The organism is Terrabacter sp. 01T434 (genome assembly GCF_056398545.1).
The window spans coordinates 57,672-171,762 of record NZ_JBFTPP010000005.1; the positions used below are offsets into that span (position 1 = coordinate 57,672).

Consider the following 114,091-nt stretch of genomic DNA (forward strand, 5'->3'; position numbering starts at 1 on the left):
TGCCGAGCTGACGTACGCCGAGCTCGGACGTCGGGTCGAGCTCGCGGCCGAGGGTCTGCGCCGCCTGGGCGTCCGCGCCGGTGACCGGGTGGCCCTCGTGCTGCCGAACTGCCCCGAGCACATCGCCGCGTTCTACGCGGTGCTGCGGATCGGAGCGGTCGTCGTCGAGCACAACCCGCTCTACACGCCGACGGAGATGGCCCACCAGTTCGGCGACCACGGGGCAACCGTCGCCGTGGCCTGGGACAAGGTCGCCGCCACGGTGGCCGGGCTGCCCGGTGTCGAGCACGTCGTCGCCGTCGACCTGACGGCCTCGATGCCGTGGACGAAGCGGGTGGCCCTGAGGCTCCCCCTGCGCCGCGCGCGGGAGCTGCGAGCCCAGCTGACGGGCCCCGCGCCCGGCACGACGCCGTGGCCCGAGCTGCTCGGTCACGGTCCCCTCGACCCGTCGACGCCCCGTCCGGCCGTCGACGACCTCGCCGCGATCCAGTACACGAGCGGCACGACCGGCGTCCCGAAGGGCGCCATGCTGAGCCACCGCAACCTCGTCGCCAACGCCGCACAGGGCCGCGCCTGGGTGCCCGGCCTACGGCCCGGGCACGAGGTCGTCTACGCGGTGCTGCCGATGTTCCACGCCTACGGCCTGACCCTCTGCCTGACCTTCGCCATGAGCACCGGGGCGCGGCTCGTGCTCTTCCCGAGGTTCGACGTCGACCTCGTGCTCGCTGCCGCGAAGAAGCACCCGCCGACCTTCCTGCCGGCTGTCCCACCGATCTACCAGCGACTTGCCACGGCTGCTCGCGAGCGTGGGATCGACCTGACAGCAGCGAGATTCGCGATCTCCGGCGCCATGGCGCTGCCACGCGAGACCCTCGAGCTCTGGGAGGACGTGAACGGTGGCGTGCTCGTCGAAGGCTACGGTCTCACCGAGACGTCACCCGTGGCGCTCGGCAACCCGATCGGTCTCGACCGGCGCCCCGGCGCTGTGGGCGTCCCGTTCCCGAGCACCGACATCCGGGTCGTCGACCCCGACGACCCGACCCGGGACCGAGACCCCGGCGAGCGCGGCGAGCTGCTCATCCGCGGGCCGCAGGTCTTCGGCGGCTACTGGGGCAAGCCCGAGGAGACCGCCGCAGCCCTGCTCGACGGTGGCTGGTTCCGCACCGGCGACATCGTCGTCGTCGACGCCGACGGCTTCGTCTCGGTGGTCGACCGCATCAAGGAGCTCATCATCACCGGTGGTTTCAACGTCATGCCGTCGGAGGTCGAGGCCGTGGTGCGCACCACCCCGGGCGTCACCGACGTCGCCGTGGTCGGCCTGCCCAAGGCCGACGGCAGCGAGGAGGTCGTGGCCGCCGTGACGACCGAGCCGGGAGTCGAGCTCGACGTCGAGGACGTGCGCACCCGCTGCCGGTCGAGCCTCGCCGCCTACAAGGTGCCCCAGCGGGTCGTCGTCGTCGACGAGCTGCCACGGTCGCAGATCGGCAAGGTCCTGCGCAGGCAGGTGCGTGACTCGCTCATCGACAGCTGACGCGCGGACACGTCACCCGGCCCGCCGGCATACCCCGCCACAACCCCGCCCGGGCGGAGTCGGCGCACCCAGAACCGGCCGGATCACCACCACAACTCCGCCCGGGCGGAGTCGGCGCGCCCAGAACCGGCCGGATCACCACCACAACCCCGCCCGGGCGGAGTCGGCGCACCCAGAACCGGCCGGATCACCACCACAACTCCGCCCGGGCGGAAAAGCTTCAGGCAGAAGGCATCTCGAAGACGACGGCCATGGGCGTCTGCTCGGACCCCTGGCCCAGCGGGTTGTCGGCGAACATCGCCTCGTAGCGCTCCTTGGGACCGGGCGCGTCCATGCCGAGGACGTTGCGGCCGATGTCGTTGGCATCCATGACGATCGTGCCGCCGAACGTGCTTCGGTATGCCTCGGGCACCCGAGCCCGGATCGCCGCGGACAGGCGCGCGGCCACCTCGTCGGGATCCTTGGGCGCGAGCTTCGCCGACACGTTGGCCGGGTAGACGGAGTACTCGGTGGGCCCGTCGATGGCCCGGATGTCGTTGCCGACGAGCTCGTAGAAGAGGCCCTTGCGGCCGAGGACCTTGCCGACCGCGCCGCCGGCCGAGGCGTAGAGCACGCGCGGGAGGCCGACCTCCTCGATGGCCAGCTGCATCGTGAACGGCGAGCCGAGCCCGATGCCGGCCGGCGTGCGCGTGACGTAGCGGGAGAGGACGCGCGCCGGGCGGGAGACCTTGATGTCCCAGATGAAGTACGAGCGGCCCTGCGTGATGGCCACGATCTTCTCGGAGATGAAGAAGTACCACGTGCCAGTGGTCGCGGCGGCGTGCTCGGGGCCTGCCTCCGGCAGCCCGGCGAAGAAGCGCTCGACGTAGCTGAGGGCCTTGGCGTCGAGGTCGTCCTCGCGGGCGAAGAGATCGGTGCGCAGCGGATAGCGTCGCACGGCCGTGCCGTCGCTCGTCGCGAGGTCCAGCTGCTTGCGGGCGTTCGGCTCGTAGTCGGTCTTGACGCGGGGGGCCGGAGCCTCCTCCGGCTTGTCGTCGAAGTACTCCTGGAGCCACAGCTCGAGGTTGAGCAGGCGCCAGAACGTCATGGAGTCGACGTCGTTGGTGCCCTTGATCCAGCCCTCGAACGCGTGCAGCACCGCGGTCTGGTCGAAGTACGGACGGGTCGCGAACGACTCGGACAGGAAGATGCCGTAGAGGTGGTTCTTCAGGCGCATGAACCACTCGCCCTGCGGGGTGGTGAAGCCGATCTTGTTGCGGCGCCGGTTGATCGACTCGGGCAGCAGGTCGCGCGTGGCGTCGCGCAGAACGCGCTTGTTCCAGCCGTCCTTGATGATCGCCTCGTCCGAGAGGCTGAAGATGAACTTCACGACCTCCTTGTCGAGGAACGGGACACGCCCCTCGAGGGAGAAGCGCATCGTGTTCTTGTCCTCGTAGCGCAGCAGCGAGGGCAGCGAGCCGACGAAGAGGTCCTCGATGAGGCGCTTCTTGAGGTTGCTCCCCTCGGTGGCGTATCGCTCGCCCGCGTGCGCCGAGACGAACTCGCGCCCGAGCAGCGACGTCGTGGGCACGCCCTTGAGCCCGCGCAGCTTGGCCTTGAGCTTGAACCTGCCGAGCCGGTAGAGCACGTCGAGCGACTTGCTCAGCTCGGCAGCGGCCTTGAGGGCTCCCTGCTCGCGCAGCTGGCGGAGGTAGACGAAGTAGTAGGGGATGTAGCCGGCCATCATCTCGTCGGCGCCCTGGCCGTCGAGCAGGACCGTGACGTGCTTGGTCGCCTCGCGCATCACCTGGTACTGCGCGTAGGGGCCGCTGCTGATGAGCGGCTCCTCCTGCGTGCGCACGAAGTCGACGAGGTCCTCCTTGAACTCGGAGGGCGTCGGCTTGATCTTGTGTCCCGCGACGTGACCGCGGCAGATGTCGAGGACGTCGTCGACGTAGCGCTCCTCGTCGTTGACCGAGTTGGGGAAGACCGCCGAGAAGGTGTTCTGACGCGTGCCCACCGACTCGGTGGTCGCGTCGCCGTCGTTGATCAGGCGGTTGATGATGACCGCCACGGCGGAGCTGTCGAGACCACCGGAGAGCGAGGTGCCGACGGGGACCTCGGACTGCAGCCGCAGGCGTACGGCCTCGATGAGGCGCGACTTGTACTCGGCCGCGGCGGCGTCGTCGTAGGGGCGCTGCTCCTTCACGAGCTCGGCGAGCTCCTCCTTCAGGCGCGTGAAGGGGCGTCGCTCGACCCCCGCGGCCGAGATCGTCATCATCTCGCCCGCCTCGAGACGCTCGATGCCGTCGAAGAAGGTCTCCCGGCCGTCCTCGTGGATGCGGAAGCGGAGGTAGCGGTAGATGGTGCGGTCGTTGGGGCGCTTCTCGTAGTGGCCGCTGGCCAGGATCGGCTTGATCTCGCTGGCGTAGAGCCAGGCGTCGGCGCCGTCCGGGCCGGCACCGGGAACCCGGCAGACGTAGACCGGCTTGATGCCGAAGTGGTCGCGGGCCAGGGTCAGGGCCTGCTTCTCGGAGTCCCAGATGGCGAGCCCGAACATGCCGTTGAACCGGTCGAAGGCGTCGGCGCCCCACGCGGCGAAGGCCTCGAGGACGACCTCGGTGTCGCTGTCGGTCTCGAAGCTGTGGCCGAGGGCCTCGAGCTCGGTCCGCAGGTCGAGGTAGTTGTAGACCTCACCGTTGTAGGCGATGGTGAAGCGCCCGTCCTTGGTCTGCATCGGTTGCTGGCCGTGCGCGACGTCGATGATCGACAGGCGACGGTGGGCGAGGCCCACGAGTCCCTCGACGAAGATGCCGTCGCCGTCCGGACCCCGGTGCACCTGGCAGTCGTTCATCCGCCGCAGGAGCGCCTCGTCCGTCTCGAACCCGTGGTAGCCAGCGATTCCACACATGTCGCCAACCCTAACGGGCTGACGACCCGTCGCCGTGCCGCCTCCGCGGCGCGACACGCTCGCCGAGCTGCAGCGGCCACCGCAGCAGCAGCCACAGCACGAGCGCGCCGAGGAACATCGAGCCGACGACGTCACTGAGCCAGTGGAAGTGCTCCCACAGGAGTGCGGCGGCGACGAGCAAGGTCCACGCTCCCGCGGCCAGCCACGCCCGCGCGCGGCGCGCGGGATGCAGCCGCGAGACGATTTCGGCCAGGACCCCGGCGCAGATGAGCGCGGTGGCGGTGTGGCCGGACGGGTAGGAGCCGCCGTCGCTGAGGACCTGCTGGCCGTACCCGGGGGCGCCTCTCGGGATCACCGCCTTGCCGAGGAGAACGGTGACCGTGAGCACGGCGAGGGCAGGACCCGTCACGACGAGCGGCCCACGTCCGCCGACGCGTCCGGAGAGCACCGTGGCGACCGCGATGAGGGCCGCGACCCCGAGCGCCGGGGTCGCGAGGTGGACGATGCCGAGAGCGAGCAGGTCCGGTACCGCTGGGCCGTTGTCCCGACCCGGCGTGAGGGCATAGACCAGGTCGTCGAGGCGCGCGCTCGGGCCGCCCTGCACCACACTCGCGGTGACGACCACGAGACCGGCGGCCAGCAGCAGGGCGACGAGGGGCCCGGTCAGGCGGCGCCGCGCATCCTCGGGTGCGGACCGACGCGTCGGCGCCGGGCTGCGGACCGTGGGGGTGCTCGGACGGGTCGTCATGAGGAGCACGCTAACGAGGTCGTCTGTGATGCGGCTCCACTTCCGCTGTTCCCGCGCCGCACGCCGCGCCGTCCGACGCGACGTCCGACGGCCGGGCTCAGCCCGCTGCCGGGTGCGTCACTCCCACTCGATGGTGCCCGGCGGCTTGCTCGTCACGTCCAGAACGACGCGGTTGACCTCTTCGACCTCGTTGGTGATGCGGGTCGAGATCGTCGCGAGCACGTCGTAGGGCACGCGGGCCCAGTCGGCCGTCATCGCGTCCTCCGAGGCAACGGGGCGCAGCACGACGGGATGGCCGTAGGTGCGCCCGTCGCCCTGGACGCCGACCGAACGGACATCGGCCAGCAGCACGACGGGGCACTGCCAGATGTCGCGGTCGAGGCCTGCCTTCGTCAGCTCCTCGCGGGCGATGGCGTCGGCGCGCCGCAGGATCGCGAGTCGCTCCGCGTCGACGGCGCCGATGATGCGGATGCCGAGGCCGGGCCCGGGGAACGGCTGGCGCCACACGATGACCTCGGGCACGCCCAGCTGGAGCCCGACCTGGCGCACCTCGTCCTTGAAGAGCGTGCGGAGCGGCTCGATGAGCGCGAACTGGAGGTCGTCAGGCAGGCCGCCGACGTTGTGGTGGCTCTTGATGTTGGCGGCGCCCTCGCCGCCGCCGGACTCGACGACGTCGGGGTAGAGCGTGCCCTGGACGAGCCACTTGACGGGGTGCTCCTCGTCGCCGCGGTCGTGGACGACATCGCGCGCCGCCTGCTCGAACACTCGGATGAACTGCTCGCCGATGATCTTCCGCTTGGTCTCGGGGTCCGTGACGCCGGCGAGCGCCTCGAGGAAGCGCTCGCGGGCGTCGACGATCACGAGGTCGACACCGGTCGCCTCGACGAAGTCCTGCTCGACCTGCTCGGCCTCGCCCTCACGGAGCAGACCGTGGTCGACGAACACGCACGTCAGCTGGTCCCCGATCGCCTTCTGCACCAACGCTGCCGCGACGGAGGAGTCGACACCGCCGGAGAGCGCGCAGAGGACGCGGTCCTCGCCGACCTGCTCGCGGATCGTGGCGACGAGCTCGTCGACGACGTGTCCCGGCGTCCACTCCGGCGCGATGCCCGCGCCCTTCCAGAGGAAGTTCTCGAGGACGCGCTGGCCCTGCTCCGAGTGGAGCACCTCGGGGTGCCACTGCACGCCGTAGAGGCGGCGGTCGTCGTCCTCGAAGGCCGCGACGGGCGTGCCGGCGGTCGTCGCGGTGACGGCGAAGCCCTCGGGAGCCGCGCTGACCGAGTCACCGTGCGACATCCACACCGTCTGGCTCGGCGGCTGCCCGGCGAAGAGCGTCGACTCGACGTCGCTGATCGCAGCATCGGTCTTGCCGTACTCGCGAGCGCCGGTGCGGGCGACCGTGCCACCGAGCGCCTGGGCCATCGACTGGAAGCCGTAGCACATGCCGAAGACGGGGACCCCGGCCTCGAGCAGCGCCGGGTCGAGGCGCGGGGCACCGTCCTCGTAGACGGAGCTGGGACCGCCGGACAGGATGATCGCGGCCGGCTCCTTGGCGAGGATGTCGGCCGCGGTCATCGAGTGGGGCACGACCTCGCTGTAGACCTGTGCCTCACGCACCCGTCGGGCGATGAGCTGGGCGTACTGGGCGCCGAAGTCGACGACGAGGACGGGGTGGCTCTGCAGGTCGGTCGGGTGCGCGTCGCTCACGGGCGCCAGCCTAACGGCTGACCCGCTGCGGGCCCGCAGCGGTCACTCGGGCAGGTGCGCCCGGCCGGTCGCCCCGTAGTCCTTGGAGACGTGGTAGGCCCGCTGGTCGAGCCGGAGCGCGTCCGCGCGCGCAGCACGCATCTCCGCGGGACCGAGCTTCCGGAGGGACTTCAGCACCATGACCTCCTGGGCGTCGCCACCCTGGGCTGCGATGCGCACCAGCCCGACGTTCGGTGCGTAGTACTTGAGCTGGTAGCCGTCCTCCGGCGCGTCCGGAGCCCACTCCTTGATCTTGACGACGTCGGAGTAGCACCCGGTCGGGACGCAGGTGCGCAGGTCCTTGCCCACGACCTGCCCGACGTCGTAGAAGCCGATGGCCGGCGCCCGTCCCTGGACGAACGGCGGCGTCCCGAGCATTGGCCGGCCCGGCACGAGGATCCCGGCGTGGGCACCCCGCACCCCGTCGATCCACGTGCTGGGTGCGCCCTGGAACGTGCCGTTGTCGTACTCCTCGGGGTACTCCCCGCGGGTCCACACGTTGCCCGCGTCGTCCTGGGAGAAGAAGGCGAGCTCCGCCTCGCTGAGGACGCCGTCGTTGTAGTCCCGGTCGAGGATGACGCGGGCGTTGACTCCGTGCACCTTCTTGACGAGGTCGGTGACGATGAACACGATCTCGTGGAGGTGGCTGCCGTCGGCGTCCGTGACGGTGCCCTGGTAGGAGAAGCGCATCCCGGGGACGAGTGGGAAGTACCTCGAGTCGGTGTCGAGCGGGTGGGTGAACGCCGGGGTGGCGGGGCTCGGCACCGCCGCCGCCCCGGGCGCGAGGAACACCGTCATCGCCAGCACCGCGGCGGTGGCGAGCAGAGCGGGTGCCGTGACGACACGGCGCAGGTCAGGTCGCATGTGCTTCTCCTTCGGTGCCGGTCACGGTCGCCGGCTTGTCGAGCGGGCGGTGGAAACGCAGGTAGATCGAGGGGACGACGAAGAGGCTGAGGAGGGTGGAGGTGACGAGGCCACCGAGGATGACGACAGCCAGCGGGTGCTCGATCTCATGGCCCGGGCGGGACCCGAGGACGACGAGTGGCACGAGGGCCAGACCGGTGGCGAGCGTGGTCATGAGGATCGGGGCGAGGCGCTCCTTGGCACCCCGGATGACCAGCGGGAGCCCGAACTCCATCCCCTCCTCCTGCTCGAGGTGCTGGTAGTGGTTGATGAGCAGGATCCCGTTGCGGGCGGCGATCCCGAAGACGGTGAAGAAGCCCACGAGCGACCCGAGCGACAGGATCCCGCCGGCGAGCCAGGCCGCCAGGACGCCGCCGACGAGCGCCATGGGCAGCGTCAGGAACACGAGCACGGCGAGCCGCCAGCTCCGGAACGACGTCTGGAGGAGCAGGAGGATGAGGAGCCCGGCCACGACGGCCGAGGTGAGCAGCCGGCTCTGGGCGGTCTGGCGCTCCTGGTACTCCCCGAGGACCTCGGCGTGGTAACCGCGGGGGAAGCTGACACCCGCGAGCTTGGCATTGAGCTCGGTGACGACCGAGCCGAGGTCACGACCCTCGACGCCGGCACCGACGTCGAGACGGCGTGAGTCGCCCTGGCGCTCGATGGCGTTGGGGTTGGGTTCCACCGTCACGGTGGCCACGTCCTTGAGCTTCACCCGGGCACCGGAGGGCGTGTCGATGGGGAGCTGCTCCAGGGCGGTCACGTTCGAGCGAGTCTCCGGAGTGCTCCACACCACGACGTCGTAGGCGCGGCCGGCACGGAAGATGTCGCCGACCTCCTCGCCGGCCACCAGGGTCGCGGCGGCGCGTCTCACGTCGCCGGGCTTGAGACCGACCTTCTCGGCCGCGTCCAGCTTGACCCGCACCTGGATCTGGGGGACGTCTTGGGAGATGTCGGTGTGCGCGCCCTTGACCCCGGGGATCGACGCGAGCAGCTTGAGGATCTCTGCGGACTTCGAGCGCAGCACCTTGAGGTCCTCGCCGTACACGCGGACGATGATCGGCTCCTTGCCGCCGGTGAGCACCTCCTCGACGCGCTCGTCGAGGTAGGTCTGGACCTCGGCGAACAGGCCCGGGTAGGTGGCGGCGATGGCGTCGATCTCGTCTCGGGCCTTGGTGTAGTCGGCGGAGGGGTCGAGGCTGATCCAGTTCTCGCCGAAGTTCACCCCGTAGACCTCTTCACCGAGCAGCGCCTGCCCGATGTGTGCCCCGAAGCTGCGCACTCCCGGAACCGCGCGGATCTGCTTGCTGACAGCGGTCGTCGTGCGAGCCGTCTCCGCGTCGGAGTTTCCCGGCACCCCCACCCAGTGCATGAGGAAGTCGCGCTCCTGGAAGGCCGGGAACAGGCTCTGGCCGAGACCAGCCCCCACGAAGGCCCCGAGGACGGTGACCACGGCGGCTGCGGCATACACCCCTCGTGGCCGGATCGCGATGCGTCCCAGCGCGGCGACGTAGCCGCGCTGGAGCCAGCGGACCACCGGGGACGTGCGTCGCTCGATCGGTGCCGAGCGCAGCAGGATGAGGCACAACGCGGGCGTCAGCGTGAGGGCCACCACCATCGAGGCCACGATCGCCAGGGTGTACGACACGGCCAGGGGCCGGAAGAACGCGCCGGTGAGTCCCTGGAGCAGGAAGACGGGGATCGCGGCCGCGACGATGATCAGGGTGGCGTAGACGATCGGACTGCGCACCTCGAGCGACGCGTGCAGGATCACCGAGGCCGTCGACTCGGAGCTGCCCGACAAGCGGCGTTCACGCAGCCGACGGACGATGTTCTCCGCGTCGATGATCGCGTCGTCGACCACGGCGCCCAGGGCGATGACGAGCCCGGCCAGGGTCATCGTGTTGATCGTCGCTCCCGCCAGATGGAGCACCAGCAGGGTGGCCACGAGCGACAGCGGGATGGTGAGCAGGCTGATCAGCGCCACGCGCCACTCGAAGAGGAACAGCATGAGGATGGCGACGACGAGCAGGAACCCCAGGAGCAGCGACTGGGAGAGGTTCGAGATGGCGAGCTTGACGAAGTCGGCCTGCTGGAAGACGTGGGTGTCGAACTTGACGTCGGGCAGGCCGGGCTGCAGCTCCGCGATGGCCGCCTCCACCCCGGAGGTCAGCTCGAGCGTGTTCGCCCACGGCAGCTTCTCGACGACGAGGAGGATCCCCGGCTCCGAGTTGACGACCGCGTCCCCGATGAGGGGCTGGTGGGTCTGCGCTACGACCGCCACGTCGCCCAGCGTGGGCGGACGACCGCCACCGGCGGGCTTGTCGGCTCCCTTGACCGGCACCTTGGCGAGGTCGGCCGGCGTGACGATGGGCAGCACGTTCCTGACGGGCAACCGCTGGTTCGCCGACTCGATCGTCCCGCCCGTACCGATGACGCTGCCGGTCGAGAACCTCAGCAGTCCGGAGTCGACCGCGTCCGCGGTGGTCTCCATGACCTGGTCGAGGGTGACCCCCTTGCCGGCCATCCGGGCCGGCTCGACCTGCACGTTCATCAGCTGGAGGCGCTCGTTCCAGATGGCGACGTTGGCGACTCCCGGCACCTGGAGCAGGCGGGTCCGGATGTTCCAGTACGCCGTCAGTGACATCTCGATGAGTGAGTTCTTCTTCGAGGTCATGCCGATCTGCATGGCGCGCCCGGTGGCCGACACGGGCGCGAGCATGACCGGTGGCGCCGCCCAGGTGGGCAGGGTCGGCGACACGATGGCGAGACGTTCCTGGACGAGCTGCCTCGCCCGCAGCAGGTCGGTGTCGGGCGAGAAGAGCAGCTCGATCGACGACAGCTGAGGGACGGACTTGGAGCGCATGTCGTCGAGTCCCTGCAGACCGTTCAGCCCTTGCTCGAGGGGCACGGTCACGAGCTCCTCCACGTCGGAGGTCGACAGCCCCACGCAGGCGGTCTGGATGACCACGCGCGGTGGCGCGAACTCGGGGAAGACGTCGACCCGCATCTGGGAGAGCGAGGTGAAGCCGAGGACCATCAGCACGACGGACGCGGCGACGACGATGAAGCGCAGGTTCAGGCTGGACTGCACGATCCACCGGATGAGGCCGCGCCGCCCGGTCATTGTTCGCCGCTGATCTCGAGCTCGGAGCCGAGCACCTCAGGGGCGCCGACGACGACGACCTGCGAGCCCACTGCGGGGCCGGCGGTCAGCGTGGCGACCTGACCCGAGATGGACAGCACCCGGATCGGCACCCGTCGGAAGACGTTCTTCGACTCGACGCGATACGCCCAGGTCGTGCCGTCGAGGTAGTAGATCACCGCCGCGTAGGGCATCGTCAGCTGGCCCGGAGCGGGAGCCCGGGTGACCGGCGCGGTCGCGATGCCAGCGGCGGCCGCCGCCTCGTCGGTGAGCGTGACCATCTTGACGTCCGACCCCGGGATCGCCTCGACGACGGCAGGCGGGTGCGACTCGGGTGCGGCTGCAGAGGCCTCGCAGGCCGCGACTCCGGGGAGGACGAGCAGGCAGAGGCCGATGAGTCCGGCTTGCTTGGCGTGGGCCAGCGTTCGGGTCATGATTGGGCTCCCTTCGGGACGCCACACAGGGCAGGGACCAGGCACAGCACGACGAAGGAGCTCGACACCAGACCCGCGAGGAGCGAGACGGCGAAGGGCTGCAGGATCTCCGAGCCGGCGCGGTCCCCGAGGAAGGCGGCCGGCGCCACCGCGAGCGCCACGAGGACAGCTGCGCGGAGCACGGGAACGATGCGTTCCGTGGCCATGGCGGCCACCGAGCCCGCCCGCGGCACCGGCCCTGCGCCGGCCGATGCCAGCACGGGGACCCGTGCACCGACGCCACGAGCGGACACGAGGCCGCCCACCAGGGTGAGGGCGATGGCTGCGAACAGGCCGAGCAGCGGGCCCGGCGTCCCGAGGCCGCCGACCGCCGGGGCGACGAGCACCGCCCCGACACCGCCCAGGGGAGCGAGGAGCACCACCGCGAGGGCGGCGCGCCAGCTTCCGGTGGTGGCCTGAACCACCAGCAGGAGCGCGAGGAGGACCCCGAGCGACACGATGGCGACCCGCCTCGCGTCCGAGGCGCGGTCGGCGGCGTCGCTCAGCACCTGCAGGTGGGTCTCGCTCGGCATCGGTACGTGGCCCACGGCCGTGGTGACGTCGGCGACGACGTCGGCGGCCCCGCCTCCGGTCAGATCGGCGACGACGTCGACACTGCGCATTGCCTGGTCGTGGACGATCGAGGCGGGCTCGGGTCCGACCGTGACCTTGGCGACGTCACCGAGCCGCACCTGCGACCCGCTGGGCGTGTCGATCTTCACGTCGTCGAGACCCGAGAGATTCGCCCGGATCGTGGGGGTGCCGAGGACGACGACGTCGAAGACCTTGGCCTGCTCGTAGAGGTTCCCCACGACGAGTCCGCTCGCCAGTGTCGTGGCCTCGCGACGCACGTCGCCCGGTCGCAGGCCGGCCTTGTCGGCGGCCGCGAGGTCGACCTCGACGTGGACGGTCGGCTGGCGCGGGATGGCCAGCACGTGGGCGCCCTGCAGGCCCTGCACGGTGGACATGGCCCCGGCGACCTTGGCCGCCGTCGCCTGCATGGCGGCGAGGTCCTGGCCGAACAGCCGCACCACGATGTCGTGGTCTCCGGGGGCCGTGGCCACGCTCAGCCGGTCCGACGTGTAGGTCATGAGGGCGGTGCGCACGCCCGGGTAGCGCTGCGCGACCCGATCGATGGAGTCGCTCACCGACCGGTAGTCCGCCGAACCGTCCAGGGTCAGCCAGAGCTCGCCGCTGTTGACGTCTCCGAGCTGGTCGGAGGTCACGGCCCGGCCGGCGTGCCCACCGACGGACGCCACCCCGGGCAGGGCCCGGAGCTCGGACGACATCCGCCCGGACACCCGGGTCATCTCGGTCAGGGAGGTCCCCACGGGCATGTCGACGCGCAGCAGGAGGGCGAGGTCGCGTGCCGTCGGCACCAGCGCACGGCTGCCGAGCGTCACGGCCGCGGCGGACGCTCCCACCCCGACCACGGCGAGCACCGCGACGAGCGACCACACGAGCCCCCGTCTCGTCGCGAAACGGGAGACGGCCCCCGAGAGCGCCCGGGCGACCGCCCTCACGGGCTTGGTCTCACGGCGCGCCGAGGCGTGGTCGCGCACGAACAGGAGCATGAGAGCCGGGGTCACGGTGAGCCCGACGACCAGTGCCGCAGCCAGGGCCAGGACGTAGGTCACCACGAGTGGCCGCGTGAAGGCCGTGGCCAACGAACCGAGGGCGAGCAGCGGGACCATGGCCAGCGCGCACGCCAGCAGCCCGACGAATGCCGTCCGCCGGGTTGCGCCCAGCGCCTCCGACACGACCTCTTGCGCCGATCGGCGTCCGGCCCCGGTCCCCTCGGTCCCCTCGGGCCCCTGGGTCCCCACGGTCCCCTCGGTCCCCTCGGCACCCACGGCACCTTCAGGCCCCTCGGCTCTCCCGGAGCGCTCTGACCTCTCGGCCCACGACCGCGCCCGGACGGACTCGACGTCACTCGCCGCCTCGTTGACGATGAGCACCACCGCGACGAGCAGGCCGGCGAGCGTCATGCTCGTCAGGGTCGTACCGCGCAGGAAGAGGACGTAGAGGGTCGCGGTCACCGAGACGAGCACCGAGCCGGCGATGACGAGTGCCGCCCGGAACGACCAGAAGAGGAGAAGCGCACCGAGCGTCAGCGCCACGAGGCCGGCAGCTCCGGCGATGCCGATCGTGTGGACGGCGCTCTCGATGAAGCTGGCGGGCCGGTAGACCGACGTGTCGACGTCGATGCCGCCCAGCCCCGGGCGCAGCCCTGCGAGCGCCGCCTCGACTGCCTTCGTCACGGTCAGGGTGTCCGCCTCGGGGAACTTCTGGATCACGAGGAAGAGTGCCGGTTCGGCCGTGACCGCGTCACCGATGAGCGGCTGGTGGTCCTCGATCACCTGGGCGACGTCGCCGAGCTTCATCGGGGAGTCGGTGCCCTCGACGGAGACCTGGGCCAGGTTCTGGGCCGTGGTGATCGGGAGCACGTGCTGGACGGCGAGACGCTGGTTCGGTCCCTCGACGAAGCCTCCGGTGCCCGGCGTCGAGGCCTCCACGAAGGTCAGGGGCGAGACCCAGAGCGCGTTGCCGGCCGTCTCGATGACCTGGGTGAGGTCGACCCCTTTGGCGTGCAGGGTCGCCGGGTCCACCTGCACCTGCAGCTGCCGGTCGCGTTGTCCGTAGATCGACACGTTGGCGACGCCGGGGATGCCCATGAGCCGAGGACGGATCTTCCACCGGGCCAGGACCGACATGTCGATGAGCGGCACGGTCTTGGAGTGCAGACCGATCATCGCGACCCGACTCGCCGAGGCGAGCGGCTCGACCATGACCGGCGAGCTCCCGACGTTGGGCAGGGCATGCGCCTGCGTCAGTCGTTCCTGCACCATCTGCCGGGCTGCGAAGAGGTCGGTCCCCGGCTCGAAGACGACGTCGATGGCCGACAGCCCCGGCTGCGAACGCGAGTGGATCCGGTCGAGCCACGGCACCCCGTTGAGCAGGTCCTGCTCGAGGGGGACGGTGACCAGCTGCTCCACCTCAGCGGCGGACAGGCCGAGGGCCTCGGTCTGCACCTGCACCGACGGGGGCATGAACTCAGGAAGGAAGTCGATCTTGGCCGAGCCCAGCGCGGAGGCCCCGAGCACCAGGACACCGGCGGCGATGGCGAGCACCAGCCGGCCGAACCGGGGGCTCGCGCCGACGAGGGCCCCCGAGCTCATGGCCGGCTCCCTGTCGCAACGAAGTGGATCGGACGCCTCGAGGGCGCATGTCGGGACGGGCCGGAGAACAACATTCCGCCACCCTTCGCTCGGAGTCCGCCGTACGGTGTACATCGAGGCTATTAAGGGGTGAGAGTCTTGGTCTTCCGCCGCTGGCACCCAGTTCGCCTCATCCGCTCGTGGGACTCAGGGGTTCTCAGGGGGGACCGAGCCTCCACCCGCGAGGGGACGGGCATCCTCCGAAGTGACCATGGCACTGACCAGTCATCAGGTCCGGTCTCGGCCGCCGACGTCGCTCTCGTCCTCGTCGTGACCCTGGCCTCGCTCTTCGGTTTCGTCGAGCGGGCCAGACAGATCGTGCTCGAGGCCGACAACGGGACGCTGCACTACATGGGTCTCGACCTGCCGGGCGCAGGCCTGACCCTCGTCGGGTGCGTGGCCCTGTTGTGGCGGCGGTCTTTCCCCGGGTGGGTGCTCGCGGTCGCCACGCTCGCCACGGTCGCCGCGAACGCCACGGGATACCCGCCCGCGCCGTTGCCGTATGCCGTGGTCGTCGCCGCGTTCACCGTCGCCCAGCGGTGGCCACTGCCCGGCGCCGCGGTCGCCCTGGTCCCGGTGCTTCTGGGCATGGCGGGGAGCGCCTTCGCCCGGTTCGGCACCGAGGTCGACGACGAGGTCCTGACCGAGGTCCTCGCGGTCCTGGCGGCCTGGGCGCTGGGCCGGGGCTACCGGCTCGGCCGGATCCGCACCCGGCTGCTCGAGGACCGGACCCGCCTGCTCGAGCAGCAGGCCCGGCACCTGACCCAGGAGCAGACGACCGTCGCGGCGCTGGCCGCCGCCCACGAGCGCGCCCACATCGCGCGGGAGCTGCACGACGTGGTGGCCAACGACGTCGGGATCATCGTCGCGCGGGCCGGAGCCGCCCGACGCTGCGAACAGCTCGGCAACAGCGGCTCGGTCGAGGTGCTCGCGTCCATCGAGTCGCTCGGCAGGGAGGCCCTGACGGACATGAGGCGGCTGGTCGGGGTGCTCCAGTCGATCGACGACGACGTGGCACAGGTCACCCGACCCGGGTTGGACCAGCTGGAGGACCTTGTCGCCAAGGTGGCCGCGACGGGCACCGACGTCCGGCTCGTGGTGACCGGTGACCGGCGCAAGCTCGCTCCCACCGTGGAGCTCAATGCCTATCGCATCGTTCAGGAGTCCCTGACCAACGCGATGAAGCACGCCAGCGGCTCACCCGTGACGGTCCGGGTCGACTTCGGGCCGGAACAGCTTCGTCTGCACGTCCGGGATCTCGGTGGGGGCGGGAGCCCCGCCCGGACGCCGGGCAACGGGCTGGTGGGCATGCGGCAGCGCGTGGACCTCCTCGGGGGTGGCCTGCACACCGGACCGGCGCCCGATGGCGGCTTCGTCGTCGACTGCGTTCTCCCGGCGCCGGCCGAGGAGGTGGCGCGTGACACTGCGGGTGCTGATCGCTGACGACCAGCCCCTGATGCGCCGGGCGCTCGCGGACTGCCTGAGGGTCGAGCCCGACATCGAGGTCGTCGCCGAGGCAGGGAACGGCCAGCAGGCGGTCGACCTGGCCACCCGGCTCCGGCCCGACGTGGCGATCCTCGACATCCGCATGCCGGTGCTCGACGGGGTGGAGGCCACCCGCCGGATCGTCCACGCGCGTCCGGCCCTGCCGACGCGGGTCGTCGTGGTCACCACCTTCGACCTGGACGAGTACATCGTCACCGCCCTGCGGGCGGGTGCGAGCGGCTTTCTGCTCAAGGACGCGACGCCGGAGGAGCTGGTCCGCGCCGTCCGGGTCGTCGCGGGCGGAGACGCGCTGCTCGCCCCGGCGGTCACGAAGCGCTTGCTGGAGCGCTACTCGCGCTACCTGCCGGTGACGCCGCTCGGCGGGGACTCGCTCTCCGAGCTGACGCCGCGCGAGATCGCGGTCCTGCGCCTCGTGGCCACTGGGCACACCAACGCCGAGGTGGCCGCCGAGCTCCACGTCGCCCCGAGCAGCGTCAAGACTCACATCGCGCACCTGCTCGCCAAGCTCCGGGCACCGGACCGGGTGCACCTCGTCATCCATGCCTACGAGACCGGGCTCGTCCTGCCGAACCAGCCCTCGGGGGGCTCCGGCACGTCGACGCCGGGGATCCCCGGCGCCGTCGTGTGACGAGGGCTCAGCCCCGCTCGGGCTCGCCCGCCAGATAGGCCCGCGAGAGGAGCGCCTCGGTCTCGGCGGTGTTGCGTCGCTCGGCGATCCACGGGACGACGGGGACGAAGCCGGCCAGGAGGTTCTTGACGATGCGAACGGGGCCCCACGCGGCCTTGAGGCCAAGGTTGGCGACGGACGCGGCATACCCCATGTAGATGATCCCGTGCACCGGGCTCCAGTACTCCGTCAGCACGTTGGTCTGCTTGAAGACGTACTTCATGACCATCTCGAGGAGGAGGACGAAGAGCGCGATGCCGGCGATGATCGCGAGCACGCGGTAGATCGACAGGGCCGACCGGATCTGCTGCGGCTTGGCCAGGGTCTGGGGGTACGTGCTCACGTCGTCGCGCCTTCTCTCGGTGCAGCGGCGGGCTCGTCCGCCGCCTGGTCTGCTCGGAACATCTTCCACCACATCCAGATCGCGAAGATCCCGAAGACCCACCACTGCACCGCGTAGGCCGCGTTGCGCAGGTTGAGGGGGGCGTCGAGTCCGGGCGCCGGGACGCGGGTCAGGCCGGCGGCGGCCAACGGGGTGCCCCCCGCGCCCTCGGCGGGACCGGCGGACTCGGCCGAGGCCAGCACGACGACGTTGTAGAGGTCGCCCGGCCACTCGTTGACGAGCGAGGCGAGGTCGACCGAGCGCACCTGCGGCGGCGGCAGCGGGGCCCCGTCGCGGGGCGACTCCCCCGGGCCGAGCGTGCCCGTCACGGTGACGACGCCCTTCGGCGGCGCGGGCACGACGGTCGGGGTCCCGTCGACGAACCCGCGCAGCACCGGCACGGTGCCGCCCTGCGTCTCGAGCGGCGTCACGACCCACGACCCGACCCGGCCACCCAACCGACGGTCGACGACGAGCAGCGTGCGCGTGGCGGCATACGTCCCCGTGACGGTGACGGCACGGTTGGAGTACTCGGCCCGGAAGTCGCTGTGCGGCGCGGTCACCTGCTGGAGCGGGGCGCGCGGGAGGCTCGAGGCGGCGGCCACGGAGTCCTGGCGACCGGAGTCACGCGCCACGCCGAGCTGCCACAGGCCGAGCAGGACACACGCGGCGACGACCACGGCAAGGCCGGCGAGAGCGCCGACCCAGCGAGGGGTGAGCAGGCGCCGGAACACGACTCAAGGGTAGGTCACCCCCGACTGGTCGACGTGACCCGGCCCCAGCCACCCGTGCGAGAATCCTTCGCCATGTCACCGCCTCGCCCATCGCCTCGACGCGGATCAGGTATGCCGTGCCGCGCCGTCGTCGTCCTGGCCGCCGTCGCCGTGTCGTGCCTTCTTGCCTCGTGCGGAAGCACCGACATCCCCTCCCCGCGACGCACGGTCACGGTCACCGTCGACGCCCCCTCCGCGGGCTCGCCCGGCACGTCGGCGTCCACGCCGACCCCGGTGCCCACGGCCAGCGCCGCGTCCGTCACGATCCCGACGAACCTCGCTGCGGGCGCGCAGCGCGGGGCCCCGAAGTCCTTCGACGAGGCCAAGGGCCGCATCGATGCGGCCAAACCGGCGGCCGGGGTCGGCGACCGTTTCCAGAGCCCCAGCGGCAACATCGTGTGCCGGCGCAGCACCGATTCCAGCGCTGCCGCGTGCGAGGTCGCGCAGGGACGGATTCCCCCGCCCCTGCCCACGATCTGCCGGGCAGGAGGACCGAAGGACATCGGCCGCATCGAGCTGGGGGCGAGCGGCGCAGTGCCAGTGTGCAACTCCGACACCATCCGTCTGGGCAGCGAGCCGAAGCTCGCCTACGGCGCGCGCACCGCACCGTCGGGCACGACCGCCTGCCTCAGCGAGGAGTTCGGCGTCACCTGCATCGACACGGCCGGCCGGCACGGTTTCTTCCTCGCGAGGGACACCTTCGTCACGTTCTGACGCGCCCGGTCCCGGCCCCGGGGCTCCCGCGACGGTCATCGGCGTGCTCGACTGCACCTAGGATTGGTGCCACGACCTGACTGGACCGAGCTCGACACACCCGACGACCGAGGGGCCGCCGTGGCGCAACTGTTGCTCCTGCACCTGCTTGCCGCCGCCCTCGCGCCGTGGCTGTCCAGGGTCCTGCGCACCAAGGCCTTCCCGGTGCTGGCGCTCGCGCCCACGATCTCCTTCGGCTGGCTCGTGTCCGTGTCAGGCGACGTCCGTGCGGGCAACCTTCCGACACAACGGATCTCGTGGGTCCCCGGACTCGGCCTCGACCTCGACTTCCGCGTCACGACCCTGTCGTGGGTGCTCGGGCTGCTCGTCACCGGGGTCGGGGCCCTCGTCCTGCTCTACTGCACCTGGTACTTCACCGACCGCGACCCGACGCTGTGGCGCTTCACGTCGGTCTTCACGGCGTTCGCCGGCGCGATGCTCGGGCTCGTCCTGACCGACAACTTCCTCGTGCTCTACGTCTTCTGGGAGCTGACGACGGTCTTCTCCTACCTGCTCATCGGCCACAACCCGGTGAGCTCGACCAACCGCCGCGCGGCGATGCAGGCGCTCATCGTCACGACCTTCGGCGGCCTCGCGATGCTCATCGGCATCATCGCCCTGGGCGTCCACCACACGTACTCGATCTCTGCCCTGCTCGCCGACCCGCCACCGCTCGACGCCGTGACGGTGGCTGCGGTGGTCCTGCTCCTCGTCGGGGCCCTGTCGAAGTCGGCGCTCGTGCCGTTCCACTTCTGGCTCCCCGGCGCGATGGCCGCGCCGACCCCGGTCAGCGCCTACCTCCACGCCGCGGCCATGGTCAAGGCCGGCATCTACCTCGTCGCCCTCCTCGCCCCCGCCTTCTCGGGCGCGCCCGCGTGGCACGCGCTGACCGTCGGCCTCGGCCTCTTCACCATGCTCGTGGGCGGCTGGAGGGCCTTGCGGCAGCACGACATCAAGCTGCTCCTCGCCTACGGCACGGTCAGCCAGCTCGGCTTCATCGTCGCCATCGCCGGCCTCGGCACCAAGGCGTCTGCCCTGTCGGCGCTCGCCCTCGTCATCGCCCACGCGCTCTTCAAGTCGACCCTCTTCCTCACCGTCGGCGTCGTCGACAAGTGCACCGGCACCCGCGACCTGCGTCTGCTCTCCGGGGTCGGCCGCAGGCTCCTCCCCGTGTCGGTGCCGGCGACGCTCGCCGCACTGTCGATGGCCGGCATCGTGCCGCTCGCCGGCTTCGTGTCCAAGGAGAGCGCCCTCGAGTCGCTGTGGGAGGACGTCCAGACCTCCGCCCCGCTGCCGGCACCGTGGAGCTGGCTCGCGATCACGGGTGTCGTCGCCGGCTCGGCGCTCACGGTCGCCTACACGGCGCGCTTCCTCTGGGGCGCCTTCGCGACGAAGCCGGGCATCCCGCCGACGCCGGTCAAGGCCGCCCACCCCGGCTTCGTCCTGGCGCCGGTGCTGCTCGGCGTGGCCAGCCTGCTGCTCGGCCTGCTCGCCCCTCTCGAGTCGCCGTGGCTGCTGCCGTATGCCGTGTCGTTCCCCCAGGGTGCCGAGCCGCAGTCGCTCGCGCTGTGGCACGGCGTCACCGTGCCGCTGCTGCTCTCGCTCGTGTCCGTCGGCGTGGGCCTCGCCCTCTTCGCCGGGCGCGACCTCGTCGCTCGCGTCCAGTCGGGCGTGCCGCCACTCGTCGACGGCGAGCGCGGCTTCGCGCGCACCCTGCGATGGGTCGACCGCGGGGCCGTCGAGACGACCGCCGTCACGCAGCGCGGCTCGCTCCCCATCTACCTCGCGGGCATCCTCATCGTCTTCGTCGCCCTGCCCGGCGTGGCCGCGGTGACGCAGGGGACGCTCCCGCAGGTCCGGCTCTGGGACAACCCCGGTCAGGCCGTCGTCGGGGTCGTCGTCGTCGCGGCAGCCGTCCTCGTGCTCGTCACGCGTCGTCGGCTCACCGCGGTCATGCTCGTCGGCGCCACCGGCTACGGCGTCTCCCTCCTCTTCATCCTCCACGGGGCGCCGGACCTCGCGATCACCCAGATGCTCGTCGAGACGGTCTCGCTCGTCGTCTTCGTCCTCGCGCTGCGCCGTCTGCCGACGAAGTTCACGCGCCACCCGCACTCGCCCTCACGCACGTGGCGCATCGCGCTCGGAGCGGCTGTCGGTGCGTCCGTCGGCGCGATCGCGCTCGTCGCGTCGGGGGGCCGCAGCGCCGAGCCCGTGTCGGCCGGGTTCCCCACGGAGGCCTACGCGTTCGGCCACGGGAAGAACATCGTCAACGTCACGCTCGTCGACATCCGCGCGTGGGACACCCTCGGCGAGGTGTCGGTGCTCGTGGCCGCCGCAACCGGCATCGCCAGCCTGATCTTCGTGCGCACCCGCAACACGCGGCTGTCTCGCGCGACGTCCAAGGCCCTGCCGCCGAGCGACCCCGCCCGCGGCACGTGGCTGCACGGCGGGCGGACGATGCGCACCGAGAAGCGGTCGGTGATCTTCGAGGTCGTGACCCGGCTCGTCTTCCACGTCATGCTCGCCGCCTCCCTCTTCCTCCTCTTCGCCGGGCACAACCAGCCCGGTGGCGGTTTCGCGGGCGGCCTCGTCGCCGGCCTCGCGCTCGTCGTGCGCTACCTCGCGGGCGGCCGCTACGAGCTCGACGAGGCAGCGCCCTTCGACGCCGGGCTGCTCGTCGGCGTCGGCCTCCTCGTCGCGGTCGGCTCGGCCGTCGCACCGCTCGCGTTCGGCGGCACGATCCTCGAGACGACGACCGTCGACTTCACCCTGCCACCCTGGGGCGAGGTGCACATCGTGACCTCCCTCGTCTTCGACATCGGCGTCTACCTCATCGTCGTCGGCATGATGCTCGACATCGTCCGCAGCCTCGGCACCGGCATCGACCGACAGATCGCCGAGGAAGCCGCTGACGCCGAGGAGTCCGACGCCTCCGGCGACCAGGAGGAGGTGGTGCCGTCGTGACCACCCTCGCCCCCGCCCTCATCGAGTCGACCCTCGAGCCCAACATCACCCTCGTGCTCGTCACCGTCGGGCTCGTCACTGCGGGCACCGCGCTCGCCCTCGACCGCAGCCTCGTGCGCGTCCTGCTCGGCATGGTCCTCATCGGCAACGGCATCGCCGTGCTCTACCTCGTCATCAGCGGACGCGCCGGACGCGCGCCGTTCGTCGGCGAGGACCCCGCCGCGATCAGCGACCCGCTGCCCCAGGCCATGGTCCTGACGGCCATCGTCATCTCGCTCGCGACGATCGGCTTCCTGCTCGCCCTGTCCTACCGGCTCTGGCAGATCTCGGGCACCGACGACGTCCCCGACGATGCCGAGGACGCCCGCATCCAGCGCCTCGCGCTCGAGGACCAGACCTCGTCGACCTACGACCCCTCCGACGCCCCGACGACGACGTCCGACGAGCTCGCCGACGGGGACGGGAGCCCGTGACCCCGTGACCCCGACCCACCTGACCGTGCCCGACCTCGTGCCGCTGCCCGTGCTCCTGCCGCTGCTCGGGGCCGCGCTCACGCTCGCCTTCCGCCGGTCGCCGCGCCTGCAGCGCGGCATCAGCATCGCCGTGCTCGCCGCGGTCGTCGTCGTGGCCGGCGTCCTCGTCTGGCAGACCGACGCGAACGGCCCGCAGGTGCTGTGGCTCGGCGCGTGGCAGGAGCCCCTCGGCATCTCGCTCGTCGCCGACCGCCTCAGCGCCCTCATGCTGCTCGTCTCGGCCATCGTCACCCTCCTCGTGCTCGTCTTCGCCATCGGCCAGGGCCAGGCCGACAGCGACGACGAGACCGAGAGCGAGACGCCGCTGACGATCTTCCACCCGACCTACCTCGTGCTCGCGGCGGGCGTCTCCAACGCGTTCCTCGCGGGTGACCTCTTCAACCTCTTCGTCGGCTTCGAGATCCTGCTCTTCAGCTCCTACGTCCTCATCACACTCGGCGGGGCCGCGGCGCGCATCCACGCCGGCACGACCTACGTCGTCGTCAGCCTCCTCAGCTCCGCGCTCTTCCTCGTCGGCATCGCCGCCGTGTATGCCGCCACAGGCACCGTCAACCTCGCCCAGCTCGCGATCCGTGTCGGCGACCTCGCCCCCGGCGTGGCGCTGGTGCTCCAGCTCTCGCTGCTCACGGCATTCGCCATCAAGGCCGCCATCTTCCCGATGTCGGCGTGGCTGCCCGACAGCTACCCGACGGCCCCGGCCCCGGTCACGGCGGTCTTCGCGGGGCTGCTGACGAAGGTCGGCGTCTATGCGATCATCCGCACCCAGACCCTCCTCTTCCCCGACTCACCGCTGCAGGGCCTGCTCATGTGGGCGGCCCTGCTGACGATGGTGATCGGCATCCTCGGGGCGGTGTCGCAGTCGGGCCTCAAGAGGATCCTGTCGTTCACCCTCGTCAGCCACATCGGCTACATGATCTTCGGCATCGCCCTCGCCACGCCGCAGGGCACGGCCGGCGCCATCTTCTACGTCGCGCACCACATCACGATCCAGACCGCGCTCTTCCTCATCACCGGCCTCGTCGAGCGACTGGCCGGCACGACGTCGCTCGACCGGCTGGGCGGCCTGGCCGTCGCCTCCCCCGTGCTCGCGACGCTCTTCTTCGTCTCGGCCATGAACCTCTCGGGCATCCCGCCGCTGTCGGGCTTCCTCGCCAAGATCGGTCTGCTCGACGCGGGCATCGAGCTCGGCACGCCGCTCGCGTGGCTGCTCGTCGTCGGCGGCATCGCTACGAGCCTCCTGACGCTCTACGCCCTGACCAAGGTGTGGAGCCAGGCGTTCTGGCGCCCGCGGGCCGACGCCCCGCGATCCACCGCGACGGCCGCGGCCCGTGCGGACGGCGCTCTCGGCCTCGCGCCGGAGACGGACCCCGCGGGCGACGTCCTCGTCGACACGGCCCCCCGGCCCCTCCCCCGCACGATGCTCGGGGCCACGGCCGCCATGACGCTGGTCGGGCTGCTCATCACCGTCGTCGCCGGCCCGCTCTTCGCCTACACCCAGCGCGCCGCCGCCGACCTCACGAGCCGCGACCCCTACATCACGAGCGTCCTGCCCGTGGAGGTCCGCCGATGACCGACACCCGGACGTCCACCGCCGCCCGCGGGCCCGAGGCCCCGCACCGACGACGTCGCGTGCTCCAGCCGCGGGCCGTCGCGGCGGTCGCCCTCGCCTGGGTGCTGCTCTGGGACCGCCTCACGTGGGGCAACGTCGTCAACGGCGTCCTCGTCGGGCTCCTCGTGACGTATGCGTTCCCGCTGCCCTCCATCGAGTTCACCGGGCGGCTGCGCCCGCACCGGGTGCTGCTCCTCATCGGGCACTTCCTCGTCGACCTCGTCGGCGCCTCGTGGCAGGTCATGCGACTGGCCTTCGGCCGTCGTCGCCCGCGCAACGCCGTCATCGAGGTGCAGCTGCGGTCACGCTCCGACTTCTACCTCACGATCACCGCCGAGCTCGTCGCCCTCGTGCCGGGTTCGGTCGTCATCGACGCGCGGCGCTCCACGTCGGTGCTCTACCTGCACCTGCTCGACGTCGAGCGCGAGGGCCGGATCGAGGCCCAGCGCGCCCACGTCCTCGCGGTCGAGCGACGGGTCGTGCGGGCCCTCGGCTCGCGCGCTGAGATCGCCGCGCTCGAGAACGCCGCGCTCGAGAACGCCGCGCTCGAGAACGCCCCGCTCGCGCGGGACGGCAACGACACCGACGACCCCACCGGGGAGGCCCGCCCATGACCGTCGTCCTCGGCATCTCGCTCGCCGTGCTCGGCGTCGCAGCGGCGCTCGTCCTCGTCCGCCTCTTCATCGGACCGAGCAACCTCGACCGCATCGTCGCCGCCGAGATCCTGCTCGTCATCGTCATCGCCGGCGTCGCGCTCGAGTCGGCGCGGCAGCGCACGACGACCTACCTCCCGCTGCTCATGATCCTGGGGCTCGTCGGCTTCGTCGGCGGCGTCGCGGTCACCCGGTTCCTGTCCCGCGACTCCGACGAGCCCGAGGGCGTCGTCCGCGAGCAGCCCGAGCCGCGCGAGCCGCGGGGCGAGAGGGAGCAGTCATGACGTGGACCTCGCTGCTCGACGTCGCCGGAGCCGTGTCGCTCCTGCTCGGGTCGTTCCTCTGCCTGGCGGGTGCCGTCGGCCTCATCCGCTTCCCCGACACGCTGTCGCGGCTGCACGCCGCGACCAAGCCGCAGACCCTCGGCCTCATCCTCATCCTCACCGGCCTCGCCCTGACGCTGCGCACGTGGGCGGCCGTCACGACCCTCGTCCTGCTCGCCGCGACCCAGTTCTTCACCTCGCCCGTGTCGGCGCACCTCGTCGGTCGAGCGGCCTACCGCAACCGGCGCGTCGACACCGCGACGCTCGAGGTCGACGAGCTGTCCGACGCCCTCGACCGCGCGGGCGAGGACCGAGCGCACTGACGCCAACGCGGCCACACGGCATACCCCCCAACGGGTTTGACCTCGAGTCGGCTTGAGCTCCTACGGTCGGGCCGTGACCCGGACCGAAAATGGAATGAGGCGCGTCCTCGCCGAACGTACGATGAACCAAGTGATCTCGCTGCCCCACGCCGACCCCGGCACGCCCGACCTGACGAGCCCGACGGCATACCTTCGGTGGGTCGGCAACGGTCAGCGGCGCACCCTCGCCATCGCCATCGCCTTCGGCATCGTGTGGCTCGTCAGCCAGGCGCTCTTCCCCGCCGCGATGGGCAAGGCGATCGACCAGGGCATCATCGGCGGCGACGCAGGTGCCCTGGTGCTGTGGTGCGGCATCCTCATCGGACTCGTCGTCCTCAGCGCCCTGTCCGGCGCGATGCGTCACAAGTACGCCGTCGCCAACTGGATGCAGGGGGCGTTCCGCTCGGCACAGCTCATCGGCCACAAGGCCGCCGACACCGGCGAGGCCCTGACCCGGGCCGTCCCGACCGGTGACGTCGTCGCCACGGTCAGCTCCGACGCGATGCGGATCGGCGGACTCTACGACGTCGCAGCGCGATTCGCCGGTGCGGTCGTGTCCTACGTCGTCGTCGCGCTCATCCTGCTGAACGCCTCGACACCGCTCGGGCTCGTCGTCCTCATCGGCGTACCGGTGCTCGTCGCCTGCCTCACCTTCATCGTCCGCCCGCTCCAGGCCCGCCAGCTCGCCCAGCGCGAGGAGTCCGGCACCCTCATCGGGCTCGGTGCCGACACCGTCGCCGGCCTGCGCGTGCTGCGGGGCATCGGCGGCGAGCAGACCTTCCTGCGCCGGTATGCCGTCCAGTCGCAGTCCGTGCGCCAGGTGGGCAACCGGGTCGCCGGCTACCAGGCGGCGCTCGACGCCGCCCAGGTCCTCCTCCCCGGCATCTTCGTCCTCGTCGTCGTGTGGCTCGGCGCGCGGTTCGCCATCGACGGCCAGATCACCGCCGGGCAGCTCGTCGCGTTCTACGGCTACACGGCCTTCCTCGTCATCCCGCTGCGCACGGCGACGGAGATGGTCGACCGGGCGACGCGCGCACACATCGGCGCTCGCAAGCTGACGACGATCCTGCGCGTCGAGCCGGACGACGCGGAGACGCCGGACCCGCAGCCGCTGCCGCCCGGCCCGGCCCCGCTCCACGACCCGCGCAGCGGCGTCACGATCGAGCCGGGTCGCCTCACCGTCGTGGTGTCGGCGCGTCCCGAGGAGACCGCGGCGCTGGCCGACCGGCTCGGCCGCTTCGGAGCCGGGGAGACCGACGTGCGGCTCGACGGGACGCGCCTCGCCGACGCCTCCCTGGCGGAGGTCCGTCGCCGGATCGTCGTCTCCGAGACCGACCCCCGGCTCTTCACCGGCACCCTGCGCGCCGAGCTCGACCCGTGGGGCGACCACGACGACGCCTCGATCCTCGAGGCTCTCTCGGTCGCGAGCGGCGACGACGTGCTCGAGGCGCTGCCCGGCGGGCTCGACAACGAGGTCGAGGAGCGCGGCCGGGCCTTCTCCGGCGGCCAGCGCCAGCGCCTCGCCCTGACCCGGGCGCTCCTCACCGGGGCCGACACGCTCGTGCTCGTCGAGCCGACGAGCGCCGTCGACGCGCACACCGAGGCCCGCATCGCCCAACGACTCACCACGGCTCGGGCCGGTCGCACCACGGTCGTCATGTCCGCGAGCCCGCTCCTGCTCGACCAGGCCGACCACGTCGTCTTCCTGCGCGACGGCTCGGTCGCCGCGAGCGGCACCCACAGTCGGCTCATGGCCGACGACCCCGACTACCGACGCACCGTCGTCCGAGGAGAGGAGGACTGATGTCGCAGACCACCCAGACGCCCCCGTCGCCGGCCCGGTCGCTGCCCGTGGCCGACATGGCCTCGGTCAAGGACCACACCCGCGGCCTCGTCCGACGCCACCGCCGGAGCATCCTCGTCGTCATCGCGCTGCACGCGGTCGCCGCCGTGGCTGCCCTCGTCGCGCCACGCGTCATCGGCCTGCTCGTCGACGAGATCAGCCACGGCCGCTCGCTCGCCGTCGTCAACCGCCTCGCGCTCTGGATCGCCGGAGCCGTCGTCGTGCAGACCGTCGTCACGTGGTTCGCGCGTCGGGCCTCGTTCGTCATGGGCGAGACGATCTTCGCCGAGCTGCGCGAGGAGTTCATGGAGCGCGTCGTCGAGCTGCCGCTCTCGACCGTCGAGCGCGCCGGCACGGGCGATCTCGTCGCCCGCACGACGAACGACGTCGAAGCGCTCTCGCGCGTCATCCGGTTCGGCATCCCCTCGATCTTCCTCGGGGCGGTCACGACGACGATCACCGTCGTCGCGGCCTTCCTCACCGAGTGGCAGGTCGCCCTGGCGATCGTCGTGGGCGTGCCCATCCTCGTGCTGTCGACGCGCCGCTACCTGCGCCACGCGCCCGAGGGCTACCTCCGCGAACGAGCCACGTATGCCGTGCTCAACGGTGTCGTCACCGAGTCGGCCGACGGCGGCCGCACCATCGACGCGCTGGGCCTCGGCAGCCGTCGCCGGCGCCGCATGGACGACGCCCTGCGCGACTGCTACGACGCCGAGCTCTACACGCTGGGACTGCGGCTGCGGTGGTTCCCGTCCGTCGAGTTCGCCTTCTTCGCGCCCGTTGCCGTCACCCTGCTCTGGGGCGGATTCCTCATCTCGCGCGACGTCGCGACAGCCGGCACCGTCACCGCCGTGGCGCTCTACGTGCAGCAGATGGCCGGCCCGCTCGACGAGCTCATCTCCTGGCTCGACGAGATCCAGATCGGCGCGACCAGCCTGGCCCGGGTCATCGGCATCGCCGACGTCCCGGCCGACCGCACCGCGAGCGGGGCGGAGCCTGAGGACGACCACCTCGAGGTCATGGACGTCCACTACTCCTACCGCGCGGGCCGCGACGTGCTGCGCGGTGTCTCGCTCGACCTGCAGCCCGGTGAGCGCCTCGCCATCGTCGGGCCGTCGGGTGCCGGCAAGTCGACACTGGGCCGGCTCATGGCCGGCATCGACGGTCCGCGCGAGGGACGCGTCGAGGTCGGCGGGGTGCGACTCGTCGACCTCGAGCTCGCCCAGCTGCGCGGCCAGGTCGCGCTCGTGACGCAGGAGCACCACGTCTTCGTCGGGACGCTCGAGGACAACCTGCGCCTGGCCCGGCCCGAGGCCTCGCGCGAGCAGCTGCTCGACGCGCTGGCCGCCGTGGACGCGCGAGGCTGGGCCCTGGAGCTGCCCGACGGGCTCGACACCCTCGTCGGGTCCGGCGGCCACCGACTCACCGAGCCGCAGGCGCAGCAGCTCGCGCTCGCGCGGCTCGTCCTCGCCGACCCGCACACACTGGTCCTCGACGAGGCGACCTCGCTGCTCGACCCGCGCGCCGCCCGACACCTCGAGCGGTCACTCGCCGCCGTCGTCGAGGGACGCACCGTCGTCGCCATCGCGCACCGGCTCATGACGGCGCACGACGCCGACCGGGTCTGCGTCGTCGAGGACGGCCGGATCAGCGAGATCGGTTCGCACGAGGAGCTGCTCGAGGCCGACGGCGCCTATGCCGCCCTCTGGCGCTCGTGGCGCGACGAGCCCCAGCCGGCTCGCTGAGCCGACCTCCGGCACCAGCCCTGGCTTCGGCAAAGAATCGACAGGACCCGTAACCCGCCTCCTGCTACCTCGTTGTCAGCGCGGTGCCGGGCGGTTTCTCGACCGGTTGCTCGCCCGCACCGCCGGGTGGGGCCGTCTCTGAGGGGTGACGGCCTCACCCTCTTCCCTCCTCGCGCCGGCAGGCGGGCGGTGCAGGGCACGGGCTGCCGCCCCGACGGCTCCCCGCCCCGTCACAGGCTCCGTGCCTACCGTCGGGACATGCACGGGCTTACCCGTCTCCTGACCGTTGCCGCGGCGTGCGCCGCGCTCGCGAGCTGCACGTCCTCGCCGACCGCAGCTCCGACCGGCACCAGCGCCTCCACCGCGCCGGCGGCGAGCTCGGCCGCGAGCTCCACGAGGACGACACCGTCTGCCCCGGCCCGACCCGCCCCGGCGCCTCGGCCACCGGCCACCCCGCGACAGACCCTGCCGACCCGGGATGCCGGTCCGGCGCCGTCCTCGTACCGCACCACCGTGGTGCACCGCGGCAGCGACCACCCCGACGACCTCGTCCTCGACGCGTCGGGGGCCCTGCTCTACAGCGACTACACGAACGGGACGATCAGCAGGTTGCGCGCGGACGGCACGGGCGCCGTCATCCACCGGGGCCTCGACGGGCCGGAGGGCCTGGTGCTCCTCGCGGACGGGTCGCTCGTCGTCGCCGAGGAGAACACGAACCGGGTGCTCGCCTACGCCCCGGGGGCCGCGGCCCCGCACGTCCTGACGACACTGCCCGGCCAGCCGGTGAAGGCCACCTGCCACGGGGGCGTCGACGGGATCGCCTGGGACGCAACCACGCACACCCTCGTCGTGCCCGACCCCGTCACCGGCACCATCTACCGGATGGGCCCGGACGGCTCGAAGCGCACTGCGCTGTCGAGCGGTTTCGTGCATCCCGTGGGCGCAGCGGTCGGGCCCGACGGCGCCGTCTACGTCGCCGACGAGTGCGGCGGCGACGTGTGGCGCCTCGGCGCGGGAGGCAGCCACACCCGGGTCGCGCGCGCCAGCATGCCCGATGACCTCGCGCTCGACGGCCACGGCAACCTGCTCGTGACGGACGTCCGGCACACCAACCACGACGTGCGCCGGTGGCCGCTCGCCGGAGGCAGCTCCACCGTTCTGGCCCGCGCCGGACTCGTCGAGCCGCAGGGCCTGCTCGTCGACGCGGCGGGACGCATCTACGTCTCGGACGACCAGACCGACGTCATCCTGCTCCTGACGCCCTCATCCTGAAGATCTCCCGGCCCGGTACCGGTCGCCTGTCGTGTGCAACGGGCGGGGTCATGACCCCACCGCCTGCACACGGCGCGCTGCCGCGGAGGCGGCAGCAACGGGTCAGGCGTCGACGAGCCGGTAGGCCTCCCCCTGGGCCGGCCGCCGATCCGCCTCACCGCGGGCCGGCCACAGCGAGACCGCCCGCTCGGCCTGCGCCGTGATGGTCAGGCTCGGGTTGACGCCGAGGTTGGCCGAGACGGCGGATCCGTCCAGCACGTGCAGGCCGGGATAGCCCCACACGCGCTGGTAGGGGTCGATGACGCCGTGGTCGGGCGAGTCGGAGATGACCGCGCCGCCGAGGAAGTGAGCCGTCATCGGGATGTCGAAGACCTCGCCGATCGACGACCCGGGCCAGGCGCGCTCGCCGGTCGTGCGCTCGAGACGCTGCGCCATCGCCCGCACCGCCACGTTGCCCTCGGGGATGTACGTCGGGTTCGGCTCGCCGTGGCCCTGCGTCGACGTCAGGTGCCACCCGAGCAGGCCGCGCCGGCGCCGCACCCTGATCGAGTTGTCGCTCGTCTGCATGACGAGGGCGATGACGGTGCGCTCGCTCCAGCGCCGGGTCGACAGCGACCGGGCGAAGACGAGCGGGTGGCGGGCAGCCGTGCCGGCGAAACGCACCCACCGGGGTATGCCGCCGCCGCCGTCGACCTGCATGACGGCGAGCGCCCCCATGAGGTTGGAGCCCTTGCCGTAGCGGCAGTTCTCGACGTGTGTCGTGTCCGAGACGTGGAAGCTCGACGTGATGGCGACCCCCTTCGTCAGGTCGACGCCCTCGGGCACCCGGGCCGTCATGGCCCCACCCAGAGCCTCGGAGTTGGTCCTCGTCAGCTCACCGAGCGAGTCCGACAGGCGCGGGAGCCCCTGCCCCTCGGGCTCGGCCTTCATCGCCTGCAGCAGCTGGGCCGTGCCCCAGGCCCCCGCCGCGACGACCACCTGCGCGGCGGTCACGGTGCGCTCCCCCGCCCGGCGCCGACCCCACGAGCCGCTGCGGACGGTCGTGACGGCATACCCCTGCTCCGGCGCCGCCGGATCGAGCGGCCGCACGCGCGTCACCGTGCGGAGCGGCTCGATGACGACGCCCCGGCGCTCGGCGAGCGCGAGGTAGTTCTTGACCAGCGTGTTCTTGGCACCGACCCGGCAGCCGACCATGCAGTTGCCGCACTCGGTGCAGCCCGTGCGCGCAGGCCCCTGACCGCCGAAGTAGGGGTCGGGCACCCGCTTGCCCGGCTCACCGAAGAAGACGCCGACCGGCGTCTTGCGGAAGCTCGCGCCCACACCCAGGTCCGCCGCGGTGTCACGCATCAGCTGCTCGACCGGTCCCTCGCACGGGTTGACGGTGACGCCGAGCATCCGCTGGGCCGTCGCGTAGTGCGGGGCGAGCTCGGCCTGCCAGTCGGTGATGTGGGCCCACTGGCCGTCGCGGAAGAAGGGGGTCGGGGGGACGTAGAGGGTGTTGGCGTAGTTGAGCGACCCGCCACCGACGCCCGCGCCGGCGAGGACGAGGCAGTCCGGCAGCCGGTGGATGCGCTGGACGCCGAAGAGCCCGAGCTTGGGCGCCCAGAGGTAGCGCCGCACGTTCCAGCTGGTCCGCGCGAAGTCCTCGTCCTCGAAGCGGCGCCCCGCCTCGTAGACGTGGACGCGGTAGCCCTTCTCGGCAAGGCGCAGCGCGGCGACGGACCCGCCGAAGCCGGACCCGATGACGACGACGTCGTGGTCGAACTCCATGGGCTCACCCTAGGGAGCGGCGGGACCGCAGGCTACCGTCAGTAACCTTCGCCACACCCGGGCGCGGCGTCAGTTGCCCAGGTAGGGCGAGACGACGACCTCGACCCGCTGGAACTCCTTGACGTCGGAGTAGCCGGTCGTGGCCATCGCCCGCTTGAGCGCGCCGATGACGTTGGTCGTGCCGTCGGCCTGCCGGCCCGGGCCGAAGAGGATCTCCTCGAGCGAGGCCTGCGCGCCGAGCGCGATGCGCTCACCGCGGGGCAGCTGCGGGTGGTGCGCCTCGGGACCCCAGTGGTAGCCGCCGCCGGGGGCGTCGGCTGCCCGCGCCAGGGCCGCCCCGAGCATGACCGCGTCGGCGCCGCACGCGACGGCCTTGACGATGTCGCCCGAGGTGCCGACGCCGCCGTCGGCGATGACGTGGACGTAGCGGCCACCGGACTCGTCGAGGTAGTCGCGGCGGGCCGCGGCGACGTCGGCGACGGCCGAGGCCATCGGCGCGTGGATGCCGAGCGCGGTCCGCGTCGTGTGCGCAGCGCCCCCGCCGAAACCGACGAGGACGCCGGCGGCACCGGTGCGCATGAGGTGCAGCGCCGCCGTGTACGACGCGGCGCCACCGACGATGACGGGCACGTCGAGCTCGTAGATGAACCGCTTGAGGTTGAGCGGCTCGGCGCGGCCCGACACGTGCTCAGCCGAGACCGTCGTGCCGCGGATGACGAAGAGGTCGACGCCGGCGTCGACGACGGTCTTCCAGTGCTGCTGGGTGCGCTGCGGGGACAGGGCGCCCGCGACCGTGACCCCGGCCTCACGCAGCTGGCGCAGGCGCTCGGTGATGAGCTCGGGCTTGATCGGCTCGGCGTAGATCTGCTGCATCCGGGCCGTCGCGGCGTCGGGGTCGATCTCGGCGATCTCCTGCAGCTGCGCGGTCGGGTCCTCGTAGCGGGTCCACAGCCCCTCGAGGTCGAGGACGGGCAGGGCGCCGAGCTTGCCGAGGACGATCGCGCTCTCGGGCGAGACGACGGAGTCCATCGGCGCGGCCATGACCGGGATGTCGAAGTGGTAGGCGTCGATCTGCCACGAGACCGAGACCTCCTCCGGGTCGCGCGTGCGCCGCGAGGGCACGACGGCGATGTCGTCGAAGGAGTAGGCGCGCCGTCCGCGCTTGCCTCGGCCAATCTCGATCTCGGTCACCGGCCGATCCTAACCGTCGGGGGCTCACGGCCGCTGACGGCCTGCGCCCCCGACCACCCCCGACAACCCGCGCCACCGTCGGGGGCTCACGGCCGCTGACGGCCTGCGCCCCCGACCACCCCCGAGAACCCGCGGCCTCCCGAGGACGTTGCCGTCCCGCGGGGCCCGCGGGACGGCATACGTGGTGGTCGGGCTGAGTCAGCCGACGGTGTAGTTGGGGGCCTCCACGATGCCCTGCACGTCGTGCGGGTGGCTCTCCTTGAGCGAGGCCGACGTGATGCGGACGAACTGGCCCTTGTCCTGCAGCTCCGGGATGGAGCGGGCGCCGACGTAGAACATCGACTGGCGCAGACCACCCAGCATCTGGTGGGCGACGGCCGACAGCGGGCCACGGTAGGCGACCCGGCCCTCGATGCCCTCGGGGACGATCATGTCGTCGGACTCGACCTCGGCCTGGAAGTAGCGGTCCTTGGAGTAGGACTTCTTGCCGCGCGAGCTCATCGCCCCCAGCGAGCCCATCCCGCGGTAGCTCTTGAACTGCTTGCCCGCGACGAAGATGAGGTCGCCGGGGCTCTCCTCGCACCCGGCGAGCAGGGAGCCCACCATGACCGAGTCGGCGCCGGCGACGATGGCCTTGGCGATGTCGCCGGAGTACTGCAGGCCGCCGTCGGCGATGACCGGCACGCCGGCCGGCTTGCAGGCCTGCGCGGCCGCATGGACGGCCGTGATCTGTGGCGCGCCCACGCCGGTGACGATGCGTGTCGTGCAGATGGAGCCGGGACCCACACCGACCTTGACGGCGTCGGCGCCGGCGTCGACGAACGCCTGAGCGCCCTCACGCGTCGCGACGTTGCCGCCGATGACCTGGACGTGGCGCGTCGCGGGGTCGCTCTTGAGCCGCTGGACCATCTCGATGAGCAGGCGCACGTGCCCGTGGGCGGTGTCGGCGACGAGCACGTCGACCCCGGCCTCGATGAGGGTCGTCGCCCGCTCCCACGAGTCGCCGAAGTAGCCGATCGCTGCGCCGACCATGAGGCGGCCGTCGGCGTCGTTGCTCGCGTCGGGGAACTGCTCGCCCTTGACGAAGTCCTTGACGGTGATGAGGCCGGCGAGGTGGCCCTCGGCGTCGACGATGGGCAGGCGCTCACGCTTGTGCTGGCGAAGCAGGGCCGTCGCCTGGTCGCGGCTGATGCCGACGTGACCGGTGATGAGCGGCATCGGCGTCATGACGTCGCGCACGAGCGTCGTGGCCCACTCCGCGACCGGCGTGAAGCGCAGGTCACGGTTGGTCACCATGCCGATGAGCTTCTTGTCGTCGCCGATGACCGGCAGGCCCGAGACGCGGTACTCGCCGCAGATGGCGTCGAGCTCCTCCAGGGTGCGGTCCGGGCCGATGGTGATCGGGTTGGAGATCATCCCGGTCTGGGTCCGCTTCACGAGGTCGACCTGGTAGGCCTGGTCCTGGATCGAGAGGTTGCGGTGGAGCACCCCGAGGCCGCCCTGGCGGGCCATCGCGATCGCCATCCGGGCCTCCGTGACGGTGTCCATGGCCGCGGAGACCAGGGGCGAGCGGATCGACAGCTCGCGCGTGAGGCGCGTGGTGGTGTCGATGTCGTTGGGGGCGAGGTCGCTGTAGCCCGGCAGGAGGAGCACGTCGTCGTAGGTCAGGCCCATCGGGGCGAAAGCAGCGGGCACATCAGACGATCCGAGGCTCATTGCCCGATTCTACGGGTTGGCACAGCGACGTCCGAACGCGCGTCAGGGGGTGGGCGGCGTCTGTGGGCCGACGCCCTGGTTCGTCGCGGGCGTCGTGGTCGCGGCGGGCTTCTTGACGTCCTTGCCGTCCCGGTGGCCGTTCTTGGTTCCCTTGCTCGCCCTGGTGGTGGCGGGTGCGGGCTTCTTGCCGTGAGTGGGCGTCTGGGCCGCCCCAGCCTGCTTGCCGCCGCCCTGGTGGCCGGAGCTGCCCGCCTGTCCGTTGCCCGTCTCACCGTTGCCGGTCTCCCCGGTCCCGGGTGTTCCACCGCCGGGTCGCGCCGGCGCCGCGACGAACCCGGCCGGCACCAGCACGATGGCGCCGTCGCCGCGGCGAGCGAGGACGAGTGCCGGTGCGTGGGTGCTTCGTGACGTCTGCGGGAGCCCCAGCCGTGGCAGCGGCGTGGTCGGGACGTGACTGCGGGCGCTGTCGTCGGTCAGCGTCACGGAAAGGGCACGGTCGGCCTGGCTCGATCCGTGGGCCGGCACCGTGACGGCGGCCGCGACACCGGCACCGGAGGCAGCCACCGCGAGGGCGGCGAACGCCCCGAGGTAGCGGTGCTTGTTGCCGATCCGGCGGCGCCCGGTGCGCAGCGGCAGCGGCATGTCGGCCTGGGCTGCGAGGGCTCCGAGCAGGCCGGCGAGCGGGTCGGAGCCGGCGTCGACCCGGGCCGCGAGGCGGTCGAGGAGGAGGTCGTCGGCGATGAGGTCGCTCAGGGGGGACGGGTCGTTCACGCCACGTCACCCGCCTCGGCCCGGGCGACCATCGCACGGAGCCTGGTGAGCGCGCGGTGCTGGGCGACGCGGACCGCCCCGGTCGACATCCCGAGGGCGGCGGCCGTCTCGTCGGTGCTCATCCCGACGGCGACGCGCAACGTCAGGATCTCGCGCTGCTGTCCGGACAGTTGCTGCATGAGCGTCATCACGGTCGCCGCGTCGTCGCGCATGACGGCCACGGACTCGGGCGACGGCCCGTCGTCGGGGCCGTCGGGCACGTCGGCCACGGGTGCCGGTCCGCGCATCGCGGCGCGCTGCGCGTCGGCGAGCTTGCGGGAGGTGATGGTGTAGACGAAGGCCTCGAACGGCACTCCGCGCTCCTCGTAGGTCGGGAGAGCGGTCACGACGGCCATGCACACCTCCTGAGCGACGTCCTGGGCAGTGTCCTCGGCACCGAAGCGGCCGAGCCGGACGCGTGCGTAGCGCAGTGCCATGTCCCTGACGCGGGTCAGCAGCACGTCGCGCGCGTCGGTGTCCCGCACGGCGAGCGCCGCCAGCTCACGTAGCGACAGAGCGTCCAAGCGCTCCATCGCGCCGGCGCCGCCCGGCGTTACGCCGGCGTGCGTGGACCAACCAGGACCCATGAGAGTCGTCGTCCCCCGAACTGTCGTCTGTGCTCGCGACGGCGATGCCCGCCAGGCACCCGTCGCCGGAGCCGACCATGCTAGTGCCGCCGCGCATCCCGGACGACCACTGAAGAGCCGAACCCTCGCCGAACCGACGCCCAACCCCCCGCCACACCCCTCGCGTGGACCACCATGCCATCTGGAGGGCAATTCTTGAACAAGTCCTTAAGATTCCGCTCTTTATCCGTGATCGCGTGCCCGGTTAGCGTCGGATCCGCGGTCCCAGCACCCCTTCGGTGCACCGAGCGGGCCAGTACGACACGGCGGGCACCCCGCCCCACGGAGAGACGAGTTCATGGCCGAGATCACGCGCTTGCCCGGACCGGTTGCCGACCTCTGGGACTGGCAGCTGGACGGGGCCTGCCGAGGCGTCAGCCCCGAGGTCTTCTTCCACCCCGAGGGCGAGCGGGGCCCTCGCCGGCGCAACCGTGACGCGCAGGCCAAGGCCGTCTGCGCCGCGTGCCCCGTGCTGGCCCAGTGCCGTTCGCACGCCCTCGAGGTCCGGGAGCCCTACGGCGTCTGGGGCGGACTCACCGAGGGCGAGCGCGAGGTCATCCAGGACGGCATCCAGCAGGCGTCGTGACCCCCTGACGCCCGCCGGCACACGTCGCCGGCGGCACAGCAACTCGACCCGCCCGCGAGTCACGACGGGGTCGCGGCGGTCGAGCAGCAGCAAGGGCCGCTCCCCATCGGGGAGCGGCCCTTGCTGTGCTGTCAGGCGCTGACGTGGTCCGCCTCAGGCGTCCATGTCGTATGACGTGTGGCGTCGTTCGTCAGTGGCCGTGGCCGTGGCCGTGGCCGCCGGCAGCGGCGTCCTCGTTCTCCGGCTTGTCGACGACGAGCGTGTCGGTCGTGAGGATCATCGACGCGATGGACTCGGCGTTGCGCAGCGCGGAGCGGGTGACCTTGACCGGGTCGATGACGCCGGCCGCGATGAGGTCGCCGTACTCGCCGGTGGCCGCGTTGAGGCCCTGGCCGAGGGGCAGCTCGGCCACCTTGGAGGTGACGACGTAGCCCTGCAGGCCGGCGTTCTCGGCGATCCAGCGCAGCGGCTCGGCAACGGCCTTGCGCACGATGGACGCGCCCGTGGCCTCGTCACCGGTCAGCTCGAGGGCGTCGATGGCGGAAGCGGCGTGGATGAGGGCGGTGCCGCCACCGGCGACGATGCCCTCCTCGATCGCGGCCCGCGTCGCGGAGATCGCGTCCTCGATGCGGTGCTTCTTCTCCTTGAGCTCGACCTCGGTGTGCGCGCCGACCTTGATGACGCAGACGCCACCGGCGAGCTTGGCGAGACGCTCCTGGAGCTTCTCCTTGTCCCAGTCGGAGTCGGTGCGCTCGATCTCGGCCTTGATCTGGTGGACGCGGCCGGAGACCTCGCCCTCCTCGCCGTTGCCGTCGATGATCGTCGTGTTGTCCTTGGTGAGGACGACGCGGCGGGCCTGGCCGAGGACGGTCAGGTCGGCCTGGTCGAGGCTGAGCCCGACCTCCGGCGCGATGACCTGGCCACCGGTGAGGATGGCGATGTCCTGGAGCATGGCCTTGCGGCGGTCGCCGAAGCCGGGGGCCTTGACGGCCGCGACGTTGAACGTGCCACGGATCTTGTTGACCACGAGGGTCGAGAGGGCCTCGCCGTCGACGTCCTCGGCGATGATGAGCAGCGGCTTGCCCGACTGCACGACCTTCTCGAGGACCGGGAGGATCTCGGCGACCGAGGAGATCTTGCCCTGGTTGATGAGGATGTAGGCGTCCTCGAGGACGGTCTCCATGCGCTCGGTGTCGGTGACGAAGTAGGCCGAGAGGTAGCCCTTGTCGAACTGCATGCCCTCGGTGAACTCCAGCTCGGTCGCCGTCGTCGAGGACTCCTCGACGGTGATGACGCCGTCCTTGCCGACCTTGTCGAACGCCTCGCCGATGAGGCCGCCGAGGGTGGAGTCCTGGGCTGAGAGCGTGGCGACGGAGGCGATCTCGTCCTTGCCGTCGACCTCGCGGGCGTTCTCGAGGAGGCGGTCGTTGACCGCGGTGACGGCCTTGTCCATGCCGCGCTTGAGCGCGGCGGGAGCGGCGCCCGCCGCGACGTTGCGCAGGCCCTCCTTGACCATGGCCTGGGCGAGGACGGTCGCGGTCGTCGTGCCGTCACCGGCGACGTCGTTGGTCTTGGTCGCGACCTCCTTGGCGAGCTGGGCGCCGAGGTTCTCGTAGGCGTCCTCGAGCTCGATCTCGCGGGCGATGGTCACGCCGTCGTTCGTGATCGTGGGGGCGCCCCACTTCTTGTCGATGACGACGTTGCGGCCCTTCGGGCCGAGCGTCACCTTGACGGCGTTGGCGAGCGCGTCAACACCGCGCTCGAGCGACTTGCGGGCGGAGTCGTCGAACTCCAGCATTTTGGCCATGGTGTTCCTTCAGGCTCGGATTGCGTTGCGTCTGAGTGGATCTGGGGTGAAACGGAACGCACCCCGGGGAGACCCCAGCGGGGCTCACCGGGGTGCGGTCACGGCATACGGCTGGGTCAGCCGACGATGGCGAGGACGTCGCGCGCGGAGAGGATGAGGTACTCCTCGCCGCCGTACTTGACCTCGGTGCCGCCGTACTTGCTGTAGATGACCTTGTCGCCGACCTTGACGTCGAGCGGGACGCGCTCGGTGCCGTTGTCGTTGAAGCGGCCGGGGCCGACAGCGAGGACCTCGCCCTCCTGCGGCTTCTCCTTGGCCGTGTCCGGGATGACGAGGCCGGATGCAGTGGTCTGCTCGGCCTCGAGGGACTTGACGACAATGCGGTCTTCGAGCGGCTTGATGGCAACCGACACGGTGGTGACCTTCCCTTCGGGACAGTCGAAAGAACTGACTACGGACTGTGGGCTCTTCGAGGCTGGCCGCCGTCGCGGGGGTCGACCTCCCTCGAGGAGGGAGCTGGCACTTTCGGGTCGAGAGTGCCAACAGGAAGAAATCTAGGTTTGCGGTTAGCACTCGGTCAAGTCGAGTGCCAACCCTCGGGGCTCACGGGCCTGGCGGCCCTGCGCCCCGAGTACCCCGAAAACCTCCTTCGGCCGGCCCCCAGCACTCCCGGCCTGCACCACTGCGCCTGCGAGGATGTGGACATGGACGCCGCCATGGTCGATCGCCTCTCCGCGGGTGAGGGCTGGGCGCTGCTCCAGTCGCTTCCTCCCTACGACGAGGCCGGGTCGCTGCACCTGCAGGACCGCCTGCGCGACGCGGGCTTCGCGGCGGACCTCGTCGCGGCCGCGATGACCCAGTCGCGGCTGCGCGCTCGAGGCACCGACAAGTTCGGCGACTTCGCGGCGGGGATGCTCTTCACGGCCGACGGGCTCGAGCAGGCGACCCGGCTCGCGATCGCCGCCCGCCACGCGCACCGGTATGCCGCCGCGGGCGTTCGCGACGTCTATGACCTCGGGTGCGGGCTGGGGGCCGACGCCATGGCGTTCGCCGGCCTCGACCTGACGGTTCACGCCGTCGACGCGGACGACGCGACCGCCCGGATCGCCGCCGTCAACCTGCGTCACTGGCCGTCGGCGCGGGTGACGCACGGGCTCGCCGAGGACGTACGCCTGCCGCAGGGTGAGGGCGCACGCCGCCTCGGCCTGTGGCTCGACCCCGCCCGCCGCGTCGCCGGCGTGGCCGACGTCAACGGCCGCACCAAGCGCCTCTTCTCGCTCGATGCCATCTCGCCGACGTGGTCGCGGGTGCTGGCCTTCGCCGACGCGGTGCCCGCGACGGGCGCGAAGCTCTCCCCCGCCTTCCCGCACGGCGCGGTCCCGCGTGGCGCCGAGGCACAGTGGACGTCCTGGCACGGCGAGGTGCTCGAGTGCGCGGTCTGGTGGGGCCCGCTCGTCGCCACCAGGGGCCGCACGGCTGCGGTGTGCACCGAGACCTCGACGTCGGTCGTCACCGAGGCCGACGCGCAGGACGGCGGCCAGCGTCCGCCCCTCGCGTCGGTGGGCGACATCGGCGAGTGGCTCCACGAACCAGACCGAGCCGTCATCCGCGCCGGGCTCACCGGCGCACTGGTCGCCGCGGTCGACGGCGCCGAGCTGGCCCCCGGCGTCGGCTACGTGACGAGCGGCCAGCCGAGGGAGCTGCCCTGGGCCCGGCGCTACCGGGTCGTCGAGGCGATGCCGCTGTCGACGAAGCGCCTCGCGCGGTGGCTGCGCGACCACGGCCACGACCGCGTGACGATCAAGAAGCGTGGCGTGACCCTCGACGCCGACCTGCTGCGCCGGCAGCTGAAGATGACCGGGCGCGGCAGGGGCGGCTCCGAGGCGACGCTCGTCCTGACCCGGGTCGGGGGCAGTCAGGTCGCCCTCGTCGTGACGCCGACCTGACCCGTCGCCCGTCCGCACCGTCTGCGCCGCGCCCCCGGGCGTCAGCCGACGATGTGCCGGATGGCCTGCTCGATGGTGTTGCGCTTGGTGGGGTTATCACCCCACCGATCGCAGCACCATCGGCAAGTTCATCGTCAGGCGGCCACGCGCCGCTCAGGCGTCCTCGGCATACAGCTCGTGCAGGGCGCTCCACGTGGCATCCCACTCGGGTCCGGGCGCGCCTGCGACGTGGGCGTCGAGCGCGCGCACGTAGGTGTCCCAGCCGGCGGCATAGCCTGCGACCTGTCCCGCGGCCAGTCGCTCGTGGCGCAGCACGAGTCGCGAGCCCTGGCCGTCCTCGGAGATCTCCACCGTCACGAGGGACGGGACGTCTCGCACCGGCCACTCCCAGACCAGACGGGCCGGCGCCTCGCACGTCACGACTCGACACGACGGGGTGTCGGCGTCGTCGAAGTGGATGGTGAAGCGGCCCCCGGGCCGCAGGTCGCCGCTGACGGGGGCGAACCAGCGCGCCAGGCGCTCGGGGTCGGTGCAGGCCTGCCACAGGTCGTCGGGCGTCGTCGGGTAGTGCCGGTCGAAGACCACCGCCACCGTGTCACCGTCGCGATCGATCCGGCCCAGCACCTGCGTCAGCTCACCCATCACGGCTCCTCTCGTCGGCCCGCGGCCGTCCCGATCAACGTAACCCAGTGGTTACGTAACCCGCAAGGTACAAAGAAGGTTCAGAGCGCAGCGTCCGGCTGGGCCCCGACCCAGCGCACCGCCGCCGCGCCTGCGGCGTTGGCCGTCTCGAGCGCGGCCCGTCGGTCCGCGCCACCCGCGAGCGCCGCGGCGAGCGCACCGCAGAACGCGTCCCCGGCCCCGACCGTGTCACCCACCTCCGCGGCTGGGACGGGTATGCCGTCGACACCGTCCATCCCCCACCGCGCTCCCGCCGCGCCGAAGGTCACGAGGAGCGACTGGGGCACGAGGGCGGAGTCCGCGAGGGCGCGCATCTCCGCCTCGTTGACGACGACGGGGTCAGCGAGCTCGATGACGTCGGGCGGCAGGGCGGCATACGGAGCGAGGTTGACCACGACGCGCGCACCGGCGGCGTGGGCCGCCCTGGCCGCCGCGGCCACCGTCCCGAGGTCGACCTCGAGCGAGCAGAGCAGCACGTCGCCGGGAGCCAGGCGTCCCGTCTCGTGGGCGAGCGACGGGTCCGGCTCCCCGTTGGCGCCCGCGATGACGATGATCGAGTTCTCGCCCTGCTCGTCGACGGTGATGAGCGCGGTCCCGGTCGGGGCCGTGGGGCTCGTCGAGACGGACGACGGGTCGATGCCCAGGGCCCCGAGGCGCTCGACGTAGGCGGCGCCCGCCTCGTCGGAACCAACCCGAGCGAGCATCTGCACGTGGCTCGTCCCGGCGCGCGCCGCGGCCGCGGCCTGGTTGCCGCCCTTGCCCCCGGCGAACCGGCCACCGGCCTCGCCGAGCACGGTCTCGCCGGGGACGGGGTGCCGCTCGACGAGGGTGACGACGTCGACGTTGAGCGAGCCGAGCACGGCGACGCGACCCATCAGCGCTCCCCCGTCCGGCCGAGGAGCGTGTCGGCCCACAGGGCGGCGTAGCGGCCTCCGTCGACGCCGAGGGCCACCTCGATGCGGACGGGGGCCTCGCCGTGCGGGTCGTGCGCCATGTCCCCGCTCCAGTCGCGGCGGTCGACGATGGTGCGGCCGCGCGACCACGTGCCCGCGAGCTCGATCCGCAGCGGGAGCGTCTCCGTCGTCAGTCCGGCTCGGTCGATGACCGCACAGACGGCGCCGGCGTCCCCGATCGTGGAGGCGTCCCGGCCGAACCGCTGGTTCTGGAAGGCGATCAGCCGGCCACCGAGCTCGGCCGGCCCTCGGCCCCCGACGGCGATGAGCTCGTCCACCACGTCGGCAGTGACGACCGGCTCGTAGAAGACGTCGAGACCGTACATCGTCACCGGGATGCCGAGGTCGGCTGCGGCATCGAGGGTGACGGCCGCCGCCTCCGGGTCGTGGAAGACGTTGAACTCGGCCGAGGCCGTCGCGTTCCCGACGTGCGCCGCGCCGCCCATGAAGATGATCTCCGAGATGCCTTGCGCTGCATCGGGATACGTCCGCAGCAGCAGCGCGATGTTGGTCAGCGGCGCGAGCGGAACGAGCGTCACGGGCCGGTCGGTCTCGGCAGCCTCGCGGCAGGTGTCACGGAGCAGCTCGACCGCGTGGCGCCGGTCGGTCCTGGCCGCGGGCGGGCCCCACCCGAGGTCACCCATGCCGTCGTCGCCGTGGACGTGGCGGGCATCGACGGGAACCTCGAGCAGCGGCCGCTCGGCGCCGCGGGCGACGGGCACGTCGGTGCGACCCGCCGTCTCGAGGACGAGCAGCGTGTTGCGCACGACGTCGTCGACGGGCGCGTTGCCACCGACGCAGGAGACGGCCCGCAGGTCGAGGGCCGGGTGGAGGGCGGCGAGGAGCAACGCGCACGCGTCGTCGACTCCGGTGTCGACGTCGAGCACGACGGGGATGGGATCGGTCGTCACAGCGGCAACGTACCGGTTCGGGCCGGTGACCAGCCCTGCCCACCGCCGTCCACCGCCGGCCACCGCAGGGGACCGCGCCTGACCGCTGCACGTGACCCGCGAGGACGCCCGCCGAGGATAGGCTCGAACGATGCGCCAGAGCCCCCGCGGACGCGGTCACCACCGCACCCTCCCGACGGCCGTCCTGGTGGCCGCCGCGACGTTCGCGGCCGCCTGCTCCTCGCCGCCGACGCCCACCAGCCCCGCCTCCGTCGGCACGTCGTCGGCCCCGGTCTCGACCACGGCGCCCCCGACGACGACTGCCCCGAAGCCTCCCGCGACGACGAGCAAGCCAGCGCCACCCGCGCCACCGACGTCGTGCGCACCTCGCATCGTCGCCGGCATGGACGCCGGCGAGCGAGCCGGCCAGCTGCTCATGGTCGGCCTCGACCACGCCGCGAGCCGCGCGAGCCTCGACGCCCTCGTCAGCAGCCGTCACCTCGGCGGCGTCATCCTCCTCGGCGGCTGGACCGGTGGCGTCGACAGCGTCCGTGCGACGACGCGGCACCTCGCGGCCCTCGCGTCGAAGAACACCACCGCGGGGCTCGGGCTGCTCCTCGCCGCCGACCAGGAGGGCGGCGCCGTGCAGCAGCTGCGCGGCACCGGTTTCAGTCGTATGCCGTCAGCCCGCGTCCAGGACCAGGGCTCGCCGGGCGCCCTGACCGCCGACGCCACCCGGTGGGCGGCCGAGCTGCGCCAGGCCGGGATCAACGTCAACCTGGCGCCGGTCGCCGACACCGTGCCGACCTCCATCGGCCGAGCCAACGGCCCCATCGGCCAGTACGACCGCCAGTTCTCGAGCGATCCCGAGCAGGTCTCGCGCATGGTCGGTGCCTTCCTGGCCGGCATGCGCGCCGGTGGGGTGGCCGCCACCGTCAAGCACTTCCCGGGCATCGGGCGGATCACCGGCAACACCGACGTCACGGCCAGCGGCATCACCGACCGCACGACGACCGTCGACGACCCCTACCTCGAGCCGTTCCGGACGGGCGTCCAGGACGGCGTCGAGCTCGTCATGGTGGGCTCGGCGATCTACAGCCGCATCGACCCGGGCACCAACGCCGTCTTCTCGAAGGCGATCGTCACGGACCTGCTCCGTGACCGGCTCTCCTACGACGGCGTCGTCATCACCGACGACGTCGGCGCCGCCAGGGCCGTGGCCGCGGTGCCGGTCGGCGAGCGCGCCACCCGCTTCATCGAGGCCGGCGGCGACATCACCCTGACCGCCCGACCGGCCACCGTCCCTGCCATGCACGACGCCATCACCAGCAAGGCCAGGGCCAATCCGGCCTTCGCACGCGCCGTCCAGGCCGCCGCCACCAGGGTCGTCGACCTCAAGCTGAGAATGGGCCTCGCCCACTGCCCCTGACCGACCGAGCGGGAACGACCGTCACCAGCCCCGGATCAGCCACCTGCCCCACCAACCCCCAACCTCCCGTGGCACAAGCCGACGGCCGAGGAGGTGGCGACCTCACGTCGTTGCCAGGTCGCACCCAGCCAGGACGAGGGCGCGCGCTGGTCGAGAAGGAGGGCGCGCGGGCGCCCGAGCGGCATCGGCAGCCGGCAACCGGCATACGCAAGTAGACGTGGGCTGGGACGGCCGGCTGACGCTCCACGCCGCGAGGGCGTGCGCGCACCCGACGACCCCAGCAACGCGAGCCTGGAAGCGACCTAAGCCTGAACGAGAGTGACCGGCATCGACGAGTCCGTGGGAAGCCCGAGGTCGCTCGGCTCGCGCCCCTTCGCCACCATCTGCGCCCCGAGCGCCGCGACCATGGCCCCGTTGTCGGTGCACAGCCCGGGCCGGGGCACGCGCAGGGTGACGCCGGCCTTGGCGCACCGCTCCTCGGCGAGGGCGCGCAGCCGCGAGTTCGCGGCGACGCCGCCGCCGATGAGCAGGTGGTCGACGTCGTGCTCCTTGCAGGCGAGCAGGGCCTTGCGGGTGAGGACGTCGACGACGGCCTCCTGGAAGCTCGCGGCGACGTCGGCGACCGGCACGCTCTCGCCGGCACGCTGACGGGTCTCGACCCAACGCGCCACGGCCGTCTTGAGGCCCGAGAAGGAGAAGTCGAAGCGGTGTCGCTCCATGTCACGGCCGGTCGTGAGTCCGCGCGGGAAGTCGATGGCGATCCGGTTGCCTTCTCGCGCAGCACGATCCACGTGCGGGCCGCCGGGGAACGGCAGCCCTAGGACGCGGGCGACCTTGTCGAACGCCTCGCCGGCAGCGTCGTCCATCGTCGAGCCGAGGGACCGCACGTCGTTGGTCACGTCGGGCACGAGCAGGAGCGAGGAGTGGCCCCCGGAGACGAGCATCGCCATCGTCGGCTCGGGCAGCGGGCCGTGCTCGACGATGTCGACGGCGACGTGCGACGCGAGGTGGTTGACGCCGTAGATCGGCTTGCCCAGGGCGAGCGCGAGCGCCTTGGCCGAGGCGACCCCGACGAGGAGGGCGCCCGCCAGGCCCGGACCGGACGTCACCGAGACGGCGTCGAGGTCGCGCAGCTGCACACCGGCCTCGCGGCAGGCGCGCTCGATCGTGGGGACCATCGCCTCGAGGTGGGCGCGGCTCGCGACCTCGGGCACGACGCCGCCGAACCGCGCGTGCTCCTCGACGCTGCTCGCGACGGTGTCGACGAGCAGGGTCTGCCCGCGGACGATGCCGACGCCGGTCTCGTCGCAGGACGTCTCGATGCCGAGGACGAGGGGCTCGTCGGTCATGCGTCTCCCTTCGTGACGAGCAGGCGCATCACGAGCGCGTCCACGTCGCCGGGTTGGTAGTAGCGACGGCGCACCGAGATGACCTCGAAGCCGGCTCGGTCGTAGAGGCGGCGTGCCGCGTCGTTGTCGGCCCGCACCTCGAGGAGCACCGCCTCGGCGCCGTGCGCCGTCGCGCGGCGGACGAGCTCGGCCAGGAGCACTCGCCCCGTGCCGCGGCGCCGGTGACCGGGGGCCGTGGCGATCGTCATGACGTCGGCCACGTCTCCCGCGACGTCGAGCCCGGCATACCCGGCGATGGTGCCGTCGGGCGCCGTCGCGACGACGTAGTCACGGCGGGGTCGGCCGGCGAGCTCGCTCCACCACGTCGCCTCGGACCAGGCGTCGTCGACGAAGAGCTGCTGCTCGAGGTCGGCAAGGTGGGCGAGATCGGTCCACTCGAGGTCGCGCAGGACGATGCCGGTCGGCTGGGCGTGCGTCTCGGCGAGCGTCATCCGAGCGTCGACTTCTTCGAGGGCGGGGCGGACGAGACGTCGGGACGGCGCAGGTAGAGCGGCTCGAGCCCGTCGAAGCCGTGCCCGGGGTCGACGTGCTGCAGCTCACCGTCGCCCGACGACGTCTCCCGCAGCCGGCGTACGGCGAGGTCGGCGAGCGCTCCCCCGCTGGCGTCGAGAGGATCCACCGCCTCGGACAGGGCCTCGGCGTAGAGCGACGGCCCACGCCCTGCGGCGGGAAGGGCGCGCACCTCGGCGGGCAGGTCGGCGGCGCGCGACACGATGGGCTCGCTCACGCGGCAGGCGCCGGCGTCCCCGAGGACGTACGTGGCGGCATACACCTCCTTGCGGCGGGCGTCCGTCGCGACGAGCAGGTCACCGCGTCGACCGCCCAGCCACGCCTCGTGGGCGATGGCGTCGAGGCTCGTCAGGCCGCGCACCGGGAGGCCGAGCGCAAAGGCGAAGGTGCGACCGGTGACGATGCCGACGCGAAGGCCGGTGAAGGGCCCCGGGCCGATGCCGACGACGACGTCGGTGACGTCGCCAGGCTCGACGTCGGCAGCGGTCAGTACCGCGCGGATGTTCGGCGCGAGGTGCTCTGCGTGCGCGCGGGCGTCGAGGGTCGTGGACTCCGCGACGACCGAGCCGCCGTCGTGCAGGCCGACGGTGATGGCGGTCGTGGAGGTGTCGATCGAGAGCAGGAGCACGTCGGTCAGGCTATCCGAGCACGCACGGGGTCCCCGAACCCGAGGTCGTATGCCGGGTGCCCGGCTCCGTGGCCATCCCCCGGGTCCGCGCGGCTGCGTGCCGTCAGTCCGCGGGCGCGACGGCGTCGAGCACGTCGTCCCAGCGGTCGCCGACCCCGACCAGGTGCGCGGTGCGGACGTCGTCACCGGTGATGGTCAGCTCGAGCCGGGTCTCGCTCAGCTGCTCGGCCAGACCCGCGCCCCACTCCACGATGGTCACGCTGGCGTCGAGGTCGGCGTCGAGGTCGAGGTCGTCGAGCTCGATCGCGCTGCCGAGGCGGTAGGCGTCGACGTGGACGAGCGCCGGTCCGCCGACGAGCGACGGGTGCACCCGCGCGATGACGAAGGTCGGCGACGTGATCGGCCCGCGCACCCCCAACCCCTCGGCGATGCCCTGGGTCAGCGTCGTCTTGCCCGCGCCGAGGTCACCGGTCAGGACCAGCACGTCGCCGCCGCACAGCAGCGCACCGAGGCGGCGGCCGAAGGCCTGCGTGTCGTCGGTCGTCGCCCACCGCACCTCGCGCTCCATGCCCGTCACGCCCCCTTGGTGCGCGTCCGCTTGCCGCGACGGGAGCGGGCGAGCTCGGCAGCCTCCTGCTCGAGCCGGCGCTGACGGCGGTTCTTCGCGACGTCGGTGACGATGCGGCGCACGCGCGGCTGCCGGTCGACCGCGATCTGCTCGGCCCGCGCCCGAGCCGACTGGTCGACGAGCTGGACGAGGTGGGCGTTGAGCAGGTCGGGGTGCTCGAGCATGATGACGTGCCCGGCGTCGTTGACGACGATGTGCTCGGCGCCGGGGATGCCCTCGACGATGAGCTCGCTGTGCGACGGCGGCGTGAGGATGTCCTCGCGGCCGTTGAAGACGAGGACGACGGCGTGCCGGAACTCGAGCAGCGCGGGGCGCTTGTCGAAGCCGTCGAACGTCCGGAGGTAGTCGTTGATGACGTCGAGCGGCGTGCTGAGCAGGATGTCGGCGGTGTAGCGCACCACCGAGCGCGGGACCGGCGAGGCGAACGAGTTCTGCTCGACCATGAAGTGCTCGAGGTCCCGGGCGACGCGCCTGACCCGGCTGACGACGGCGGGACGCTCGGCGAGCGAGCCGAGCACCCCCGGTCCGAGGCGTTCGAGCAGGAGACGGCCGAAGGCGGCGACGCGGCCGCCGTTGGCCAGCATGAGCCCTCCGGCGCTCGTCGCGATGAAGCCGGCCCCGACGACCCGCTCGAGGACGAACTGCGGCTGGTGCTCGCCGAGGGCGAGCATCGTCATGCCGCCCATCGAGTGCCCGACGAGCACGACGTCCCCGTCCGGCACGAGCTCGGTGATGACGGCGTGGAGGTCCTGTCCCAGGCGGTCGATCGTGTAGCTGTCCCTCTCGCCGCGGCCCGAGCGTCCGTGCCCGCGCTGGTCCCAGCTGACGACCCGGTAGCCGGCCTCCTTGAGGGCGCGCCGCTGGTAGACCCAGCAGCGCAGACTGAGGCAGTAGCCGTGCGTCAGCACGACGGTGGGCAGCTCCTCCGGACGGCCGTGTCGGGTGGTGCCGTCCGCAGCCTCGCGTGCGGCCGCCTCGGCCGGTAGGTCGATCTCGGCGTGCAGCGGGACCCCGTCGTCGGTGAGCACGACGTGCTCCTCGTCGGGCGTGATGTCGAGCAGCTCGGGCGTCTCGAGCGCCTCCATGGCGGCGCGATGCCGGCCCGCCCGGTCGGCGGCGATGCCGGCGGCCACTCCGGCCGCCACCCCGAGGGTGGCAGCAGCGATGCCGATGACCGGGTTGCGATGCGGGCTCATGCGCCGTCCCCCGGCGCGCCGACGTAGAGCCGCGGCACCCGCGCGCCGAGCCGGGTGACGATCTCGTAGCTGATGGTGTCGGTCGCGTCGGCCCAGTCCTGCGCGGTCGGCTCGCCGGGCGCCCCGCCGAAGAGGGTGACGACGTCACCGGCACTCGCCTGCGAGTCGGGGCCGAGGTCGACGACGAACTGGTCCATGCAGACGCGTCCGGCGATCGTCGTGCGGCGGTCCTCGACGAGGAGCGGTCCGACGTTGGTCGCGTTGCGGGGCACCCCGTCCGCGTAGCCGGCCGGCACGAGCCCGACGACCGTGTCGACGTCGGGGACGTAGGCGTGCCCGTAGCTGATGCCCTGCCCCGCCGGCAGCTCCTTGACGAGGGCCAGCCGCGCGCGCAACGTCATGACGGGGCGCAGGCCGAAGTCGTCGTCGACCTGCGGCACCGGCGTCAGGCCGTACATCGCGATCCCGGGGCGAACGAGGTCGGCGTGGGCCGAGGGGTGCACCAGGGTCGCGGCGGAGTTGGCGAGGTGGCGCACCTCGGGCGTGAGGCCCTCCCGCTCGGCCTCGGCCACGGCCTCGAAGAAGCGTTCCTGCTGGGCCAGCACGGTGGGGTGCTCGGGCGAGTCGGCGTGCGCGAAGTGGGTCCAGATGCCGACGACACTGAGGGTGCCCTCGGCCTCGTGCCGGCGCGCGCACTGCACGAGCGTGGTCCAGTCGGCGCCGAAGGCGCCCCCGCGGCCCAGGCCGGTGTCGACCTTGAGGTGGACCCGCGCGGTGCGGCCGAGCGCCGACGCCGCCGCCGCGATCTCGTCGAGCACCCAGGGCGCCGACGCGGAGAGGTCGATGTCGCGCTCGACGGCGCCGGCGAAGTCGGCGCCGGGCACGCTGAGCCAGGTCAGCAGTCGCGTCGTGATGCCGGCGTCGCGCAGCGCGAAGGCCTCGGCGAACTGGGCGACGCCGAGCCACGTGGCCCCGCCGCGCACCGCGGCCCGAGCGACCGGCAGCAGCCCGTGGCCGTAGGCGTCGGCCTTGACGACCGCCATGAACTCGGACGTCGGGGCGAGCGCGCGCAGCGTGCGCACGTTGGCCTCGAGCGCAGCGAGGTCGATCTCGGCCCACACGGTCAGGCCGTGGGTCTCCGGCGGGGACGCCGGAGAGCCGGAGGGGACGCCGGTGGGCGTCGCGGTCCGCTCGGCGTCGGAGGCGTCGGTCTGGCTCATCGGTGCAGTCTCGCAGGTCGTCTTGGGGTTTCCGGATGCTGGTCTTCGCGTGCGGGAAGCGGACGGGGTCTCGCCGGCGTCAGCCGGGCGCGGACCGTCCCCGGGCCAGCAGGTCGCGCACCGTGGGTCGTATGCCGTGGGCCACCGCGAGCGCCCGCAGCGGGCCGCCGCCGGACACCCGGTCAGCAGTGACGCCGTGCACGAGGGCGCCGAGGGAGGCCGCGTCGTGCGGTGAGAGGCCGGCCGCGAGCAGGGCGCCGATGACGCCGGAGAGCACGTCGCCGGCCCCGGCGGTGGCGAGCCACGGCGGCGCGTCCGCCTGGGAGCGCACCGGCTCGTCCTCGGTGACGACGAGGGTCGTCGCGCCCTTGAGCAGCACGGTGGCGCCGGTCAGGGCGACGAGGCGCCGGGCGTGGCCGAGCGGGTCGCCCTTGACGTCGTCGGCGGTCACCCCATCGGGACCGTCGGCGCGCTCGAGGCGGGTCAGCAGGCGCGCGAGCTCACCGGCGTGCGGCGTCAGGACGGTCGGTGCGTGCCGGCGACCCTCGACGAGCGCCAGTCCTCCGGCGTCGACGACGACGGGCAGGTCGCTCGCGAGGGCTGCACGCGCCGCGTCGAGCTGGGTGCGGGTGGCGGCGTCGTCGGCGTCGGTGTCGAGACCGGGCCCCACGACCCAGGCCTGGACCCGTCCCTGCGCGACCACGGCCTCGGGCACGGCCTGGTGGACGAGCCCGACCGGGGTCGGCGTGCCGACGTAGCGGAGCATCCCGACGCCGGACTCGGCGGCGGCGGTCGTGCACAGCACGGCCGCGCCGGGGTAGGCCTCGCTGCCGGCGACGACGCCGAGCACGCCGCGCGAGTACTTGTCGTCGCCGCTGCCGGGCACCGGCCAGAGACCGGCGACGTCGTCCCACGTCAGCCGCTCGACGGCGGCCGGCACGTCGTCGAGGTCGATCCCGATGTCGACCACGGTCAGACGACCGGTCGCGGCCTCACCTGCAGGGAGCAGGTGGACGGGCTTCGGGGTGCCGAAGGTGACGGTCTCGTCGGCCCACACGGCGTCGTCCTCGCCCTGCTCACCGGCAGGATCGAGCCCGCTCGCGAGGTCGACGGCGATCACCCAGGCGTCGTCGTCGACGGCGTCGACGAGTCGCGCGGCATCGGGCCGCAGCCCCGGACGACCACCGATGCCGACGATGCCGTCGAGCACGAGGTCGGCCTCGGCCACCACGTGGGCCGCGGCCTCTGGGTCGTCGGTGGCCGCGTGGACCATGACCCCGGCGGCCTCCGCGGCCGCGAGTCCCGCCGCGTGCACGCTCGAGCGGCCTCCTGCCGGAACCAGCACCACGGCGCAGGCGAAGCCCGACTCGGCGAGGTGGGCGACGGCATACAACGTGTCGCCGCCGTTGTCGCCCGCACCGACGAGCCCGACGACGGTGGTGCCGTCGGTGTCGTCGAGGCGCGCCGCGGCGACCTCGGCGAGGCCGAGCGCTGCGCGCGACATGAGCTCACCCTCGGGCAGCTGCGCCATGGCGGCGGCTTCGGCCGCCCGAACGGCCTCGACGGAGTGTGCGCGGATCATCAGCCCTCCGCGATGACGACGGCCGACGCGACGCCCGCGTCGTGGGACAGGGACACGTGGAAGGAGTCGACGCCGAGGTCGTTGGCCCGTGCGAGGACCGTGCCGCCGATCTCGAGCGAGGGACGCCCGTCGTCGTTGGACACGACCCGGGCATCGGTCCAGTGCAGGCCGACCGGCGCGCCGAGCGACTTGGCCAGCGCCTCCTTGGCGGCGAACCGCGCAGCGAGGGAGGCGATGCCGAGGTGGCGCTCCTCGACGGTGAAGAGTCGCTCGCGCAGCGCCGGGGTGCGCTCGAGGGTCGCCTCGAAACGCTCGATGTCCACGACGTCGATGCCGACCCCGACGATCACGTCACTCGACCGTGACCGACTTGGCGAGGTTGCGCGGCTGGTCGACGTCGAGGCCCTTGGCGGTGGACAGCCACAGGGCGAAGACCTGCAGCGGCACGACCGTGAGCAGCGGCGCGAGCAGCGGCGACGTCGCAGGCACCCGGATCACCTCGTCGGCGAACGGCTCGACCGAGTCGTCGCCCTCCTCGGCGATGACGAGGGTGCGGGCGCCGCGGGCGCGGATCTCCTGGATGTTGCTCACGACCTTGCCGTGCAGGCCGTGCTCGCTCGTCGGCGACGGCACGACGACGAAGACCGGTTGACCGGGCTCGATGAGCGCGATCGGCCCGTGCTTGAGCTCGCCGGCGGCGAAGCCCTCGGCGTGGATGTAGGCGAGCTCCTTGAGCTTGAGCGCGCCCTCCATGGCGATCGGGTAGCCGACGTGGCGGCCGAGGAAGAGCACCGAGCGGGTGTCGGCCATGAACCGGGCGATCTCCTTGACGCGGCCCATCTGGCCGAGCAGCGTCTCGATCTTGGCCGGGACGCCGCCGAGCTCCTTCATGACCGACTGCGCGTCGTCCGCGTAGGAGCCCCCGCGCAGCTGGGCGAGGTAGAGGCCGAGGACGTAGCAGGCGGTGATCTGCGCGAGGAACGCCTTCGTCGAGGCGACCGCGATCTCGGGGCCGGCGTGCGTGTAGAGCACGGCGTCGGACTCGCGCGGGATCGTCGAGCCGTGGGTGTTGCACACCGACACGGTGACGGCGCCGAGCTCGCGGGCGTGCTTCACGGCCATCAGGGTGTCCATCGTCTCGCCGGACTGGCTGATGGAGACGACGAGCGTGCGGTCGTTGACGATGGGGTCGCAGTAGCGGAACTCGTGCGCGAGCGCGACCTCGACGGGGATGCGCGTCCAGTGCTCGATGGCGTACTTCGCGACCATGCCGGCGTAGGCCGCGGTGCCGCAGGCCACGATGGTGATGCGGTCGACCGCCCGCAGCTGCTCCTCGGAGACGCTCATCTCGTCGAGGACGAGGCGGCCGTCCGCGTCGGTGCGGCCCAGCAGTGTGTCGGCCACGGCGTGCGGCTGGTCGTGGATCTCCTTCTCCATGAAGGTCGCGTAACCGCCCTTCTCGGCGGCCGCGGCATCCCAGGTGACCTCGTAGGCCTTGCCCTCCGCCGGCGTGCCGTCGAAGTTGATGACCGAGGCGCCGTCGGGCGTGATCGTCACGATCTGGTCCTGGGCCAGCTCGAGCGCGTGGCGGGTGTGACCGATGAACGCCGCGACGTCGGAGCCGAGGTAGTTCGCATCGTCACCGAGGCCGACGACGAGCGGGCTGTTGCGGCGGGCGCCGACGACGACACCGGGCTGGTCGGCGTGGATCGCAAGGAGGGTGAAGGCGCCCTCGAGGTCGGCGACGACGGCACGCATCGCGTCCGTCAGGTCGTGCTCGCGCTCGTAGGCGGCGGCGAGCAGGTGGGCGACGACCTCGGTGTCGGTCTCACTCGTGAACTCGACGCCGTCGGCGAGCAGGCCCTGCTTCAGGGCGTGGAAGTTCTCGATGATGCCGTTGTGGATGAGGGCGAGCTTGCCGTCCTGGCCGCCGCGGTGCGGGTGGGCGTTCTGGTCGGTCGGACCGCCGTGCGTGGCCCACCGGGTGTGGCCGATGCCGGTCGTCGACGCGGGGAGCGGGTCGGCCTCGAGCTCGGCGACGAGGTTGGCGAGCTTGCCCGACTTCTTGCGGGTCTCGACGTGGCCGCCGTCGAGCAGAGCCACCCCGGCCGAGTCGTAGCCGCGGTACTCCAGACGGGCTAGGCCCTCCATGACGACGTCGAGAGCCGTCCCGTCGTTCGAACGCCCGACGTATCCCACGATTCCACACATGCCAACAAGCCTAGGGGACCGCGCGAGGGGCCGACGCCACCCACGGCCGTCGCGTCCGCAAGAATGTCGAGCGTGTCGGAGCCATCCAACGGTACCGGCGGGAACGCGAGCAACGGGAGCAACGGCTCCAACGGCACCGTCATCCCGTCGCCCTACGTCGAGTTCGACCGGGCCGCATGGTCCCGGTTGCGCGAGAACCACCCGCTCAACCTCGATGACACCGACCTCGCGCGCCTGCGCGGCCTCGGTGACCGCGTCGACCTCAACGAGGTCGAGGAGGTCTACCTCCCCCTGTCGCGCCTGCTCAACTTCTATGTCGGCGCGACCCGCCAACTCCACCAGGTGACGAGCGACTTCCTCGGCGAGCGCCCGGCCAGGACGCCCTTCGTCATCGGCGTGGCAGGATCCGTGGCCGTCGGCAAGTCGACGACCGCCCGCATCCTGCGCGAGATGCTCGCGCGCTGGCCCGACACGCCGCAGGTCGCGCTCGTGACGACCGACGGCTTCCTCTTCCCCAACGCCGAGCTCGAGCGCCGGGGGCTCCTGCAGCGCAAGGGCTTTCCCGAGTCCTACGACCGACGGGCCCTGCTGCGTTTCGTCGCCGAGATCAAGTCCGGTCGGGCCGAGGTCTCCGCGCCGGTCTACTCGCACCTGACGTACGACATCGTCCCGGGCGAGCGCATCGTCGTCCGTCAGCCCGACGTGCTCATCGTCGAGGGCCTCAACGTCCTGCAGGCGCCGGAGATGCACCCGGTCCGCGGGACGGGCCTGGCCGTCAGCGACTTCTTCGACTTCTCGGTCTACGTCGACGCCTGGGTCGACGACGTGCGCACGTGGTACGTCGAGCGCTTCCTGCGCCTGCGCGAGACCGCCTTCTCCGACCCCGACTCGTACTTCCACCGGTATGCCGTGCTCTCCGACGAGGAGGCCGTCGCGACGGCCAACCGCATCTGGCGCGAGATCAACGGCCCCAACCTCGTCGAGAACATCCTGCCGACCCGCTCGCGCGCCAACCTCGTGCTGTCCAAGGGCGACAACCACGAGGTCCGCCGGGTGCGCCTGCGCAAGATCTGACCCGTCGGGTCACCGAGCACGAGCACGTATGCCGGGTGGCGGGCTCCTCGTGGGAGCCCGCCACCCGGCATACGGCATCGGTCAGGTCAGTACCAGTGGGGTGACCGGGCCTGCCACGTGGACCACGCGTTGCACGGGTTGCCGTAGGACATCTCGATGTACCAGAGGCCCCACTTGATCTGGGTCAGCGGGTTGGTCCGGTAGTCGGCACCGAACTGCGACATCTTGCTCGCCGGCAGGGACTGCGGGATCCCGTACGCGCCGGAGCTGGCGTTGGTGGCCGACCAGCGCCAGTCGCTCTCGCCGGTCCAGAGGTTCACGAGGCAGTTGTACTGCGCGTCGCTGCCCCAGCCGTGGTCGGCCATGAGCAGGCGGGCAGCCGACTTCGGGTCGTTCTGGGCGTTGGCGATGACGCTCTGGCGCTCCTTGTCGCGTGCGGCCCGGGCGGCCGCCTCGCGGGCGAGCACGGCCTGCTTCGCGGCCTCCTGCTTCTGCTTGGCCTCGAGCTCCGTGGCCGTGCGCAGGCCCGTCGCGGAGATGGCGGTGCGGCGCTCGTTGCGCGAGACCGATGCCGCCGCGCGATAGCTCATGTCGACGGTGGCGGCGCGCGCCATCTCGTCGGTCTGGGCGACGACGCCGTTGCCGACAACGAACGCGGCGTTGTCGGCGCCGATGATGTTGTTGGCCTTGGCGTAGGCGAAGCCGGAGGCGCCGAGCCCGACGGCGAGGACGCCGGCCAGGATCGGCCTCGCGACGTGACGCTTGCGGGCTGGGGACTTCACGTGGCGTCGACCGGCGTGGGACTGCGTCGACGCAGCAAGCCGGGCGACGGCGTCCTCGGCGGCACCGGCACGTCCGGAGTCGCGCGGGGCGCGGGCGCCGTCCTTCGCGACTCCGGCAGCCTGGGCCACCGGGCGGGGGCTGCGTGGGACCGCAGCTGCCTCGGAGAGTTCGGGGGCCGCCTCGTGCCGAGTCGCGCCGGACCGCGCCGAGGAGGTGGCGGGGTTCGGGCGCGGAGCGGTCGAGGGGGCCAGTGCGTTGCGGTGCCGGCCTTCATACCGTGCCATGAACAGACGTCACGCCTTCCTGGGTGTTGGGTGCGCCCGGCGCGAGCGTCTCCGGGCGCAGGCCCGTCGACGGCTGCGCCCGACGTGAGTACACGACCTCGTTCCCCTGTCGCCCACACCCCGAGGTGAGCGTTATCGTTCCGAGATCTTTCAACTGGACACGGTGCCATCCCCGCCGACGAGGATCAAATCGAGCTTGTCCGTATTGGACGCATTCGGCGGCGAGAAACGAGTGGCCCAGCGCACAGCGTCCCCGAGCTTCGTGCTCGGGGACGCTGTTTGCGATGTGACTCAGGTCACACCTCGAGTCCTTCCAGCATGTCGGTGACCAGGGCTGCGATCGGGCTGCGCTCGCTGCGGGTGAGGGTGACATGGGCGAAGAGGGGGTGGCCCTTGAGCTTCTCGATGACGGCCGCGACGCCGTCGTGCCGGCCCACGCGGAGGTTGTCGCGCTGCGCCACGTCGTGGGTGAGCACGACCTTGCTGTTCTGGCCGATCCGGCTCAGCACGGTCAGGAGGACGTTCCGCTCGAGGGACTGGGCCTCGTCGACGATGACGAACGCGTCGTGGAGGGAGCGGCCACGGATGTGGGTCAGCGGCAGCACCTCGAGCAGCCCGCGGTCCATGATCTCCTCGACGACCTCGGTCGAGACGAGCGCACCCAGGGTGTCGAAGACCGCCTGGCCCCACGGGTTCATCTTCTCCTGCTCGGTGCCGGGCAGGTAGCCGAGCTCCTGGCCGCCGACGGCGAAGAGGGGACGGAAGACGAGCACCTTGCGCTGGGCCCGGCGCTCCATGACCGACTCGAGCCCGGCGCACAGGGCCAGGGCCGACTTGCCCGTGCCGGCACGGCCGCCGAGGCTGACGATGCCCACGTCGGGGTCGAGGAGCAGGTCGAGGGCGATGCGCTGCTCGGCGCTGCGCCCGTGGAGGCCGAACGCGTCGCGGTCGCCCCGGACGAGCCGGATCTGCTTGTCGGCGCCGACCCGCCCCAGACCGCTTCCCCGCGGCGAGAGCAGGACGAGACCGGTGTGGCACGGCAGCTCGGCGGCGCCGGCGTGCTCGACGCGACCGCGGTCGTAGAGCTGGTCGAGGTCCTCCGAGGAGATCTCGAGCTCCTGCAGGCCGGTCCAGCCGGAGTCGATGCCCTGCTCGTGGCGGTACTCCTCCGCCTCGAGGCCGCACGCCGACGCCTTGACCCGCATCGGGAGGTCCTTGGACACGATCGTCACGTCCGCGCCCTCGTTGGCGAGGTTGCGGGCCACGGCGAGGATGCGCGTGTCGTTGTCGCCGAGCCGGAAGCCGGCGGGCAGCGACGACGGGTCGGTGTGGTTGAGCTCGACCCGCAGCGTGCCTCCGTCGGGGCCCACGGCCACCGGCTTGTCGAGGCGACCCTCGCTGACCCGCAGGTCGTCGAGCATCCGCAGGGCCTGCCGGGCGAAGTAGCCGAGCTCAGGGTGGTGGCGCTTGCCCTCGAGCTCCGTGACGACGACGACCGGCAGCACGACCTCATGCTCGGCGAACCTCAGCATCGCCCTCGGGTCGGACAGGAGCACGGAGGTGTCGAGGACGTACGTCTTGTGCTCCGGCTCGCGGTCGCGGGCCGTCGTGCGCGTGGCGACGCGGGTGGAGGCCGCAGCCGGCTCGGTCGTGCTGGCGGGGTCCGACGTGACCTGACGGGTCGTACGTGCCATGTGCCACTCCCTTTGGCGGCGCGCGTCGCGCGCCTACTCGCTCCCGAGGTGCCGGGCGGTGACCACCAGAGGGTGGCGCAGGGCCCGACCCTCCGTCCTGAGCGATCGCTCCATCGGTGGGCCTCCTGGCAACGTCCGACGGGTGTCGGCCGTTGGGTCGACGGTACGACTCCGGACCGACACCGATGGGGATTGACAGGCATCGAGTCGTCGTGTCGCGCAGAGTTCATGTGCCGCTAACCACGCGGCCGGCCGGCGCCAAGGCGTGGGGCGGCGGATCGCCCGTCAGGCCCAGGGCGAGCGACCCATGACCCGCACGTACTCGCGCTTCCACCGCCACCGGACGGCGGCGATGGCCATGCCGATGACGCCCAGGCCGCCGAAGATCGCGAGGATGAGGTAGGCGACGGGCATCGCGCCCGGGTCGCCCTGGTCAGCGCCCTTCTTGACCATGAGGAAGAAGATGACGCCGACGACGGTGAGGGCGAGGAAGAACAGGCCCATCAGCAGCGGCTCGCGGATCTTCAGCGTGAGCAGTCCTCGCTCCTGGCTGACGTAGGAGAACGGCTCCTTGGGCGCGGTGCTGCCGGTCGCGCTGCCCGGGCCGGACGGGCGGGGACTCGCGGCGCTCATGCGGTGACCGCTTCCGAGTAGAGGGCGGACACGGCGTCGTGCAGGCCGGCTGCGTCGACGGTGCCCCCGCTGCCCGTGCCGGGACCGGCGACGTCGGTGAGGGCCTCGAAGCCGGAGCCGGAGCGCCGGATCGCGAGGTTGCTGCTGCCCTCGAGGGTCTGCACCTCCAGGAAGACACCGGACTGCGGGTCGGCGTCGAAGCGCTCACGGACCAGGCCAGTGACGAGCGCTCCCACGTCGCCGGTGCGCTCACCGAGGCGGATGAACCACGAGGCGAGCTGCCGGGGCTGCATGAGCGCGACGACGGTGTCGGACTCGACGAGCACCGCGAAGTCCAGCTGGCTGACGTTCTCCCCCACGAGGCCGACGCGGGTCCAGCGGGTGGCCGCACCGACGGCATACTCCACGAGGGCGGCGTTGGATCGGGTCTCGGCGGTGCCGTCGTCCTCGAGGGTCAGCCAGCCGCGAGACGCGAGGCTGGAGGCCCCCGCGAGCAGGGCAGCATCGTCCGCGGACCGCGGGTCGAGCATGAGCAGGCGCCGCGAGCGCTCCCCGGCAGGGGTCTCGTGGCGCGACATGAGGTAGGCCAGCTCGGCGGCCCCCAGTCCGAAGACGTCGTCGGGCAGCTCGAAGCCTTCGAGCGGGGTGCCCTTCATCAGGTCAGCCATGGTTCTCCTCGGTCGTTCCCGGTCGTGTCCGGGTGGGTCGTTCTGCGAGTCGTTCTGCGAGTCGTTCGGGATGGGTGGTTCGTCGTCTCGTCAACGATGCCGGGTGCCCCGGGGTTTCGCCTCCCGGGACCCACGCCACCGGTCAGAAGGGCCACACCTTGTCGGCGACGTCGCTGATGGCGTGACCGGCGTCGGAGGCGACGTCACCCACCGCGTCGACGGCATCGGACGTGAAGTCCCCCACGGCGTGCGTCGCGTCGGAGGTGAAGTCGGAGATCGCACCCCAGTTGTCGTGGACGAGCTGGCCCACCGCCATGCCGCCGGCGGCGATGCCGCACACGACGTCGACCGGCGGCGGGGTCATCAGCGCCGCGGCACCGAGGCCGGTCATGACGGAGTCGTAGCCGGCCCGACCGTAGTGGTGCTCGGAGATGTCGTTGGCGACCGTGAACCCGCCGAACACGACACCGAGGGGACCGAGTGCCTTGCCGACGCTGCCCAGCGTGCGGGTGAGTGCCCCGCCCTCGGCCAGCGACGGCATGAAACGCGACAGCGTGCCCCAGTTCTTCGGGTTGAGGGCATCCCCGAACTCCGCGAGGTGTCCCGTCTTCCACGCCTGCGAGAGGTTCTTGAAGAGCCCGAGGTCCTTGTCCCAGCCGGAGAGGTTGGACAGGAAGTTGCGGATCTTCATGCTCGTGCCGAGCAGGCCGACTGCGGTGCCGAGGCCCTTGACCGGGGTCCACAGGGACTTGAGGAGGTCATAACCGGGAATGCCGTTGCCGCCGTTGCTGCCGCCGGCGCCTCCGTTGCCACCGGGTCCGCCACCCGGGCCCGACCCACCCTGCCCGCTCGTCGTGTCCTGCGCCCCGGCGTTGCGCCGCAGCGCCTCGGCGAGCTTGCCGAGGTCGGTGCCGAACTGGGTGAGCTGGGCCTCCACCGGCGGCCAGCGGTTCATCAGGTGGTCGAGGTCGCCGCCGCCCCACTGGCCCTTGAGGGCGTGCACGGCTCGGCTCGCCTCACCCTTGACGGTGTCGCACTCGCGGGCGTGGCCCGTGATGCGCTCTGCGGAGGCCCGCAGGGCCACCGGGTCGGCACCCTTCTTGTAGATCGCCATCTGTCGTTCTCCCCTGACGTCGTCACCGTGCTCGTGTCGCACGACCCTGCGTGCCCAGGCGTCTCGGCCCACCCGCAACCTACGCAAGCCGGCCAACCCGGACAATGGGGAGCACTCCCCTACGCCCGGCCGGCCACCCGGCCCACCACCCGGCCCACCACCCGGCCCACCACCCGGCCCACCACCCGGCCCACCACCCGGCCCACCACCCGGCCAGCCTCTCGCTCAGCCTCCGAAGCGGCGGTGCCGGCCGGCATACGCCCTCAGGGCGCGCAGGAAGTCCACGTGCCGGAAGTCCGGCCAGTACGCCTCGCAGAAGTAGAACTCCGACGTCGCGCTCTGCCAGAGCAGGAAGCCGCCGAGCCGCTGCTCGCCGGACGTGCGGATGACGAGGTCGGGGTCGGGCTGGCCCTTGGTGTAGAGGTGCTCGGCGATGTCCTCGACCGTGAGGCCGGCGGCGATCTGCTCGATCGACTCGCCGGCGGCGGCACGGTCGAGCAGCAGGTCGCGGACGGCGTCGGCGATCTCGCGCCGACCGCCGTAGCCGACGGCGACGTTGACGGTCATGCCCTCGACGTCCTTGGTGCGCTCCGCCGAGGCGCTGAGGCTCGCGGCGGTCTCCGGCGGGAGCAGGTCGAGGGCACCGACGATCTTGAGGCGCCAGTGGCCCGACTCGGCGAGGTCGGCGACGGCCGTCTCGATGATCTTCAGGAGAGGAGCGAGCTCCTCCTCGGCGCGGCGCAGGTTGTCGGTGGAGAGCAGCCACAGCGTGACGTACTCGACTCCCGCGTCACGGCACCATTCGAGCAGCTCCTCGATCTTGTCGGCGCCGGCCTGGTGACCACTCGCCGTACCAGCGCCGCGGGCGCGCGCCCAGCGGCGGTTGCCGTCGAGCATCACGGCGACGTGGCGCGGGAGCGCCTCCTTGGGGAGGTCCTTGAGGACTCGGCGCTCGTACGCGCCGTAGACCACATCGCGCCACCCCACGGGGCCTCCTCGTCGACTCGCTCGGTCATCGTCGGTCAGGTCTGGGCAGCCCGAGGGCGACCGCGGTCCCACCGTACCCCCCGCCTCGTGGACCCTCACGGCGGCGCGGAGGCAGCGCTGGACCGGCGCGGACAGCGAAACCTACGCTTCCGTAACCTACGGTTGCGTAGGTTAGACTCCCGGCATGAGCACCAGTCCCGACCCCACCTCCGCGGAGACGGTCAGCGCCCCGATCGCGGACCTCGTCGCGAGCGTCAAGCCCCGCCTGCGCGGCTGGCTGCACCTCGCCATGTTCCCCGTCGCCCTCGTCGGCGGCCTGGTCCTCGTCCTCGTCTCGCAGCCCGGGGCCGTGCGCACCGCCTCGATCATCTTCACGATCAGCGCGGCCCTGCTCTTCGGCGTCTCCGCCGTCTACCACCGCGGCACGTGGGGTCCGAAGATGTCAGGTCTGCTCAAGCGGTTCGACCACTCGAACATCTACCTCATCATCGCCGGCACCTACACCCCGTTCGCGGTGACCCTGCTGCCCACGGGTCAGGCGCGGCTGCTGCTGTCGGTCATCTGGGGCGCCGCCGTCGCCGGGGTGCTCTTCCGGGTCTTCTGGGTCAGCGCGCCGCGCTGGCTCTACACCGCGCTCTACCTCGCGCTCGGCTGGGCCGCGGTCTTCTACGTCGTGCCGTTCTGGCGCCAGGGTGGTCCGCTCGTCGGCTCGCTCATCGGCCTCGGCGGCCTGCTCTACACCGCGGGCGGCATCGTCTACGGCACGAAGCGGCCCAACCCGTGGCCTCGCTGGTTCGGCTTCCACGAGGTCTTCCACGCCTTCACGCTCGGCGGCTTCCTCACCCACTTCGCGGCCGTGACGCTCGCGGTGATCGGCTACCAGGCCGCCACCTGAGCGTCCGCACGTCATGACGAACGCCCCGGCAGGTTGCCGGGGCGTTCCTCGTTCGAGGGCGTATGCCGTGTGCCGCGACCTCAGGGGCGCGTGGCCTCGCCGCGCGCGTCGGGGTCGTCCCCCGCCTCGGCCGGGCCGCCGGGCTCGGCAGGCGTGGCCGGCGTGGTCGGCTCGGCAGGCGTGGCTGGCGTGGCTGGCGTGGCTGGCGTGGCTGCTGCGGCGTCCCCGCGCCTGGAGCCGTCGACCTCGGCGTTGGCCGCGAACTCCTCGGCGCGGTCCCGGTCGCGGTAGGCCATCCGCCGCAGGCGGTTGTTCATGTTGCGCACGAGGAACCACAGCGCCACCGCCAGCACGAAGAAGGCGATGAAGCCCCAGATGCCCGGGCCGACCGGGAGGTTGCCGCCGCCGTTCATCGGGCGCGCACCTTCTCGGACCCGAGCTCGCTGTCGTCCTCGTCGGCGTGCGTCTCGGAGCTGTCGCCACGAGCGCGGCCGTGCTCCATCTCGCCCTCCTCGACCTCGGGCTCCTCGGTGATGCGTCCGTCGTGGACGAGCTGGAGGTCGGGCCGGGTCGCGAGCGCGTCGGCCTCGTCCGGTGAGCCGAGGCCGGCGAAGAGGTCGTCCTCGCCCTCGACGATCGGCACGTACGACAGGGCCGCCTCGAACTCCTCGACACCCCAGACGCGACGCTGGATCTCGAGGGGCACCTGGAACCAGAAACCGTCCGGGTCGACCTGCGTCGCATGGGCCAGGAGCGCCCGGTCACGCGTCTCGAAGTACTCGCCGCACGCGATCGTCGTCGTGGGCAGGCCCGAACGGCGCGGCTTCCAGTTGGCCAGCCACTCGGCATACGGGCTCTCGAGCCCCTCGACGAGCATGGCGTCGTGGATCGCCTCGAGCCGCGGCTTGGACCAGCCGCCGTTGTAGTAGATCTTGAGCGGCTGCCAGGGCTCGCCGGCCTGCGGGTAGCGGGTCGGGTCGCCGGCCGCCTCGAAGGCCGCCATCGACACCGTGTGGCACATGATGTGGTCGGGGTGGGGGTAGCCACCCTTCTCGTCGTAGGTCGTCATGACGTGCGGGCGCCACGCGCGGATGACCCGCACGAGCGCCTCGGTGGTGACGTCGATGTCCTCGAGGGCGAAGCAGCCGTCGGGCAGCGGCGGCAGCGGATCACCCTCGGGCAGGCCGGAGTCGACGAAGCCGAGCCACTGGTGCTCGCAGCCGAGCACCTCCTGCGCAGCCTTCATCTCGTCGCGCCGCACCTGCGCGATGTCGCGCAGGATGTGCGGGTCGTCCTTGAGCTTCTCGTTGAGGATGTCGCCGCGCTCCCCGCCCGTGCACGACACGACCAGAACTGACGCGCCCTCGGCGACGTACTTGGCCGTCGTCGCGGCGCCCTTGCTCGACTCGTCGTCGGGGTGCGCGTGCACCGCCATCAAACGCATGCCCTCGGCCACGTGGCTCCCTGTTCGTCTGCAGTGTCGGTGGTTGGGGCGCGCGGTCGGGGGTTCCCGATGCCTCCCCGCGCCCGGGTCGGTGCGTCTCCCGTGGTGCCATGGGAGAGACTGGACCCGTCTGCCATCCTCTCACTCCCCCGCGCCCCTCGACGCGCGGGCTCGAACCGCCAGGACCTCGTATGCCGTCCCGCCCGACCCTGCCCCGCCCCGCCCCCGGCCAGCTGAAGTGGTGGGTCATCGGCACGGTCGGCATCCTCGCCGGTGTCGGCCTCGCCATCTGGTTCGGACTCTCCTCGACCCTCGGCCTGCCGAGCTGGGAGACGCTGGGCTACAAGGTGGTCAACGACCAGCAGGTGCGCGTCGACTTCGAGGTCTACCGGCCGGGCGGCCGGGCCCTGACGTGCACGGTCGAGGCGCTGGCGCGGGACTTCGCACCGGTCGGCACGAGCACGGTGCACCTGCCGGCGAGCGCCGACGAGACCACGACCCAGTCGGCCGTCCTGCGCACGACGTCCCGGGCCGTGACGGGCCAGGTCAAGACGTGCTCCTGACCGGCGTCGACGGCGACCAAAAGTGCCGTGAACTGCATCTTCGCCGTTCATTTTGTTATCCTTGTTGCTTCATCCCAGGGTCCGGACCCGTCGCCGACCGGCATATGAGTTGACGACATCGCCGTTCGGACCCTTCTTTTTGTGCAGGCGCCCACGCGGAGCACCGCGTGGGCGCTGTTCATCCAAGGAGTGACAACCGTGACCGAGACTGCCGCTGGCTTCCTGACCCAGGAGGCCCATGACCGCCTCAAGGCGGAGCTCGACCAGCTCACGGGCGAAGGTCGCCTCGAGATCGCACGCAAGATCGAGGAGGCCCGCGAGGAGGGCGACCTCAAGGAGAACGGCGGCTACCACGCCGCCCGCGAGGAGCAGGGCAAGATGGAGGCCCGCATCCGCCAGCTCACCGAGCTGCTCCACAACGCGACCATCGGCGAGACGCCCCCCGACGACGGTGTCGTCGAGCCCGGCATGCTCGTGACGGTCGAGATCTTCGGCGACGAGGAGACCTTCCTGCTCGGCAACCGCGAGATCGCCGACGGCTCCGACCTGCAGGTCTTCTCCGAGAAGTCCGCCATGGGCGCCGCCATCAACGGCAAGAGCGTCGGAGACGAGACGAGCTACGAGGCCCCCAACGGCAAGACCATCGGGGTCAAGATCATCGCCGCAAAGCCCTACACCGGCTGAGCACCGCCCCCGCCTGACGGAAACGGGCCGGCTCCCCAGCACCTGGGGACCCGGCCCGTTCGCCTACCTCCCCCAAATCTCACCCCTTTCAACCGTCGAAAGGCCACGTGTGGCCGCACCGCCACCGTCGAAAGGCCACGTGTGGCCGCACCGCCACCGTCGAAAGGCCACGTGTGACCGCACCGCCACCGTCGAAAGGCCACGTGTGACCGCACCGCCACCGTCGAAAGGCCACGTGTGGCCGCACCGCCAGGAGTGTGCCAGCTACGAGCGTCGGCGCCTGGGCCGTGCGAACTGCGCCGGTGCCAGGAACTGCGGTTCCGCCGCCATGATGTCCAGGACGTGTGGGTTGACGCCCAGGTGACCGGCGAGCTCCCACAGCTTGGCCGCCCGGTGCTGACGGTCGAAGACGTGGTGCGCCAGGATCTCGACCACCACCCAGTCACCGCGCTCGATGTCCTCGACCCGGACGTCGTCGTGGCGCTTGTCCAGCGACCGCGAGTGGAACTCCACGCCCTGGTACTCGCCGACCACCCGCTGCTCGAGCCACACGAGGTCCCCGCACCCCAACCACAGACCTGCGTGACTGACGACATCCTCGTTGAGCAGGGGTTCGGGGAGTCCGGCTCGCATCACCATGAGCCGGCTCCGGGTCTCCATGGGCGACCAGGAGCCCACCCTGATCCGAGGAATCGCGTAGGTGAGCGTCACCTTGCCGCGAGGCCGGACACGCCGCTCGACCGCGCGGCGCAGCGGCGCGGTTCCGCCGACGAGGTTGGCCACCGCGTCGCCCGCGACGATGAGGTCGTCGAGGCCGACGGGCCGGCCCGGACCGACGAACTCACCGAGATCGGCCCAGGTGTCGGCGGGCGCCACGACGGGCAGGCCCTGCACGTCGACGACCTCACGGCTCTCCAGTCCGCGGTGGCCGCGAACCTCCGGCCTTCGGATGCGGTTGGCTGCGGTGGGCGTGACGATGTGGACCATGCAGTCGGCCTCGACGGCATACGGAAGCGGGATGCCCAGCAGCTGGGCGGCGGTCACATGTGAGAAGGCGAAGTCCTCGGGCGCCGCGGCGGCGAAGCTCCGCGCTTGTTCGAGGACGGTCGTCGGCAGTTCCACGGATCGAACGCCCCGAGTGGGCGTCCACAGGTCCTGCGCCCGGAGTCGCCGGCGCGTCAGACCCAATGCGAGGGCCTCCGAGGCCAGGAAGGGACGGGTCGTCAGGTCGTCGGGCAGAGGCGCGGGATCCATGCGGGGACGATGGACGAAAGGCGGGCTGGTGCGACAGGTGCCTGAGTGAGCCTGTGGATGGGAGGGCGGATCGTCCCAGAGGTGTGGATGGCCGAGCCGCGTGGCCACTCGTCGGCGCGGAGGCGACCACACGTGGCCTTTCGACGGTTGGGAGGCGACCACACGTGGCCTCTCGACGGTTACGAGGCGACCACACGTGGCCTTTCGACGGTTACGAGGCGACCACACGTGGCCTTTCGACGGTTAAGGGAGGGTTTGGGTGGCCACGGTGCGGGCGAGGTCGGCCTGCGCGGGGGCGCCTGACGTGGTCGCGTCGGGGATGGCGAGGAGGCCTGCGGCGAAGAGCAGGTATGCCGTGTCGACCGTCGCGCGCGCCGCGTGCGGCACCTTCCAGCCACCGGCGTGGTCGGCCAGGATCGCGCCCAGCACGTGGTCGCGGCCGGCGGTGTCGGCATGGCGCAGCACTCCCCCGGACCCGACGAGGACCCTCACGTCGGCGAGCGGACGAGTCGACTCGGTCGGCTGGGCGGGGCGGGCGTGCCGGCGGACCGCGACCAGAGCCGCGAGCCGCGCCAGCTCGAGGTCGTGGCCCCGTTCGACGTCGTCGGCGGGGAGCGAGCCGGGGCGCTCGTGGACGCGGGCGGCATACGCCGTCAGGGCCGCGGGGTCGGCCACCGCGTCGAGGAGGTGCTCGGCGGCGGCCGCCTCGATGACGTGCTCGGCGTTCCACCGCAGGCCGAGGTCGCCCTCGACGGTGCGGGCGTGCCAGAGCGGGGCGACGACGTCCTTGCGCAGCGTGGCCTCCTCGCCTCCGGGGGTCAGGCACGAGTAGACGTCGGTCGTCGCACCGCCGACATCGACGACGAGCACGTCACCGTCGGTCACCGATGCCAGCACCTCGACACCACGCAGCACGACGTCGGGGGTCGCGGCCTCGACCATCGCGGCGAAGGCCGGGTCGCGCGACAAGCCCTTGCCGCCGATGACGTGGCGCAGGAAGGCGTCGCGAATCGCGGCCCGGGCGGACTCCGGCGCGATGACGCCGATCTGCGGGAGGACGTTGTCGGCCGGGACGGTCGGGCGGCCGGCGGTCTCCAGGATCGCTGCGGCCTCGTCCCGCACCTCGAGGTTGCCGGCCACGACCACTGGGACGGTGTGCGCGCCGTGACCGCCGATGGCCGCCTTGGCGAGCCGGGCAGCGTTGTGCAGCAGGACGTTGCGGTTGCCGCCGTCGGTGCCCCCGACGAGCAGGATGATGTCCGGGCGCGACGCCCTGACGCCTGCCACGTCGGCCGTCGTCAGCTCACCGCTGGCGACGTGGACGACCTTCGCGCCCGCCGACAGCCCCACGCGGTGCCCGGCCTCGGCGGTGACGGTGCGTTCGTAGCCGACGACCGCGAGCCGCAGCCCGCCACCGGCGCTGGAGCACGCCCGCACGGTCGCGTCGTCGGGCACCTCGAGCTCGGCGCGCAGCGATCGGTAACCGTCGAGGATGTCGCCCCCGCCCTGAACGCCCGTCGTCGGCGTCGACGCCGTGCCCAGCACCGTGCCGTCGTCCGCGATGAGGGCGCCCTTGGTGAACGTCGACCCGAAGTCGACTGCGAGGATCGTCACGCGACGGTGGCTCTGGCGGCTCAGCCGTGGATGTCGAGCGCCTCGCGCAGGTCGGCGATGAGGTCGTCGACGTCCTCGATGCCGACCGAGAGCCTGATGAGGTCCGAAGGCACCTCGAGCTCCGTGCCGGCGACGCTCGCGTGGGTCATGCGCCCCGGGTGCTCGATGAGCGACTCGACGCCGCCGAGGGACTCGCCGAGGGTCCAGAGGCTGACCGCAGCGCACGTCTTGACGGCAGCGTCCTCGCCGCGGCGCATCCGGAAGCTCACCATGCCGCCGAACCGCTTCATCTGGCGCGCGGCGACGTCGTGGTTGGCGTGCCCGGGCAGGCCCGGGTAGAGCACCTGCGAGACGCCGTCGTGGCTCTCGAGGAACTCGACGACCTTCTCGGCGTTGTCGCAGTGGCGCTCCATGCGGATGCCGAGCGTCTTGAGGCCGCGGAGCGTCAGCCATGAGTCGAACGGTCCGGCCACTCCGCCGATGCTGTTCTGGTGGAAGGCGATTCGCTCCTCGGCGTCCTCGTAGCCGGGGACCGTGATGGTCTTGGCCGTCACGACGGCGCCGCCGACGACGTCACTGTGGCCGCCGGAGTACTTCGTCGTCGAGTGCGTCACGATGTCGGCGCCGAGCGCGAGCGGGCTCTGGAGGTAGGCCGTCGCGAACGTGTTGTCGACGACGAGCGCGGCGCCGGCCTCGTGCGCGATCGCGGCGATGGCCTCGATGTCGGCGATGCCGAGCAGCGGGTTGGTCGGCGTCTCGACCCACACCAGCTTCGTCTGCCCGGGACGGATCGCGGCGCGGACGGCCTCGACGTCGCCCATGTTCGCGATGGAGTGCTCGATGCCCTGCGGCCTCGCGACCTTGTTGAAGTAGCGGTAGGTGCCACCGTAGGCGTCGTCGGGGACGACGACGTGGTCGCCCGGGACGAGCAGGGCGCGGGCGACGGTGTCCTGCCCCGCCAGGCCGGAGGCGAAGGCGAACCCGCGGCTGCCGCCCTCGAGCGCGGCGATGCACTCCTCGAGCGCGGTGCGGGTCGGGTTGGCCGACCGGCTGTACTCGTAGCCGCTGCGGAAGCCGCCGATGCCGTCCTGCTTGTAGGTCGAGACCTGGTAGATCGGGGTCACCACCGCACCCGTCAGGGCGTCGGCCTCCTGGCCGGCGTGGATGGCGCGCGTGGAGAAGCCGTGCTCGTCAGACATGGGGACGAGCCTATGCCCTGGCATCCGGACCGCCGCCAGCCCCCACCGGTGCACGCCGCCCCCGCAACCGCGGTTTCGGCCTCGGTCACATCCAGGTCTGAGATGCTGCCGACGTGGTGTACGACTTCGACTACTCGAACCACAGCCACCGGCCCCGCGGCCCGGTGGTCTCGACGTTGTCGACCCTCGTCCCCGCCGTCCGCGCCGTCCAGGAGCAGGTGCAGCCGTATGCCGTGTGGTGGGAGTCCCACAACCGCGTCGCGGCCTCGGGTCGCGGGCCGCTCTGGGTGGCCCTCGGCGACTCCATGACCCAGGGCATCGGCGCGAGCGCCCCCGACCGCGGCTGGGTCGGGCAGCTGAGCGGGCGTCTCGTCGCGCGCGGCTGGGACCACCGCCTCGTCAACCTCGGCGTCAACGGCGCCCGTGTCGAGGACCTCCTCGACCGACAGCTGCCCGTGCTCGAGGCGCTGACGGCGGAGGGGACGCCTGCGGCGCTCGTCACCGTCATCATCGGCTCGAACGACATCGTGGTGCGCCGCCACCGCCGCGGGCTCGCCGAGCGCTTCAACCGGATGCTCGACCTGCTGCCCCAGCACACCGTCGTGGCGAACCTGCCCAACCCGCACCGTGAGGCCCGGGCCATCGATGCCATGCTCCGCGAGCGCGCCGAGTCCGGACGGCTGGTCCTCGTCGACATCCGGCGCGACGGGCCGCGCTCCTGGCGTGGCCGCCTCGCCTCGGACAAGTTCCACCCGAACGACCACGGCTACGCCGAGCTGGCGACGATCGTCGAGCGGGCGGTCGAGCGGGCCGGGCTGCTGACTCGCCCCTGAGCTGGTCGGTCGATCAGTCGATCAGTCGCTCAGTCGAGCGGGTCGAGGATGCGGTGGAGGAACTGGCGGGCGCGCTCGGTCTGCGGGCGCGTCAGCACCTCGTCCGGGGTGCCGCGCTCGACGATGACGCCGCCGTCCATGAAGAGCACCTGGTCCGCCACCTGCTGGGCGAAGCGGATCTCGTGGGTGACGACGACCATCGTCCAGCCTTGTGCCGCAAGGTCCTTCATGACCGTGAGCACCTCACCGACGAGTTCGGGGTCGAGCGCCGAGGTCGGCTCGTCGAAGAGCATGAGCTTCGGCCGGATCGCCAGGGCGCGGGCGATGCCCACGCGCTGTTGCTGGCCGCCGGACAGCTGGTACGGGTACGCGTCGGCCCGGTCCCCGAGTCCGACGACGCGGAGGAGCTCGCGTCCCTCGGCGTCGGCCTCAGCCCGGCTCCGCCGTTGGGCCAGCACGGGCCCCGACGTGACGTTCTCCAGGACGGTCAGGTGCGGGAAGAGGTGATGCGCTTGGAACACCATGCCGCTCTGAGCGCGGAGCGTCGCGACCTGGCGCTTCGTCACCGGCCGTCGCCCGAAATCCACCTCGACGTCACCGATGCGAACCGTGCCCGCGTCTGCCACATCGAGGGCGTTGACCGACCGGAGGACCGTCGTCTTGCCGGAGCCTGACGGGCCGATGAGCACCGTGACGCTGCCCGGCGCCACCTCGAAGTCGATGGACCGGAGCACCGTGTGGTCCCCGAACGACTTCGCCAGGCCCGAGACGGACACGAGGGGTCGGCTCTTCGGCTGGGGGTCGATCGATAGCTCGCTCATGCGGCGACGTACCTGTTCTGTCGGTGCTCGAGGCGGGACTGGCCGAAGGAGAGCACGAGGCAGACGACCCAGTAATAGACGGCGGCGACGCCGTAGAGGGCGAAGAACTGGTACGTCGGCGCCGCCGCTTCCTGGGCCACGCGCAGCAGCTCGGTGACCTGGATGGTCGACGCGAGCGAGGTGTCCTTGACGAGCGAGATGAGGGTGTTGGACAACGGCGGCACGGCGGTGCGCGCCGCCTGCGGCAGGACGACTCGACTCAGGGTCGTGACGTAGCCCATCCCGACGGTCGAGGCCGCCTCCCACTGCCCCTTCGGCACGGAGAGGATCGCCGAGCGGATGACCTCCGCGGCGTACCCGCCGACGTTGAGGGTGAAGGCGAGGACCGCCGCGGGAAAGGGGTCGAACTGCACCCCGAGGGCGGGCAGGCCGTAGAAGATGATGAACAGCTGCAGCAGCAGGGGCGTGCCGCGGATCACCGAGATGTAGAAGCGGGCGATCCCCGACACGACGCGCACCTTGGACAGCCGCATGAGGGCGACCGCGAGGGCCACGACGAGGCCGAGGACGAAGCTGATGATGGTCAGCGGGATGGTCATGGTGACCGTGGCCCGCAGCAGCGGCCCCAGCGAGTCGAGGATGAGCTGGGTCGTCTGCTCGTTCACGACACCCACCTCGCCCGGTGTGTCGTGCAGGTCGAGCGAGTCGTGCCGGTCACGCGGTCGGCTTCACGGTGACGTCGCTGCCGAAGTACTTCTCGGACAGCTTCTTGAGCGTGCCGTCGGCCTTGAGCTCGCCGAGCGCCTTGTCGACCGCTGCGACGAGGTCGGAGCCCTTGCGGGTCGCGACGACCTGCTCGGAGACGTCGCCCGTCTTGCCGGAGATCTTGACGGTCTGGTCGCCCGTGGACTTCTGGTAGTCGAGGACGGCGAGGCTGTCGTTGACCGTGGCGTCGACGCGCGACTGCTTGAGCAGGGTGATGGCCTGGGTGAAGCCCTCGACCGACTCGACCTGGGCGCCGGCGTCCTTGGCGACCTTGGCCCAGTTGCTCGTCAGGCTCTGCGCGGACTTCTTGCCCTTGAGGGCAGCGAGAGAGGTGACCGACGAGTCGTTGGCGCGGGTCGCGATGACGCCCTCGGACCACGTGTAGGTGGAGCTGAGGCCGTAGAGGCCGGCCCGCTCGGGGTTCTTCGTCACCTGGTTGACGACGACGTCGTAACGGTCGGCCGCGAGACCGGCGAAGATGGCGTCCCACGGGGTCTCGACGTACTCCACCTTGACGCCGAGCTTGTCGGCGACGGCCTTGGCGACCTCGACGTCGTAGCCGGTCAGGGCGTTCGTCTTCGGGTCGTGGAACGAGAACGGCGAGTAGGTGCCCTCGGTGGCGACGCGCAGGACGCCCGCCTGCTTGACCGACGCGAGGTCGGAGCCGCCTCCCGATCCGCTGCTGCAAGCGGTGAGGACGACGGCGACGAGCGCGGTGAGCAGGGCGGTGAGGGTGAACCTCGAACGCATGGGGGCACTTCCTGGTGGATCGGCTGGATGGGGATGGACGGCCGTCAACCTATAAGCCCATCTTTGGATGGGCATAATTCAGCGTCGATCCGTCCATCGCGTGCCAACCGCTCAACGGCCGCCGGCATTCCCGCCCGGTGTGTCGCTCGTGCCGCGCTCTCAGTCCTGCAGCGACCGCAGGTAGCCGACCAACGCCGCGCGGTCCGTGCCGAGGCTCTTGACGTCGTGCCCGAGTCGGGCCGTCGCCTCCCGGGCCGCCAGGGTGTAGGTCCGTCCCCCGGACGTGACGTGCACGGCGTCGAGGTTGGCCACGGTCCCGAGGAGCAGCGTGGCCGCGCCGCTGTAGTCCGTCGTCTCGAACGGCTTCGCCGGGTCGGTGACGGCGATCGTCACGGCATACGGCTGACTCGTCGTCCACAACGAGAGCGTGTAGGTGCCCGCGGAACCGAACCCGGCGTCGCCGACGAGCGCGATGACCTGGGAGTTGTCGCCGACGTATGCCGTCCGATGGGCCCACAGGGCCTGCGCGCGGGCGTCTGCCCCGACCGCCGCAGACGGTCCTGCGCCCGGGGCGTCCGGGTCGGCCGTGGTGCAGCCGGCCAGCGCGACCGCGCCGAGCACGAGGGCACCGAGGGTGCTGCGGACGGTGCGGGCCACGTGGACCACGGGCGAGCCTCCCTTCGCGGTGCCGGGACCGGCACGCTGCAGTGCACGGACGGAGGGCGCGCTCCTCCGGTTCCGGCCGACGGCCGCGGCGCCTCAGCCGATCCCGTGGTCGCGGGCCCACAGCGCAGCAGACGTGCGGTCGCCGACCCCGATCTGACGGAAGACGTTGCCCAGGTGCACCTTGACCGTGCGCTCGCTGATGCCGAGGGCGCGCGCGACCTGCTTGTTCGCCAGGCCGCGCGCGACGTGGGCGAGCACCTCGCGTTCGCGGTCGCTGAGCGCCGGGCCGGGCCGGCGCCGATCGGCCGATGGCAGCAGGGCCCGCGCGACGCGGGGGTCGAGCGGGGCGTGCCCGGCCGCCGCGGCTCGAACGGCGTCGAGGACGTCACCGGGCTCACTGTCCTTGAGCAGGTAGCCGATGGCGCCGGCCTCGACGGCGTCGCGCACCCGGTCGGCCTCGGCGAAGGACGTGAGCACGACGACGGGTGACGTGGCACCGGAGGCTCGGAGCCGTCGGATCGCCTCGATGCCGCCGACACCGGGCATCGACAGGTCCATGAGGACGACGTCAGGAGCCACCTCAGCGACGACCGTCACGGCCTCGGCGCCGTCGGCCGCCTCTCCGACGACGCGGAGGTCGCCGCTCGCGTCGATGATGGTGCGCAGCCCGGCGCGCACGAGCCGTGGTCGTCCACGACGACGACGGTCGTCATCGGTCCCCCTCCACGGGTAGTGCCAGCTGCCATTGCGTGCCGAGCCCCGGCGCGGACCGGACCCGCAGGACGGCCCCGACGTCGGTCGCGAGGTCCGCGAGCACGCGTACGCCGAAGTGTCCCTCGGCCCGAGGCAGGCGTGCGGGGTCGAGGCCGACGCCGTCGTCCGTGACGCCCAGCACGACGGGGCGACGGGGATCGGACGGGTCGGCGGCGTCTGCGGCCGCGAGCCGGACGACGACGTGCCGCGCGTCCGCGTGGCGCACGACGTTGCGCAGGCACTCGCGGGCCACGCGGTGCGCCACCTGCTGAGCGGGCTCTCCGAGGCGAGCGGCCTGCGCCTCGTCGACGTCGACCACGACGTCGATGCCGCGGCCCGCGAGGGGCCGCGCGAGGTCGGCGACGGCAGCCGCGAGCCCGGCGTCGGCAAGCCGCTCCGGGTAGATGTCGACGAGGAGCGAGCGCAGGCTGGCGACGCTGGCGCGCACGGTCGAGGCAGCGTCCGTGACCGTCGAGGCGAGGCGGGCTCGCCCGTCCGCCCGAGCCGACTCGGCGGCGCCACTGACCGCGAGCGAGCTCGCGACGAGGTCCTGAACCGGTCCGTCGTGCAGGTCCGCGGCGATCCGCCGCCGCTCGCGGGCCGACGCCTCGACGGACGCCCGCAGCACGGACTCGCGCTGCGCCTGGGCGGCAGCGAGCCGGTCGAGCAGGCGCCAGATGATCGGGGCCATGAGGACGAGCAGGAGCAGCAGGCTGCTCGCGAGCACCCCCGCGAGGCCGCGCCAGAGGTCGAACGCCCGCGCGCTGACGGGCCCGTAGTCGCCGTAGACCTCGAAGAGCAGCTCGGAGCCCGACGGTGTCCAGACCGGGCGGTAGACCTCGAGCAGCTTGCCGCCGTAACGCTCGAACTCGTTCTCCGAGCGGTTCAGGTCGGACACCTCCGCACGGGTCTGGGGCTGTGCGAGGGTCGCCCGCTGGTCGTCTCCCAGCGTGAACTGCTGGCCGACGAGGCGTGCCTCGTCGGCGTAGACGATGCGACCGTCGGGCGCCCACAGCTTGACCCGGACGATGCCGTTGGGCAGCACCCGCTCGCGCACCACCTGGTCGAGCGTGTCGTAGGCCGCCGCGTCACCGCTGAGCAGGGCGTCCTGGAGGACGGGCTGCACCACGGCGAGCGCCAGCAGGTTCGTCGTGTGGGCCGCGTCGTTGACGGCCTCGCGCTCGGCGAGGCGGCTCGCCGCGAACGACGCGCCCACGACGACGACGACGAACACGGCGAGCGCTGCGATCCCGAGCTGCACGACCATCCGGCGGCGGCTGGGCAGCGGTCGCGCGGGCGCCGGCGTGACGCCGTCGGCGAGCGTCCACCACGGGGGGAGGTCAGGATGGTCGTGGTGGTCACGCCCGCCGACGGCGCGCGGCGCCTCCGGGGACTGGGGTTCCCCGGAGCGCGCCGCCGTCACAGGCACCGGGACCGTGTCGGTGGTGCCTGTGCGGTCGGGGCGCCGGCTGGTCAGTGGTCGTCCCCGCCCGAGTCGTCGGAGCCGTGGCCACCCGATGTGTGCGAGCCGGACGACCGCGAGGACGTAGAGCCCGTCGTGACCACCCGGCCACCGTGGTCGTCGCCGGCCTCGGTCCGGGAGTCGCGCGGCCGGTCTCCGCCGTGGTCGTCGCCGGCCTCGGTCCGGGAGTCGCGCGGACGGTCACCGCCGTGGTCGTCGCCGGCCTCGGTGGTGCGGGTGGCCGTGGGGGTGGCCGTGGGCGTGGCCACCGGCGTGCCTGTGTGGGGATTGTCGTCACCGGCCTCGGGGACGACCTGGGCGGACGCAGGCACCCGGGCCGGGACGCTCTGGGCGAAGGAGCTGTTGCCGACGAGGCCGAGGAGGGCCGGCACGAGGGCGGCGACCGCGGCTGCGGCGATGGTGAGGCGTCTCATCAGGATGGACCTTTCACGGTGAGGTGGGCGGGTCAGCGGATGCTGTGGGTCCACCGTGCGGCCTCGGGACGGGCAGGCACCATCGGGCTTTGGTCCTAGTACCTGTCCCCCATGACGTCGCAGCGCCGTCGACGGTTCACCGCGACTCCACCCGTTGCGACCCCTACCGCCCCCGCTCAGAGCTCCTTCGCCCACTCCCGCATCCATCCGGTGACGGCGAAGCCGATCCGCTCGTTGATGCGATCTCCTTGACCTGCAGGCTCATTCGGTTGCATCCCTGACCTTCTGCCACTCCCGGCTGTAGCCGTCGACGGTGTAGCCGAGCCGCCGGTTGACCGCGAGCATGTGCACGTTGGAGGCGGCGTTCCAGGTGCGGACCGCCGTCACTCCCGGCAGCTCGTCCATGACCCGCAGGGCGTTCGCCGCCTTGAGGCGAAGCCCGAGTCCGTGCCCACGGTGCTCGGTCAGCACGAGGGTGTCCTGCTGGTAGGCCAGCTCCGGCTCGCTCGCGGAGACCGACACCTGGGTGAAACCGACGATGCGCCCGCTGGGCACGTGCCGGGCGATGGTCTCGACGATCCGCCGGCCGACGGACCGCAGGCGCTCCTGCTGCTCCCGGAGGCGGATCGCGTCCCAGGCCTCCTCCTCGAGGGCGAGGTCGTCCGTGGGGGCGTCCGTGCTCATCCGCTGCTGCAGGACGGCCCGGTCGTCGAGCCAGTCCGTCGGCATGTCGTCGACGTAGCCCTCGAGCGCGTAGTCGTCGGGGCCATCCCCGGCCATGAGCGCCGCGAGCGCCGCGCGGTCTGCGGGCAGCGCCATCTCGCTGCGCAGCACGGTCATCCCGACGGTGTAGCCGCGGGTCGTGGCGAAGCTCTCCGAGGCGTCCTGCCCGTCCCCGGCCCACTCTGTCTCGGCGAAGAAGACCGAGCGACCGTTCTCGGTCCCGATCCGCTCGGCCGCGGCGAGCAGCGCCGAGCCGATGCCCTGCCCCCGCGCCTCGGCTCGCACCGAGAGCCACAGCATCGCCGCACCGGTGTTGTCGAGCAGCGGCAGCTGGACCTCCAGGGCACCCACCACGCGGTTCCCGGCCCAGGCGGCGAGGTCGACGCGCTTCTTCGTGCCCGTGCGATGCAGCGCCTGCAGCTCCTCGAGCGGCCACTCGCTCCCCCGGTCACCAAAGAGCTCTCGCTGGATCGAGGCATGCACACCGATCCACTCCCGAGCGGCACCGTCCTGGTCCGGGTCGAGCACGTCGATGGGTCGGATCTCGAAGTCGTCGTCCACGGGGCCAGATTCTGTCGGCCCGCCCACCCGGGGGGCGAGCGAATTGTCGGAACCCGCCACACGGCATACGCACTCAGTCAGGCATACAGGAGCGGGCGCGGACGTTACAGGGACGTAAGACGCTCCCGGCAGCAAGGATGTGACACTGGCATGGTGTTCGGATTCGGTAGGAAGTCCCAGATGCCCAGCCGCGAGGAAGCCCTCTCGGGCCGCGCGGAACGCCCCTTCGCCGTGAACCCCACCCACGTCGTCCTCGGCACCCCGATCGAGGGTCCGTGGCCCGACGGCTCCGAGGTGCTCTACGTCGCGATGGGCTGCTTCTGGGGTGTCGAGCGGATCTTCTGGAAGCAGGAGGGTGTCATCTCGACGGCCGCCGGCTACATGGGTGGCTACACGCCCAACCCGACGTACGAGGAGACGTGCACCGGCCTGACCGGTCACGCCGAGACGGTCCGCGTCGTCTACGACCCCACCCGGACGAGCCCCGAGCTGCTGCTCAAGGCCTTCTGGGAGAACCACGACCCGACGACGGCCAACCGGCAGGGCAACGACGTCGGCACCGCCTACCGATCGGCCATCTACTGGACGACCGAGGGGCAGCGGCTCGCCGCCGAGGCCACCCGCGAGGCGTTCCAGAAGGTCCTCGGCGACAACGGCTACGGGCAGATCTCGACGGAGATCCGCTCGGCCGACGACGCCGGCCCCTTCTACCTCGCCGAGGACTACCACCAGGGCTACCTCCACAAGAACCCCGGCGGCTACTGCAACCACGGACCCAACGGCATGACGTGCCCGGTCGGCATCGTGCGCCAGGACCAGCTGCCTGCGCAGCAGGACATCGCGCCGCCCGCCTGACCCCGCTCGCTCACGAGAGGATGCGCCCACCCGCTCGGGGTGGGCGCATCCGCGTCGTCTGCGCGACCCAGCACCGGGCCGGTCGCCGTGCGTCCGGACCCCGTGCGACGGCCGCGGGTGACAGGATGCCGCCATGGCCGACAAGAGCTTCCACCTCAGCCGCGAGACGACGATCGCCGCTCCGCCGGAGCGCGTGCACGCCCTCGTCAACGACTTCCACGAGTGGCAGGCGTGGTCACCGTGGGAGGGCATCGACCCCGCGATGGAGCGCACCTACACCGGCTCCCCGACCGGCGTCGGCGCCGTCTATGCCTGGCGCGGCAACAGCAAGGCCGGCGAGGGCCGCATGGAGATCCTCGAGTCGGAGCGGCAGCACGTCGCGGTCGACCTCCACTTCGCCGCGCCGATGAAGGCGCACAACCGGGTCGACTTCACGCTGACACCCGCCGGTGACGGCACCCATGTCGAGTGGACCATGACCGGACCGCAGAACGTCGTCATGCGCCTCATGAGCAAGGTCTGGTCGATGGAGAAGATCGTGGGGCCCGACTTCGAGAAGGGACTCGCCCAGCTCAAGCGCACCGCCGAGAACCCATGAGCCCGTTGGTGATCCGGCCCGCGACCCGTGACGACGTCGCGGCGGTCGTGGCGCTGCTCGCCGACGATCCGCTCGGCGCGGCCCGCGAGGACCTCGACGACCCGGTGACGTACGACGCGGCATACGACCGCGTCGTGGCCGATCCGGGACAGCACCTCGTCGTCGCCGAGCGCGAGGGGACGGTCGTGGGGACCCTCCAGCTCAGCGTCATCCCCGGGCTGTCCCGACGCGGCGCGACCCGCTCGATCATCGAGGGTGTCCGCATCGCCCGGGACGAACGCGGGTCGGGTCTGGGGACCGAGCTGGTCACCTGGGCGGTCGACGAGTCGCGGCGGCTCGGCGCCACGCTCGTCCAGCTCACGAGCGACGCCAGCCGCACCGACGCGCGGCGCTTCTACGAGCGGCTCGGCTTCACGGCCTCGCACGTCGGCTTCAAGCTGCAGCTCGACGAGTGACTGACCCCGCGGGCGCTGCCCACGGGGTCGGTCGTGCGGTCGCGCTGCCGCTCAGAAGATGCGGACCCGCTGGTCCTCGTCGAGCCACATCGCGTCATCGGGCTTGACGCCGAACGCGTCGTGGAACTCCGTCACGTTGCGCGCGGCGTTGCCCCGCACGTCCTGCGGGGAGTGCGGGTCGACGGCGAGCAGCCGGATCGCCTCGGCCTCGCGGGCCTTGCCCTTCCAGACCTGGGCCCACCCGATGAAGAACCGCTGAGGTCCTGTGAAGCCGTCGAGCTCGGGCATCTCGCCGTCCTCGGTGGCGATGCGGTAGGCCGAGTAGCCGATCTGCAGGCCACCGAGGTCGCCGATGTTCTCGCCGACCGTCAGGCCGCCGTTGACCTTGTGGTCCTCGGAGAGCCCGGCCGGGGTGTACTGGCCGAACTGCTCGATGAGCCGCTGGGACAGCGCGTCGAACCGCTCGCGGTCGGCCGAGGTCCACCAGTCACGCAGTGCCCCCGTGCCGTCGTAGCGCGAGCCCTGGTCGTCGAAGCCGTGCCCGAGCTCGTGACCGATGACGGCGCCGATACCGCCGTAGTTGACGGCGTCGTCGGCCTCGAGGTCGAAGAACGGCGGCTGCAGGATCGCGGCCGGGAAGACGATCTCGTTCATCGACGGCATGTAGTAGGCGTTGACCGTCTGGGGCAGCATGAACCACTCGGTGCGGTCGATCGGCTGGCCGATCTTCGCGAGGTTGCGGTCGACCTCGAACGCCGTGCTGCGCCGGACGTTGCCGACGAGATCGGTTGGGTCGATCTCGATGCTGGAGTAGTCACGCCACACGTCGGGGTAGCCGATCTTCGGCGTGAACGCGTCGAGCTTGTCGATCGCCTGCGCACGCGTGTCAGGCCCCATCCACTCGAGCGAGGAGAAGGACCGGCGGAAGGCCTCGACGAGGTTGCCGACGAGCTCCTGCATGCGGGCCTTGGCTGCCGGCGGGAACCACCGCTCGGCGTAGAGCTGCCCGACTGCCTCTCCGACGCAGGCCTCCACGACGGACACACCACGCTTCCACCGTTCCTTGTTCTCCGGCTGGCCCGAGAGCGTGCGGCCCTGGAAGTCGAAGTCCTCGTCCACGAACGACTGCGGCAGCAGCGAGGCGAACTCCGAGAGCACGTGCCACGTCAGCCACGAGCGCCAGTCGGCGACGTCCACCGACTCGAGCGCAGCGCCGAGACCGGTGACGAAGCTCGGCTGGCGGACGACGACCTTGTCGAACGAACCCGCCGGCGCGCCGAGCCCGGACAGCCAAGCGTGCCAAGGGAACTGGGGCGCGAGCACCATGACCTCGTCGATGGTGTGGGCGTTGTAGGTCTTGATCGCGTCGCGGTTGGAAACCGTGTCCCAGTGCGACGCCGCGAGGAGTGTCTCGAGCGTCATGACGCGGGTGGCCTTGGCCTCGGCGTCCGGGATGCCGGCGAGGCCGAGCAGCCGGCCGATGTGGGCGACGTAGGCCGTCCGGATGTCGGCGTACTTCTCCTCGCGGTAGTAGGACTCGTCGGGAAGTCCGAGCCCGCCCTGCTCGAGGTAGACGACGTAGTCCTCCGGCGAGCGCTCGTCGGGTGACACGAAGTGCTGCAGGACCCCGACCACGCCGTCGCGCGCGAGCCGGCCGAGGGCCCTTCCGAGCGACTCGATGCTGTCGACGGCCGCGACCTCCGACATCACGGCCTGCAGCGGAGCGAGCCCGAGCTCCTCGATCCGGTCGGTGTCGGTGAAGCTCGCGTAGAGGTCACCGACCTGCCGCTTGGGAGTGCCCGGCGCGCCCTCCTCGGCGCGTGCCGCCTCCTCGATGAGGTCGCGGACCCGTGCCGTCGACTCCTCGCGCAGGATGTCGAAGGTGCCGAAGCGGGCTCGGTCGTCCGGGATCTCCGTCGTGTCGAGCCAGGTGCCGTTGACGAACCTGAAGAGGTCGTCCTGGGGCCGGGTCGACCGGTCGAGGGCCTCGAGGCTGATGCCGGACTTTCTGAGCACGTTCTCTCCCCACTGCAAGTGCCGGACCTGACCGGCGGGCGTACGCCGAGCCTAGTCAGGGGCACCGACCGTCGTGCGGGGACGGCCCGAGCACGTATGCCGTGGGGCGCGCCCCCGGGCTCAGCGGCGCAGCCGGCCCGCCACGACACCCGCGAGCCCGACGAGGAGCAGCATGCCGCCGAGCGCACCGATCATCATCGGCCCGACCATCCGGACGCTGAGGTCCGCGTCGGTGAGGTTGGCCACGAGGACGTAGGCCGCCACGAGCATCGACAGCAGACCGAGCATGATCGACCCCGGCCGCGGGCCCTTGCGGACCGTGACGAGGACCGGGCGCGGAGCAGGCTGCGGGGCCGGCTGGGGGGACGCCTGGGGCAGGACGGGCGCCGGCCACGTGGGGTCGGGCTGTGACCCGGGCGGAGGAAGGTGCGGCAGCCGCGCCCCCTCGGCGATCGCGTCGTCGGGCACGGGGCTGGCAGGCTGGACCTGGAAGGGCGTCGCGGCCGGGAGCGCCTGCGTCGTCATGGCGGGGATCGTCGTCGTCTCCGCCGGGTCTACCGCCGGGTCGACCGCCGGGTCGACCGCCGGGTCGACCGCCGGGTCGACCGCCGGGTCGACCGCCGGGTCGACCGCCGGGTCCGCTGTCGGGTCGCGGAACTCCACCGTGGGGTCGGGGGTGTCGTTGCTGCTCATGTCTCTCGTCTCCGCTGCGCGCTTCGTCGGTTCGGTCGGGTCGGTCGGGCCGGTCGGGCCGGTCGGGTCGGTCGGGTCGGTCGGGTCGGTCGGGTCGGTCGTCGGGCCGGTCATGACGCGCTCCTCGTCGTGATCTTGATCTGGCCGACGCCGACCTCGGCGTTGACGACGATCGCCGGGCGCGACGCGGACGGCCCGAACGTCACCTGCTGCTGCCAGCCGGTGCCGTCGTACTGGAGCTGGTCGGGTCCCAGGCGACGCATCCCCTCACCGACGACCGACGGACCGGTCGCGAGGATCTCCCCCGCACGCGCCTTCGCGTTGACAACGACCGGGACCCCTTCCGGGACGACGAGATCGAGCTCGCCCACACCCATCGTGGCCGTGACGGTGTCCTGTCCGGGAGTCGCATTCCAGTCCGAGCGGCTGAGGTCGACCCTCATCTGTCCGATCGCGAGCTCGAACGCTGGTGCCGGTGTCATCGACGTGACGGTGTAGCTGCGGTCGCCCGCCTGCCAGGGCTGGGAGAGGCCGACCGGGGCCGCGGTCGTGGCGGCCGCTGCGATCATCCCGGTCACGGCGAAGAACGCGAGGCCTCCCGACCGGCGGCCAGCGATCCCGGCGACGAGGATGCCGAGGCCGAGGATGCCGAGGCCCGAGGCGATCCCGATGGCCACGTGGTGGCCAGACCAGCCTGCAGCCTGGGCGATCGTCGACATGACGACACCGGTGACAATGGCGAGGCCGAGGACGAGGAGCCCGCCGGCGAAGCCGATCGAGGGGGTCCGCTCCCGCACCGGGGTCGGGGCCGGCGGACGTGGTGCCGCCAGGGTGGCGCCGACGTTGGCCGCCGCATTGCCCGTCGAGCCGTATGCCGTGGCCGGGGCAGTGGCCGGGACGGGGTGCGGGGACGCCGCGCCGGCAGCAGGCGGGATGAGCGGCTCACCGGTCACCGGATCGACACCGGTGCTCGTCCCGGGCGTGGGGGCGCCCTGGGTCTTCCAGGGCGCCTGCGCCATGAGCTCGCGGCCGGTGCCGGTGCGCGTGAGGAACCACCAGGCCCCGACGACGAGGAGCGCGAAGCCAAAGAAGCGGAAGCCGCGGGTGTCACCTCCCCACCAGGGACCGCCGCCGAGGACGGCCATCACCGTGACGACGAGCAGGAAGATCGAGCTGCCCTCACCGTGCTTGAGAGCTCGCTCGACGTGGATCTCTCCGCGCTCGTCGGGCATGAGCAGCCACAGCACGAGGTAGAGGGCGAGCCCCATCCCGAAGAAGATCGAGAAGAGGATGAATCCTGCTCGCACGACGAGCGGGTCGACCCCGAGCCACCGGGCCACGCCCGCGGCCACACCGGCGAACCACCGACCGTTCGACTGGCGAACGATCCCCGGGCGCCGCAGGGCGGTGTAGAAACCGTCCAGGCCGTGGCCCTGTCCGGGTCCCTGTCCGTGTCCCTGCCCCTGGCTGGGGGCGTCATTGCTTTTCGTCATGCCATCAGACTGGCTCGCCCGCTCTCCCCCGACCATGAGGGTCGACCCTGAGCGCACCCTGACGCGACCCCCAAAGAGGGCGCGGATGGTCGCCCAGACCCACCGGGGTGGGTCAGGATGGGACGGTGCAGACGGCATACGAGAACGGAAGCGGCCCCGCGCGTCCCGCGGGAGCCTCGTGGCGGACGACGCCGCGGCCACCGCTCGTGCGCCAGCGACAGGGCAAGGTCATCGCCGGGGTCGCCGCGGGGCTGGCCGCCCACCTGGGAATCCCGGTCGTCGCGGTCCGCGTCGCGCTCGTGCTGACGACCATTCCCTTCGGCGCCGGCCTGGCGGTCTACGTCTTCCTGTGGGCGACCATGCGCGAGGTCGGCGACGTCGACCCCGCGATCACGGCAGGCACGGCGGGCACGACAGGCACGACAGGCACGGCAACATCGACGCCGACGACCGGCTCCCGGCACCACGTCGACCTTGCGGGCCTGCGCACCTGGCTGCGCAGCGGCAACCAGGCCGTGCTGCTCACCCTCCTCGGCGTCGCGGCCATCGCCGTCGCCGGTGCCCTGTGGTTCGGCAGCGCCGGACTCGACGTGCACCCCGAGGTGATCCTGCCCGTCGTCGCCATCGTCATCGGGGCGATCTTCTTCTGGTCCCAGCTCGACGACACCGACACCCTCGGCGCGCGTCGCCCGGTCCGCTGGATCTGGCTCGTCGTCGGTCTCGGCCTCACCATCCTCGGGCTCGTCGGCCTGCTCGTGCAGGGCACCAACCTCACCGAGCTGTGGCAGGTCGCCGGAGCCGTGCTCGCCGCCCTCGTCGGCGTCGTCGTCCTGTCGGCGCCATGGATCCTGCGCCTCTGGAGCAACCTGCGCCTCGAGCAGGCCGCCCGTATCCGCGCCACCGAGCGCGCCGACATCGCCGCCCACCTGCACGACTCGGTGCTGCAGACCCTGGCGCTGATCCAACGGCAGTCGGGCGACGCCGCGACCGTCGCGCGCCTCGCCCGCGCGCAGGAGCGACAGCTGCGCAGCTACCTCTACGACGAGGACGCCCGCGCCGGCACGCTCGGCGCCGCCCTCACCGCCGCGATGGGCGAGGTCGAGGACCTCCACGGAGTGCCGGTGCAGCTCGTCGTCACCGGCGACCGGCCGATGGACGCGCACCTCGACGCGCTCGTCAAGGCCGTCCGCGAGGCGACGTGGAACGCCGTGCGCCACGCGAGCCCGCCCGTCAGCACCTACGTCGAGGTCGGCCCCGACGCTGTCGAGGCGTTCGTGCGCGACCACGGCGCGGGCTTCGACCTCGACAAGGTCCCCGACGACCGCGCCGGCGTGCGTGAGTCGATCATCGGGCGCATGGAGCGCCACGGCGGCACGGCCCGCATCCGGCGGCGCGCCGACGGCACGGAGGTCGAGCTGCGCCTGCCTGTGGGCCAGCACACCGAGACCGAGCCGCCTTCGCCCGCAGCGCCGCCCGCCGCATCCCCCACTTCCGCCACCCAGAGCACCACGGCCGCCGGCACGCCGGACCCCCAGACCCAGGAGCAGGCTCCATGACCGACCCGCGGACCATCCGCATCGTCATCGTCGACGACCACCACATGTTCCGCACCGGCGTGCGCGCCGAGCTGACCTCCCTCGCGGCGACGCCCCGACCCGGCGCGTTCACGCTCGAGATCGCCGGCGAGGCCGGTGCGGTCGAGTCGGCCGTGCAGGTCATCAAGGAGCAGCAGCCCGACGTCGTGCTCCTCGACGTCCACCTGCCCGGCGGCGACGGGCACGGCGGCGCCGACGTCATCCGGGCGTGCGCCGGCGTCCAGTCGAGGGCCGCGGTGCCGGTGCGCTTCCTCGCCCTCTCGGTGTCCGACGCCGCCGAGGACGTCATCGCCGTCATCCGGGCCGGCGCCCGCGGCTACGTCACCAAGACGATCAACGCCGAGGAGCTGCTCACCGCGATCGGGCGGGTGGCCGACGGCGACGCCGTCTTCAGCCCGCGCCTCGCCGGTTTCGTCCTCGATGCGTTCGGCGCGGCCGCCGGCGAGGTCGCCGAGATCGACGAGGAGCTCGACCGGCTCTCGGCACGGGAGCGCGAGGTGATGCGCCTCATCGCCCGCGGCTACCAGTACAAGGAGGTTGCGAAGGAGCTCTTCATCTCCGTCAAGACCGTCGAGACGCACGTCAGCTCGGTGCTGCGCAAGCTCCAGCTCAGCAGCCGGCACGAGCTGACCGCCTGGGCGATGGGCCGCCGCCTCCTCTGACACCCCGCTCCCCTGCGGTTCGATGTATTCGCGCGACGCAGAGGCCGCGCCCATACATCGAACCGGCGGCTCAGGCGGAGCTGGCGAGGAAGCGGCGCAAGGCCGTCACGATGATCTCGGGGGCGTCGGTGTGCACCCAGTGGCCGGCGCCCTTGATCGTGAAGAGCCGCGTCCGCGGGAAGTGCCGGCGCATGCGGTCGCCGTCCTCGCGCTTGACGTAGCGCGAGTCCCCGCCGGCGACCCACAGCACCGGGCCTTCGTATGCCGGGAGCTCGTCCACGGCATCCGGCCAGTCCGCGATCCGTGAGTCCACCCCGAGCGCCGCGTCGCCGGCGATGAGGTCGAGGTTGACCTGCCAGCGCCACGACTGGCCGTCCCGTCGCAGGTTCTGCAGCAGGAACGCCTTGACGCCGGGGTCCGGCTCGGTGAAGCGGGCCTCTGCGTCGCCGCGGCTCGTCACCTCACCCAGGGGCAGACTCTGCATCTCGCGGATGTAGCCCTCGAACCGCTCGAGGGAGCCGTAGTCCTTGGGAGCGATGTCGACGACGACGAGCCGGTCGACGAGCTCCGGGTGGCGCAGGGCAAGCACCATCGCGACCTTGCCGCCGAGCGAGTGACCGACGACCGCCCACCGTTCCCCCTCACCGGCGGCGCGCAGCGTGCCGGCCACGGCGTCGGCGTACGCGTCGAGCGAGAACTCCTGGGACCACGGCGACCGGCCGTGGTCGGGGAGGTCGACGAGCAGGCAGCGCGCGTCCGTGCCGTCCGGGCCGCTGACGGCCTTGGCGATCTGGTTCCAGTTGCGTCCCTGGCCGAAGAGGCCGTGCAGAAAGGCGATGCGCGGGCCTGCGGTGCCGACGGACAGGGTGCTGAGCGAAGCCTGGTCGGGAGCCGAGGTCATGACCCGGAGCCTACGCGGCGGGCCGTCTCACACCGCCTCCGGTCGGCGGTGAGGCGCCGGGATCGGGCCACCGTGCGGGACCTCACGGCCGCTCCCGAGGGCCGTGAGAGGGATGTAACCGAGGTGTCACCGCAGGTCGGACGCCGTGCAACACCTCCTTCCTAGCGTGGGCGTCACGCTCTCGCAGCGGCCCACGCAGCCAAGGAGGAGACCCTGTGAGCACCACCACCGGAAGCACACCCGGCCCGAGCACGACCGGCACCGTCGCCGCTGCTGCCCCCCTCGCGCCCGAACGCCCGAGCCGGTTCCGCGCCCTCACCGCACCGACGAGGCGGGTCATCCGCGACTGGGACCCGGAGGACACCGCGGCGTGGGAGGCGGGCAACAAGCTCGTCGCGCGCCGCAACCTCGTCTGGTCGGTCGCGACCGAGCACATCGGCTTCTCGATCTGGTCGATCTGGTCGGTCATGGTCCTCTTCATGCCGCAGGCCGTCTACGGCTTCACCGCCGCCGACAAGTTCGTCCTCGTCGCCGTCCCGACCCTCGTCGGGGCCGTCCTGCGAGTTCCCTACACGATGGCGACGGCCTTCTTCGGGGGCCGCAACTGGGCCATCGTCAGCGGCTTCGCGCTGCTCGTCCCGACGGTGCTGACCTGGTGGCTCATGGTCAACCCGGGCCACTCCCTGACGACGTTCCTGCTCGTCGCCGGCCTCGCCGGTCTCGGCGGCGGCAACTTCGCCTCGTCGATGACGAACATCAACGCCTTCTACCCGCAGCGGATGAAGGGCTGGGCGCTCGGGCTCAACGCGGGTGGCGGCAACATCGGCGTCCCCGTCGTCCAGCTCGTCGGCCTGCTCGTCATCGCGACGCTCGGCAACCGCCGGCCCGAGGTCGTCTGTGCCGTCTACCTCGTCCTGCTCGCCGTCGCGAGCATCGGCGCCGCGGTCTCCATGGACAACCTCGACCACCAGACGGCCAACCCCAAGGCGATGCTCGAGGTGCTGCGGCACGCCGACTCGTGGGTCATCTCGCTGCTCTACATCGGCACGTTCGGCTCGTTCATCGGCTTCGGCTTCGCCTTCGGCCAGGTGCTCAACCAGACCTTCCTCGCCGGGCTGACCGGCGGCGCCGCGCCGACGCCGGCGCAGGCCGCGACCGCGAGCCTGCACGCCGCCCAGATCGCCTTCGTCGGCCCGCTCCTCGGCTCGGTCAGCCGGGTCTGGGGTGGACGGCTCGCCGACCGCCGTGGCGGTGCCCTCGTGACGCTGTGGACCTTCGTCGGCATGGCGGTCGCGGGCGTCCTCGTGACCCTCGCGGCGCGCTCCGACGACGTGACCCGCGGCGCTGCGACCGGACTCCAGCTCGGCGGCCTCATCGGCGGCTTCGTCCTGCTCTTCGTCCTCTCCGGCGTCGGCAACGGCTCGGTCTACAAGATGATCCCCGCCCTCTTCGACGCGAAGTCCGCCGCGGTCCCCGGGCCCGCGATCGAGCGCACGGCCTGGACCCGCTCGATGGCCGGCGCGCTCATCGGCATCGCCGGCGCGATCGGCGCCCTCGGCGGCGTCCTCATCAACCTCGGGCTCCGTGCGTCGTACCAGGGCGCCAGCCACTCGGCCACGGCCGCGTTCGTCGTCTTCACCCTCTTCTACGTCGGCGCCGCCACCCTGACGAAGGTGCGCTACCGCCGATGACGACGAACCTGGGGATGCCGTCGCCCCCGCTGGGCGGGGACGCGCCCTCCGAGGGGGTGGGCGTCGCGACGCACTGCGCCTACTGCGGCCTCCAGTGCGCGCTGACCCTGACGGGGACGTCTGCCGCCGACCTCACCGTGAGCCCGCGGCGCTTCCCGACGAACCGGGGCGGCCTGTGCCAGAAGGGGTGGACGAGCGCGGAGCTGCTCCGCACGCCCTCGCGTCTCACCACCCCCCTCCTCCGCCGTGGCGGCGAGCTGGTGCCGGCGTCGTGGGACGAAGCCCTCGACGTCGTGGCCGATGCCATCGTCCGGACGCAGACGGCATACGGCAGGGACGCCGTGGCGGTCTTCGGCGGCGGCGGGCTGACCAACGAAAAGGCCTACCAGCTGGGCAAGTTCGCTCGCGTCGCGCTGCGCACGAGCCAGATCGACTACAACGGCCGGTGGTGCATGAGCTCCGCCGCGGCAGCCGGCATCAGGTGCTTCGGCCTCGACCGCGGACTCCCCTTCCCGGTCACCGACATCGGCTCGGCGCACGCGGTGCTGCTCCTCGGCGCCAACCCGGCCGAGACCATGCCGCCCTTCCTCACCCACCTCGTGCGGGCAGCCGACGCCGGCGGGCTCATGGTCGCCGACCCGCGCCTGACCCCGACCGCCGCCAGGGCGATCGACGGCGGCGGCCTGCACCTGCAGCTGCGCCCCGGCACCGATGCGGCCCTGGCGCTCGGGATGCTCCACCTCGCCGTCACCGAGGGGTATGCCGACCGCCGCTTCATCGAGGAGCGGACCACCGGCTTCGACGACCTCTGGCCCGTTGCTGCGCAGTGGCTGCCCCAGCGGGTCGAGCGGGTCACCGGGGTCGCGGTGACGACGATGCGCGCCGCCGTCGCGGCACTGGCGCGGGCCCGCGACACCGAGCGCGGCGCCTACATCCTCTCCGCCCGCGGCAGCGAGCAGCACGCCAGCGGCACCGACACGGTCACCGCGTTCATCGCGCTCGCCCTCGCGCTCGGGCTGCCCGGCAACCCGGGCACCGGCTTCGGCACCATCACCGGCCAGGGCAACGGCCAGGGCGGCCGGGAGCACGGCCAGAAGGCCGACCAGCTACCGGGCTATCGCAAGATCGACGACCCTGCGGCGCGGGCTCACGTCGCCGCCGTGTGGGGCATCGACCCGGCCGACCTGCCCGGGCCCGGCCGCAGCGCCTTCGAGCTGCTCTCCGCGCTCGGGACGGACGGCGGCCCGCGGGTGCTTCTCGTGCACGGCTCGAACCCCGTCGTGTCGGCGCCGGACGCATGCGTCGTCACCGAGCAGCTCGGTGCGCTGGACCTGCTCGTCGTCTCGGACTTCGTCCTGTCGGAGACCGCGGCGATCGCGGACGTCGTCCTCCCCGTGCTCCAGTGGGCCGAGGAGGAGGGCACGCTGACCAACCTCGAAGGTCGGGTGCTGCGGCGGCGGCGGGCCCTCACTGCGCCCGACGGGTGCCGCAGCGAGCTCGACGTGTGGAGCGAGCTGGCCGCCCGGATCGATTGCAGCACAGACTTTCCCACCGACCCTCGGGCCGTCTTCGACGAGCTCCGACGCGCGTCCGCCGGCGGACCGGCTGACTACTCCGCTGTGACGTGGGAGCGACTCGACGCCGGCGAGAGCCTGCACTGGCCGTGCACGACCGAGCGCCCGCAGGGCACGCCCCGACTCTTCCTCGACCGCTTCGCGACGCCGGACGGGCTCGCGCGCTTCGTCGCCGTCGACCACGCCGGACCTGCGGAGGCCGACGACACGGCATACCCCCTCGTCGCGACGACGGGTCGCGTGCTCCAGCACTACCAGTCCGGCGCCCAGACCCGCCTCGTCGACGAGCTGTCGGCGGCGGCCGGCGAGATGTTCGTCCAGGTGCACCCCGACACCGCGGGGTCCGTCGGGCTGGTGGACGGCGACCTCGCCGACGTCGTCAGCCGCCGGGGACGCACCCGGGCGGCCGTGCGTGTCGACGAGGACATGCGCCCCGACGTCGTCTTCCTGCCGTTCCACTGGGGTGGCGACGCGCGGGCCAACTCGCTCACCCACGCCGCCCTCGACCCGACCAGCCGCATGCCCGAGTTCAAGGCGTGCGCCGTCCGACTGGAGGCCGTCGCATGACCCCCACCCGTAGGCACGTCCTCGTCGTCGGCAACGGCATGGCCGGGGCGCGCGTCGCCGAGGAGATCCGCCACCGCGACCCCGACGCGACGCGTTTCGCCGTGACCGTCGTCGGCGAGGAGCCGCACGCCGCCTACAACCGCGTGCTGCTCTCGACCGTCGTCGCCGGTGGCATCACCGCGCGCGACACACGTTTGAAGCCCGACGGCTGGTGGGCCGCGCGGCACATCAACGTCGTCCTCGGTGCCCGGGTCACGTCCGTCGACGTGACGGCCCGCACGGCGGCCCTCGCGTCCGACGGGGTCGAGCGGGTGGTCGACTGGGACGAGCTCGTCCTCGCCACCGGCAGCACGAGCTTCGTCCCGCCCACCGAGGGGTTGTATGCCGGCCCGCCCGGTCCCGGGGCCGCGCTGGCCGACGGGGTCGTCGCCTTCAGGACCGTCGACGACTGCGCCCGACTGATCGAGGCGGCCGAGTCCGCTTCCACTGCAGTCGTTCTCGGCGGCGGCCTGCTCGGTCTCGAGGCAGCCCGCGGACTCCTCGCTCGCGGTGTCGAGGTCACCATCGTGCACCCGCAGGACTACCCGATGGACCGCCAGCTCGACGCCGACGGCGGGGCCGTCCTGTCCCGCGTCGTCCGCGGCATCGGCGCGCGGCTCGTCCTCGGCCACTTCGTCACCGCTCGTCACGCAGGCTGCGACGGCGAGCCGGCTCACGTCGTCCTCGGCGATGGCTCGGCCCTGCCCGCAGACCTCGTGGTCGTCGCCGCTGGAGTCCGCCCGCGCACCGACCTCGCCGTGGCGATGGGCCTCGAGGTCGACCGGGCCGTCGTCGTCGACGACCGGCTCGCCACCTCGGTCCCCCACGTCCACGCCATCGGCGAGTGCGCCCAGCACCGCGACGAGGTGCCCGGACTCGTGCAGCCCGGCTGGGACCAGGCGCGCGTCCTCGCCGACGTGCTCACCGGCACCGACCCCGAGGCCGTCTATGAGGGCACGAGCGTGTTGACCCGGCTCAAGGCCCACGACATCGACCTGGCGAGCATGGGGACCGTCGACGTCGACGTCCACGACCCGGGCCACGAGGTGCTCACCTTCACCGACCCGAGCCGCGGCCGCTACGCCAAGCTCGTCCTGCGCCAGGACCGGCTCGTCGGCGCGATCCTGCTCGGCGTCGGCGACGCCGCCGGCGCGCTGACCCAGCTCTACGACACCGGCGCCGCCGTCCCGCGGGATCGTCTGGCGCTCATGCTCGGCCGCGCGGTGACCCGCTCCGGGGCCCCGGAGACGGCGAGCCTGGCCGAGATGCCCGGCACCGCCGTCATCTGTCGCTGCAACACGGTGACGAAGTCGGCCATCGTCGGCGCCTTCCGCGCCGGTGCGGACTCCGTCGCTGGTGTCGCCGAGGCCACGCGGGCCACGACCGGCTGCGGCTCGTGCAAGGGCGCCGTCGACGGCCTCTGCTCCTGGCTGCGCTCGTCCGAGCCGGCCACCGACCCCTCACTCCCGACGACCCCCGACCCGGTGTCGGCACCCGCCGCCCTGACCGAAGGAGCCGCCTGATGTCCCCCACCCCCGAGCACGCAACGGGCACCGCCACCCGCACCGTCGTCGTCGTCGGTCACGGCATGGTGGGCCACCGCTTCGTCGAGGCGCTCCGGTCGCGGGACACGGAGAGCACGTGGAAGGTCGTCGTCCTCTCCGAGGAGGCGGACGCGGCATACGACCGAGTGGGCCTGTCGTCCTACGTCGGTGCATGGGACCGGGGCGCCCTGGCTCTGTCGGGTAACTCGTATGCGGGTGACTGCCTCGTGGACCTGCGGCTGGGCACCCGCGCCGAGCACGTCGACCGGCAGGCGCGCACCGTCACCACGAGCGCCGGCGATGTCGTCGCGTACGACTCGCTCGTGCTTGCCACGGGCTCCTACCCGTTCGTGCCGCCGGTGCCGGGGCACGACTCGACGGGGTGCTTCGTCTACCGCACTCTTGATGACCTCGACGGCATCCGTCGCGCAGCCGAGAAGGCTCAGCAGCGGGCACATGCAGAGGGCCGCGAGGCCAACGGGCTCGTCGTCGGTGGCGGACTGCTCGGTCTCGAGGCCGCCAACGCCCTGCGCCTGCTGGGTCTGACGCCGCACGTCGTCGAGTTCGCACCCCGACTCATGCCGCTCCAGGTCGACGAGGGTGGCGGCGCGGTCCTCGAGGGCCTCATCAGCAACCTCGGCGTCCAGGTGCACACCGGCGCAGGCACGCAGTCCATCGCGGCGCAGGACGACGGCCGCCTCGCGGTCGAGCTCTGCGACGGCACGGCCCTGCTCACCGATCTCGTCGTCTTCTCCGCCGGCGTGCGGCCGTCCGACGCCGTCGCCCGCACTGCCGGTCTCGACGTCGGCGAGCGCGGCGGGGTCATCACCGACACCGCCTGCCGCACCAGCGACGAGAACGTCTGGGCCGTGGGCGAGGTCGCCGCGGTCGAGGGGCGCTGCTACGGGCTCGTCGCGCCGGGGTACTCGATGGCCGAGGTGGTCGCCGACCGGCTCCTCGGCGGGGAGGCGACCTTCCCCGGCGCCGACCTGTCGACCAAGCTCAAGCTGCTCGGCGTCGACGTCGCCTCCTTCGGCGACGCGATGGGTGCCACGCCGGGGGCCCTCGAGATCGTGCACACCGACGCCACGAAGGGCACCTACGCCAAGGTCGTCGTCAGCGACGACGCCCGGACTCTCCTCGGCGGCATCCTCGTGGGTGACGCCTCGGCGTACACCACGCTCAAGGCGTACGTCGGCCGCGAGGTGCCCGGCGACCCAGGCGCGCTCGTGTCCCCCGCCGGCGCAGAGCTGGGCGCCGACGCCCTGCCCGAGGATGCCGTCATCTGCTCGTGCAACAACGTGACGAAGGGCTCGATCTGCGGGGCGATCGCCGAGGGAGCCTGCGACCTGGCCGCGATCAAGGGGTGCACGAACGCCGGAACCACCTGTGGCGGTTGCCTGCCCACGGTCAAGAAACTGCTTGTCGACTCAGGTGTCGAGCTCTCCAAGGCCCTCTGCGAGCACTTCGAGCAGAGCCGTGCCGAGCTCTTCGAGATCGTCTCGGCCACGGGCATACGCACCTTCTCCGGGCTCATCGCACGCTACGGCACGGGCACCGGCTGCGAGATCTGCAAGCCGACGGTCGCCTCGATCCTCGCGTCGACGAGCAGCGAGCACATTCTTGACGGCGAGCAGGCCGCGCTGCAGGACAGCAACGACCACTTCCTCGCGAACATCCAGAAGAACGGCACGTACTCCGTCGTCCCGCGGATGCCGGGCGGGGAGGCCACGGCCGAGCAGCTCATCACGATCGGCCAGGTCGCCCAGGAGTTCGGGCTCTACGTCAAGGTGACCGGGGGCCAGCGCATCGACCTCTTCGGTGCGCGCGTCGAGCAGCTCCCGGCCATCTGGCAGCGCCTCGTCGACGTCGGCATGGAGTCGGGGCAGGCCTACGGCAAGTCGCTGCGGACCGTGAAGTCGTGCGTCGGGTCGGCGTGGTGCCGCTACGGCGTGCAGGACTCCGTGGGCATGGCCGTGGACCTCGAGCACCGCTACCGCGGGCTCCGCTCGCCGCACAAGATCAAGTTCGGCGTCTCGGGCTGTGCGCGCGAGTGCGCGGAGGCCCGCGGCAAGGACGTCGGCGTCATCGCCACCGACAGGGGCTGGAACCTCTACGTGTGCGGCAACGGCGGCCAGACGCCCGCGCACGCACGTCTGCTCGCGAGCGACCTCGACGACGAAACCCTCGTGCGCTACATCGACCGCTTCCTCATGTTCTACGTCCGCACCGCCGACCGGCTCCAGCGCACGGCTCCGTGGCTCGACTCGCTCGAGGGCGGCCTCGACCACCTCAAGGCCGTCGTGTGCGACGACTCCCTCGGGATCGCCGACGACCTCGAGGCGGCGATGGCCCGACACGTCGAGGGCTACGAGGACGAGTGGAAGGCGGTGCTCGACGATCCCGAGAAGCTCTCGCGCTTCGTGTCGTTCGTCAACGCGCCCGAAGAGGCCGACCCGACGGTCACCTTCGACGAGTCCGGCCCCCGCAAGGTGCCGGTCCTGCTCGGTCTGCCCACCGTCCGCGAGAACGTCTGAGCCGCAGAGGAACCCACCATGACAGCGCTCACCATGAGTCCCGGCGGCACGGCGTCGACCACCTCACGCACGGTCATCCGTCCAGGCATCCTGCCACCTCCCGGTGCACGGCAGTGGGTGTCGGCCTGCCCGGTGGGCCGACTCGTCCCCGGCCGCGGCGTGGCCGTCCTCCTGCCCCGTGGCGCGCAGGCGGCGCTGTTCCTGCTCACCACCGGGATGATCTACGCCGTCGACAACCTCGACCCCTACGCCGGCGCCGCCGTCATCTCGCGCGGCCTCACGGGCGACCGCGCCGGCGAGCCGACGGTGGCCTCCCCGCTGCTCAAGCAGGTCTTCTCGCTGCGCACGGGCGCCGCCCTCGACGACCCCGACATCTCCCTGCCGACGTATGCCGTCCGCGTCCAGCACGGGATCGTGAGGATCGGCGCCCCCCTCCCCTGACCGTCGAAAGGCCACGTATGGCCGGGTGACGCACGTCGAAAGGCCACGTGTGGTCGGGTGACGCACGTCGAAAGGCCACGTGTGGTCGGTGACGCACGTCGAAAGGCCAATCCCTGCCGTTGTCCGACGGCAAGGATTGGCCTCTCGACCGGAGCGGAGCGACCACACGTGGCCTCTCGACGGTGGAAGTAGAAGTCAGGTGGGTCAGGTGGGTCAGGCGGGTCAGGCGGTGGTGACCAGGGCGGCGCGGAGGGCGGCCTCGAGGTCCGCCGCGGGACGTCCGATGAGGCGCGACAGGTCGCCGGTGTCGGTGAACAGCGCCCCGTCGGCGATCCCACGGTCGCTGTCGGCCAGCACGCCGGCATACCCCTCAGGCAGACCCGCGGCGACGAGCGCCGCCGTAAGGTCCGCGACCGACAGGTCGCGGTAGACGACCTCGCGACCGGCGATGCGACCCACCGTCGCAGCGAGCTCGCCGAGCGTGAATGCGTTGTCGCCACCGAGCTCGTAGACGGCGCCCTCGTGACCGTGGCCGTCCTCGCCCGCAAGGACGAAGGCGGCGGCGTCGGCATAGTCGGCGCGCGTCGCGGCACTGACGCGCCCCTCACCGGCGGCACCGAGGACGGCGCCGTGCTCGAGGAACGTGGGCAGTTGGCCGATGTAGTTCTCGAGGTACCACGAGTTGCGCAGGAGGGCGTGAGGCAGACCCGAGGCGGCGAGCAGCTCCTCGGTCGCGCGGTGCTCGACAGCGAGGGCCAGGTCGGAGGTGTCGGCGCGCGTGATGCTCGTGTAGGCGACGAAGCTGACGTCGGCACGCTTCGCCGCGTCGATCACGTTGGCGTGCTGGGCGATCCGCTGACCGACCTCGCTGCCGGAGACGAGCAGGAGCCGGTCGACACCGGCGAAGGCTGCGTCGAGCGACGCAGGGTCGGCGTAGTCGGCACGGCGCACCTGGACGCCACGGTCGGCGAGGTCGGCGATCGACTCGGGCGTGCGGGCGATGGCGACGACCTGGGCCGCAGGCGTGCCGCGCTCGAGGAGGGCCTCGACGACGAGACGGCCGAGGTGGCCACTGGCACCGGTGACGAGAAGAGTCATGACGTTCCTTTCGGGTGGGACTGACACCCTGCAGAACGACGGCGCCCACGGCATACTTCCCAGAAGTTAGTACCCACTTTGAAGTAAGGTACTGACATGACGGTTAGTCCCATCCTGCGCCGGCACTTCCCCGACGGCATCTTCTCCTCCGACTGTCCCAGCCGCGTCGTCCTCGACCACGTGACGAGCAAGTGGGGCACGCTCGTCATCCTCGCCCTGGCCGAGGGCGAGCCGCTGCGGTGGAGCGAGCTGCGCCGCCGCGCCGAAGGCGTCAGCGAGAAGATGCTCGCCCAGACGCTGCGCATGCTCGAGGCCGACGGGCTCGTCCACCGCGACGCCAGGCCGGTCGTCCCGCCGCACGTCGAGTACTCCCTCACCGCACGCGGTGGCGAGCTGGCGGAGCGCATGGTGCCCCTCATGGACTGGATCGCCGACCACGCGCCGGCCATCGTCGGCGACGCCGAGGTGGCGGCTACACGTTGAGGCGGTAGCCGCGGCGCACGACCGTCTGCACGAGGTGCCGGTCGGGCAGCGCCGAGCGCAACCGGCTGACAGCCATGTCGAGGGCGTGCTCGTTCTCGGCGTCTGGCAGCTCGTCGAGCAGCCGTTCCCGGCTCAGGACGGCACCCGGCTCGGACATCAGCGCCGCAAGCATCGCCCGCGGACCGCGCGCCAGTGTCACCGTCTCCCCGCCGAAGCTCACGACGCGGCCGTGCACGACGAGCAGGCCCAGGGCGGTCTGCACCTCCTCGACCCCGTTGCTCGTGAGGTGCTCCACGACGGTGCGGACGAGGGCGCCCATCCGGAAGCGGTCCGGGACGATGGGCGTCACACCCAGGTCAAGGAGCGGAGCCGCCGTCACCGGTCCGACCGCAGCCGCCGTGACGCCGCACCGCAGAGCATCGACGAGCACCCCGTCCATGCCGAGCTGCGCTGCGGCAGAGACGAGTCCATCGACGGCCGGGGCAGACGTGAACGTCACGACATCGACCTCGCGGGCCGCCACTGCGGCGACGAGACGTCCCAGACGGCTCTCGTCGGTCGGGCGAACCCATCGGTAGGGCGCGACGGTCAGCACCGAGGCGCCGGCCGAGCGCAGCCGCTCGAGCTGCTCGACATCTTCGTGCCCGTGCAGCTGGACGGCGACTCGGCGGCCGGCCACACCACCCTCGAGGGCCAGCCCGACCGTCGACGCCGTGCGCTCGTCGTCGGCGATGCCGTCGTCGTCGTGACCCGCCGCCCGGACCGCCCCGCGCGCCTTGGGACCACGCACGATGATGCGCGCGCGGTCGAGCGTGCGGGCCAGGTCCTCGCCGAGCCCTGCAGCGTCGGCGGCCTCGATCCACCGCCGGAATCCGTAGGCCGTCGTGACGATGACGACGTCGGGCCGACACTCGATGATCGCGCGCGTGTCGCCGATGAGGATCTCGTCCTCCTCGACGGGCGCGATGCGGACGGCGGGTGCGTGGAGCACCTCGGCCCCGCGGCGCACGAAGGCGTCGATGAGGTCCGCGGAGCGACGGTCGGACGTCACGGCGATCCGGAAGCCCTCGAGCACAGCTCCCGTCGACTCGAGGCGCGTGGCATCGGGATCGGGTCCCGTCAGGTCCGCCGACCACGCCGTATGCGGGTGGCCGCGTCGCGGCGCCGAGGCGGCCGGGGTGGTCGGCTCGCTCACGACGTCACATCCACGGCGAGGCCGGAGGGCGACGCCGCCCCGACACGGCGGTCCCAGACGGCCGACTGCCGGACCACCTCACCGACGATGATGACCGACGGCGAGGATGCACCGGCCCGTGCCGCGAGGTCAGGCAGCGTGGTGAGCGTCCCGACGATGCTGCGCTGGTCCGGGGTGAAGCCGCGCTCCACGATCGCAGCCGGGGTGTCGTGGGCGAGACCGGCGCGCGTCAGGGCCGTCGTCAGCGGCACGAGGTTGTGCATCCCCATGAGGAAGACGACGGTGCCGCCGAGATCCGCGAGCGCCGTGGCCTGGCGTGGCTCCAGCGGCACGTGCCCCGAGACGACCGTGAAGGCGTGGCTGACACCCCGGTGCGTCAAGGGGATCCCGGCGCAGCCCGGCACGCCGACCGCCGACGAGACCCCGGGGACGACCGTGACGGGCAGCCCTGCCTCGACCGCCGCGGCGACCTCCTCGCCACCACGGCCGAAGACGTAGGGGTCCCCGCCCTTGAGCCGCACGACGGTGAGCCCGGCCAGCGCGTGCTCGACCATGATGCGCTCGATCTCGCCCTGGGGCACGGCGTGGTGCCCGGGACGCTTGCCGACATCGACGATCGCGGCCCCGGGCGCGAGAGCGGCGAGGTCGCCCACCTCGGCGAGGCGGTCGGTCAGCACGACGTCGGCGTCAGCGAGGGCGCGCATCCCGGCCAGCGTCATGAGCTCGATCCCCCCGGGACCCGCCCCGACGAGGACGACTCGGCCCCGCGGCGCCTCCCGCGCCGGCTCGGTGACGACTGGGCAGCGCCCCGCGAGGGCTGCGCGTGTCCCGGACCAGGTGGCTGCCGGTCCGACGATGACCGCCAACCGGGCCATCTCGCAGGCTGCTGTCGTCACGTCACCGGGCGACGCTGCGACCGACACGACCGCGCCGGCCCGCTGGTAGCGGCGCACCGTCTCGGTCGTCAGACGCGGCGGACCCACGACGAGCACGGGCAGCCCCGTGAGGTCGGTCTCGATCAGCACACCGGCCTCCGTCGCAGCTCGCGTTCCACGTCGGGTCCAACGTTAGGAAGGGCGTGTTTCGTCCGCGTTTCCGTCCCGCGATGCCTTGGTAACGACCTGCTCACCCGGGCGTATGCGTGTCGTGCGCTCGCGTGGGCGCCCTCCGCCGCGGCCTCGGACAGCCCGACACCCCGCGGGTCCGGCCTGACAGAGTGAGGCCATGACCAGCCCAGCACCCGTGCTCGTGGCGGTGGCCCACGGCACGTCCTCGGCGGCCGGCCGGTCGGCGATCGGAAGCCTCGTCGCCGCCGTGGCGGCGCGGCGTCCGGACCTCACCGTCCGAGCAGCCTTCGTCGACGTGCAGCCACCAGGACCCGGAGCCGTGCTGTCCTCGCTCGAGGCCGCCGCACCCGCCCGGCTCGTGCCGCTGCTCCTCTCGGCCGGCTACCACGTCTACGTCGACCTCACCGGGGCCGCGGCTGCCGTCCCGGGCACCACGGTCGCGCCGGCTCTCGGCCCGGACGACCGCCTCGCGGGCCTGCTCCTGCGTCGCCTCGAGGCCGCCGGCGTGCGCGACGACGACGTCGTGGTCCTCGGCGCTGCCGGGTCCTCGCAGGCCTCGGCCGTGCGCGACTGCGAGCAGGTGGCGGCAGCGCTCGGCCGCCTCATCCGGCGTCCCGTCGTCACGGGCTACCTCTCCGCCGTCGAGCCCAAGCTCGCGGAGGCTGTTGCGGCGCAGCGTCTTCCGGGACGTCGAGTCGTCGTCGCGACCTATCTGCTCGCACCGGGCTTCTTCGCCGACCTCGCCGCGAGGTCCGGCGCCGACGTCGTGACTCCCCCGCTCCTGCTCCCGCACGAACCCGCGCCGGCTGAGCTCGTCGACGTCGTCGTCGAGCGCTACCTCGGCTGACGAGCCAGGCTGCGGCACGGTGAGGGTCAGCGGATCGGCAGGCCGAGGTCCTGAGCGGCTGCCGCCGCGACTCCGGCCGGCACGACCGGGCCGAAGGCCATCGGCTCGAACGCGGCTGCCCCGACGGGCGCCCGCCCGATCCAGTGGCCCCAGCCGACCGCGTGGGCTGCGTGCGGCACACCCGGGTTGACGACCGGACGACCACGGTCCGGCCCCCACCCGACGAGGCCTGCCGCCGACTCGACCCCGGGCCCGACCTGACGTCCCCCGTGCCCCTGCAGAGCCGGCAGCGTCGCCGACCCTTCGCCCGCGCGGTGCGACCCGCTGCCGACCGCCGACGAGCCGCTCGAGCGGTGCTGGCGGTCGGCGTTGTCATGGAGGCGTCGCGACAGCTGGTCGAACTCGGTGCTGATGCGGTGCAGGTCATGCTCGACCCGACGCCAGCGTTCGACGAGGTGCTGCAGGTCCGGCCCCTGCCAGGCCCGTGCCATGGTGGACACCGCCCGCTGACCGTGCGCGCGGACCCCGTCGACCTCACGGCCGAACGACGTCATGCGACCAGCCGAGTCGCGCAGCGCGTCGACGTCAGCACCCTTCGAGAACACAGATCTCCCCTCTACCCCTGCAAACCGGACCAATCCTCACCTGACGGGCACGGTCGGTGCAATGGGGAGCGCTCCCCGGACTCCCGGCATACTCGAAAGGTCCCGCCCGCCCCGCGAGGGAAGGTATGCCGCTGAGCCCGCCACGCCGATACCTGACCCTCGCATCGCCCGCCACCGCCGAGCTCGAGGTGAAGCGGTCGCGGTTCCTCTGCGACGTGGCGCCGGCGTCGTCGGAGGAGGCGGCGCGCGCGTTCGTCGAGCAGGTGAGGTCGGGCACCCGCGACGCCCGGCACCACTGCACGGCCTTCGTGCTCGGGCCGGACGGCGCGACCCAGCGCAGCAACGACGACGGAGAGCCCTCGGGGACCGCGGGCGCGCCGATGCTCGACGTCCTGCGGGGCAGTGGTCTCACCGACGTCGTGGCCGTCGTGACGCGATGGTTCGGCGGAACCCTGCTCGGCACCGGCGGCCTCATCCGGGCCTACGGCGACGCCGTGTCGCAGGCACTCCACGAGGCGACGATGCTGGCTCGCGAGCTGCGAGAAGGTGTCGTCGTCGACGTCGACCACACGTCCGGTCCGCGGGTCGAGCACGCCCTGAGAGGGCTGGCCCACGTCGAGGTGGGCAACGTCGACTACCTGCCGCAGGGCATGCGCCTGTCCGTCACGGCAGCGCCCGACGCCGTCGCGGAGGTGGCGCGCACGGTCGCGACCCTGACCTCCGGTGCCGGTCGGATCGCACCGGGCCAGCCGTCCTGGGTCGACGCCACGCCCTGACGTGGGCAGTGCCGCCCGATGCGACGAGTCCGGCCCGGACCGCGTGAGAGCATGCCTGCATGGGCTTCCAGATCGCCAACGAGCCGGCCGCTGACCAGGTCCTCGACGAGCACCCGTTCGCCGTCGTCGTCGGGATGATGCTCGACCAGCAGTACGGCATGGAGCACGCCTTCCGCGGCGGCTACAAGGTGCTGAGCCGCTTCGGCACGCTCGATCCCGCGGCGATCGCGGCGGCCGACCCCGACGAGTTCAAGGCGATGGCCAGCACACCCCCGGCGATCCACCGGTTCCCGGGCTCGATGGCGGCGCGCCTGCAGGAGCTCGCCGCCCTCGTCGAGAGCCGCTACGACGGCGACGTGACGCGGCTCTGGACCGAGGCCACCACGGGCAAGGAGCTGCTCCGGCGCGTGCAGGAGCTGCCGGGCTTCGGCAAGCAGAAGGCGCAGATCTTCGTGGCGCTGCTGGCCAAGCAGCTGGGCATCCGCCCCGAGGGCTGGGAGGCGGCAGCGGGCGACTATGCCCTCGACGGCTACCGCTCGGTGGCGGATGTCGTCGACGCGGACTCGTTGCTCAAGGTCCGGGAGTTCAAGCAGGCCAAGAAGGCCGAGGCGAAGGCCAAGCAGCAGGCCTGAGCTGCAGCACGTCTCGCACGTATGCCGCTGGGTTCGCTTCTCGTGGAAGCGAACCCAGCGGCATACGGCGTCTCAGGCGAAGCCTGAAACGAGTCAGTCGGCGAGGAAACCGAGCAGGTCGGCGCGCGTGAGCACACCGATGGGCTTGCCGTCCTCGACGACGAGGATCGCGTCGGAGTCCTCGAGCTCCTTGCGCGCTGCCGACACGGGTGAACCGGCGCCCACGAGCGGCAGGCCCTTCTCCATGTGCTTCTCGACGGAGTCGGCAAGGTGCGCGTGGCCGGCGAAGAGCGCCTCGAGCAGTGCCCGCTCGCTCACGGACCCGGCCACCTCACCCGACATGACGGGCGGCTCGGCCTTGACGACGGGCATCTGCGAGACGCCGTACTCGCGCAGGATCTGCACGGCGTCACGGATCGTCTCGTTGGGGTGCGTGTGCACGAGGGCCGGCATGTCGCCCGACTTGCCGTGCAGGACAGAGCCGACGGTCGCCTCGGTGTGGTCGTTGAGGAAGCCGTAGGAGTGCATCCACTCGTCGTTGAAGATCTTGCTCATGTAGCCGCGGCCGGAGTCGGGCAGCAGGACGACCATGACGGCGTCCTCGGGCAGGTCCTTCGCGGCGCGCAGCGCGGCCACGACGGCCATGCCGCAGGAGCCACCGACGAGCAGGCCCTCCTCGCGGGCGAGGCGCCGGGTCATCTCGAAGGAGTCCGCGTCGCTGACGGCGATGACCTCGTCGACGACCGACGGGTCGTAGGCGCCGGGCCAGAAGTCCTCACCGACACCTTCGACGAGGTACGGGCGACCCGTGCCACCGGAGTAGACGGAGCCCTCGGGGTCGGCGGCGATGATGCGCACGGCGCCGTCGCTGACCTCCTTGAGGTACTTGCCGGTGCCACTGATGGTGCCACCGGTACCGGCGCCCGCGACGAAGTGCGTGACCCGGCCGTCGGTGTCGCGCCAGATCTCGGGCCCGGTCGTCAGGTAGTGGCTGTTGGGACCCTCGGGGTTGTAGTACTGGTTCGGCTTCCACGCACCGTCGATCTCTCGCACGAGGCGGTCGGAGACCGAGTAGTAGGAGTCCGGGTGCTCCGGCTCGACGGCGGTCGGGCACACGACGACCTCGGCGCCGTACGCCTTGAGCACGTCGCGCTTGTCCTGGCTCACCTTGTCGGGGCAGACGAACACGCAGTGGTAGCCGCGGCGCTGGGCCACGAGGGCCAGGCCCACGCCGGTGTTGCCGCTCGTGGGCTCGACGATGGTGCCACCGGGTCCCAGCAGGCCGTCGCGCTCCGCCGCCTCGACCATGCGCAGGGCGATGCGGTCCTTGACCGAACCGCCGGGGTTGAAGTACTCGACCTTCGCCAGCACCGTGCACCTCACCCCCGCGTCCGCGACGACGGAGCCGAGCTTGACAAGGGGCGTGTTGCCGACGAGGTCGGCGACGTTCTCTGCATACTTCACCCGCCCATCCTAGGAGGGCTGTCCCGCCGGTCGAGACACGCGGCCCACGCGGAGTCCCGGCCGCTGCCCGCAAACCGGGCACGGACCGTCGAGTCCGGGCGTTACCGTGGTGGACCTGGTGGAGCACGGCGCAGGAGGGGGGCTTCGGGATGGGGCGTGCACGGCGCGCGCGCAAGATCGCGCAGGCTGCGGCCTACGGCGGCGGAGTGGGCGTCGCGGGCCTCGGCGCCCTCGGCGCCCTCGGCTACGGGATCCTGCGGGTCGAGGCGATGATGGCCCGCAGGATCGTGGGCCAGCCCTTCGAGGGCGCCCCGTCCGACAGCGGCACCTACGGCTCCGGGTCCGGCGTCGCCCTGCGGTTCGTCGTGCTCGGCGACTCCACCGGCGTCGGGATGGGGGCGGACCACCCACACCAGACCATCGGCGCGACGATCGCGACGGAGATCGCCGCCTTGAGCCGCCGCCCGGTCGAGCTGACCAACGTCGCGGTCATCGGCGCCGAGTCCCCCGGCCTCGACGAGCAGGTCGAGCGTGCGCTCGCAGCCGTCCCCGAGCCCGACGTGGCCGTCATCCTGATCGGCGCCAACGACGTGACCCACCGCATCGACAGGTCCGTCGCCGTGCGCCACCTCGAGATGGCCGTGCGCAGCCTCCGCGAGGCCGGCGCCGAGGTCGTCGTCGGCACCTGCCCCGACCTCGGGGCCATCGAACCCGTGCCGCAGCCGCTGCGGCTGCTCGCCCGGCGCTGGTCCCGCGACCTCGCAGCCGCACAGACGGTCGCCGTCGTGGAAGCCGGCGGGCGGGCGGTGTCGGTCGGCGACCTGTTGAGCGAGGCGTTCTCGGCCGAGCCGCACGTCATGTTCAGCCAGGACCGCTTCCACCCGAGCCCCGCCGGCTACGCCCGGGTCGCCGCGGCGCTGCTGCCGACCGTGAGCGCCGCCCTCGACCTCTTCGGCGAGCGCAGCACGCCGACCCAGCCGAACGTGCGTCGCGGCGAGAGCGTCGGGCCGCTCGCGGTCGCGGCGACGCGGGCCGTCACCCGGCCCGGCACCGAGGTCGCTCGCGCCGAGGTCGGCGGTCAGTCCCGCGGTGCGCACGGACGCTGGGCGGTCCTGCTGCACCGCATGCGCCCGACCGTTGCATCACCCGGGCTGCCGGAGACCGCCGTCCGGCCTCCCGACGACCACACCGAGGACGCCGTCCTGCACTGACACCGCCCTCCCCAGGGAGCACACGACGAAGGGGCCGCCCCGCTCGTGCGGACGGCCCCGACGCGCCGTGCTGGAGGTCAGCCGATCTTCATGATCTGGGCCGCCTCCGGCGCCTTGATGCCGAGATCGGCGTTCCATTTGGAGAAGTCGAGCTGGCCCGGGCTGGACGACGAGCCGGTGAAGCGCACGACCTCGGACTTGTCCTTCGAGACGTAGAGCGCACCCTCCCCCTTGCCCTTCTTGTCGGTGAGGACCCAGCAGTCCACGCCGCCAACGTTCTCGCTCGCGACCTCCTTGGCCAGCTGATCCGGGGTGACCGCGCCGAAGGCCTTCTCGAGGAAGCTCTTGAGGCTGAGGCTCTGGGTCATCGACCCCGCGGACGCCGGGGCCTGGATGAACTTGTCACCGGCCTTCTGGACGGACGCCGGCGCACCCTGCTTCTTCCAGAACGTCTCGTCGCCCTGGATGTAGACACCGTCGCCGACGGAGATGACGCGAGCCTTGCCATCGCCCTCCATCTCGATGGCGATGTCAGCCGTCTTGCCGTCGCTCGTGCCCTTGAAGTCGATCTTGATCGTCTTGCCGCTCTGGTCGACCTGACCGACGAACGCACCCGACTTCGCGGCCAGCGCGTTCGCCTTGGCCTTGGCGAGGATCTCGGACGCCACGGGGGCGCTGGCGGTGGTGGACGAGCTCGCGGCCGGCGTCGACACGCTGGTGCTGCCCGAGCCGCCGGTGGCGGCGGGCGTCTCGGACTTCGAGCACGCGGCAGTGCCGAGGCTAATCGCGATCGCGCCGGACACGGCGAGGACGCGAGTCGTGATGGTCTTCATGGTGGACGAGCCCCCCTGATTGGTCGGATGGCCCGGGGTGAGTGCCCAGACCAGGCTCGGCGCGGCAGCGCCGACGGTCCACCCTAACGGTCGCGTGGGCGAACTCCGGGGTCGTACCCGGTCGGTGGGACCCACCCGCGGCCCGGCAGCCGCGGCGAGACGCACGTCATGGCCGGCGCCCTGTCCAACCGGTGCGAGGACGTCCTACCATCGTGGGGACTGAGCAAGCGCTTAGTCGCCCGTCGCACCGCCGCGCGGGCCGTCGATGCTGCACCAGGAGATCTCCCGTGACCGAAGCCGTCATCGTCTCGACCGCCCGCTCGCCGTTCGGCCGGGCCTTCAAGGGCTCGCTCAAGGAGGTCCGTCCCGACGACCTTGCCGCGAGCGTCATCCAGGCCGCCCTCGACAAGGTGCCCGCGCTCGACAAGCGCCTCGTCGAGGACCTCTACCTCGGCTGCGCCGAGCCCTCCGGCCGCCACGGCTCCAACATGGCCAAGGTCGTCGCCACGCTGCTCGACCTCGACGCGACCCCTGCCGCCACGATCAACCGCTTCTGCGCCTCCTCGGCCCAGACGACGCGGATGGCCTTCCACGCGATCAAGGCCGGCGAGGGCGACATCTTCGTCTCGGCCGGCGTCGAGTGCGTCTCGCAGTACACCGACTGGGCCGGTGCCGGCGGCGCCAAGGAGGACCAGCAGAACGGCCGCTTCGCCGAGGCCCAGGCCCGCACGAAGCGCATCGCCGAGACCAACGAGACGTGGACCGACCCCCGCGAGGACGGCCTGCTCCCCGACATCTACATCGCGATGGGGCAGACGGCCGAGAACGTCGCGACGGCATACGGCATCTCCCGCGAGCGCCAGGACGAGTGGGGCGTCACGTCGCAGAACCGCGCTGAGGCCGCCATCGGCCGCGGCTTCTTCGACTGGGAGATCACACCGGTCACGACGCCCGACGGCACCGTCGTCACCAAGGACGACGGGCCGCGCGCCGGAGTGACGCTCGAGGCCGTGCAGGGCCTGAACCCGGTCTTCCGCCAGCAGGGCACCGTGACGGCTGGCAACTGCTGCCCGCTCAACGACGGCGCCGCTGCGCTCGTCATCATGAGCGACACCAAGGCCAAGGAGCTCGGCCTCACGCCCCTCGCCCGGGTCGTCTCGACCGCGGCGACCGGCCTCTCCCCCGAGATCATGGGCCTCGGGCCGGTGGATGCGACGAACCTCGCGCTCAAGCGCGCCGGGCTCTCGATCGGCGACATCGACCTCTACGAGATCAACGAGGCGTTCGCCGCCCAGGTCATCGGTTCGGCCGACCAGATCGGGATGGACTACGACAAGCTCAACGTCAACGGCGGCGCCATCGCCATCGGCCACCCGTTCGGCGCCACGGGCGCCCGCATCACCGGCACGCTCATCAACGCCCTGCGCGAGCGGGACGGCCAGTTCGGCCTCGAGACGATGTGCGTCGGCGGCGGCCAGGGCATGGCCGTCATCTTCGAGCGCCTCAGCTGACGCCGTCAGCCGACCTGCACCACTCACACCGAAGGGCCCTTCCCGTCCGGGAGGGGCCCTTCGGCGTGCAGGCCGGCGGCACGACACCTCGCCGACTGGCGGGTTGTTGCGGCCCAGGGCGCGCTGCGACCGCGAGAAGCCGCCACGTCGCGCCGTGTGGCGCTGCCCCCGGTCGGCTCAGAGAAGCCTGCGTATGCCGGCCAGGGCGTTCGCGACCACCGCGGGGTCGGCGTCCGGCTCGGTCACGAACAGGTCGTGCACCATCACCGCCAGCTGGTCCGTGACCGCGGCGGGCCCGAGGTCGGGCACCGGTTGCGGCGCGACTCCCCGGGCCCGCGCCACGCGGTCGGCGAGCGACTGGACGACGGCCCGGACGGACGGCATACGCGAAAGCGCGTGGTCGAGCGACAGCTGGTGCCACCGCTCGACCACGCGCCGGAGCTCGTCGGACACCTCCTGCGGGGTCGGCGAACCCGCGCGCGAAGGTGTCATCGGGCTGTCAGTCGCGCAGGCGCGCGAAGAGACGGACGAACTCGATGTAGAGCCAGACGATCGAGACGATGAGCCCGTGGGCGAGCAACCAGGAGTACTTCTTCGGCGCACCCACCCGGACGGCGTTGTCGATCGTGTCGAAGTCGATGGCCAGGGAGTACGAAGCGAGGCCGACGCCGAGGACCGACAGGATGAGGCCGAGGCTGCCACTGCCGCCGAAGCCCCAGCCGCTGATGACGCCGGTCATGAGCAGGACGACCTGGAGCAGCGAGAAGAGGCCGTAGCCGACGATCGCGAAGAAGAACATCCGCCGGGTCTTGTCGTTGACCTTGACGAAGCCCGTCGCGTAGCCGACGTACATCGCGACGAAGACGCAGAGCGTGGCGAGGACCGCCATCTGCACGACGCCGGCATACCTCGGGATCGACGCGACGTACTGGCTGAAGGCGCCGAGGAAGGCGCCCTGCAGCACGGCGTAGACCATGAGCAGCGGCACCGAGACCTTCTTCATGAAGGCGATGGCGAAGCCGAGGATCAGCGTGCCGAACATGCCACCGAGCCAGAACGGCAGCGTCATGTCGGAGTTGGCCTTCGTCCAGAACCACGAGACGGCGGCGACGGCGACCGTGACGACGAACAGCGTGAGGCTCTTGACGACGACGTCGTCAACCGTGACGCGGCCGGTGTCGACCGGACCGGCCGGAGGCTGCGAGTAGAGCTCGTTCAGCTGCTGCGCGGTCATCGCGTCCTGGGTCGCGTAGCCGGTCGTTGCGGCCTGCGTGCCCTGCTGCGTCGGCTGCTGCGGACTGCCTTGGGGCGCACCGAAACCGGCGTAGCGCTCCTTCTCGATCTGCTTGTTGAGCCGGTCGAAGACCGGGTTTCCACCTGCCATGTGAGTGCGCTCCTCGAAGCACTGGGTGCCACGACCCGCGAATGGGCGTGGCGACTGTCCCCAAGGGTAAGCGAACGCACCCCGGCGAAAGGTTCCCGCGCGCGAGACCGGGCCGAGCCGACGGCATACTGGGGCCTGCGCCCCCGTGGCCCAACTGGCAGAGGCAGGCGACTTAAAATCGCCAACGGTGAGGGTTCGAGTCCCTCCGGGGGTACGTCACGTATGTCGGTTGTGCGGGCACGGTTCGGTAACGGCCCGCCCACGCCTTGGCGTGGCACGGCATGCATCCAGCCTCTCCACCTAGACTGACCTGCGAGAACGAGGTCCAGGGGCCCATCGTCGGCGCTCCTCCGGGGAGTGTGTCGCGCTCCCGAGTGCGACCCCTCAACCACATGAAGGAGCAGCGGGTGCTGGAGCAGCGTGTCGCGGGGGCGACGACGACGGCTCCGACGCGCACGGCCTGGTCGGTCGACCCGCGCGTCGCGGCCTACGGTGAGCAGTTCGCCGCCGCCCTGCGTCGCAGCTGGGCCGACCCGATGGTCCGTCGGGGCACGCTCGGCACCTCGCTCGTGGCCGCCGGCTCGATCAGCCCGGCGTTCCTGCCTGCCGACACCTTCGAGCTGCCGGCCTCGCCCCTCATCCAGCGCTTCGGCCTCGAGTGGCTCGGCACCGGCGCCGGCCGAATCCTGACCACCATCCTGCTCGCGGTCGGCATGGCCCTGCTCGTCGACGCGTGGCTGCGGATGCGACCGGTCCACGGGCGCAAGGCGCCCTCCCTCGCGTGGCTGCTGTGGAGCCTGCCGATCATGCTCGCGCCGCCGCTCTTCAGCCGCGACGCCTACAGCTACGCCGCGCAGGGCCAGATCGTGCTGCGTGGGATGGATCCGTATGCCGTCGGCCCGTTCTGGGTGGCGGGGCCGTTCGCCGACCAGGTCGACCCGATGTGGGTGCAGACCCCGGCGCCGTATGGCCCGCTGGCCCTGCAGGTCCAGCACCTCGTCGTCAGCGTCTTCCCCGAGAACGCCTACGTGTCGGCCGTCGCCATGCGCGTGCCCGCGCTGCTCGCGGTCGGGCTGCTCGCCTACGCCCTTCCCCGCCTCGCCGAGCGCTACGGCGTCAGCGGCCGGCACGCGCTCTGGCTCGGCGTGCTCAACCCGCTCGTCATGATGCACTTCATCGGGGGTGCCCACGGCGACGCCGTCATGGTCGCCCTCGTCACCCTGGCGCTGCTGCTCGCCAGCCGGGGCCAGCTCGTCGTCGCGTCGATGACGATCGCGGCCGCCGCCGCCTACAAGCAGACGGCCGTCCTCGCCCTCATCGGCGTCGTCGGCATGGCGCTGCAGGCCCAGAGCGACCTCGAGCCCGGCGCCCGCGCCCGCCTGCGGGCCATGGTCCGACACGGCCTCGTCTACGGCGGCATCACTACGGCGACCTTCACCGCCATCACCGCCGTGTCGGGCCTCGGCTGGGGCTGGATCCCCAACCTCTCCGTCCCCGTCTCGCTGCGCTCGCTGCTCTCGCCCCCGACCTTCGTCGGGAGCGCTGTCGAGTGGCTCATGCGCGTCGGTGGCATGCCCCAGAGCTCGTGGTCCCTGCCCGTGCCGATCGCCCAGACGATCGGCCTGGTCGCCGGTCTGGCGGGGATCGCCTGGATCACCTGGCGGTTCGCGCCGCGCAACCCGGTGCTCGCGACGGCGGGTGCCCTGCTCGTGCTCTGCGCGTCGGGCCCCGTCATCCACCCGTGGTACCTCCTGTGGGGCGGCCTGCTGCTCGCCGCCGTGCGCCTGTCGGCGAAGCACGTGCGCGCCGTCGTCTTCGTGACGCTCTTCTTCGTCACCTACGGCGTCGTCGACGCGACGGTCTCCAACGGCACCTGGGCGCTGGGCGTCTCGGCGGCCCTGTGGATGGCCGCGCGGCTGCGCGCCAACCGCCGGCGCCTGCACGAGCAGTCCGACGAGCCCGTGCTCGCCGCCATCCTGCCGGGCCGCTGACGGGGTCGGTCAGCCACGTCGTGCTGCGCTGAGCGCGATGCCGTCCAAGATGTCGTGCTCGGAGGTGACGACCTGGGTGACGCCGGCGCGGTCGACGACCCGCTCGACGATCCGCCGCCACACCAGGGCACCGGCCCCGATGACGTCGACGCGGCCCGGGTGCATGTAGGGCAGCTCGGCGCGCTGCGCTCGGGGCATGCCGAGCAGCTCGTCGCAGGCGACGACCATGTCAGCGGGTGCGGAGTGCGCGAGGTGGACCCGTTCGGGGTCGTATGCCGGCAGGCGCAGCAGGTGCGCCGTGATCGTCGTGACGCTGCCGGCCAGGCCCACGAGCGTTGCGACACCCTCGAGTGGCACGACCGACTCGGCGACGTCGAGCGCCGCGTCGATGTCGCGGATGGCTGCCCCGATCTCGCCGTCGGTCGGCGGGTCGCCGACGAGGTGGCGCTCGGTCATGCGCACGCACCCGATGTCGACCGAGCGGGCGGCCTCGACGTCCTGGGTGCCACGGACCAGCTCGGTCGAGCCGCCGCCCAAGTCGACGACGAGGTAGGGGCCCGAAATGCCCTGGGCGGCAAGCCCACCGGTGGCGCCGGCAAACGAGAGGGCAGCCTCCTCATCACCCGAGACGACCTCCGGCGACACCTCGGAGCCGAAGTGCTCGGTGAAGGCCGTGCGCACACCCTCGATGAAGTCCGAGGCGTTGCGCGCGTCGCGTGAGGCGGACGTCGCGACGAAGCGCACGCGGGCGGCCCCCCGGTCACGGCAGACGGCGGCATACTCCCGCGTCACGGCGAGCGTGCGCTCCATGGACTCGGGCGCGATGACACCGGTGCGGTCGACCCCGTGGCCGAGCCGGACGATCTCCATGCGGCGAAGGACGTCCGTGAGCGCCCCGGTGCCGGGGTCGACGTCGGCGACGAGCAAGCGGATCGAGTTGGTACCGCAGTCGATCGCGCCGACACGAAGAGTCTCGGTGCTGGTCGGGTCACTCATGGGTCGCCTCCCCGGCGGAGGTGGAGGCTGCGGCGTCCTCGGCCGCGTGCACGGCCGCGCACGACGTCGGCCGCCACCACTCGTCGAGCATCGCGAGCGCCTCGTCGCCGAGCGGGTTGACGCCCGGACCAGCGGCCAAGGAGTGGCCGACGAGGACATGGAGGCACTTGACGCGGGTCGGCATGCCGCCCGCGGAGATCCCGTCGATCTCGGGCACGTCGCCGAGCTCGGCACGCTGCGCCAGGTAGTGCTCGTGCGCCTTCGCATACGCCGCCGCGAGGTCCTCGTCGTGGGCCAGGCGCTCGGTCATCTCCTTCATGACGCCGGCCGTCTCGAGGGTGCTCACCGCGCCCGTGAGGCGCGGGCACGTGGCGTAGTACGTCGTCGGGAAGGGCGTGCCGTCGGGCAGCCGGGGCTCGGTGCGCAGCACGTCGGGCTCGCCGCACGGGCAGCGGTGCGCCACGCCGGCCACCCCGCGGGGGCGCCGCCCGAGCTGGCGCTCGACGGCGTCGAGGTCGGAGGTCTCGACGGGCGGCGGGGACGGAGGTGCGGAGTTGCTCACGCGAGGCTCCCTTTCGGTCTCGGGGCTGGCCGCGGTCACTTGCTGCGCGTGACCCCGGCCGTCGGTCGGTCGGCGATCTGGACCGACTGCCACACCTTGCCGTACCACGGCGATGCCGCGTTGGCCAGGGGTGCGGCCACGACGGGCCGCGGCGCGACCGGAGCGCTGGCGTGGTCGGCCGCGGGGTCGATGACGGTGTAGGCGCGGTCGCCGACGCGGACGAACTTCAGGCGTTCACGGGCCTGGACCTCGATGAAGGCGGGGTCCTTCCACAGCGCGGCCTGCCGCTCGAGCTGCTGGACGCTCTGGCGCTGCTCGGCGACCTTGTCCTGCATGGCCGCCGCGTCGCCCCGTTGCTGCACGAGTGAGCGCAGCGTGGGCACGATGGTCACGGCGAGCATCACGAGGATGCCGAGGAGGATGGCTCCGCGCACCCAGGCCGTCGAGGCCGAGGGCGGGGCGCTCTGCGGGGTTCGCGGTCGCGCGGCGAGAGCCGGCCGCTCCTTGCCGGCGCCCGGGCGGCTCGCCCGTGACGCGCCCGGACGTGACTGACCGGGACGGGTCGCGGACGAGCGGCCCGCTCCCGAGCGGCCGGTCGCCGTGCCGGAGGACCCACCGGACGCGGTGCCCGAGGACCTGCCTGAAGACGTGCGGGGAGCCGGACGGGCTGCGGCCGGCCGCGCCCCACCGCCCGGACGGCCCGTCGACGACGGGCGGCCCGGACGGGACGGCGTGCGGTCGGCCATCGGGGTCAGCCCTGGGCGCCGAAGCGGCTCGCGTCGAAGCGCGGGAACGCGCCGGTGCCGGCGTAGACCGCTGCGTCGTCGAGCTCCTCCTCGATGCGGAGCAGCTGGTTGTACTTCGCGACGCGCTCGGACCGGGCCGGGGCGCCGGTCTTGATCTGGCCACAGTTGGTGGCCACGGCCAGGTCGGCGATCGTGACGTCCTCGGTCTCGCCCGACCGGTGGCTCATCATGCAGCGGTAGCCGTTGCTCTGCGCGAGCGTCACGGCGTCGAGCGTCTCGGTGAGCGTGCCGATCTGGTTGACCTTGACGAGCAACGCGTTGGCGGTGCCGGTCGAGATGCCGCGGCCGAGGCGCTCGGGGTTGGTGACGAAGAGGTCGTCGCCGACGATCTGGACCTTGCTGCCGAGCAGCTCGGTCATGGACTTCCAGCCGTCCCAGTCCTCCTCGTTCAGAGGGTCCTCGATGGAGACGAGCGGGTAGGCCTCGACGAGCTCGGCGTAGTAGGCGACCATCTCGTCGGCCGACCTGCTGGCCCCCTCGAAGGCGTAGGAGCCGTCCTCGAAGAACTCGGACGCGGCGACGTCGAGCGCGAGGGCGATGTCGCGGCCGGGCTCGTAGCCGGCGGCCTTGATCGCCTCGAGGATGAGGTCGAGCGCGGCGCGGTTGGACTCGAGGTTGGGGGCGAAGCCGCCCTCGTCGCCGAGCCCGGTGGCGAGGCCGCGCTCGCTGAGGACCTTCTTGAGCGCGTGGTAGACCTCGGCGCCCCAGCGGACCGCCTCGCGGAAGGTCGGAGCGCCGATCGGCGCGATCATGAACTCCTGGATGTCGACGTTCGAGTCGGCGTGCGACCCGCCGTTGAGGATGTTCATCATCGGGACCGGGAGCACGTGCGCGTTGGGGCCACCGACGTAGCGGAAGAGCGGCAGACCGGCCGACTCGGCGGCGGCATGAGCGACGGCGAGCGAGACGCCGAGGATCGCGTTGGCGCCGAGGTTCTCCTTGTTGGACGAGCCGTCGAGCGCCATCATCTCGGCGTCGATGAGCCGCTGCTCGCTGGCGTCGAAACCGACGAGGCGCGGGTTGATCTCCTCGATGACGGCGTCGACCGCCTGCTCGACACCCTTGCCCAGGTAGCGGCCCTTGTCCCCGTCGCGACGCTCGGACGCCTCGAAGGCGCCGGTCGAGGCGCCGGACGGGACGGCCGCGCGAGCGAACGTGCCGTCGTCGAGACGGATCTCGACCTCGACGGTCGGGTTGCCGCGCGAGTCCAGGATCTCGCGGGCGCCAATCTCCTCAATGCTGGCCACTGACAACTCCTGTGCAGGTCGCGCTCGGACACCCACCGCCGGATCGCGCGGGTGCGTGCATCGCACCAAAGCGTAGTCGGTGGCCACCCCGTCGGCCCTCAGCGACCCGGCCCGGTGGCCCATCCCGGGACGCGGGCCGACCGGCGCCGCAAAATGGGTCAGACATTACGGGCTATACGCGTCCATTCACGCCCAACCTGAGAAAAGACTTACCGGTTCTTGACCTTGGCGTGACCGAACCCGACATACTCCGAAGTGTCACCGGGGGGTGGCTGGTTTCATTGGGGAGTTACGACGCCAGCGGGGGGTTGGTGCTGTCATGGGGCAAGCCGTGCAACAGCCAGGAGCGATTCTCCTGGACCTGAACGCGAGAGTGGATGCACGCAGGACGACGGAGCGGCTGCGCGGGCAACGGCTGCTCCAGCTGGGGATCGCGACCGGTGACCTCGTCATCATCGTGGGAGCGACGCTGCTGGCCTCCGTCCGGCGCGTCGACACGCCGGTGCTGCTGCCGGTGGCGAACGACGTCAACACGGTCGCACTGTCCGTGGGGCCGGCCATCATCGTCGCCTGGATGCTGGCCAACGTGGCGCGAGGGTCCTACACCAAGGCCCATATCGGGGTCGGCACCGTCGAGTACGCCCGGGTGCTCGGCGCTGCGGGACTCACGGCCGGCGCCATCGGGATCTCCAGCTACCTGACGAAGTTCGAGCTCTCCCGGGTCTTCTTCGTCCTGCTGTTCCTCGTCGGCGTGCCGGTGCTGCTGCTGTGGCGGTGGACGGCCCGCAGGATCGTCCACCGTCTGCACCGCCGCGGGCGCCTGCTGACGAAGGTGATCATCTCCGGGTCCGAGAGCCGGATCGACGAGGTCGCGAGCGTCCTGCGCCGCGAGAAGTGGCTGGGCTTCCAGATCATCGGCGCCCTGGTGCCGTCGACGCGGCCGGTCGAGCAGACGCCGGGCGGGGTGCCGGTCATCGGCTTCACGAACGAGACCGCCTCCAACGCCCTCGCCTCCGAGGCCGACCTCGTGCTCTTCTCCGAGGGCGCCTTCCCGTCGGCGGTCGACTTCCGCCGGATCGCCTGGGACCTCGAGGGTCACGACGTGCAGATGGCGGTCGTCCCGAGCCTCAGCGACATCTCGTCAGGGCGGATGGCCATGCGCCCCGTCGGTGGTCTGCCGCTCGTGCACGTCGAACCGCCGCAGAGTCTCGCGGCCTCCCGCGGCCTGAAGCGCGC

General features: G+C 72.0%; 103 protein-coding genes and 1 tRNA gene (2 of these 104 only partly in view). 40 read left to right on the forward strand and 64 right to left on the reverse strand.

All coding sequences use genetic code 11. The annotated features are described in order from the left end of the window. Positions 1–1,531 carry the 3' portion of a long-chain-fatty-acid--CoA ligase gene (locus AC1DIW_RS11580; RefSeq protein ID WP_478108302.1) on the forward strand. It extends 146 nt beyond the left edge of the window, so the window shows 1,531 of its 1,677 coding nt (coding positions 147–1,677); its start codon lies off the left edge, out of view; it ends in the stop codon at positions 1,529–1,531. A 220-nt stretch (positions 1,532–1,751) separates the two neighbouring features. Here AC1DIW_RS11580 and asnB read toward each other — a convergent pair whose 3' ends face one another. From asnB to AC1DIW_RS11615, 7 genes are all read right to left on the reverse strand, one after another. Further along, positions 1,752–4,421: an asparagine synthase (glutamine-hydrolyzing) gene (asnB, locus tag AC1DIW_RS11585; RefSeq protein WP_478108304.1), complete on the reverse strand. Its 2,670-nt coding sequence runs from the start codon at positions 4,419–4,421 to the stop codon at positions 1,752–1,754. Positions 4,422–4,431: 10 nt separating this feature from the next. Then, a complete protein-coding gene (locus AC1DIW_RS11590) occupies positions 4,432–5,169 on the reverse strand; it encodes a phosphatase PAP2 family protein (protein ID WP_478108305.1) in 738 nt (245 codons plus the stop codon). A gap of 117 nt (positions 5,170–5,286) precedes the next feature. Next, the gene (guaA, locus tag AC1DIW_RS11595) at positions 5,287–6,876 is read right to left on the reverse strand and encodes a glutamine-hydrolyzing GMP synthase (RefSeq protein ID WP_442277821.1); all 1,590 of its coding nucleotides are present in this window, start codon (positions 6,874–6,876) and stop codon (positions 5,287–5,289) included. 42 nt (positions 6,877–6,918) lie between these two features. Further along, positions 6,919–7,779, reverse strand: coding sequence for a hypothetical protein (locus tag AC1DIW_RS11600; RefSeq protein WP_442277820.1), 861 nt, complete (start codon positions 7,777–7,779; stop codon positions 6,919–6,921). After that, positions 7,769–10,945, reverse strand: a complete 3,177-nt coding sequence (locus tag AC1DIW_RS11605; RefSeq protein WP_478108307.1) for an efflux RND transporter permease subunit — start codon at positions 10,943–10,945, stop codon at positions 7,769–7,771. Before AC1DIW_RS11605 ends, AC1DIW_RS11600 begins: the two co-directional genes overlap by 11 nt. Next, positions 10,942–11,397 (reverse strand): hypothetical protein, encoded by a 456-nt coding sequence (locus tag AC1DIW_RS11610; protein WP_478108309.1) that lies wholly within the window; start codon positions 11,395–11,397, stop codon positions 10,942–10,944. Before AC1DIW_RS11610 ends, AC1DIW_RS11605 begins: the two co-directional genes overlap by 4 nt. Further along, a complete protein-coding gene (locus AC1DIW_RS11615) occupies positions 11,394–14,615 on the reverse strand; it encodes an efflux RND transporter permease subunit (protein ID WP_478108310.1) in 3,222 nt (1,073 codons plus the stop codon). The genes AC1DIW_RS11610 and AC1DIW_RS11615 overlap by 4 nt, the downstream gene beginning before the upstream one ends. A gap of 309 nt (positions 14,616–14,924) precedes the next feature. Between AC1DIW_RS11615 and AC1DIW_RS11620 the strand changes: the two genes are divergently transcribed. Together AC1DIW_RS11620 and AC1DIW_RS11625 are read left to right on the forward strand one after the other, a co-directional pair. Beyond that, the gene (locus AC1DIW_RS11620; protein WP_478108312.1) at positions 14,925–16,097 is read left to right on the forward strand and encodes a sensor histidine kinase; all 1,173 of its coding nucleotides are present in this window, start codon (positions 14,925–14,927) and stop codon (positions 16,095–16,097) included. After that, entirely contained in the window at positions 16,072–16,788 is a 717-nt protein-coding gene (locus AC1DIW_RS11625) for a response regulator (protein WP_442277815.1), read from the forward strand. Before AC1DIW_RS11620 ends, AC1DIW_RS11625 begins: the two co-directional genes overlap by 26 nt. A gap of 7 nt (positions 16,789–16,795) precedes the next feature. Here the strand turns inward: AC1DIW_RS11625 and AC1DIW_RS11630 are convergent, their stop codons facing one another. Continuing rightward, entirely contained in the window at positions 16,796–17,170 is a 375-nt protein-coding gene (locus tag AC1DIW_RS11630) for a DUF3817 domain-containing protein (RefSeq protein ID WP_442277814.1), read from the reverse strand. Beyond that, positions 17,167–17,943, reverse strand: a complete 777-nt coding sequence (locus AC1DIW_RS11635) for an SURF1 family protein (RefSeq protein WP_478108314.1) — start codon at positions 17,941–17,943, stop codon at positions 17,167–17,169. Before AC1DIW_RS11635 ends, AC1DIW_RS11630 begins: the two co-directional genes overlap by 4 nt. Positions 17,944–18,054: 111 nt before the next feature. Between AC1DIW_RS11635 and AC1DIW_RS11640 the strand changes: the two genes are divergently transcribed. From AC1DIW_RS11640 to AC1DIW_RS11685, 10 genes are all read left to right on the forward strand, one after another. Further along, the gene (locus AC1DIW_RS11640; protein WP_478108316.1) at positions 18,055–18,696 is read left to right on the forward strand and encodes a hypothetical protein; all 642 of its coding nucleotides are present in this window, start codon (positions 18,055–18,057) and stop codon (positions 18,694–18,696) included. Between the two features lie 66 nt (positions 18,697–18,762). Further along, entirely contained in the window at positions 18,763–21,699 is a 2,937-nt protein-coding gene (locus tag AC1DIW_RS11645) for a Na+/H+ antiporter subunit A (protein WP_478108318.1), read from the forward strand. Continuing rightward, positions 21,696–22,172, forward strand: a complete 477-nt coding sequence (locus AC1DIW_RS11650) for an NADH-quinone oxidoreductase subunit K (protein ID WP_442277810.1) — start codon at positions 21,696–21,698, stop codon at positions 22,170–22,172. Before AC1DIW_RS11645 ends, AC1DIW_RS11650 begins: the two co-directional genes overlap by 4 nt. Before the next feature lie 4 nt (positions 22,173–22,176). After that, entirely contained in the window at positions 22,177–23,802 is a 1,626-nt protein-coding gene (locus tag AC1DIW_RS11655; RefSeq protein WP_478108320.1) for a Na+/H+ antiporter subunit D, read from the forward strand. After that, positions 23,799–24,455: a Na+/H+ antiporter subunit E gene (locus AC1DIW_RS11660; RefSeq protein WP_478108322.1), complete on the forward strand. Its 657-nt coding sequence runs from the start codon at positions 23,799–23,801 to the stop codon at positions 24,453–24,455. Before AC1DIW_RS11655 ends, AC1DIW_RS11660 begins: the two co-directional genes overlap by 4 nt. Continuing rightward, on the forward strand, positions 24,452–24,778 hold the full coding sequence (locus tag AC1DIW_RS11665; protein WP_478108324.1) for an MrpF/PhaF family protein: 327 nt from the start codon (positions 24,452–24,454) through the stop codon (positions 24,776–24,778). Before AC1DIW_RS11660 ends, AC1DIW_RS11665 begins: the two co-directional genes overlap by 4 nt. After that, positions 24,775–25,140 carry a monovalent cation/H(+) antiporter subunit G gene (mnhG, locus tag AC1DIW_RS11670; protein ID WP_442277806.1) on the forward strand — a complete coding sequence of 122 codons (366 nt, stop codon included), beginning with the start codon at positions 24,775–24,777 and terminating at the stop codon, positions 25,138–25,140. Before AC1DIW_RS11665 ends, mnhG begins: the two co-directional genes overlap by 4 nt. Positions 25,141–25,261: 121 nt before the next feature. Further along, positions 25,262–26,983: an ABC transporter ATP-binding protein gene (locus tag AC1DIW_RS11675; protein ID WP_478108326.1), complete on the forward strand. Its 1,722-nt coding sequence runs from the start codon at positions 25,262–25,264 to the stop codon at positions 26,981–26,983. Then, positions 26,983–28,767, forward strand: coding sequence for an ABC transporter ATP-binding protein (locus AC1DIW_RS11680; RefSeq protein ID WP_478108327.1), 1,785 nt, complete (start codon positions 26,983–26,985; stop codon positions 28,765–28,767). Before AC1DIW_RS11675 ends, AC1DIW_RS11680 begins: the two co-directional genes overlap by 1 nt. 258 nt (positions 28,768–29,025) lie before the next feature. After that, positions 29,026–30,039 (forward strand): SMP-30/gluconolactonase/LRE family protein, encoded by a 1,014-nt coding sequence (locus AC1DIW_RS11685; RefSeq protein WP_478108328.1) that lies wholly within the window; start codon positions 29,026–29,028, stop codon positions 30,037–30,039. Positions 30,040–30,141: 102 nt separating this feature from the next. On the opposite strand, the gene AC1DIW_RS11690 is transcribed toward AC1DIW_RS11685, so the two are convergent. The 5 genes from AC1DIW_RS11690 to AC1DIW_RS11710 all read right to left on the reverse strand — a co-directional run bounded on the left by AC1DIW_RS11690 (position 30,142) and on the right by AC1DIW_RS11710 (position 36,059). Then, positions 30,142–31,809, reverse strand: coding sequence for a GMC oxidoreductase (locus AC1DIW_RS11690; RefSeq protein WP_478108330.1), 1,668 nt, complete (start codon positions 31,807–31,809; stop codon positions 30,142–30,144). 69 nt (positions 31,810–31,878) lie between these two features. After that, positions 31,879–33,000 carry a GuaB3 family IMP dehydrogenase-related protein gene (locus AC1DIW_RS11695; protein ID WP_478108331.1) on the reverse strand — a complete coding sequence of 374 codons (1,122 nt, stop codon included), beginning with the start codon at positions 32,998–33,000 and terminating at the stop codon, positions 31,879–31,881. A gap of 198 nt (positions 33,001–33,198) precedes the next feature. Beyond that, complete coding sequence (guaB, locus tag AC1DIW_RS11700) at positions 33,199–34,716, reverse strand: IMP dehydrogenase (protein WP_442277800.1); 1,518 nt, start codon at positions 34,714–34,716, stop codon at positions 33,199–33,201. Positions 34,717–34,758: 42 nt separating this feature from the next. Beyond that, positions 34,759–35,487 carry a hypothetical protein gene (locus AC1DIW_RS11705; RefSeq protein WP_478108333.1) on the reverse strand — a complete coding sequence of 243 codons (729 nt, stop codon included), beginning with the start codon at positions 35,485–35,487 and terminating at the stop codon, positions 34,759–34,761. After that, positions 35,484–36,059, reverse strand: coding sequence for a sigma-70 family RNA polymerase sigma factor (locus tag AC1DIW_RS11710; protein ID WP_442277798.1), 576 nt, complete (start codon positions 36,057–36,059; stop codon positions 35,484–35,486). The genes AC1DIW_RS11705 and AC1DIW_RS11710 overlap by 4 nt, the downstream gene beginning before the upstream one ends. A gap of 391 nt (positions 36,060–36,450) precedes the next feature. On the opposite strand from AC1DIW_RS11710, the gene AC1DIW_RS11715 reads away from it, so the two are divergent. Further along, entirely contained in the window at positions 36,451–36,738 is a 288-nt protein-coding gene (locus AC1DIW_RS11715) for a WhiB family transcriptional regulator (protein WP_442277797.1), read from the forward strand. 190 nt (positions 36,739–36,928) lie between these two features. On the opposite strand, the gene groL is transcribed toward AC1DIW_RS11715, so the two are convergent. Continuing rightward, positions 36,929–38,545 (reverse strand): chaperonin GroEL, encoded by a 1,617-nt coding sequence (gene groL, locus AC1DIW_RS11720; protein WP_442277796.1) that lies wholly within the window; start codon positions 38,543–38,545, stop codon positions 36,929–36,931. A gap of 116 nt (positions 38,546–38,661) precedes the next feature. Further along, positions 38,662–38,958 (reverse strand): co-chaperone GroES, encoded by a 297-nt coding sequence (gene groES / locus AC1DIW_RS11725; protein WP_142178742.1) that lies wholly within the window; start codon positions 38,956–38,958, stop codon positions 38,662–38,664. 291 nt (positions 38,959–39,249) lie between these two features. Between groES and AC1DIW_RS11730 the strand changes: the two genes are divergently transcribed. Next, a complete protein-coding gene (locus AC1DIW_RS11730) occupies positions 39,250–40,491 on the forward strand; it encodes a class I SAM-dependent methyltransferase (protein ID WP_478108336.1) in 1,242 nt (413 codons plus the stop codon). Positions 40,492–40,644: 153 nt separating this feature from the next. On the opposite strand, the gene AC1DIW_RS11735 is transcribed toward AC1DIW_RS11730, so the two are convergent. From AC1DIW_RS11735 to AC1DIW_RS11750, 4 genes are all read right to left on the reverse strand, one after another. After that, positions 40,645–41,133 (reverse strand): SRPBCC family protein, encoded by a 489-nt coding sequence (locus AC1DIW_RS11735; protein ID WP_478108338.1) that lies wholly within the window; start codon positions 41,131–41,133, stop codon positions 40,645–40,647. Between the two features lie 80 nt (positions 41,134–41,213). Then, on the reverse strand, positions 41,214–42,047 hold the full coding sequence (locus AC1DIW_RS11740) for a PfkB family carbohydrate kinase (protein WP_478108340.1): 834 nt from the start codon (positions 42,045–42,047) through the stop codon (positions 41,214–41,216). Beyond that, positions 42,047–43,036, reverse strand: coding sequence for a nucleoside hydrolase (locus AC1DIW_RS11745; protein ID WP_478108342.1), 990 nt, complete (start codon positions 43,034–43,036; stop codon positions 42,047–42,049). The genes AC1DIW_RS11740 and AC1DIW_RS11745 overlap by 1 nt, the downstream gene beginning before the upstream one ends. A gap of 156 nt (positions 43,037–43,192) precedes the next feature. Then, a complete protein-coding gene (locus AC1DIW_RS11750; RefSeq protein ID WP_478108343.1) occupies positions 43,193–43,408 on the reverse strand; it encodes a hypothetical protein in 216 nt (71 codons plus the stop codon). Between the two features lie 10 nt (positions 43,409–43,418). Between AC1DIW_RS11750 and AC1DIW_RS11755 the strand changes: the two genes are divergently transcribed. Beyond that, positions 43,419–44,444: a glycoside hydrolase family 3 N-terminal domain-containing protein gene (locus AC1DIW_RS11755; protein ID WP_478108345.1), complete on the forward strand. Its 1,026-nt coding sequence runs from the start codon at positions 43,419–43,421 to the stop codon at positions 44,442–44,444. A 302-nt stretch (positions 44,445–44,746) separates the two neighbouring features. On the opposite strand, the gene tsaD is transcribed toward AC1DIW_RS11755, so the two are convergent. The 9 genes from tsaD to glmS all read right to left on the reverse strand — a co-directional run bounded on the left by tsaD (position 44,747) and on the right by glmS (position 53,828). Continuing rightward, positions 44,747–45,793, reverse strand: coding sequence for a tRNA (adenosine(37)-N6)-threonylcarbamoyltransferase complex transferase subunit TsaD (gene tsaD / locus AC1DIW_RS11760; RefSeq protein WP_478108346.1), 1,047 nt, complete (start codon positions 45,791–45,793; stop codon positions 44,747–44,749). Further along, the gene (gene rimI / locus AC1DIW_RS11765) at positions 45,790–46,284 is read right to left on the reverse strand and encodes a ribosomal protein S18-alanine N-acetyltransferase (protein ID WP_478108348.1); all 495 of its coding nucleotides are present in this window, start codon (positions 46,282–46,284) and stop codon (positions 45,790–45,792) included. The genes tsaD and rimI overlap by 4 nt, the downstream gene beginning before the upstream one ends. Next, positions 46,281–46,991 (reverse strand): tRNA (adenosine(37)-N6)-threonylcarbamoyltransferase complex dimerization subunit type 1 TsaB, encoded by a 711-nt coding sequence (tsaB, locus tag AC1DIW_RS11770; RefSeq protein WP_478108349.1) that lies wholly within the window; start codon positions 46,989–46,991, stop codon positions 46,281–46,283. The genes rimI and tsaB overlap by 4 nt, the downstream gene beginning before the upstream one ends. 103 nt (positions 46,992–47,094) lie before the next feature. Continuing rightward, entirely contained in the window at positions 47,095–47,559 is a 465-nt protein-coding gene (tsaE, locus tag AC1DIW_RS11775; RefSeq protein WP_478108840.1) for a tRNA (adenosine(37)-N6)-threonylcarbamoyltransferase complex ATPase subunit type 1 TsaE, read from the reverse strand. A gap of 5 nt (positions 47,560–47,564) precedes the next feature. Next, the gene (locus tag AC1DIW_RS11780; RefSeq protein WP_478108351.1) at positions 47,565–48,815 is read right to left on the reverse strand and encodes an alpha/beta fold hydrolase; all 1,251 of its coding nucleotides are present in this window, start codon (positions 48,813–48,815) and stop codon (positions 47,565–47,567) included. Continuing rightward, on the reverse strand, positions 48,812–50,035 hold the full coding sequence (gene alr, locus AC1DIW_RS11785; RefSeq protein ID WP_478108352.1) for an alanine racemase: 1,224 nt from the start codon (positions 50,033–50,035) through the stop codon (positions 48,812–48,814). The genes AC1DIW_RS11780 and alr overlap by 4 nt, the downstream gene beginning before the upstream one ends. Before the next feature lie 79 nt (positions 50,036–50,114). Next, entirely contained in the window at positions 50,115–51,617 is a 1,503-nt protein-coding gene (locus tag AC1DIW_RS11790; RefSeq protein WP_478108354.1) for a bifunctional ADP-dependent NAD(P)H-hydrate dehydratase/NAD(P)H-hydrate epimerase, read from the reverse strand. Further along, entirely contained in the window at positions 51,617–51,967 is a 351-nt protein-coding gene (locus AC1DIW_RS11795; protein WP_442277783.1) for a holo-ACP synthase, read from the reverse strand. The genes AC1DIW_RS11790 and AC1DIW_RS11795 overlap by 1 nt, the downstream gene beginning before the upstream one ends. A 1-nt stretch (position 51,968) precedes the next feature. Then, positions 51,969–53,828 (reverse strand): glutamine--fructose-6-phosphate transaminase (isomerizing), encoded by a 1,860-nt coding sequence (glmS, locus tag AC1DIW_RS11800; RefSeq protein ID WP_442277782.1) that lies wholly within the window; start codon positions 53,826–53,828, stop codon positions 51,969–51,971. A gap of 63 nt (positions 53,829–53,891) precedes the next feature. Here glmS and coaA point away from each other — a divergent pair, with 63 nt between their 5' ends. Next, entirely contained in the window at positions 53,892–54,902 is a 1,011-nt protein-coding gene (gene coaA, locus AC1DIW_RS11805; RefSeq protein ID WP_478108355.1) for a type I pantothenate kinase, read from the forward strand. Positions 54,903–54,988: 86 nt separating this feature from the next. Here the strand turns inward: coaA and AC1DIW_RS11810 are convergent, their stop codons facing one another. From AC1DIW_RS11810 to AC1DIW_RS11835, 6 genes are all read right to left on the reverse strand, one after another. After that, a complete protein-coding gene (locus tag AC1DIW_RS11810) occupies positions 54,989–55,813 on the reverse strand; it encodes an aggregation-promoting factor C-terminal-like domain-containing protein (RefSeq protein ID WP_478108357.1) in 825 nt (274 codons plus the stop codon). Between the two features lie 452 nt (positions 55,814–56,265). After that, a complete protein-coding gene (locus AC1DIW_RS11815; protein WP_478108842.1) occupies positions 56,266–57,501 on the reverse strand; it encodes a PhoH family protein in 1,236 nt (411 codons plus the stop codon). 447 nt (positions 57,502–57,948) lie between these two features. Beyond that, on the reverse strand, positions 57,949–58,296 hold the full coding sequence (locus AC1DIW_RS11820; RefSeq protein WP_478108359.1) for a hypothetical protein: 348 nt from the start codon (positions 58,294–58,296) through the stop codon (positions 57,949–57,951). Then, a complete protein-coding gene (locus tag AC1DIW_RS11825) occupies positions 58,293–58,964 on the reverse strand; it encodes a hypothetical protein (protein WP_478108360.1) in 672 nt (223 codons plus the stop codon). The genes AC1DIW_RS11820 and AC1DIW_RS11825 overlap by 4 nt, the downstream gene beginning before the upstream one ends. A gap of 142 nt (positions 58,965–59,106) precedes the next feature. Continuing rightward, positions 59,107–60,078 carry a hypothetical protein gene (locus tag AC1DIW_RS11830; RefSeq protein WP_478108362.1) on the reverse strand — a complete coding sequence of 324 codons (972 nt, stop codon included), beginning with the start codon at positions 60,076–60,078 and terminating at the stop codon, positions 59,107–59,109. Between the two features lie 225 nt (positions 60,079–60,303). Then, on the reverse strand, positions 60,304–61,065 hold the full coding sequence (locus tag AC1DIW_RS11835) for an isoprenyl transferase (protein WP_478108363.1): 762 nt from the start codon (positions 61,063–61,065) through the stop codon (positions 60,304–60,306). A gap of 184 nt (positions 61,066–61,249) precedes the next feature. Here AC1DIW_RS11835 and trhA point away from each other — a divergent pair, with 184 nt between their 5' ends. Further along, positions 61,250–61,960: a PAQR family membrane homeostasis protein TrhA gene (gene trhA / locus AC1DIW_RS11840; RefSeq protein WP_478108365.1), complete on the forward strand. Its 711-nt coding sequence runs from the start codon at positions 61,250–61,252 to the stop codon at positions 61,958–61,960. Between the two features lie 80 nt (positions 61,961–62,040). Here the strand turns inward: trhA and AC1DIW_RS11845 are convergent, their stop codons facing one another. Beyond that, a complete protein-coding gene (locus tag AC1DIW_RS11845; RefSeq protein ID WP_478108367.1) occupies positions 62,041–62,373 on the reverse strand; it encodes a hypothetical protein in 333 nt (110 codons plus the stop codon). Then, positions 62,370–63,416 carry a mycothiol conjugate amidase Mca gene (gene mca, locus AC1DIW_RS11850; RefSeq protein WP_478108368.1) on the reverse strand — a complete coding sequence of 349 codons (1,047 nt, stop codon included), beginning with the start codon at positions 63,414–63,416 and terminating at the stop codon, positions 62,370–62,372. Before mca ends, AC1DIW_RS11845 begins: the two co-directional genes overlap by 4 nt. A gap of 179 nt (positions 63,417–63,595) precedes the next feature. Here mca and AC1DIW_RS11855 point away from each other — a divergent pair, with 179 nt between their 5' ends. Further along, positions 63,596–63,967: a DUF4307 domain-containing protein gene (locus AC1DIW_RS11855; protein ID WP_478108369.1), complete on the forward strand. Its 372-nt coding sequence runs from the start codon at positions 63,596–63,598 to the stop codon at positions 63,965–63,967. Positions 63,968–64,165: 198 nt separating this feature from the next. After that, positions 64,166–64,651 (forward strand): transcription elongation factor GreA, encoded by a 486-nt coding sequence (greA, locus tag AC1DIW_RS11860; RefSeq protein WP_442277771.1) that lies wholly within the window; start codon positions 64,166–64,168, stop codon positions 64,649–64,651. Positions 64,652–64,915: 264 nt separating this feature from the next. Here the strand turns inward: greA and AC1DIW_RS11865 are convergent, their stop codons facing one another. The 3 genes from AC1DIW_RS11865 to AC1DIW_RS11875 form a co-directional block, all read right to left on the reverse strand. After that, the gene (locus AC1DIW_RS11865; RefSeq protein ID WP_478108371.1) at positions 64,916–65,905 is read right to left on the reverse strand and encodes a hypothetical protein; all 990 of its coding nucleotides are present in this window, start codon (positions 65,903–65,905) and stop codon (positions 64,916–64,918) included. Positions 65,906–66,148: 243 nt separating this feature from the next. Continuing rightward, the gene (locus AC1DIW_RS11870) at positions 66,149–67,519 is read right to left on the reverse strand and encodes a glutamate mutase L (RefSeq protein ID WP_478108373.1); all 1,371 of its coding nucleotides are present in this window, start codon (positions 67,517–67,519) and stop codon (positions 66,149–66,151) included. Positions 67,520–67,539: 20 nt separating this feature from the next. Next, complete coding sequence (locus tag AC1DIW_RS11875; RefSeq protein WP_478108374.1) at positions 67,540–68,718, reverse strand: cystathionine gamma-synthase; 1,179 nt, start codon at positions 68,716–68,718, stop codon at positions 67,540–67,542. Positions 68,719–68,831: 113 nt separating this feature from the next. Between AC1DIW_RS11875 and AC1DIW_RS11880 the strand changes: the two genes are divergently transcribed. Beyond that, positions 68,832–69,551: an SGNH/GDSL hydrolase family protein gene (locus AC1DIW_RS11880; RefSeq protein ID WP_478108376.1), complete on the forward strand. Its 720-nt coding sequence runs from the start codon at positions 68,832–68,834 to the stop codon at positions 69,549–69,551. Between the two features lie 29 nt (positions 69,552–69,580). On the opposite strand, the gene AC1DIW_RS11885 is transcribed toward AC1DIW_RS11880, so the two are convergent. The 8 genes from AC1DIW_RS11885 to AC1DIW_RS11920 form a co-directional block, all read right to left on the reverse strand. Next, positions 69,581–70,372: an amino acid ABC transporter ATP-binding protein gene (locus tag AC1DIW_RS11885; protein ID WP_478108377.1), complete on the reverse strand. Its 792-nt coding sequence runs from the start codon at positions 70,370–70,372 to the stop codon at positions 69,581–69,583. Then, a complete protein-coding gene (locus AC1DIW_RS11890) occupies positions 70,369–71,037 on the reverse strand; it encodes an amino acid ABC transporter permease (protein WP_478108379.1) in 669 nt (222 codons plus the stop codon). The genes AC1DIW_RS11885 and AC1DIW_RS11890 overlap by 4 nt, the downstream gene beginning before the upstream one ends. A 49-nt stretch (positions 71,038–71,086) precedes the next feature. Then, on the reverse strand, positions 71,087–71,887 hold the full coding sequence (locus AC1DIW_RS11895; RefSeq protein WP_478108381.1) for an amino acid ABC transporter substrate-binding protein: 801 nt from the start codon (positions 71,885–71,887) through the stop codon (positions 71,087–71,089). Positions 71,888–72,046: 159 nt separating this feature from the next. Continuing rightward, complete coding sequence (locus tag AC1DIW_RS11900; RefSeq protein ID WP_478108382.1) at positions 72,047–72,553, reverse strand: DUF4825 domain-containing protein; 507 nt, start codon at positions 72,551–72,553, stop codon at positions 72,047–72,049. A 93-nt stretch (positions 72,554–72,646) separates the two neighbouring features. Continuing rightward, positions 72,647–73,231: a response regulator gene (locus AC1DIW_RS11905; RefSeq protein WP_478108384.1), complete on the reverse strand. Its 585-nt coding sequence runs from the start codon at positions 73,229–73,231 to the stop codon at positions 72,647–72,649. A 31-nt stretch (positions 73,232–73,262) separates the two neighbouring features. Continuing rightward, a complete protein-coding gene (locus AC1DIW_RS11910) occupies positions 73,263–74,735 on the reverse strand; it encodes a sensor histidine kinase (protein ID WP_478108385.1) in 1,473 nt (490 codons plus the stop codon). 44 nt (positions 74,736–74,779) lie between these two features. Beyond that, positions 74,780–75,202: a hypothetical protein gene (locus AC1DIW_RS11915; protein ID WP_478108386.1), complete on the reverse strand. Its 423-nt coding sequence runs from the start codon at positions 75,200–75,202 to the stop codon at positions 74,780–74,782. Positions 75,203–75,463: 261 nt separating this feature from the next. After that, on the reverse strand, positions 75,464–76,486 hold the full coding sequence (locus AC1DIW_RS11920) for a GNAT family N-acetyltransferase (RefSeq protein ID WP_478108388.1): 1,023 nt from the start codon (positions 76,484–76,486) through the stop codon (positions 75,464–75,466). Between the two features lie 180 nt (positions 76,487–76,666). Here AC1DIW_RS11920 and msrA point away from each other — a divergent pair, with 180 nt between their 5' ends. The 3 genes from msrA to AC1DIW_RS11935 all read left to right on the forward strand — a co-directional run bounded on the left by msrA (position 76,667) and on the right by AC1DIW_RS11935 (position 78,394). Beyond that, the gene (gene msrA / locus AC1DIW_RS11925) at positions 76,667–77,341 is read left to right on the forward strand and encodes a peptide-methionine (S)-S-oxide reductase MsrA (protein WP_478108390.1); all 675 of its coding nucleotides are present in this window, start codon (positions 76,667–76,669) and stop codon (positions 77,339–77,341) included. A gap of 133 nt (positions 77,342–77,474) precedes the next feature. After that, on the forward strand, positions 77,475–77,939 hold the full coding sequence (locus AC1DIW_RS11930) for an SRPBCC family protein (protein WP_442277757.1): 465 nt from the start codon (positions 77,475–77,477) through the stop codon (positions 77,937–77,939). Next, positions 77,936–78,394, forward strand: coding sequence for a GNAT family N-acetyltransferase (locus AC1DIW_RS11935; protein WP_442277756.1), 459 nt, complete (start codon positions 77,936–77,938; stop codon positions 78,392–78,394). The genes AC1DIW_RS11930 and AC1DIW_RS11935 overlap by 4 nt, the downstream gene beginning before the upstream one ends. 51 nt (positions 78,395–78,445) lie before the next feature. Here the strand turns inward: AC1DIW_RS11935 and AC1DIW_RS11940 are convergent, their stop codons facing one another. The 3 genes from AC1DIW_RS11940 to AC1DIW_RS11950 form a co-directional block, all read right to left on the reverse strand. After that, positions 78,446–80,410, reverse strand: a complete 1,965-nt coding sequence (locus AC1DIW_RS11940; protein WP_478108391.1) for a M13 family metallopeptidase — start codon at positions 80,408–80,410, stop codon at positions 78,446–78,448. Positions 80,411–80,530: 120 nt separating this feature from the next. Then, a complete protein-coding gene (locus AC1DIW_RS11945) occupies positions 80,531–81,217 on the reverse strand; it encodes a hypothetical protein (protein WP_478108393.1) in 687 nt (228 codons plus the stop codon). Next, complete coding sequence (locus AC1DIW_RS11950; RefSeq protein WP_478108395.1) at positions 81,214–82,596, reverse strand: PspC domain-containing protein; 1,383 nt, start codon at positions 82,594–82,596, stop codon at positions 81,214–81,216. Before AC1DIW_RS11950 ends, AC1DIW_RS11945 begins: the two co-directional genes overlap by 4 nt. Before the next feature lie 125 nt (positions 82,597–82,721). Here AC1DIW_RS11950 and AC1DIW_RS11955 point away from each other — a divergent pair, with 125 nt between their 5' ends. Further along, positions 82,722–84,152: an ATP-binding protein gene (locus AC1DIW_RS11955; RefSeq protein WP_478108396.1), complete on the forward strand. Its 1,431-nt coding sequence runs from the start codon at positions 82,722–82,724 to the stop codon at positions 84,150–84,152. Further along, complete coding sequence (locus AC1DIW_RS11960) at positions 84,149–84,853, forward strand: LuxR C-terminal-related transcriptional regulator (protein WP_442277751.1); 705 nt, start codon at positions 84,149–84,151, stop codon at positions 84,851–84,853. The genes AC1DIW_RS11955 and AC1DIW_RS11960 overlap by 4 nt, the downstream gene beginning before the upstream one ends. 70 nt (positions 84,854–84,923) lie before the next feature. On the opposite strand, the gene AC1DIW_RS11965 is transcribed toward AC1DIW_RS11960, so the two are convergent. Beyond that, positions 84,924–85,754 (reverse strand): alpha/beta fold hydrolase, encoded by an 831-nt coding sequence (locus tag AC1DIW_RS11965; RefSeq protein ID WP_478108398.1) that lies wholly within the window; start codon positions 85,752–85,754, stop codon positions 84,924–84,926. 215 nt (positions 85,755–85,969) lie between these two features. Between AC1DIW_RS11965 and AC1DIW_RS11970 the strand changes: the two genes are divergently transcribed. The 5 genes from AC1DIW_RS11970 to nirD are packed head-to-tail and all read left to right on the forward strand — an operon-like array spanning position 85,970 to position 94,147. Further along, complete coding sequence (locus AC1DIW_RS11970) at positions 85,970–87,445, forward strand: MFS transporter (RefSeq protein ID WP_478108399.1); 1,476 nt, start codon at positions 85,970–85,972, stop codon at positions 87,443–87,445. 14 nt (positions 87,446–87,459) lie between these two features. After that, positions 87,460–89,586: a molybdopterin oxidoreductase family protein gene (locus AC1DIW_RS11975; protein ID WP_478108844.1), complete on the forward strand. Its 2,127-nt coding sequence runs from the start codon at positions 87,460–87,462 to the stop codon at positions 89,584–89,586. Beyond that, positions 89,583–91,148 (forward strand): FAD-dependent oxidoreductase, encoded by a 1,566-nt coding sequence (locus tag AC1DIW_RS11980; RefSeq protein ID WP_478108400.1) that lies wholly within the window; start codon positions 89,583–89,585, stop codon positions 91,146–91,148. Before AC1DIW_RS11975 ends, AC1DIW_RS11980 begins: the two co-directional genes overlap by 4 nt. Further along, the gene (gene nirB / locus AC1DIW_RS11985; RefSeq protein WP_478108402.1) at positions 91,148–93,706 is read left to right on the forward strand and encodes a nitrite reductase large subunit NirB; all 2,559 of its coding nucleotides are present in this window, start codon (positions 91,148–91,150) and stop codon (positions 93,704–93,706) included. The genes AC1DIW_RS11980 and nirB overlap by 1 nt, the downstream gene beginning before the upstream one ends. A gap of 18 nt (positions 93,707–93,724) precedes the next feature. Then, positions 93,725–94,147, forward strand: coding sequence for a nitrite reductase small subunit NirD (gene nirD / locus AC1DIW_RS11990; protein WP_478108403.1), 423 nt, complete (start codon positions 93,725–93,727; stop codon positions 94,145–94,147). A gap of 222 nt (positions 94,148–94,369) precedes the next feature. Here nirD and AC1DIW_RS11995 read toward each other — a convergent pair whose 3' ends face one another. Further along, a complete protein-coding gene (locus AC1DIW_RS11995) occupies positions 94,370–95,245 on the reverse strand; it encodes an SDR family oxidoreductase (protein ID WP_478108405.1) in 876 nt (291 codons plus the stop codon). A 96-nt stretch (positions 95,246–95,341) separates the two neighbouring features. Between AC1DIW_RS11995 and AC1DIW_RS12000 the strand changes: the two genes are divergently transcribed. Beyond that, positions 95,342–95,728 carry a winged helix-turn-helix transcriptional regulator gene (locus AC1DIW_RS12000; protein ID WP_478108407.1) on the forward strand — a complete coding sequence of 129 codons (387 nt, stop codon included), beginning with the start codon at positions 95,342–95,344 and terminating at the stop codon, positions 95,726–95,728. Here AC1DIW_RS12000 and AC1DIW_RS12005 read toward each other — a convergent pair. After that, a complete protein-coding gene (locus AC1DIW_RS12005) occupies positions 95,718–96,851 on the reverse strand; it encodes a uroporphyrinogen-III synthase (protein ID WP_478108846.1) in 1,134 nt (377 codons plus the stop codon). The genes AC1DIW_RS12000 and AC1DIW_RS12005 overlap by 11 nt on opposite strands. 68 nt (positions 96,852–96,919) lie before the next feature. Then, on the reverse strand, positions 96,920–97,948 hold the full coding sequence (cobA, locus tag AC1DIW_RS12010; protein WP_478108408.1) for a uroporphyrinogen-III C-methyltransferase: 1,029 nt from the start codon (positions 97,946–97,948) through the stop codon (positions 96,920–96,922). A 199-nt stretch (positions 97,949–98,147) separates the two neighbouring features. Between cobA and AC1DIW_RS12015 the strand changes: the two genes are divergently transcribed. Next, positions 98,148–98,837 (forward strand): sirohydrochlorin chelatase, encoded by a 690-nt coding sequence (locus AC1DIW_RS12015; protein ID WP_478108410.1) that lies wholly within the window; start codon positions 98,148–98,150, stop codon positions 98,835–98,837. 26 nt (positions 98,838–98,863) lie between these two features. Here AC1DIW_RS12015 and AC1DIW_RS12020 read toward each other — a convergent pair whose 3' ends face one another. Next, entirely contained in the window at positions 98,864–99,442 is a 579-nt protein-coding gene (locus tag AC1DIW_RS12020; RefSeq protein WP_478108412.1) for a WXG100 family type VII secretion target, read from the reverse strand. Positions 99,443–99,567: 125 nt separating this feature from the next. Here AC1DIW_RS12020 and AC1DIW_RS12025 point away from each other — a divergent pair, with 125 nt between their 5' ends. Both AC1DIW_RS12025 and AC1DIW_RS12030 read left to right on the forward strand, forming a co-directional pair. Then, complete coding sequence (locus AC1DIW_RS12025) at positions 99,568–100,218, forward strand: IMPACT family protein (RefSeq protein WP_478108414.1); 651 nt, start codon at positions 99,568–99,570, stop codon at positions 100,216–100,218. Positions 100,219–100,277: 59 nt separating this feature from the next. Then, positions 100,278–100,850 carry an HhH-GPD-type base excision DNA repair protein gene (locus AC1DIW_RS12030; RefSeq protein ID WP_478108416.1) on the forward strand — a complete coding sequence of 191 codons (573 nt, stop codon included), beginning with the start codon at positions 100,278–100,280 and terminating at the stop codon, positions 100,848–100,850. A 93-nt stretch (positions 100,851–100,943) separates the two neighbouring features. Here the strand turns inward: AC1DIW_RS12030 and AC1DIW_RS12035 are convergent, their stop codons facing one another. Further along, positions 100,944–102,314 (reverse strand): cystathionine beta-synthase, encoded by a 1,371-nt coding sequence (locus AC1DIW_RS12035; protein ID WP_442277737.1) that lies wholly within the window; start codon positions 102,312–102,314, stop codon positions 100,944–100,946. Positions 102,315–102,463: 149 nt separating this feature from the next. Here AC1DIW_RS12035 and AC1DIW_RS12040 point away from each other — a divergent pair, with 149 nt between their 5' ends. Beyond that, the gene (locus AC1DIW_RS12040) at positions 102,464–103,525 is read left to right on the forward strand and encodes an SGNH/GDSL hydrolase family protein (RefSeq protein ID WP_478108418.1); all 1,062 of its coding nucleotides are present in this window, start codon (positions 102,464–102,466) and stop codon (positions 103,523–103,525) included. Positions 103,526–103,602: 77 nt separating this feature from the next. On the opposite strand, the gene AC1DIW_RS12045 is transcribed toward AC1DIW_RS12040, so the two are convergent. Next, on the reverse strand, positions 103,603–104,358 hold the full coding sequence (locus AC1DIW_RS12045; protein WP_442277735.1) for a hypothetical protein: 756 nt from the start codon (positions 104,356–104,358) through the stop codon (positions 103,603–103,605). 287 nt (positions 104,359–104,645) lie between these two features. Here AC1DIW_RS12045 and AC1DIW_RS12050 point away from each other — a divergent pair, with 287 nt between their 5' ends. Next, complete coding sequence (locus AC1DIW_RS12050; RefSeq protein ID WP_442277734.1) at positions 104,646–105,869, forward strand: acetyl-CoA C-acetyltransferase; 1,224 nt, start codon at positions 104,646–104,648, stop codon at positions 105,867–105,869. 177 nt (positions 105,870–106,046) lie between these two features. Here AC1DIW_RS12050 and AC1DIW_RS12055 read toward each other — a convergent pair whose 3' ends face one another. Both AC1DIW_RS12055 and AC1DIW_RS12060 read right to left on the reverse strand, forming a co-directional pair. Next, positions 106,047–106,361, reverse strand: a complete 315-nt coding sequence (locus AC1DIW_RS12055) for a hypothetical protein (RefSeq protein ID WP_478108420.1) — start codon at positions 106,359–106,361, stop codon at positions 106,047–106,049. Between the two features lie 7 nt (positions 106,362–106,368). Further along, positions 106,369–107,253, reverse strand: coding sequence for a Bax inhibitor-1/YccA family protein (locus AC1DIW_RS12060; protein WP_478108422.1), 885 nt, complete (start codon positions 107,251–107,253; stop codon positions 106,369–106,371). A 139-nt stretch (positions 107,254–107,392) separates the two neighbouring features. Between AC1DIW_RS12060 and AC1DIW_RS12065 the strand changes: the two genes are divergently transcribed. Then, a tRNA-Leu gene (locus AC1DIW_RS12065) sits at positions 107,393–107,467 on the forward strand. A 193-nt stretch (positions 107,468–107,660) separates the two neighbouring features. Next, entirely contained in the window at positions 107,661–109,244 is a 1,584-nt protein-coding gene (gene mptB, locus AC1DIW_RS12070) for a polyprenol phosphomannose-dependent alpha 1,6 mannosyltransferase MptB (protein ID WP_478108424.1), read from the forward strand. Between the two features lie 9 nt (positions 109,245–109,253). Here the strand turns inward: mptB and AC1DIW_RS12075 are convergent, their stop codons facing one another. The 4 genes from AC1DIW_RS12075 to eno form a co-directional block, all read right to left on the reverse strand. After that, positions 109,254–110,240 (reverse strand): Ppx/GppA phosphatase family protein, encoded by a 987-nt coding sequence (locus AC1DIW_RS12075; RefSeq protein ID WP_478108426.1) that lies wholly within the window; start codon positions 110,238–110,240, stop codon positions 109,254–109,256. Beyond that, a complete protein-coding gene (locus tag AC1DIW_RS12080) occupies positions 110,233–110,802 on the reverse strand; it encodes a DUF501 domain-containing protein (protein WP_478108428.1) in 570 nt (189 codons plus the stop codon). Before AC1DIW_RS12080 ends, AC1DIW_RS12075 begins: the two co-directional genes overlap by 8 nt. A 35-nt stretch (positions 110,803–110,837) precedes the next feature. Continuing rightward, positions 110,838–111,236: an FtsB family cell division protein gene (locus AC1DIW_RS12085; protein ID WP_478108430.1), complete on the reverse strand. Its 399-nt coding sequence runs from the start codon at positions 111,234–111,236 to the stop codon at positions 110,838–110,840. Positions 111,237–111,553: 317 nt separating this feature from the next. After that, on the reverse strand, positions 111,554–112,855 hold the full coding sequence (gene eno, locus AC1DIW_RS12090; protein ID WP_478108431.1) for a phosphopyruvate hydratase: 1,302 nt from the start codon (positions 112,853–112,855) through the stop codon (positions 111,554–111,556). 373 nt (positions 112,856–113,228) lie between these two features. Here eno and AC1DIW_RS12095 point away from each other — a divergent pair, with 373 nt between their 5' ends. After that, positions 113,229–114,091, forward strand: the 5' portion of a protein-coding gene (locus AC1DIW_RS12095) for a sugar transferase (protein ID WP_442277725.1). 580 nt of this gene lie beyond the right edge of the window; only the first 863 of its 1,443 coding nucleotides appear in the window; the start codon lies at positions 113,229–113,231; its stop codon lies off the right edge, out of view.

Bases quoted from the DNA above. Each gene is read 5' to 3' on its own strand.
- asnB (WP_478108304.1), bottom strand. From the start codon at position 4,421: ATGTGTGGAATCGCTGGCTACCACGGGTTCGAGACGGACGAGGCGCTC.
- AC1DIW_RS11590 (WP_478108305.1), bottom strand. From the start codon at position 5,169: ATGACGACCCGTCCGAGCACCCCCACGGTCCGCAGCCCGGCGCCGACG.
- AC1DIW_RS11600 (WP_442277820.1), bottom strand. From the start codon at position 7,779: ATGCGACCTGACCTGCGCCGTGTCGTCACGGCACCCGCTCTGCTCGCC.
- AC1DIW_RS11605 (WP_478108307.1), bottom strand. From the start codon at position 10,945: ATGACCGGGCGGCGCGGCCTCATCCGGTGGATCGTGCAGTCCAGCCTG.
- AC1DIW_RS11610 (WP_478108309.1), bottom strand. From the start codon at position 11,397: ATGACCCGAACGCTGGCCCACGCCAAGCAAGCCGGACTCATCGGCCTC.
- AC1DIW_RS11615 (WP_478108310.1), bottom strand. From the start codon at position 14,615: ATGAGCTCGGGGGCCCTCGTCGGCGCGAGCCCCCGGTTCGGCCGGCTG.
- AC1DIW_RS11640 (WP_478108316.1), top strand. From the start codon at position 18,055: ATGCCGTGCCGCGCCGTCGTCGTCCTGGCCGCCGTCGCCGTGTCGTGC.
- AC1DIW_RS11660 (WP_478108322.1), top strand. From the start codon at position 23,799: ATGACCGACACCCGGACGTCCACCGCCGCCCGCGGGCCCGAGGCCCCG.
- AC1DIW_RS11665 (WP_478108324.1), top strand. From the start codon at position 24,452: ATGACCGTCGTCCTCGGCATCTCGCTCGCCGTGCTCGGCGTCGCAGCG.
- mnhG (WP_442277806.1), top strand. From the start codon at position 24,775: ATGACGTGGACCTCGCTGCTCGACGTCGCCGGAGCCGTGTCGCTCCTG.
- AC1DIW_RS11675 (WP_478108326.1), top strand. From the start codon at position 25,262: ATGAACCAAGTGATCTCGCTGCCCCACGCCGACCCCGGCACGCCCGAC.
- AC1DIW_RS11680 (WP_478108327.1), top strand. From the start codon at position 26,983: ATGTCGCAGACCACCCAGACGCCCCCGTCGCCGGCCCGGTCGCTGCCC.
- AC1DIW_RS11685 (WP_478108328.1), top strand. From the start codon at position 29,026: ATGCACGGGCTTACCCGTCTCCTGACCGTTGCCGCGGCGTGCGCCGCG.
- AC1DIW_RS11690 (WP_478108330.1), bottom strand. From the start codon at position 31,809: ATGGAGTTCGACCACGACGTCGTCGTCATCGGGTCCGGCTTCGGCGGG.
- guaB (WP_442277800.1), bottom strand. From the start codon at position 34,716: ATGAGCCTCGGATCGTCTGATGTGCCCGCTGCTTTCGCCCCGATGGGC.
- AC1DIW_RS11710 (WP_442277798.1), bottom strand. From the start codon at position 36,059: ATGGAGCGCTTGGACGCTCTGTCGCTACGTGAGCTGGCGGCGCTCGCC.
- AC1DIW_RS11715 (WP_442277797.1), top strand. From the start codon at position 36,451: ATGGCCGAGATCACGCGCTTGCCCGGACCGGTTGCCGACCTCTGGGAC.
- groL (WP_442277796.1), bottom strand. From the start codon at position 38,545: ATGGCCAAAATGCTGGAGTTCGACGACTCCGCCCGCAAGTCGCTCGAG.
- AC1DIW_RS11730 (WP_478108336.1), top strand. From the start codon at position 39,250: ATGGACGCCGCCATGGTCGATCGCCTCTCCGCGGGTGAGGGCTGGGCG.
- AC1DIW_RS11735 (WP_478108338.1), bottom strand. From the start codon at position 41,133: ATGGGTGAGCTGACGCAGGTGCTGGGCCGGATCGATCGCGACGGTGAC.
- AC1DIW_RS11740 (WP_478108340.1), bottom strand. From the start codon at position 42,047: ATGGGTCGCGTCGCCGTGCTCGGCTCGCTCAACGTCGACGTCGTCACC.
- AC1DIW_RS11750 (WP_478108343.1), bottom strand. From the start codon at position 43,408: ATGCGAGGTGCGCACGACGTCGGTGGCGCGGGTGGCGCTGGCTTGCTC.
- AC1DIW_RS11755 (WP_478108345.1), top strand. From the start codon at position 43,419: ATGGACGCCGGCGAGCGAGCCGGCCAGCTGCTCATGGTCGGCCTCGAC.
- tsaD (WP_478108346.1), bottom strand. From the start codon at position 45,793: ATGACCGACGAGCCCCTCGTCCTCGGCATCGAGACGTCCTGCGACGAG.
- rimI (WP_478108348.1), bottom strand. From the start codon at position 46,284: ATGACGCTCGCCGAGACGCACGCCCAGCCGACCGGCATCGTCCTGCGC.
- tsaE (WP_478108840.1), bottom strand. From the start codon at position 47,559: ATGGAGCGCGAGGTGCGGTGGGCGACGACCGACGACACGCAGGCCTTC.
- AC1DIW_RS11780 (WP_478108351.1), bottom strand. From the start codon at position 48,815: ATGAGCCCGCATCGCAACCCGGTCATCGGCATCGCTGCTGCCACCCTC.
- alr (WP_478108352.1), bottom strand. From the start codon at position 50,035: ATGAGCCAGACCGACGCCTCCGACGCCGAGCGGACCGCGACGCCCACC.
- AC1DIW_RS11790 (WP_478108354.1), bottom strand. From the start codon at position 51,617: ATGATCCGCGCACACTCCGTCGAGGCCGTTCGGGCGGCCGAAGCCGCC.
- glmS (WP_442277782.1), bottom strand. From the start codon at position 53,828: ATGTGTGGAATCGTGGGATACGTCGGGCGTTCGAACGACGGGACGGCT.
- coaA (WP_478108355.1), top strand. From the start codon at position 53,892: ATGTCGAGCGTGTCGGAGCCATCCAACGGTACCGGCGGGAACGCGAGC.
- AC1DIW_RS11815 (WP_478108842.1), bottom strand. From the start codon at position 57,501: ATGCTGAGGTTCGCCGAGCATGAGGTCGTGCTGCCGGTCGTCGTCGTC.
- AC1DIW_RS11820 (WP_478108359.1), bottom strand. From the start codon at position 58,296: ATGAGCGCCGCGAGTCCCCGCCCGTCCGGCCCGGGCAGCGCGACCGGC.
- AC1DIW_RS11825 (WP_478108360.1), bottom strand. From the start codon at position 58,964: ATGGCTGACCTGATGAAGGGCACCCCGCTCGAAGGCTTCGAGCTGCCC.
- AC1DIW_RS11830 (WP_478108362.1), bottom strand. From the start codon at position 60,078: ATGGCGATCTACAAGAAGGGTGCCGACCCGGTGGCCCTGCGGGCCTCC.
- trhA (WP_478108365.1), top strand. From the start codon at position 61,250: ATGAGCACCAGTCCCGACCCCACCTCCGCGGAGACGGTCAGCGCCCCG.
- AC1DIW_RS11845 (WP_478108367.1), bottom strand. From the start codon at position 62,373: ATGAACGGCGGCGGCAACCTCCCGGTCGGCCCGGGCATCTGGGGCTTC.
- AC1DIW_RS11855 (WP_478108369.1), top strand. From the start codon at position 63,596: ATGCCGTCCCGCCCGACCCTGCCCCGCCCCGCCCCCGGCCAGCTGAAG.
- AC1DIW_RS11865 (WP_478108371.1), bottom strand. From the start codon at position 65,905: ATGGATCCCGCGCCTCTGCCCGACGACCTGACGACCCGTCCCTTCCTG.
- AC1DIW_RS11875 (WP_478108374.1), bottom strand. From the start codon at position 68,718: ATGTCTGACGAGCACGGCTTCTCCACGCGCGCCATCCACGCCGGCCAG.
- AC1DIW_RS11885 (WP_478108377.1), bottom strand. From the start codon at position 70,372: ATGAGCGAGCTATCGATCGACCCCCAGCCGAAGAGCCGACCCCTCGTG.
- AC1DIW_RS11895 (WP_478108381.1), bottom strand. From the start codon at position 71,887: ATGCGTTCGAGGTTCACCCTCACCGCCCTGCTCACCGCGCTCGTCGCC.
- AC1DIW_RS11915 (WP_478108386.1), bottom strand. From the start codon at position 75,202: ATGAGACGCCTCACCATCGCCGCAGCCGCGGTCGCCGCCCTCGTGCCG.
- msrA (WP_478108390.1), top strand. From the start codon at position 76,667: ATGCCCAGCCGCGAGGAAGCCCTCTCGGGCCGCGCGGAACGCCCCTTC.
- AC1DIW_RS11930 (WP_442277757.1), top strand. From the start codon at position 77,475: ATGGCCGACAAGAGCTTCCACCTCAGCCGCGAGACGACGATCGCCGCT.
- AC1DIW_RS11935 (WP_442277756.1), top strand. From the start codon at position 77,936: ATGAGCCCGTTGGTGATCCGGCCCGCGACCCGTGACGACGTCGCGGCG.
- AC1DIW_RS11945 (WP_478108393.1), bottom strand. From the start codon at position 81,217: ATGACCGGCCCGACGACCGACCCGACCGACCCGACCGACCCGACCGAC.
- AC1DIW_RS11950 (WP_478108395.1), bottom strand. From the start codon at position 82,596: ATGACGAAAAGCAATGACGCCCCCAGCCAGGGGCAGGGACACGGACAG.
- AC1DIW_RS11960 (WP_442277751.1), top strand. From the start codon at position 84,149: ATGACCGACCCGCGGACCATCCGCATCGTCATCGTCGACGACCACCAC.
- AC1DIW_RS11965 (WP_478108398.1), bottom strand. From the start codon at position 85,754: ATGACCTCGGCTCCCGACCAGGCTTCGCTCAGCACCCTGTCCGTCGGC.
- AC1DIW_RS11975 (WP_478108844.1), top strand. From the start codon at position 87,460: ATGCCGTCGCCCCCGCTGGGCGGGGACGCGCCCTCCGAGGGGGTGGGC.
- AC1DIW_RS11980 (WP_478108400.1), top strand. From the start codon at position 89,583: ATGACCCCCACCCGTAGGCACGTCCTCGTCGTCGGCAACGGCATGGCC.
- nirB (WP_478108402.1), top strand. From the start codon at position 91,148: ATGTCCCCCACCCCCGAGCACGCAACGGGCACCGCCACCCGCACCGTC.
- nirD (WP_478108403.1), top strand. From the start codon at position 93,725: ATGACAGCGCTCACCATGAGTCCCGGCGGCACGGCGTCGACCACCTCA.
- AC1DIW_RS11995 (WP_478108405.1), bottom strand. From the start codon at position 95,245: ATGACTCTTCTCGTCACCGGTGCCAGTGGCCACCTCGGCCGTCTCGTC.
- AC1DIW_RS12000 (WP_478108407.1), top strand. From the start codon at position 95,342: ATGACGGTTAGTCCCATCCTGCGCCGGCACTTCCCCGACGGCATCTTC.
- AC1DIW_RS12015 (WP_478108410.1), top strand. From the start codon at position 98,148: ATGACCAGCCCAGCACCCGTGCTCGTGGCGGTGGCCCACGGCACGTCC.
- AC1DIW_RS12025 (WP_478108414.1), top strand. From the start codon at position 99,568: ATGCCGCTGAGCCCGCCACGCCGATACCTGACCCTCGCATCGCCCGCC.
- AC1DIW_RS12030 (WP_478108416.1), top strand. From the start codon at position 100,278: ATGGGCTTCCAGATCGCCAACGAGCCGGCCGCTGACCAGGTCCTCGAC.
- AC1DIW_RS12040 (WP_478108418.1), top strand. From the start codon at position 102,464: ATGGGGCGTGCACGGCGCGCGCGCAAGATCGCGCAGGCTGCGGCCTAC.
- AC1DIW_RS12045 (WP_442277735.1), bottom strand. From the start codon at position 104,358: ATGAAGACCATCACGACTCGCGTCCTCGCCGTGTCCGGCGCGATCGCG.
- AC1DIW_RS12055 (WP_478108420.1), bottom strand. From the start codon at position 106,361: ATGACACCTTCGCGCGCGGGTTCGCCGACCCCGCAGGAGGTGTCCGAC.
- AC1DIW_RS12060 (WP_478108422.1), bottom strand. From the start codon at position 107,253: ATGGCAGGTGGAAACCCGGTCTTCGACCGGCTCAACAAGCAGATCGAG.
- AC1DIW_RS12075 (WP_478108426.1), bottom strand. From the start codon at position 110,240: ATGAGTGACCCGACCAGCACCGAGACTCTTCGTGTCGGCGCGATCGAC.